The following is a 115,343-nucleotide window of genomic DNA, read 5'->3' on the forward strand; positions in this document are numbered from 1 at the left end:
AAGATTTAGCTAATTCTTACCGTAAGCGCTATGATCCCAAATACGCTCTAATACCGCCACATATAACACTAGTAGGCGAATTTAATGCAGATAATGATGAGATTAAAGCAATCAGCGACAAATTGCAGAAAGTGGCGAGTCATTACCATTCTATTGCCATTAAAGTTTTGAAAATCAGCACATTTCAGCCTGTCAATAATGTCATTTATCTTAAAATTGAACAAAACTCAAATTTAGAAGACCTACATACGGAAATTATTAATACAATTGGTGTTACACATGAGCACCCATTTATTCCGCATGTCACACTTGGTCAGCAGCTTTCTAATGATGAACATTTAGATTTATACAGCAGCTTAAGAATGCGGACATTCAGTCACGAAGAAACAGCAGATCGGTTTCATCTATTGTATGAACTGGAAAATGGATCATGGACTGTATTTGAAACATTTCGTCTTGGAAAAGACGAATAAATGCTCTAAGCAGGCTTATGCAACTCAAAAGGAGGACGTCCCTATGGACATCCTCCTTTGTTTATTTTCCTATTTTCTTGTCTAGAATAACGGATGAGAAAGGATGATTATACATATGGATTTTTTCCACATCGGATCTGAACTCGTTTTTGGATTTATCGCACTTCTCCTCTTTACTAAAATATTGGGAAAAACCGTTATCACCCAAGTAACAACCTTTGATTTTGTTTGTGTGCTCGTCATTGGAGAATTAGTAGGAAATGCGATGTATGATCATGAAACAGGTATTAAGGAAATATTGTATGCGGTGATTATTTGGGGCTCGCTGATTTTCCTGACGGAATTTTTAACACAGAAATTTCGCCGCTCGCGGAGTTTGCTTGAAGGAAAACCATCCATCATTATTCAAAAAGGTAAAATTGATTATGAACAGCTGAAAAAAAATCACCTCGATCTTAATCAGCTTCAGCATCTGCTTCGGACAAAAGACATCTTTTCCATTAAAGAGTGTCATTATGCGATATTGGAAACAGATGGGACAATCAATACGATAAAAAAACAGGCATACACTGCCCCTGTACGCAACGAGCTTCAACTCCCAAGCGAAGACAGCGCCATGCCTATTAGTCTTATCTTAGATGGCGAAATTATTGAAGAAAACTTGACTGCAGTTGGCTGGGATAAGAAGAAGCTCCTCTTAGAATTATCCGAACTAGGCATTCATTCCCAGAAAACAGTTTTGTATGCAGAATGGCATGAGAATGCCCCTTTATATGTCCAAAACTTTTAAGATTAGACAAGCTCGTTGAAGTTCTGTCCCTTTCCTGTCAATTCGGCAAAGAGCTTGTCTGCCCCTTCCCTTCCCCGCTTAGAAAATTCCTGCTTGTTACTTGCAGCTAAATACTGTCTTTCATTCTCATATGTAGTGGAAACAGCGGCAGGAGCATTTATTTTCTCACTTTTGAATGATTTTTCTTTTAGTGAGAGATCTTGTCTTACATACTGCTCATATTGATAGTTTGTTAACGGAAGAATATAGCCCATATCGTTTGCCTCCTCAATGATTTTTATAACCATACCCATATTTCATCTATGGTAATCTTCTTTCTTCCCTTTAATATGGTCTTTTATTTTGCTATGATAATAAGTACGTTAAAAATTTATATACAAATGAAGTATTGAACGAAATTGAGGTTAATTATGGAAACAGCCTACTATTATGATAGATTAATACATTTATATACTGAGACCCGCAGTGACTGGCAGAAATGGCATGAAGCAGGAAAAAAAGGACTTCTTGCTTGCGCTGTCTGCGGTGAGGCCGTAAAGCTTTATTTAGGTATAAAAACAAAGCCGCATTTTTACCATGCTTCAAATTTAGAGGCTTGTGTTATGGAAGCTGCTCCTGCTGTTAAGGAGACCGCTGCTACTGCTGAGTATGAAGAAACAAACGGTTTCCGATTGCCTAAGTCACGCTCCATTTCAACAACATCTTCTGTTCCCGAATTAAGCTTCAAAGAACCAAAAATAATTAAAACTACCTGTGACACTGTGACTCTGCATCATACTGACTCGCAAAGAGCAGATACTTATTTGCACGCACTCTCACGTAGTGGTGTACATCTCGATGATTTCCAAAGCAAAGCAGTTACCACGAATGATAAAGCTGTTTTGGTCGTCGCTGGAGCAGGAAGCGGAAAAACACGTGTGTTAACCGCAAGGACTGCCTATCTTATTCATGAGAAAGAAGTAGATCCTGCTTCCATTATGCTTGTTACCTTTACAAGCAAAGCAGCACTAGAAATGAAGGAACGCCTTATGAAATATCCTGACATGACAAAATCTATCATCAGCCGGATTGTTTCTGGGACCTTTCACAGCATACTCTATCAAATATTGCTTTTTCACGAGCCTGACAAATGGAAAAGGACAAATCTTTTGGCAAGCAACTGGCAAAAGGAATTGGCATTAAAAGAAATTGGAACAGAGCTTGGCATTGATATGAAAGATTTCCCAATTGATGCAGCCCTTCAATTAATAGGAGCCTGGAAGAATTCCCTCCAGTTTCCGAATGAAATTAAGCCTGCTTCTGACTGGGAAGAAAAAGTCTTACCGCTATACAAAAAGTATGAAGAAAGAAAGCACATAAAAGGCCTATATGACTTTGACGACATGCTTGTTGGTGGATATTACTTTTTCCTTGAAAATCCTATGATCCTTGAAACATATCAGAACAGGTTCTCCCATTTTCTGCTGGACGAATTTCAGGATATAAATAAAGTTCAATATGAATGGATTAAATTGATGTCCCAAAAGGCAGAAAGTGTTTATGCCGTTGGTGATGATGATCAGGCTATTTATGCATTTCGAGGCAGTGACCCAAAATACCTGCTTGATTACGAAAAGGATTTTACAAATGCAAAGGTTATTTATTTGCAGAATAACTATCGTTCTACAAATGAAATTGTAGCCGCTGCAAATGAAGTTATAAAGATAAACAAAAATAGGCGACCAAAAAAAATGGCAGCGACATATTCCGGAGGCAACCCGCTTCTCTTTTACCCTTATGATGAAGAAGAAGAAGCAACAATGATTGTGACAGATATAGTCGAAAAAATCCAAGCTGGAGCAGAGCCAAAGGATTTTGCGATTTTATTTAGGACAAATACAAATAGCAGGGCAATGTTTGAACGACTTTCTTCCTCCAGTCTGCCATTTAGACTAGAGCAGGACTCTGGTTCCTTTTACAGTCGCTTTATTGTTAGGAGTATGCTTGCCTATTTAAAGCTTGCTGTTGATCCAGATGATCAGCATGCAGTCAGCAATTTATTGCCAACATTATTCCTGAAAAAAAGCGTGCTTCAAGATTTGAAGGCTTTAAGCATTTTAGAGGACTGCACGTTGGCAGATGGCTTTGCCAAAATTAAAACAGGCTTTGCCTTCCAGGAGTCCAAATTAAAAAAGATGCCAGCTGCTTTCCAAAAACTGAAATCAGCTTCACCAATTGATGCGATTGCCTATGTTGAAAAGGAACTCGGCTTTCAGGATTTCATGAAAAAACGGGGCAATGAAGGCAATCAATGGGATAAAGGCTCTGACGATCTCCGTGACTTAAAGGTTGTCGCAAAAAAATTCAGCACGATCGCTGAATTTGTTGCTTATACAGACCATATGATTGCCATGAATACAGAACTAAAAAAGCAATACCAAGATACAAAAAATGCGATTACCTTAACAACCATTCATCGTGCCAAAGGACTTGAATATAAAACTGTCTACATTTTGGGAACGGTCGACGGCTCCATCCCACATGAATACGCGTTGGAGGCATACCGCAACAGTGATACCCAGCCTTTAGAAGAGGAAAGGCGTTTATTATATGTTTCCATGACAAGATCAATGGAGAAGCTGTATGTATCTATCCCAATGCATTTGCGTGGACGAAAAGCAAAAACCTCCCGCTTCTTAAATGCTGTAAAGCTTGCAGATTTGCCAAAAGATGAGATATAAGGGTAACACTCAGCGTTTAGAGGTTACCCGCCAGCTTACTTTTTATTAATCATTTTAGACAGTGTATTGAAATCAAGCTGCTTTCCATCCTTAACAATGGATTGAACAATTTTGTCTTCTGTTTCTTTTGGAACTGGTTTTCCAGCAATTTGCGATACTCGACGAATGACGCCTCTTACCGTCTGTTCATCTTTAAAGTTTGCATTTTGCAGAGAATTAGCCAAATCAAAAATATCCTTCATGTTCACACCAGTTTTTGATTCTATATTCTTAAAGAAGTTATTATTCATAATCATATTTCCTCCTTCTTGAGCTACTTTACATATTATGTAGATTCAATCAAAAGGTGAAAATATCGAACAAATTAAAATAAAAAAAATCAAAGGATAGGCTTAAGAAAGCCTATCCTTTCGTTCATTTACTAATTATTAAGCATAGAAGCTAGCGCCAACAATAATCAATAGAATGAAAAGTACAACGATTAAAGCAAATGAAGAACCATAACCGCCGCCGCCGCTATAGCCGCCGCCACCATATCCATATCCGCCGAAACACATACACCTTCACCTCACTTCTCCTTTATTCTTTAATAGCATATGGATTAAAGGATAATGTGTATAGGCAAGCTCCTAGCATTTGACGAATTGTACGATTGTCTAATTAACGGGTAAGGAAATCGTCACTTAACCCTTTGGTTTAAATATTAGTGCACCAATAAAGCCAAAAACGATGGCTGCAGAAATACCAGAGCTTGTCACTTCAAACATACCTGTCAAAACACCAATTAACCCATGAGTCTCCGCCTCCTGCATAGCACCATGCACTAAGGCATTTCCGAAGCTTGTGATCGGAATCGTTGCACCAGCCCCAGCAAAATCTGCAAACGGTTCATATAAGCCTAAACCATCCAATATAGCTCCTGCGACTACTAAAGTAGTCAATGTATGAGCTGGTGTCAGTCTGGCCACATCAAACATCAGCTGACCAATTACACAAATTAAGCCTCCAATTACAAATGCCCAAAAAAACATTGGTAGCATTATTCCGCCTCCTTCCTCTATATTTCAATTGATACGGCATGAGCAATACATGGGATTGATTCCCCTTGCTGAACCGTCAGTGGAGACAATAACGCTCCTGTTGCAACAACTAATATTCTTTTATAAGTCCCTTTTTTCATTTCATTCAGCAAATGTCCATATAAGACTGTTGCAGAGCACCCAGCCCCACTTCCTCCTGATTGCACTGGCTGATCACTTTTATATACAAGCAATCCACAGTCTTTAAATTTATTTTCATCCGTATAAATTCCCTTTTCCTTCAGAAGAGCCATCACTGAATCCCTGCCGATTTTGCCTAAATCTCCTGTAACGATTAAATCATAATGAGATGCATCAACACCTAAATCATTGAAATGAGCTTGAATAGTATCAGCGGCTGCTGGCGCCATTGCACCACCCATATTAAACGGATCTATTAAGCCCATATCCATTACCTTGCCTATTGTTGCCGCAGTAGTATACGGCGTATTTTTATAAGTTCCGTCATTTTCTGTTAGCAGTGCCACCCCAGCTCCTGTGACTGTCCATTGTGCTGTCGGCGGCTTCTGTCCGCCATACTCAGTAGGATAGCGAAACTGCTTCTCTACTGCTGCGTTATGGCTTGATGCCCCTGTTAAAATATTTTTTGCTCCATTATAGTTAACGATAAAAGATGATAACGCAAGTCCCTCCATTGAAGTGGAACAGGCACCAAACAAACCGAAATATGGTATTTTTAAATCACGGGCAGCAAAGCTGGAAGGAGTAATTTGGTTAATAAGATCGCCAGCAAGCAGAAATTGAATATCTTCAGCTGTTCGTCCGCTTTTTTGAAGAGCAGTTTGTGCAGCCTCTTCCAAAAGAATTCTATGGGCCTGTTCATAAGATGTTTTGCCCATCCATAAGTCTTCATGTAAAACATCAAAGTCCTTCGCCAAATTTCCATTTCCTTCAAATGGTCCACCTGAAACACCTGTAGATTGTATAACAGGCTTGTTTTCAAAAATCCATGATTGCTTCCCTTTTAACAATTACATAACCCCCCTTGCCATCAAAACAATGGTTTTAATCAATGCAACAACAAAAGCAGAAAAAACACCAAAAAGAATTACAGAACCTGCCAATTTAAAAATATTTCCGCCTACCCCTAACACAAACCCCTCTGTACGATGCTCGATTGCCGCAGAAATAATACTGTTTCCAAAGCCTGAGACTGGCACTGCACTCCCTGCTCCAGCGAATTGACCGAGGCGATCATAAATACCAAAACCAGTCAGCAGCATGGACAGGAATATGATTGTCGCACTTGTTGGATTTCCCGATGTTTGCTCTGTAAAGTGGAAAAAATAAATATATAAAAAAGAAAACAATTGTCCAAGGGCACAAATAATCCCGCCAACAAAAAAAGCTTTTATGCAATTTTTTACTACTGGCCTTTTTGTTTCAAATTGCTTCTCTAGCTGCTCGTACTGTTTTTGCTGTGGTGTCTTTTTTTTCTTCGCCATTATTACCTTCTCCTTATGTTAATTCATTGGTAAGATTAATTATTTCCTTAAGCCGCTTGTCCGCCTGCTTTTCACTATAATCCTTATCCTTCATCTTATCTCCAAGCCTGATGGACTCTAAAAATATCTTATAATCGCTCGATACAGTGAATGTATGGTCAGGAAACTTATCACTTAATATTTTGTTCAAATCGCTTTCAATGCCTTTCATACGAAATCTGGACATATGCTTGACCTTGTAAGCAACAAGAATATCCTTCGAGCCTTTGATAACTGCCACATCGTATATTGACTTTATGGAGCTCGCTTCATCTTTTACTTGCTCTACTAATATTTGCTCCAGCTGATCCGGATTCTTCGTAATGGTTAATGGAGCAGGATTCACCTTTGTGAATAGAGCTGTCCCGCTTGAAGGGGATGACTCCTCACAACCGGTCAGCACTAAAAGCATGATAATAAACAAACCCAAAAAACGTTTTTTATATGTCATATTCGTCCCTTCCTATGTAAAAGATGTATGGTTTCGCTTTGTTATATTTTCTTCGTTTCTTTTGGTTTTTATGAAAAAAATTCAAAAATGAATTTACCCAACTTTTGTAAATAAAAAAAGAACGGCCTCGTCCGTTCTTTTCTAAAATATTATTGTCCTTTTGATGTAAATACTTTCTTCCCACAGCCACAGCCAGATTTTTTCACCTTTTTTTTACGGGGTATAGCTGTTGTGGCTTCTTCTTTTTTTGTCGTTTTTTTCATCATTTCAAGACCTCCCGTTTTAATTTAGACATCAGAATATGTCTACGATATTGTATGTCAACGGAATTTGTGTGTGTAAACAACTAGCCTATCAGATAAAGAACTGTAAATTAATGGTTATAGGCGACTCTCTGTACAAATGCTTCTATAATAGATGCAGCACCAGCAATCGCCAAAATAAGTACAAGTGGTGAACAAATAGCCGGTAGAAAGTAATATAAAAGGACAAGAAAAGCTGCACACCATATTCCTGTACACCAGTAACAGCTGATTAATTCACCAAAAAATCCCCTAACCTTCCCGGACTTCGGAACATAATATATCTCATCAGTTCCCTCTTCACCTTTTTCAATTATTTCATCAAGTACAATCCGCCGAAGGAATTCTGTTATGCGGTCAAACACTAATAATCTTGTTAGGCGAAATGTGGCTAAAACAAGCAGCAGCAGCTCCATCCATTCAATATTCAAATTTAGTCCTCCTTAATTTTTTTCTTCTTATACCTTAATATGAAAAAATGGATCTTTAAGTGCCTATTAGCCACAGCAGACAGTCTAATATCAGCAGTACAATTGGGCATGCGCCTAAATTTCAAGAAAAAAGGCGTTTGTCCGTAACCCATAAGGGCCTTCGGCAATATGTTAGTAGTGTAGTATCACAAAGAAAGAAACAAACAAGGAGGAAATCAATTATGGGTTGTGGAAAAAAAGATGATGTTTTAGGTACTTCTAGCTGTGTTTGCGAAGTGGTTCGCGCCATTAAAGATATTCAAGATAGTGCAGAAGACAACTGCGAATGTGAAACAAATTGCTTCTCTGAGCCACTAGGTTCACTTGTTTCTCCAACAAAACGCAGTAAAGCAGATACTCGCGTATTTGTATTAAAAACAGCTGACGGCTCACCTTTCCATGCTTTCTTCAGAGGAGATGACTGTGCATGTGTATCTATCTTCTTCCGCGTAGAAGAAGTTTTCGATAACTGCTGTGCAGTATTGAGAGTGCTTGCACCAGTTACTAACACTCACTCTGGCAGAGAAACACTTGATATCACAGGACAAAAAGGCGTTGACCTTGGCAAAATCTGTGAAGTGGATGGATTCCGTCGCACAAGCGATTGCATTACTGTCGACTTGAAATGCTTCTGTGCAGTACAATGTATTGCTGACGTTGATTTAGACATCTGTGATTAATATAAGCGAAATCTTTACCCTTCAACCAGTCATTTTATATGGCTGGTTGTTTATATTACTAATAGCGAAGCCTAGCTTTGCTTACCATAAAAGGAATATTGCCAAACTCTAAGAAGGTTTAAGACATGTTATTTACGATTTCCCACAAAACAAACCGCACTCCCCCAAATACGCTTTTAGCATGTTCAAGCCTATTATTGTTTGTAGGAACTGTCTCTCTTTTCATATAATTCTTCTCAAATCGAAACAAATAAACCTCGCTAGACGAAAGTTACATAAGTGCACAAAAAAAAGACACACTTTTACCAGTGCGTCTTTTTGTTCGAGCGATGTTTACATACCGACCATTTTAACCTCGTTAATTTTCTTTGTGTAAAGTGTGATTTCCTCGCCATCCATTAATTTCACTGTAACTGTCTTGTCAGCTTTACCTATTATAAATCCTCTGAATTGCTGGCCGTCTGCTACTGTCACAATACATGCAACTGGAGGCAGCTGTTTCGGAAAGTTAAAAAGATAAGACAGCTTTTCTTCTACGTCCATGTCTCTAAAGCTTTTCAGCTTGCGGAATGCTGGTTGTCGTACTGGAGTTTCTTGTTCTGCCTGTTCGACATGATACTCATGTATTTGATCTCGAACAGCTGCTGGTGTTTCAATCATGCCGATTGCACTATCGTCCTCAGAGATTTTTTCTTTTTTACTTTCAAGCATTGCTGTTCTTTCTATTTCCTCTCGTTGCTTTTGCTTTACTCTTTGTGCTTTTTTTGCTGAAAATATCGTTTGCATGTTTTCTTTAACAGGTGGTGTGTGCTGAAACAAGAGAGGTGATTCTTTTCTTGCTGTTTTCTTCCTCATACTGTCACCTCCTACTACAAATAGGAATACAAGAGTCACATAAGGTTCCACTCGCCTACTTCACCCTAATGTATGCTGGGACATGCATTAATGTTAATCACAATGCTTTTGCTGATTATCATTCATTAAAAGATATTCCTATGACGGGAATACTATTCAAACAGAAATAAAGCACTGACCTTATGCGGCCAGTGCTTTTGAATTAATTATGAAATAATATGGAATCCAGAATCAACGTGGATGTTTTCGCCTGTTATTCCTCTTGCCATATCGCTGAACAAGAATACAGCTGTATCTCCCACTTCGTCAGGAGTTGTCGTTCTTCTTAGCGGTGAACGGTCTTCAATCTCCTTCAGAATGGAGTTAAAGTCACTGATTCCTTTTGCAGAAAGTGTACGGATCGGTCCTGCTGAAATGGAATTAACACGAATTCCTTCTTTTCCTAAATCAGATGCCAAGTAACGAACACTTGCATCAAGAGAAGCCTTTGCCACACCCATTACATTGTAATTTCTGATAGCACGTTCGCCGCCTAAATACGTTAGTGTAACAATGCTTCCACCTTCTGTCATTAACCCTTTCGCTTCTTTAGCAACAGCAGTCAATGAATAAGAGCTGATGTTATGGGCAAGCAAGAATCCTTCTCTTGTCGTATTCATGTAGTCTCCTTGAAGCTCTTCCTTGTTTGCAAAAGCGATGCAGTGGGCAATACCATGAATTGTTCCAACATCGGTCTTAATTGTTTGGAAGCATTTTGCAATGTCTTCGTCATTTGTTACATCACATGGCAAGACGATGCTGTCAGATGTATCAAGTGTAGCCACAAGGTCACGTACACTTTTCTCCAATCTTTCCCCTGCATATGTGAACACTAAACGTGCACCTGCTTTATGAAGGGATGTCGCAATACCCCATGCAATGCTTCTTTTGTTAGCTACACCCATAACGACATAGGTTTTGCCTTTTAATGAAAAGCTCATATTTTATCCTCCTAATATATATATTACAAGTTATTAGTACCTAGTACTAATTTTACTATACTATCACCAAAAAGAAAAGTACTGTACAGTAGTCATTTGGTTTATTTTCCAATGAAGTATGTCTATATTCGTTCTAAATTCCTCTTCAGTTCCCTTACATATTCCTCTGATCCCGTTACGATTAAATGGTCATGTAGCTGAAGCTCCGTATCTCCATGCGGTATAACTGAATCTGCCCCCCTGAAAATACGCACAAAAATCACATCTCCTGTAAAAGGAAATTTTCTTAATGACATTCCTTCAAATCCCTTATTTTTAATCGTAATTTCATGTAAAGAAGTCTCGTTATTTCCTAACAATGCAAGAATGCTTTGTGATTGTATCATTGCCTTAAGCAGAGCTTTTGTTGATGTAAATGATGAAAATACTTCAATCCCTTCACTTTGCAGATAGGCTTCCTTATCCATGTCTTCCATTCTGCATATAACCCTATCAATCCCAGCTTGCTTTAAAAGAAGGCTCATTCTTTCATTTTCACTGCTGTCTCCAGTAGAAACAACTACAATATCTGTTGCCACTATGTTCGTATTCATTATCACTTCTTCGCTATAATTATCCAGCTCTGTTATTTCAAATAATGAATCAGCAATTTGTAAATCAAGCTTTTCCTGTTTTTTATGATAAAACTGCACCTTGTAATAAGGTGCCTTTAATTCTTGATACAGCTGCATGGTTATCTGATTCACACCAATGATTGAAATATTTACTGCCTTTTCCCCTGCTGTTTCCTTTGGGAAGAGCTTTTTGAAAACGATTGGTGTAATAATACATGAAATTATTGCGACAAGAATAAATATCCCGCTCATTTGGGAGGTAATAATATTCATTCTTTCTCCAATTGTTGCTGCTGCAATTACTAAAGATAATGTTGAAGTCAATAAAAATCCTGATGACACTACAGTGCTGTTGTCATACCACTTCTTTAAATAAAAGGCTGGCACCATCTTGCTTGCTAATAACGCCACCAATAAAAGCGGTATAAATAAAAGGAGCATTGGATCTGTAAAAAGCGACCATAAATCCATCTTTACACCAATCATAACGAAAAATATTGGAATTAAAAATCCATAACCAAACGAATCCAATTGATGCACAAGCTCTTCATTTGGCGACAAGAGCGACACTAGCACTCCTGCCAAAAAAGCCCCAAGAATATTTTCCGCACCGACTGTTTCAGATAATGCTACTAAGAAAATGATTAAAGCAAATACAGCCCTTGTGCCTATCTGAACTGTTCCTTTTGACATAGAATCTGCCGTATTTTTGTTTTTGAAGCGTCTGCCTGCAAAATATAAAAGTACTCCTGCTGCAAAGAGAATTAGTAAAAGCCATGTGTTACCGCCACTTTCATGAATGGAGGCAAATACTGCGAGCAAGATCATTGTTGCAAGATCAGCGATAACCGCAACAAGCAGGATTATTTGCCCTATTGCTGTTTTCATGATATTTGCTTCTTTTAAAGTTGGTACGACCACCCCAAGAGAAATAGTAGAGATGATAATAGTCATTAAGAAAATACTATCCACAAAGCCTGCGAGCACAAATAAATAGCTCAAAATAAGGGATAAAGCAAAAATAGCCACAAAGATGATGATAGACGTTGAAAATGGCTTTGGCTCAAGCTTGCCATTAGACAATGTCTCTCTTTTTTTCTTGCTTGAAAAAGATTTAAAGTCTATCTCCAGTCCACTTAAAAACATGAGAAAAATAAAACCTAAAGTAGATAATGTCTCAAGCCAAGTATCCTGCTCTACAAGATTAAACCCGCTCTTTCCAATAATTAACCCCATAATAATTTCGGCAACCACGACAGGAATAACATTTAACTTAAGGCGGTGCAAAATAATCGGTGTCAGCAATGCCACGATAATGACGATCATTAAGGACATTACGGATGCGCCGTGTTCCATTCCTTTTTCCTCCTTGAAAATACTGTTTTATATCATGTAAAACTTAACTAGTCAAAAAACGCATAAACATTGTTGCCATTCCAAAATAAATCAAAATGCTAATAATATCATTTAATGTTGTGATAAACGGACCTGAGGCAACAGCAGGATCAATTTTTAGTTTATTCATTACTATCGGGATTATAGAACCAGCAATTGTGGCGACGATGAGTGTCCCTAATATAGATGCCCCTACCAATAATCCTAAGTAAATATTGCCTTTCCAAATATAAATGACAAAGGTTACAAGAATCCCACAGACTCCGCCTGTAATCAAACCTGTACCTGCTTCACGGATTATCAGCTTAAGCTTGCTCTCCTTCTCCAAATCACCTGTCGCAATTCCTCGCACTGCAACCGCTAATGCCTGTGTTCCTGTGTTTCCGGCCATCCCTGCAATAAGGGGAATAAAAACGGCCAGGATGGAAACCTTACTCAATGTTTCTTCAAATCTGCCAATCAAGCTTGCTGTGAACATGCCTAAGAACAATAAAATAATCAGCCATGGCAATCTTTTTTTGGCAGCAGAAAAAGGATGCTGGTCAACATAGTCCATATTAGAAACTGCTGCAAACTTAGAATAATCATCTGAAGCCTCTTCCTCTAGCACATCCACAATGTCATCTATTGTGATGATACCGAGCAGCCGCTCTTGAAAGTCCACTACAGGCAATGCAAGAAAATCGTAGTCCCGCATTTTCCTTGCAGCATCCTCCCTTGTTTGACTAACAGAAACAGAATACACACTGTCATTCATGATGTCAGCAATAAGTGTATTATCGTCACTTATTATTAGATTCCTTAAGGAAACAACCCCAACAAGAGCTTTCAGCTCATCAACCACATAAATATAATAAATCGTTTCTGCATTAGGAGCTTCCATCTGCAGCAAACTCATTGCTGCTGATACCGTCATATGGGAATACAGGCTGACATACTCTAATGTCATAATACTCCCGGCAGTGTCTTCCTCATAATCCATCAATGCCTTCACATTGCTTGCTGCTTCATCCGACATAAGTGCAATATAGCTGATTGCCTGTTCCTTATTAAGGGCATTTAAGATATCAGCTGCATCATCTGCCGACATATGTGTAAAGATATCAGCCACATAGGAAGGCAGAAGTCTGGCAAACAGCTCCTGATAATCCCGATCCTCCATTTCTAAATGCTCAAACAGCTCCGCGATTTCTTCTGGTGCCAAAAAATGAAAGACAAGCTCCTGCTCTTCCTTCTCCAATTCCTTAAAAAATGAAGCTTGATCATACGGATGCAGATCTAAAAACGCTTCTCTGAACTTCGTTAAGTTTGCATTTTGTAAAGAATGGAGCAATCCTATTTGTTTTTCTTCATAGATGCTCATTATCTCTTTCAATAATATCCTCCTTTCAAAAGGTTCCTTTATACTAACAAACCTAGTATGATTTGTCGTCCATCTCGCTAATTTCACACAGAAATTTATTATTTGTTTACAAAATAAGGAGTGAAAATAAGAGAAGCTATTATATATTCCCCATTTATCAGTAAGTAAAACTTTCATGTTACCTCATAATATTCTGTTTCCTACAAAAGCTAATGAATACGACAAGTAGGACTTAATATGGTTGGAGGAAGAATATGAAGCTGGATATTATTGGAGACGTTCATGGTTGCTTTGAAGAACTTCGAGCATTAACAACAAAGCTTGGATATAGCTGGGATTCAGGTTATCCCGTTCATCCAGAGGAAAGGAAGCTTGCTTTTGTCGGTGATTTAACAGACCGCGGCCCTTTTTCCCTTGGTGTAGTGAATGTTGTTTGCACACTCATTGAAAAAAAATTAGGTTATTATGTGCCTGGAAATCACTGTAACAAACTATATCGCTATTTTTTAGGGCGAAAAGTTCAAATTACACATGGACTGGAAACAACAGTAGAAGAATTAAAGCATTTGAAAAAAAAGGATAGGGAGATTATTAAGAATAGATTCATGAAACTATATGACACCTCACCTTTATACCAAGTCCTCGATGACGGGAAGCTTATCATTGCACATGCTGGGATTAAAGAAGAGTATATTGGCAAGCATTCGGACAAGGTGAAAACATTTGTCCTATATGGCGATATAACAGGCGAAACAAATCCTGACGGTTCACCTGTCCGCAAGGATTGGGCAAAGTCTTATTCAGGAAATGCTGTGATTGTATATGGGCATACACCCGTAAAAGAGGTTCGTAAAGTTAATCATACGTACAACATTGATACAGGAGCAGTATTCGGAGGCAAGCTTTCTGCGTTAAGCTATCCAGAATGGACAGTGCAATCCGTTCCTTCTTCCATGCCCTTTGTTGCAGAGAAATTTCGAACATTTGAATAAAAAAAGAGACCAAGGCCTAAAACCTTGGTCTCCTTTTTCACAAAATAAGCTTTTTCATATCTTTAGGAAGGTCAATGGAAAACTCGATATCACGGCCAGAGATCGGATGGATAAATGCTAATCGCGAACAGTGGAGTGCTTGTCTCCCCATGTCGCTTCGTGCCCCGCCATATAAATCATCGCCGACAAGCGGATGTCCGATATAAGAAAGATGAACACGGATTTGATGTGTTCTGCCCGTTTCCAAGGAGAGCCCGACTGCGGCAAATGCTTTATATTGACTTAAGACATGAAAGTGAGTTATAGCCGTCTGTCCGTCCTCTCTCACTTCCCTTGTAATGATACTGTCTCCACATCTGCCTATCGGAGCATCGATTGTACCGTGCATTTCGGTAAATACTCCTTCAGCAAAGGCTGTATAATTTCGTTTCACTAAACCGCCCTTTTGCTGTTCGCTCAAAAGATGGTGTATATGGCGATGCTTTGCAATGAGGACAATGCCTGATGTATCCCTGTCCAGCCTTGTCACAATATGTGTCGTTGCAGCTATTTTTCTTTTCGTATAATAGCCGAAAATTGCATTTGCAAGGCTGCCTGCAGGATGCTCTCTTGAAGGAATTGTGTTCATGCCGCTCGGCTTAACCACAATGAGAAGAACATCATCCTCATATATAATTTCAAGCGGTATTTCTTCTGGAACCAAGCCGGCACTTGGCTTTTCGACAGGGAAAGATACGGAAATCCGATCGCCTTTTTTCACTTTATAGCGGACATTCTGCTCTAACTCATTGACGGTTATCTTACCACCTTTGAATTTAATATCTGTGAGCGCTGATTTTGAAATGGATTTCTCTTTTAAGAATTCCTTCAGCAGCAATTCCCTGTCCTCTTCCATAATCCAGTCTAACTTAAATGTCACGCACCTTGCACTCCTATTTCCTTTTTATCATTCCGAAATGAATGAATCATGAACCCTTTTCCAAAATGGAAATGATCTGTATCTTGCAAATCTTATTTTCTCTTCGGCAACCCGATAATGAATTGATTTTACTTTCTTATGAAGCAGTGTCAAATGATCAATGGAAATACGGAAATCAGGCTCATTGACAGGACGCAGCACACATGTATGATGCTCAGGGATAATAAGCGGAGAGCCTACTGTTCGAAAGACGCGATTGTTTATGGAGGCCATTTCTGCCAATTGTATCGCTTTTATCGACGGATGAAGCAATGCTCCACCTAAAGCTTTATTATAGGCTGTGCTTCCTGACGGTGTTGAAACACATAACCCATCGCCTCTAAAGCGCTCAAAATGTTCCCCTCTTATTTCCACATCCATCACAAACGTGCCGTCAATGCTTTTAACAGTTGACTCATTAAGAGCAAGATATCTCGTTTCCTTCTCCTCATCCTGATACTGAACGGTCACTTCTAGCAGTGGATATTCAACAACACTGTATGGCGTTTTTGCTATTGCTATAACTAGCTTTTCAATTTCATCTGGCGTCCAGTCGGCATAAAAGCCAAGATGACCTGTATGAACACCAACAAAAGCCGTTTTATCCAAGCGGCTGCTGTAGCGGTGAAACGCATATAATAAAGTTCCATCTCCACCGACTGAAATGACGATATCTGGCTCTTCTTCCTCATACTCCATCTCAAAATCAAGCAAGTATTGCTTTAATAGCTGAACCAAGTTATCCGATTTTGAATCACCTTTTGAGGTTACGGCAAATTTCATTTTTTATAGCTCCTCTTTGAAATGATGGAAAATCATTTTTTCCTGTCCTTCTTCTCCTTTTTTCGATTGAAAAAAGCTTGTGCTTCCTGGATTTCTCCACGAATTAGCGACATTTCCTTATCTAGGCGGAAGGCAGCTTCAGCTGCTCCCTGCAATCTCATTTGGATATCCTTTGGAAATTGCCCTTTGTATTTATAGTTAAGTGAATGTTCAATCGTTGCCCAGAAGTTCATGGCAAGCGTACGAATCTGTATTTCCATTAAGATCTTCTTCTCACCATTAATCGTTTGAACTGGATAAATTATGACAACATGATAGGAGCGGTAGCCGCTTTCTTTTCTGTGGAGGATATAGTCTCTTTCCTCGACAATTTCAAAGTCATTACGCTGTCTTAGTAATTCTACTACTCTTATAATATCGTCAACAAACGGACACATCATACGCAGACCAGCAATGTCCTGCATCTCTGTTCCTAACTTGTCTAAAGGTATCCCCTTTTCATTTGCCTTATCAAGAATGCTCGCTATCGGCTTCACTCTTCCTGTGACAAATTCAATCGGTGAATGCTCCTCCTCATCATGCTCAAACTGGCGTCTCATGCCCTTTAGCTTCACTTTTAATTCATCTACCGCTTGTTTATAAGGGGCTAAAAATTGATCCCACTGCATGTATAACACCCCATTTTCATAGGTTTCCTTCTTTTATGTAAGTATATTTCTACTATTTAGAAAATACGGACGTAACAGCCTGTTCCATTTCTTCCCCGTAATTGCCGTTACCCTCAATATTATCAATTAAGTATTCCATTTCTTCCTTCCAATCAATCAACTCAAGGTTGTCGTTGCCATTTGAAATATAAAGTTTAAGATTTGCTGCTAAGCCTTCCTTAATGCTTGGCCAAATATCCTTATGAAGAACAATATAAATATACTCGTCTTCCTTTTCTGCTATATATATAAATGCGAAAGAATCAGAATCAACCAGAATTTGTCCCTTAGGTGTCAGCTGGCTGACTGGGTAACTTTCGTCTACTTTCAAGATAACTTTTGTTTCTGCTATTTCTGCATTTAGTATTTGTAGTTTTTCTGTCATTTCTTCACCCTCCAACTATGCACTATTTTACCACATTGCTTAAATTTATCCTAAATATTGCGGTCAGAAACAAACAAAGAGATAATAACTACTAGAAGATAATTAATGAAGTACGGGAAAAACGCCGTGAAAGGATATTAGATGATGGAGAAAAATATCGAAATTGAATTTAAAAACATACTTACAAAAGCGGAATACCTTGAGCTACTTAACCATTTCCAAGTGAAGGAAACCGAATTGTTTAAGCAAGAGAACCATTATTTTGATACAAAGAACTTCGAACTTAAAGAACGCAGCTCTGCACTTCGCATCCGCAAAAAGCAATCAGGTTATGAACTTACATTAAAACAGCCTTGTGATGATGGCTTGCTTGAAACAAATAAGCAGCTAACTGCAGAGGCTGGAGAGGAAATGATTCAAACTGGTAAAATAAATGACCCACAGTTTGCATCTATTTTAGAAGAAATGGGAATTGCTCCTGAGAGCATTGTCTATTTCGGTTCACTAAGCACAATCCGAGCAGAAAAGGAAACTGGAAATGGTTTACTAGTTTTTGACCACAGTTTTTATTTAAATATCGAAGATTATGAGTTAGAATATGAAGTAAGCGACAGAAAAGAAGGACAAGTCTATTTCCAAGAGCTTCTTCATTCTTTTCAGATTCCAATAAGAGAAACGAAAAATAAAGTAAGAAGATTTTATGAACAAAAATATACGAACGATATAAATTCATAATACAGTTTACCAGCATATGGAGGAACTACATGAAAATAGATCAATTAAAAGCCTTGTTTGAGCTGCAGGCAATGCAAAGTATGACAACTGGAACATCTAACAGTTCCTCTTCTTCCACAAATCTATTTCAAGAGCTGCTCGGCAGTTTCACATCAAGCGGGACAGGAATTGCAGATAGTATTATTCAAAATACGCTCGGAAGTAGTAATTCTGGAGTAAGCACAATCAATAGTCTAAACCCTTTGCAAACAAGTACAAACAGCTCCTTGCTGCCAATTAGTCTGACTAAATTGGCGAAAACGGACTCGAGCTCCACAAGTGACTTTGATGACATTATTAAACAAGCTGCTGCTAAATACGGCGTACCGGAAAAGCTGATTAGCTCTGTCATTAAGGTTGAATCGAACTTCAATCCAAACGCAACAAGCTATGTAGGTGCATCAGGTCTTATGCAATTGATGCCTTCCACTGCAAGAGGGTTAGGAATAGATAATGTTTTTGATCCAGCACAAAACATTATGGGTGGTACGAAATATTTAAAGCAAATGCTTACGAAGTATGATGGTAACGTCAGCCTCGCATTGGCTGCCTATAATGCAGGTCCTGGAAATGTAAACAAATACGGAGGAATACCTCCTTTTAAAGAAACTCAAAACTATGTTGCGAAAGTAACACAGCACTATACGGCATAATACTACTCGGCAGGTCCTGCAATACAGGCCTGCTTTCCTTGGCTCTATATCCGGTGTTTTTGACAGTGGGTATTTTTTATGAAAAAATTTGCTCAAAATAAATTAAGGCATAAACTATGACAGATGATAATAAAGTTTTACAAGCTATTTATTTGTACAATGAAAAAACCATTGGTAAAATAGCAATAGAATGATTTTTATATTAAATTTTCTTATCATCCAAAAAAGGAGTTTTAATTATGGTCAATAAAATGCCTACTCCATATGATGTTATTGGGGAAAAAACGCTTAGCCATCTTGTTGATGCTTTTTATGAGCGTGTTGGCAATCACCCCGAATTAGCTCCTATATTTCCAGATGACTTAACTGAAACTGCAAGAAAGCAAAAACAGTTTCTTACACAATATTTAGGAGGGCCATCTATATATACAGAAGAGCATGGCCATCCAATGCTTAGGGCAAGGCATCTGCCTTTTCCTATTACAGAAAGGCGTGCAAAGGCATGGCTTTCCTGCATGAGTGAAGCAATGGATGAAGTGGAGCTAGATGACTCCATTCGTGAAGGGCTTTTTTCAAGACTTGCTTTGACCGCAAAACACATGATCAATTCGGAGGAAAACTGAGAATAAAAGGTGATTAAACATGACTGAAAAAGATTTGTCTACATCCAACCCGATAACAGCCGAAGACAATTGCCCTGATAGCAAACCCCTTGAAATATACATGTTTGTCGATCCCTTATGTCCTGAGTGTTGGGCTTTAGAACCAATTATCAAAAAGCTCCAGATCGAATATGGCCAGTATTTTTCCTTAAAGCATGTTTTAAGCGGCAGATTAGCAACATTAAATATGAATAAAAAAACGAAGTATGAAAATATTGCCGAGCTTTGGGAAAAAACGGCATCCAGAACTGGCATGTCATGCGATGGATCTCTTTGGTATGAAAACCCAATTGTTTCACCATATTTAGCTTCCATTGCTTTAAAGGCAGCAGAATTACAAGGACGTAAATGCGGCATACGTTTTTTAAGAAAACTGCAAGAAATGCTTTTTCTCGAGAAACAGAATATTGCAACATTTGATGTACTAAAAACCTGTGCTGCAAGTGTCGGTCTCGATGTTGTCGAGTTCGTCGCGGACATTCATTCGGCAAGTGCAGCTAAAGCCTTCCAATGTGACATGAAAATTACTTCCGAAATGGAAGTGTCGGAAATTCCGACATTGGTTTTCTTTAATGAAAATATAGAAGAAGAAGGAATTAAAGTTACCGGCTACTATCCTTATGAGGTATACGTCCAAATCATTGAAGAAATGTTACAAATTGTTCCAGAAAAGGCAGATCCTCCTCCATTGGAGTCTTTCTTAAAGTGCTTTAACCTTGTGGCATCAAAAGAGCTTTCCGTCGTTTATAATAAGTCAATTCAAGAGATGGAAAGGGAAATGAAGAAGCTGCAGCTTAAACAGCTTGTTGAACAAATCCCTGCAAAGTATGGAATGTTTTGGAAGTATATTGGCTAAGCTTTGAAGTTAAAAAAATGACATAAAAAAAGGGCTTGCTGTCTCAAGGCAAGGCCTTTTTTTATTAACAAAGGGGATGGGAGAAATTTTCACGGTCAAACAAAGGGGTATAAGTTTGTTTGTGATTAATTTCACAACACAATAATAACATATTATTAATACCACTATCAAGAAGTTTGTACATAAGTTCACAAAATAGACAAACTTTCATAACTTACTGTTCGCGCACATACATTATGGACAGGAACGCTTTTATAGAAAGGAGATAATACCATGAAGGCAATTATACCTATCTCACTGCTTCTTTGTATTCTGTTTGCTTTCTTTTTGAATATCCTTGGGCTTATGCGTATCTTTCCTATATATATAAGCTCCCCGCTGCTTTTTCTTGCGCTATTCCTCTTTTTATCCTTTTTGAACAACCGAAAGAAGTTCAAAGGTTTCCATTAGTATAATCACAAATAAAAAAAACCCGTAAATGTTAGAATGGTGGCTAACATTTACGGGCAGCTCAATATTGTCAAAGGCTTAATTTATTAGGAAAGCAGGCTTTCCATTTCATTCAGCTTTTGTTCAAATACTTTGCATGCTTCTCTAATTGGATCCTTGCTTGTCATGTCTACTCCAGCTTTTTTCAATACTTCAATTGGATAGTCAGAGCTTCCTGCTTTCAGGAAGTCCAAATAGCGGTCAACAGCAGGCTTCCCTTCTTCAAGAATTTGGCTGCTTAAAGCTGTTGCTGCACTAAAGCCTGTTGCGTATTGATATACATAATAATCATAATAAAAATGAGGAATTCTCGACCACTCTAAACCTATTTCCTCATCAATAATGATGTCTTCCTCTCCGAAATACTTCTGGTTTAGCTTATAGTATTCAGATGTAAATAAATCAGCAGTCAGCGCTTCATTGTTTTGCGCCTTTTCATGAATAAGATGCTCGAATTCTGCAAACATTGTTTGGCGGAAAACAGTGCCTCTGAAGCCCTCTAAATAATGGTTCAGTAAATATAGACGCTTCTGTTCATCTGTAATGCTTTTCAACATATAGTCGTTCAGCAATGCCTCGTTACATGTTGAGGCTACCTCAGCGACAAATATTGAATAATCTCCATAAGCGTATGGCTGTGATTTTCGTGTGTAATAACTGTGTACAGAATGCCCAAACTCATGTGCTAATGTAAACAAATTATTAACATTATCCTGCCAGTTCATTAAGATATATGGATTTGTTCCATATGCTCCAGATGAATATGCACCGCTTCGTTTTCCTTTATTCTCGTGAACATCCACCCAGCGATTTTCAAAGCCTTCCTTCAAAATGGACGAATACTCTTCTCCTAATGGAGCAAGCCCTTTAAGAATTAGGTCCTTCGCCTCTTCATAACTGATTTCCATCTTTACATCCTTAACAAGAGGTGTATACAAATCGTACATATGAAGCTTTTCAAGGCCAAGTACTTTTTTGCGCAGCTTTACGTAACGATGCAGCAATGGCAAATACTCGTTGACTGTTTCCACGAGGTTTTCATATACCTGCTCTGGAATATTATTTGCTGCTAGGGCAGCATGGCGCGCTGATTTATAGTTACGTACTTTTGCATTAAAAGTATGGTTCTTTACTGTACCAGATAAAGTAGAAGAGAATGTGTTCTTAAATTTCCCATACGTATCATACACTGCTTTAAACGCATCATGACGTACTCGTTGGTCAGCACTTTCTAAAAAGCGGGAATAGCGGCCATGCGTTACCTCCACTTCCTCCCCATTTTCATCTTTAATGCTTGGGAATTCAATATCTGCATTATTAAGCATACCAAATGTATTGCTTGAAGCATTCAATACCTCTGAAGCCTGTGCAAGCAGCGCTTCCTGATCTGCGGTAAGTACATGCGGACGCTGCAGGTTAATTTCTTCTAAAGTTTGCTCATATAATTTCAGCTCTTCCTTCTCATTAAGAAACCCTTGAATTACTGCTTCATCAATGGAAAGAAGCTCTGGAACGATATATGCCAGCGCACTTCCAGCTTGTGCATATAGATTTTTAATGCGACCATCAAGCCCTTGATAAACACCATTTGTCGTGTCTTGATCATAGCGCATATGTGCATATGTATATAATTTTCCTAAACGGCTTAAAAGGGTATCCTGGTACTGAAGTGCTTCGTATAAAACATCTGCACTTTCGGATAGCTTTCCTTGATAGTCAGCAGCCTTCTCAGACAGTGTTTTAACCTCTTCATACTCTTTATTCCAATCATCATCCGATGGGAAGATATCTTCAAGCCTCCATGTGTCTTCCACTTGAACTTCATTACGTAAAGGCAGTTTTTTTACAGCTGATTCATTTGACATATAAATCCTCCAATCTTTCATTCGGATTTCGAAAATAATTCCTATCCGATATTTTCTATCTATTATAACTAAATTCCTGCTCCTAATTAAACTTTTGTGCTTTGCTACGATTAGCATATGTATCTTTTACCGATTTCATTATTCAATTTTCTTCCCTAATATTAAAGCCAACCGCCTTTTTGCATTCTTTTATAAAACATATCTTCTTCTGTCACAATGTTGTTTTTTGAAAGATAAGCATCCTCAACCTTTTTATAAAAATGCGGGCGAACTTCTTCAATTTCCTTACATTTTAAAAGCACATTTATATAATTGTTAACCGCATCTCGATAATCTCCTTTAATACTTGGAAGACTTCTAACTTGAACTTCCCTTCTTTTTATTCTTTCAAGGAAGGCTCTGTGAATTTTGTGCAAGGAAATAATCTTTCCTTGCATTAAAAAACTATCCATGTACAAATAAGACTGCCAAATTAACGGGGATGTTGCTAATCGGATTCCTTCTTTTAGAGGGATGCCTATAGTTGGCAGAAGAAAATGCGGGTGCAGACCACACTGATACAGCTCTCGTAAAATGCTATCATTCTCCTTTGTAGGGTAATGAAGCTGTTGATTCTTTTGATTGCGGATAAGGCTTTTCCAATTGCTATAAGGGAAATTATCATAAAAGCTATCCCTATTTCCCTTGAGTGTCACAGTATTTAATGGAAGCTTACAACTGGAGGTAAAGGTATTTACTTTTGAAATGGGGATAAGCGTATGAAGAAAGTGGAAGGCTTGTTCCTTGGGGCAATATGTTGGAATTATGTAGGTATCCTTATATTTAGTCAGGAAGGAGGCTTGAAAAGCTGATAGACGGCTTAATCCTTTGCGCAGCTTTATATGTTTATGACCGAGGATCCAAACTGGCTTGTAGTTTGCTTTTTTATATTGCTGTGTGCGTTTAATTATCGAGGCAATAGGAATGGAGGAGCATTGGAATTCAAGGACAATATAGGTGTTTTTCCAGATGAAGCCTATGTCGGCTCTTTGCTTAATGGCAGGAAAGTACGGCTCCAGCTCTGGATTCATGCCTAGATCCTTTAGTCGCTCATAAAGCTGGAGCTTGCCTTGCAAATGATAGCCAGATTCTGATTCACTGCTGCTTTCACAAGAGTTGTCCTTTTGGTGGGCAAAATGGGGCAGCCTCATTTCCCCTTTTTTTAAGATCACACTATTGCCACATGCTGGACAATAGCATGTGGATTGCTTTTCAGCAAGCAGATGATTTGGTTTAAAGTCTGATGCATACACCATTATTCCATTTTCATTTAGTGCTGTAAACAATGTTAAATCACTCCTCTTTGAAATTCCTCTTAAGGCTTCCTTCCTTATAAAAGCGGGGAAAGCAGCCTTGAGGTAGATTCTAAAATTCGGTAACCAACATGCCTTTTATTAAAAGTCTCCATATCAAGCTCTACAGCATCTTTCAAATCCTTTAAATAAATGCTTGCCAGCTTTTTCGTGCTTTTTGTTTTATATAAAAAGGCGCTTACTTCAAAGTTTAAGTGGAAGCTGCGCATATCCATGTTGCATGTCCCTATTGATGCAATTTCGCTGTCCACAATTAATAGCTTGCTGTGCATAAAGCCTTTTTCATATTCATATATACGGACTCCGGCATCCATTAAATCTGGAAAATACGATCTGGACGCATGAAACACAATTCTTTTATCTGGTTTATTTGGGACAAGAATCCGAACATCTATGCCGCTTAAGGACGCAATTTTGATTGCTGACAGAATATCCTCATCGGGAATGAAATAAGGGCTGGCAATCCAGATGGATTTAGTAGCAGATGTCATCATCGAGAAAAAAATGCTTTTTATTACACTCCATTCATTATCAGGACCGCCTGCAATTAACTGCACCCCGCCATGACTGTTATCCTCTGCAATAGGAGTAAGATAATCAGCCGTTAAAAAGCTGCTGTTTGTCATATAATACCAATCCTGCAAAAATATCAGCTGCAGAGACCGAACAGCCTCTCCCTTTACCATTAGATGTGTATCCCGCCAAAAGCCAATCGATGGATTTTTCCCCAAATATTCATCTCCAATATTTAGCCCTCCAACAAATCCAATATTTCCATCAATCACAATAATCTTCCGGTGATTACGGAAATTAAATTTGCTATTTAAAACAGGGACTCTCACTGGACCAAATGCGACAATTTCAATGCCTGCTTGCCTCATTTCATGGATGTACCGCTTGGAAAGCTGCCATGATCCGACTGCATCATACAAAAACCTTACTTTCACACCTTGCTGTGCCTTTTCGATTAGTACATCCTTAATTTGCTGTCCGATATCATCATGTCTGACTATGTAATATTCAAGATGAATATGATGCTTTGCCTTTTTTAGCGCCGTTAAAATGCAGGAAAATGTCTCATTTCCATTTGTCAGGATTGTAGAGGATGTGCCAAATGAAATCGGACTGTTCCCGATTTTTTCTGCTAAGCGGAATAAATTCTGCTGATGTACGTCCATTTCCTGTAATCGTTCTTCTGTTCTAAAACCGATTTCTTTTTCAATTCGCAAGTATGCCTGTTTATCAAGAAAGTACTTCTTTCGGTATATTCGTTCCTTTCGATAGTTCCGTCCAAATAATAAATAAAAGATAAATCCGACAACAGGAAAGCTTCCAAGAACAACTAACCATGTCAATGTTTGAGTAGGATGTCTGTTTTCAAAAAAGATGACAAATCCTATAAAAATGACACAGAGACTGATTATTAAACTAAGCTGTCCAAAGATTCCGCCTTTTATCGTGATAAAAAAATTAAAAACGTACACAAACAGTCCTGCTGCTCCTAAAAAAACACCAAGCCTTGCTGTATGGTTCATGGGAACACCTGCCATCATTGCAATTATGTAGACTCATCATATGCTTAAATCGAAAAATAAAGAGCCTGTTCGCCTGTAAGGTGAAATCCACCATTACAACTTCTACTATATAGATGATATCCATGAACTATATATAGACTTTATAATGTGAATTCCTTGCCCTACATTTGAACAAGCTCTTATTTTTTTTAATGAAAGTATTTTCGTAACTCCATAAATACTTCATCTTCTATAATTACCTTACCATATTCTTCAATAACATGTATTGTTGTTTGCGTTTCTTGTCCATACTCAAGGAGAATACTTAATGCATTGTCGATTTCATCTTCATCTGTCTCTTCATCAAGAAACTGTACATACAAGAAGTATTGATTCTTATAATTGTAAAGCTTCGTATCAATTCCTTCCAACCCATGAAGCTTGCTTAATGAAATTAAGTCTTCAAAGTCTTTGAAGGCAATTAAAAACTCTAAATTTTCTCCAAAATCGTCTTCTCCATCTTTCACAGTAAAGTGTTGATCCATTAAATCCTCGAATCTTTCATCCAAAGGCAAATCTTTCAGCTTGTCTTCCGGAATAGATATTTCGAATTTCTGTCCATCCTTTGAAAGCTGGGCTCTTGTGACAAGAATTTCAAGACCTTTATCCAAGGCTTGAACTTGAATCCATAATGGACCATCTAGAATAAAATCTTCTTCTTGATGAACTTCATCCATCATTTCCCAAAAAAGTTCTTCGCTTCTTTCCCGGTTATACCAAATTTCCTCTCGCTTAAAGCCGCGTTCCTCTATATCAATATACGAAATATAAAACTTAACTGTATGATCATTAATACGTTCAATTTCCATTCTGCAACACTCCCTTCAAGCTATAATGGAAGGGACTAAACCCCCATACAGATATTCGTTTTATTCCAATTTTCATTTTAGAATAGAAGGCCAAATGCTATTGTACCTTGTACTTTATATTTTATGACAAAACCTCTTTAAATGGAATTAAAATATCCTGAAATCAGCAAAAACCAATATATGCCTAAGTTTTCGGTTTATTTGCTCGAAGATTATGGAGTTTCTTTTTATTAGCGTATTCACTTTAAGCTATATTTAGTAGTATTACCTCAGGAAATTATTTTCAAACCATTTTCTGTCTGAAAGGCTCGTCTTATAAATAAACCTTCACAATATAGGAAAAAAGGTCTGACTATACTGCCAAGCATAATGCGGGGCAGCCTTTTAGCCAGACCTATATATTATCATTTATCATTTATCATTTGATTAAGTTAATTTACTAAACGCTGTGCTTCACGCAATTGGAAAGTTCTAACTTTCCTTGGAAGGAAGCGGCGTATTTCATCTTCATTATAACCAACCTGAAGCCTTTTTTCGTCCAATATAATAGGACGACGCAATAATCCTGGATTATCCTTAATTAACTCGAATAAGTTTTGTAAAGGCATTGTTTCAAGATTAACATTCAGCTTTTGGAATGTTTTACTTCTTGTAGAAATAATCTCATCTGTACCGTCTTCTGTCATACGAAGAATTTCTTTAATTTCATCGATGGACAATGGTTCTGAGAATATATTTCTTTCTTTATATGCAATTTCATGTTCCTCTAACCATGCTTTTGCTTTTCTGCAGGATGTACAACTTGGTGAAGTGTATAATGTTACCATTTTACAAATTCACACTCCCTTTATTTAGACATGTATTTAGACTACTAGTTAATTCAAAAATAAATACTTGAGTATGTTATATTCTTAAATTGTAATTAATTTAATCAAGTAATTTATATTAATTATTATACACCAATTGCAAGTAATTTGGTATAGTTTTTTTTAATATGATTTGTTGAGCTTTTTTTAAAGTTGCTTATATTTACTGGTATGCCGCCATAACGGTGTTTGTGCCTGTTAACCACCTGCCCTTTTCCCATATTTCTTAGAAAACACTTAAGAAATTCAGGCTATTTAAATTGCTTACTATTATAGACGATTGAGATGCAAAAAGGTTTCATTTTTTTATGGCGCATTTTGATTTCCTTATTTAATCTTATTAGTATCCCTTATACCCGTTTGTCCCACATTCTTAAACCTATTATCTATTCTCAATTAAGAATCACCTATTGAAAATAGGATAGAAACATACATACGGTTCCCATAAGTTTTCAAATATAGTCAAATTTCGTCAAATATATCTTTTCGGTTTTGTGTTTCATCAAATTGGACTGCCTGTTCAACTGGTTCATATGACTTTCCATAAAAATGTTTGTCCCGATACGTATGGATTTTTTCATATGTTCGAACAAGCGCTTCATATACTAGCTCTTCTGAGTCATTACTTGGAGACCAAAATAATATTTCCATAACATTAACCTCATCTGTGGCTAATGATCTTCTTTTGTAGCCAATTGTTTTCGCGTGTTGAAAGCCCTCGCGCTGATAAAATTTCAAACGTTTTTTTGTATCCGTATCTTTATAATTCACCGGCTCAACTTCGAGTATAATCGGCTTCCCTTTTTGCTTGAGTTTTTCTAAAAGCTTATGACCAAGTCCTTGCCCTCTTGATTCACCTGAAACAAACAAATAATCAATAAAAATAAAATCATCTGCCTCTGCATACATAAGAACATGATGCTTTCCTTCATCCTTATGGTATATCTCTGGGAAATCCTCTAATAATGCTTCCATATGCTCCTGGGATTTCATCTCTTCGATTGGAAAATACTCATTTAGCTTTTCATACCAATGCATATTGTTCTCTCCTATCATCATTGTTAATTACTTCATTTTGTAATTGACATTGTCTGTGTAATTGCAGCCTGCATTCCAAAGTAAAAATTCTTTAACTCCATTTGCATATAAAGCCTTTATTTGTGCTTCTACCTGCAACTTCCCGTAGGGCTGGTAGTTTCCCTTCCCTAAATAAGCTGCTGTAAAATCCTGAATCCATGGCCTTGATATTGGAGGTTTTTTTAAACTTGTTAATTTTTTTCTCTCCAATTTCATATAGGCATTTACAAGACGATATGGCTCTAGATCAGGCTTACTGATTCCAAAATAACTGCCCCAATGACTTGGATAAATCATGCTTGAGATTACATCAACATTTTTACTGATTTCGGTGAAGTTCTGACCAATGCCAGGAGCCTCTTCAAGCGTTGCTGTATAGCCGAAAATATCGACAGATACCTTCACATCATATGGCTCCAGCTTATCCTTTGCATATTTTACAAAGTCAGATACTGCTTTGACTCTTTTTTGTCCTTCACTTATTTTTAGTTTCCCATAATCACCTTTAGAATAACTTAAATTAGCGCCCTTTTTTTCAAAGCCTTCAGGAAACCGGACATAATCGAATTGAATCTCTTGAAAACCAAGCTTTGCTGCCTCAACCGCTGCTGCTATATTATAGTCCCATACTTCCTTAACAAATGGATTAATAAAGGCCTCTTTTCTTTCATTCCTCCATACCTTCCCTTTATTTCTAAAGGTCCATTCTGGCCTTTTATATGCCAAATGACTATCCTTAAAGACGACAATTCTCGCAATCGGATAAATCTGTTCCTTTTCAAGCTTTCTAAGCATTACTGGAATACTTTTTATCTTATTGGAACCCGCTGCGGAAAGTGGAGAGCCTTTTGCTGGCTTATAAACAAGCTTGCCGCTGTCCTCTTTAAAATCGATTACCATTGTATTTAAATCATTTTGTTTGAGAAATTTAATTAGTTCATTAAACCTGTTGCTGCCTGCAGCACTGCCGCTGACATAAATGCCTCTGACTGCATCAGGGTATGGAAAAGTCAGACTTGTGTTAGCTGTTTTCGTTACTGCTGCTGGAAAGTCCTTCAGGAGCAATTCCGCTCTTCTTTTTGGCTGGTCGTTCACTGACTCAGCACTTGCTGTTTCTGAAATATTTACAGTTATCATGAAAGCACATAATATAATAAAAACGAATAAAGTGACATATTTCATCATTAATACCTCCACAAGGCTTTTTTTTATTATGTGCCTCATTGCGATGATTCATGGTTAGATGATATTGCCATTCCATGCACAATTTTTACGCAAAAAAAAATAACGATCTCTTATCGAGAGATCGTTATGAGTTAGCTTTTGTATTGCAGTTTATATTTATTATATTCTGCCTCCGAACAATAAACAAAATGTCCTGGCTTAATTTCACGCATTTTAAGCTCTTCGCCCTCTTTATACTGATGAACCGCAGGATCATAACCTGTTCTGACGCGAGTTCGCTCTGTATCAGGATCTGGAAGTGGAATAGCGGACAGCAAGGATTGTGTATATGGATGAATTGGTGTATTGTACAGCTCATCAGCTGGAGCTAATTCTACCAGTTTACCAAAATACATAACGCCAATACGGTCACTGATATATTTAACCATTGAAAGGTCATGGGCAATAAACAAGTATGTTAAGCCTTTTTCTTTCTGCAGCTTTTTCATCAAGTTTACTACTTGTGCTTGAATAGAAACGTCCAACGCAGAAATCGGCTCATCAGCAATGATGAAATCAGGATCAACTGCAAGTGCTCTTGCAATCCCGATACGCTGTCTTTGTCCACCGGAAAATTCATGCGGATAGCGGTTTGCGTGCTCTTTATTCAGACCAACTGTATTAAGAAGCTCGTAGACTTTCTCCATACGCTCTTTTTTAGTTTTTGCCAATCCATGAATATCGATTCCCTCTGCAATGATATCAGCTACTGTCATACGAGGGTTCAATGATGCATATGGATCTTGGAAAATCATTTGCATTTTACGGTTGAATTTCTTCAATTCTGCAATTGATTTTTTACCATGAACATTTTCTCCATTAAATAGAACCTGTCCATCTGTTGCTTCATATAAACGAATAATGGATCTGCCTGTCGTACTCTTACCACAACCAGATTCACCAACTAAACCTAATGTTTCTCCTTTATAAATGTCAAAGGATATACCATCTACAGCTTTTACTAAATTCGGTCTGCCGATATTGAAATGCTGTTTTAAGCCTTTTATTTCAAGTAATTTCTCAGCCATTTCACAAATCCCCCTTCACTAGTACTGGTTTATCAAAGTTAGTGGATAAAGGACGGATTTTCTCCTTCACAGATGCAGGTGGCTCAACAGCTGGAGCATCTGGATGAAGCAGCCAAGATTTCACGAAATGTGTTTCTGAAACCTGATATACAGGTGGTTCTTGCTCATAATCAATCGCAAGGGCATTCGGATTTCTCGGTGCAAACGCATCACCAACAGGAGGGTTAGTCAAATCAGGCGGTGTGCCTGGAATGGCAGCCAATTCCGTTTCCCCATCATTATCCAAGCTTGGCATAGAAGCAAGTAAGCCCCATGTATATGGGTGTCTTGGGTCATAAAATATTTCATCAACCGTACCCATCTCTACTATTTCACCAGCATACATAACTGCAACACGGTCAGCAACATTAGCAACAACGCCGAGATCATGTGTGATAAAGATAATACTTGTGTCCAATTTACTTTGTAATTCCTTCATCAAATCAAGGATTTGTGCTTGGATTGTTACGTCAAGTGCAGTTGTAGGCTCATCGGCAATCAGCAAGGAAGGCCTTGCAGCAAGTGCGATTGCGATCATTGCACGCTGTCTCATACCACCAGAAAATTCATGAGGATATTGGTTAACCCTTTTTTCCGGCATTGGAATTCCAACTAGCTTTAATAGTTCGATTGCTCTTTCTTTCGCCTTTTCTTTCGAAATTTCTTGGTGCTTTAAAATAACTTCCATGATTTGTGTTCCAATTCTCATTGTTGGGTTCAACGATGTCATTGGATCTTGGAAAATCATACTGATATCCTTACCACGGATAGCTTGCATTTCCTTTTCTGTTTTCGGAACAATATCTTGTCCCTTGAAAAGAATTTGTCCGCCTTTAATTTCACCAGGAGGCATTGGAATAAGCTTCATCAATGTTTGGGATGTTACACTTTTTCCTGATCCTGATTCTCCGACGATTGCTAATGTTTCTCCTTTATATAAGTCAAAAGAAACACCACGTACTGCTTGAACTTCTCCTCCATACGTATGGAATGAGACTTTTAAATCTTTTACTTCTAACAATTTTTCCATTTTGCTCACTCCTTACTTACGTAGTCTTGGATCTAGTGCATCACGTATTCCGTCGCCGATTACATTAAATGCAAAGATTGTTAAACAGATGAACATCGCTGGGAAGAATACACGCCATGGATAATAGCTCATCGCTGCAATTCCGTCATTGGCCATTGTTCCCCAGCTTGCCAAAGGAGGTGTTAAACCTAATCCTAAGTAGCTCAAGAATGCTTCTGTAAAGATAGCATTTGGAATAGTCAATGTTAATGTTACAAGAATAGGTCCCATAGCATTTGGAATTAAGTGTTTACCCATAATTCTTGACACGCTTGCACCTAATGTTCTTGAAGCTAAAATATACTCTTGATTTTTTAAAGAAAGTACTTGTCCACGAGTGATACGAGCCATGTTAATCCAGCCTGTGATACTCATTGCAAGGATCATTGTTCCTAATCCCTGGCCAAGCACTACCATCAGAAGGATAACAAGTAGCAAGTATGGAATTCCGTATAAAACGTCCGCAATCCTCATCATTACTTCATCCACACGACCGCCTTTATAACCTGAGATACCTCCCCAGATTACTCCGATTACCAAGTCAATGATTGCTGCTGCAATCCCGATGAAAAGAGAGATTTTTGCACCGTACCAAATACGTGCGAACATATCACGACCAAGGTCATCTGTACCAAAATAATGCTCAGCACTTGGAGGCTGGTTAGCTTTCATTAAATCATTTTGACGATAATCATACTGTGTTAGGAATGGACCAACAAAGGCCATAAAAATTAATATAATTAACAGTACAAGTCCGAACATAGCAAGCTTGTTCTTTTTGAAACGCATAAAAACGTCTTTCCAGAATGACAGACTCGGTCTAGTAATCGTTTCTGCTTCAGCACTGCTGTTTCCGACAACTTTGAATTTATCTTTTGAAATTTGCTGCATGCTTATTCTCCTTTCTTCCCGCCGGTTAATTTAATGCGAGGATCGATTAGTCCATATAATATATCGACAAGAAGAACAGATACTAATAGGATAATACTATAGAAAACTGTTACACCCATAATTACAGTGTAATCACGGTTACTGATACTCTTGACGAAATGGGAGCCAAGTCCTGGAATACCGAAAATTTTCTCGATAACAAAGCTTCCTGTTACAATTCCTGCAGAAAGTGGACCCATGTAGGATACAACTGGAAGAATAGCATTGCGGATAGCATGTTTAACTGTAATCGTAAATTGGCTTAAGCCTTTCGCTTTTGCTGTCTTAATATAATCATTACTCAACACTTCAAGCATTGATGATCTTGTAAGTCTGGCAATAAACGCAGTTGGACCTGCTGCCAATGCAATGGCAGGCAACACGCTTTGTGAGAATGTTCCCCATCTAGCAACTGGGAACCAGCCTAATTTCATAGCGAAAATGTATTGTAAAAATGCGGCCATAATAAAGGAAGGAACGGATATTCCGAAAACTGCCACAATCATTGCTGTATAGTCCTGCCATTTGTTATGCTTCAATGCAGCAATTATACCCAGTAATACACCTACTGCCAATGCGATAAAGATTGCTTCCAAGCCCAAAACTAATGAAACAGGGAAACCTTCATTAATTAAGTCATTGACTGTTTGGCTCTTATATTTGAATGATGGGCCGAAATCCCATTGTACAATGCGTAGTAGATACTCCCCATATTGAGCATACCATGGGTCGTTTAATCCATAATGTTCATTTAAATTAGCTTCAATTGCTGGCGGCAGTTGTTTTTCTGATGTGAAAGGATTACCTGGTGCCAACCTCATGAAGAAAAACGTTGCTGTTACGATTAGCAGTAAAGAAAGTAACATAAACAGCAAACGTCTTGTCAAGTACTTTATCATGATTTAAACCTCCAATATTTTCTAATCACCTCTAATTAGAAAGGAAGGTATATGAAGCAAAAGCTTCATATACCTTTTTACTTACAGCTTATTGCATTATTCGAAATGAGCCCATTTCAATTGAGCATCTCCAAGACCTGAAACAACTACATCTTTCAGGTTGTCTTTTTGAACCCAAACGTTTGTATAGAAGTAAATTGGTGCGATTGGAAGCTCATCCATTAGAATTGCTTCAGCATCTTTAAGCATTTGTTGACGTTTTGCTGTATCAGTCTCTTTTTGAGAGTCATTCAACAATTGCTTAAATTCTGCATTTTCCCAATTTGTATCATTGTTACCGCCATCTTTATCGCGGTAAAGCTCTAGGAAGTTGATCGCATCATTGAAGTCACCTAACCAGCCCATACGTCCGATTTGGTAATCGCCAGAGTGAAGTTTATCAATGTAAACAGCCCACTCTTCGTTTCCTAATGTTACGTCAATTCCAAGGTTTTTCTTCCACATGTCTTGAACTGCTTGTGCAATTTTAGCATGTGCTTCATCTGTGTTGTAAGATAAAGTAATTGTTGGAAGCTCAGATACATCTTTATATCCTAGCTCTTCAAGACCTTTTTGAAGTTCTGCTTTTGCAGTTTCTACATCATTGTCTTTGAAGTAGCCTTTTTCATTTTCAGAGAACATTGTTGGAGGAACAGCTGCCATTGCTGGAATTTGTCCACCTTGTGTAATTTGGTCTACAATTGATTGACGATCAATTGCATATGTCAATGCTTTACGGATGTGTACGTTGTTCAATGGTTTAACTTCTGTATTGAACTTGTACCAGTAAGTACCAGCAGTTGCTTGAGTTTTCAATTCGCCGCTGTCTTTAAGTGCTTTAATAGCGTCTGTTGAAACTGTATCGAATGGAAGACCATTCCAATCTAACTCGTCATTTTCGTACATGCTGCGAGCAGTAGCAGCATCATCGATCATAGAGTATTCAACTGTTGCAAGCTTAACAGTGTCAGCATCCCAATAAGTGTCGTTTTTCTCTAGTTTAATGGATTCGCTGTGGTTCCATTCCGTCATTTTGAATGGTCCGTTTGAAACATAATCGTCACCAGAGTCTTTATACCAGTCTGGATTTTCTGAAGCAATTTTGCTGTTTACAGGGAAGTAAGTGTAAAAAGCAGTTAGTTGCGTGAAGTATGGAGTTGGGTTAACTAAAGTAACTTCAAGAGTTTTGTCGTCAACAGCTTTAACTCCTACATCATCAAGCTTGCCTTCACCAGTGTTAGCAGCTTCTGCACCTTTTACATAGTAAAGTTGGTAAGCATATTGTGATTGGTTATTTGGGTCAAGTGCCCATTTCCAAGCATACACAAAGTCTTCTGCAGTTACAGGGTCACCGTTTGACCAGTTAGCATCATCACGGATTTTGAAAGTGTAAGTCAATTGATCGTCAGAAACTGTGTAGCTTTCTGCCATAGCTTCTTCAGGCTCACCGTCTTTATCAATACGAGTTAATCCTTCGAATGTTTGAAGCAATACGTTACTTGATGTTGAATCATTCGCCAAACCTGGGTTTAGGGAGAATGGTTCTGATCTAATGTTAAGACGTAAATCTTGTGAAGCCTCATCTTTGCTGCCGCTGTCGCCGTTGCCACAAGCTGCAAGAAATGCACTAAGTGCAAGTACTAATGAAAGAAGTACAAGCATTCTCTTTTTCATTGTTTTACCCCCTTATATATTTTGTCCACAAGTGGAGTTTCCAAAAATTATCTTTCCCATAAAAAACGCAAGAATACACAAACTCATATTTCCTAAATAGTCTGTCAATTCAAGTCTACTGATTCGCTATTCAGAAATAGTAAACCATCCTTTATGCAAACTTCTTCATTACTAAACAATTAGACTAGTATAATAATGAGTAGGACTTATGATTTAGTATATCCAATTGTTTTAAATAGTCTGAAATATCACTTTTAATTTCCACTCGTAAAATCAATTATATATATCGACCTATTAGAATGCAAGAATTTTGTAGAATTTTGTAGAATTAAGAATAATCTAAATAAATACAATTTATAGATTTTTCTGTTAATCATATTCTAATATACTATATAACTAAAAAATAAAAAAACCTCGATATTTTCCTGAAAAAGTTATCTGTTCCTTTTTCCCCCATCGGCCGAATATTCTTTCAACTTTTAATTTACCCCCACCCCTCCCTTGCTTTTTCCCGTCAATTAGTATAATTTATATGTATATAGTTAAATAAATGCTTTGATAAAGAGTAGTACTTATATGATGGTTTTAAAAGAGAGTTTGTGTCTGGTGAAAACAAACAGCCGATTATAAGGAATGGACTTTTGAGCACTGAAATAGAACCGCAATTCGTTTTTGGCATATTACATTTCAGCGACTTCCTTTCGTTAACAAGGATAAAGTGGCTTTTTTTAAGCAATTAGGGTGGCACCGCGGACCATTCGTCCCTATGTTTCATATAGGGACGTGTGGTCTTTTTGTCGTTCTTTTTTCTTTTTCGGTTTCTAAAGGACTTTTCTATTCCTATTTCTTATATAGTACTCACTACAAAATGGAGGAAAAACAAATGAAAACAATCTTTTCCGGCATTCAGCCGAGCGGAACAATCACTTTAGGAAATTATATTGGCGCACTTAACCAATTTGTAGAACTGCAGGATGATTATAACTGCTATTTCTGCATCGTTGATCAGCATGCTATTACAGTTCCTCAGGACCGTCTTGTTTTAAGAAACAACATCCGCAGCCTTGCAGCTTTATATATTGCAGTCGGCATTAATCCTGAGAAGGCTACATTATTTATTCAATCAGAGGTTCCTGCACATGCTCAGGGTGCTTGGATGATGCAATGTATTTCTTATATCGGCGAATTAGAGCGTATGACGCAATTTAAAGATAAATCAGCAGGTAAAGACGGAGTATCTGCAGCACTACTCACATACCCGCCATTAATGGCAACAGACATTTTACTGTATGGTACAGACCTAGTGCCAGTTGGAGAGGATCAAAAGCAGCACTTGGAGCTGACTCGAGATCTTGCAGAACGATTTAATAAGAAATATAACGACATTTTGACAATTCCAGAGGTGCGTATTCCAAAGGTTGGCGCAAGAATTATGTCCCTTCAAGAGCCAACGAAGAAAATGAGCAAATCTGACCCTAACAAAAAAGCAACAATCACCCTATTGGATGAACCAAGTGTGATTGTCAAAAAGATTAAGAGTGCTGTCACTGATTCAGAAGGCATCGTTAAATTCGATACAGAAAATAAACCAGGAGTATCGAATCTTTTATCGATATACTCCATTCTATCCGGCAAATCAATTGCCGCTCTTGAAGAAATGTACGAGAGTAAAGGTTATGGCGACTTCAAGTCAGATCTTGCAGAAGTAGTTGTCGAAGCAATCCGCCCAATTCAAGAAAAATACAATGAGCTGATGAACTCACCTGAACTTGATGAAATATTGGACTTAGGAGCAGAAAAAGCGAATAAGGTAGCAAGCAAAATGCTTAAGAAAATGGAAAATGCAATGGGCCTAGGCCGTAAGCGCAGATAAACCGAAGAGGCTGATAGGGTTACTATCAGCCTCTTTTTATGTCCTCAAGGTTTACTAGGCAGAAATAATTGAATTGTTTTCATGTTCTTGCCAGGTTCTTTAGCGTCACCCTATTCCTGTAGCTTTCTTCATCATCCTTTCCAACTTCCTATCCTCCTGTTGATATTTTTATAACGCAGACAAACAAAACAGATGTTTATATTTTATGTTCCATCTTCCCCTAAAGCATAAGGCTATTAATTTCTGCTTTAGCAGCTTCTATTCTTTAGGTACTTGCCTTGCACTTAAGCTTATAGTGTCTTCGCTTGTCTCGTTAATGCTGTAATTCCATTACAATTAATTTTTTTCCTGATAGATACAGTAAACCTTTGTTTGTTGATAACTAATTCTTTAGCAAACAACCTTATCTGTACTTACATTCACATTGCAAAGGCAGAAATTAGCCCACTTTAATAAAGAAGCAATAAAAAGACTGTAGACAATCCTCATTATGAGAGTTTATCTACAGCCTGTCTGCTAATCAAGCTCTATCAGCCTGAATTTCCTTTATTAATAGAAGAAAGTTATTAATTAACCTTTGGACCGTGTTCTAATTCCCACAGCTTTTCAAAAAAAGGCTGCCCTTTAATGATGTTTTCACAAAATGTCTCATGCTTTAGTGACCATCCAAACTTCGTACAATCGAACAGCTCACTCCAAGCATCCTCAAATTCTAGGCTTTGAATATCAAAATACTTTTCAGGACTCCATTCTGTATACCAGTATCTTACCTCTGCGACATTCTCCGATGAATGCAGCTGATCAAGGGCCATGAACAGTAATTGCTTTAACTGACGCTCTTTTCTTGTCAGCCCATACATCATTTGCGGCTCTGGTGACAATATATGAAATTCTTTATTCTCTTCATTTGCACCTTGGAAGTTGTAGTTTATAGACTCTTGGTTTTCAAGCAATTCATATGCAAGCTGTTCCTGCCTTGGTATCATTCTGCTTTTTCTGATTGGAATAGAATATCCTAAAGTATCAACAACCAATATCCCTGTTCCATCTGATACAACAAAGCAATAATCTAGTTGAATTCTTTCATGGTTTTTACGAAGATAAGCTTTTTGATAAATTTCTTCAAGCAGCTGTCTCGGAAGCTCTGCCAAATCATTTTCTATGTAGCTAAACAATACCGAATCAATCTTTATAAGCGGCACTTGATCAAGCAGCTCCACTCCATCTTCTTTTCTCCATTCATGGAAGTGGCAAACATTATAACCGTTTTCCTCTCCTTCAAACCAATTAACCCAAACATCATGAAGATATTGCATATTTTATCCCTCGCTTCAACAACTGTTTGTCAATCAGTATGGGCATCGTACAGTAAATTTATTCCTGTTTTGTCATTGTTCTTTTAAGTTTATTTTCTAGAAAGCATGTAATCTTTACATTCGCCCATTAATAGTATGCTTATTATTATGATACTTTTCTCTGATATATGTACAAACTCTCTATAGATTTATCATACAAAAAAGCCTTTCTATGTGAGAAAGACCTTTTTACTTCTATTCTTATAGCCTTATCTGATTGTACTGTAAACCTGTTAGGCATCATCGTTTTGATTTTGGATTAAAGGCGTCTTTTAAACCTTCTCCGATGAAGTTAATGGATAGAATTGTTAGTGTAATCATAATTGCTGGTGGTAACCATATCCACGGTTTATTCTGCAATACATCTGGTTCGTTTGCAGATGACAGCATATTACCCCAACTTGGCACCTCTTGCGGTACACCGAATCCCAAATAACTTAATCCAGACTCAACAACAATCATACTAGCAAAGAGAATAGATGCTTGCACTATAATGGTAGACATAACATTCGGCAGTAAATGTTTAATAATGACTTTACTAGGTTTACCTCCGATGGAAATGGCTGCTAGAATATATTCGTTTTCCTTCTCCGAGAGGATTTTACTGCGCACAATTCTTGCTACCCCTCCCCAGCTCAACAGACTTATCACGATGATTAAAACCGATAATCCTGAAACAATCCCTTGAAGAATGGCATTTAGTACGATAACAAATACTAAAAACGGAAACACCATGATAAAGTCAGTGAATCGCATTAACATACTATCAATCTTTTCACCATAATACCCTGCAATAGATCCAACTAATGTGCCTAAAAAAACAACAGTAACAGTGCAGGATATTCCTACAAGTAAAGAAATCCTGCCTCCATATAATAAGCGGGTAAACACATCTCTACCACTTTTATCTGTACCAAGCCAATGGTCAGCAGAAGGCTTTAAAGACATTTGACCTATATTTACCTTTGTTATATCTATTGTAGTGATATAAGGAGCTAAAAAGGAAAGAATGGTCACAAGAATAAGGAATAACAGGCTTATCATTGCAATCTTATTCTTGATGAATTTACTTCTAGCAAGTGCCCATGGAGAAAGGCTTTTTGCTTTTATGTCTACGTTTAAGTTCTTATTATTTTTCGGAGTAATAACTTCCATTTCCCTTTCCTCCTAACTTACCCTTATCCTTGGATCTACAACGCCATATAAAATATCAGCTATGAGGTTGCCCAGCAATGTTAAAAACGAAAATAACATTAACAATGTTAACAAAACTGGATAGTCTCTCGTACCTACAGATTGGATCATCAATTGACCAATTCCCGGGTAAGTAAAAATAGTTTCGGTAATAACTGCACCGCCAATTAATGCAGCGATATCAAATCCTAAAAACGTTACTAACGGTATCATAGAATTCCTTAATATATGAACATTATAAATTTTATTTTCATGCGTTCCTTTTGCACGTGCTGTTCTGACAAAATCCTTTCTGCTATTTTCGATAATGTCATTTCTAAGGAATTGTGTGTAGCTAGCTGTTGCTAATGCGCCAAGCACAATTGCCGGCAAGAAAACGTGATGAAGCCTGCTCATGTAATATTCAAATGATCCTTTTATCAATCCTATTCCTACAGAGCCATTTGAAGGAAACCAATTTAACTTAAATGCAAAAATGTATATAGTAATGACTCCAGCTACAAACGAAGGAATTGCCAGTCCTATATAGTTTATACCTGCAATCAGGTTGTCCCGAATTGTATAAGGCTTTCTTCCAGAAATCATCCCGAAAGTAAAGGCAAGAATATACGTAATAATTAAAGCTGTAATTCCTAAGAAAATTGTATTTGACAGCCGTTCAGAAATGAGATCTGCTACATCTATTTTATAGCGGGTTGATGTACCAAAATCACCTTTCATAAAATCTGTCACCCAGCGAAAGTATTGAACATATTCTGGGTCATTGTATCCGAGTTTTTCTCTCATTTCAGCTATATATTGAGGATCTGTGTTATTAGGATCAATCTCTCCACTGAGGGAATCCCCTGGCATTAATTTCGCCAGGGAGAATACCACAACAGAAGTAAGGAGCAACATTGGTATCATGCCTAATATTCTTCGTAATGTATATTTCAACATGTAACTCTCTTCTCCTTATTTTAAAATCTATTATTCTGTTTTATTGCTGAATCCACCATTCGTTCGGTCTGTTTGTGCCAGAAACATCGAACGTCACACCTTGAACACGTTTATTAAGTGCCATCACTTCATCTAGTTCAGCTACAGGAAGTGCAGGCAATTCCTCCATAAATTGTTTCTGCCACTCTACATAAAGCTCTTTACGTTTGTCTTGATCAGTACCGACAATACTAACATCTAAAGCATCATCCAATAATTTATCGCTCTTTTCACTTACCCATCTTGAGTAATTCCATAAAGCATCAGATCTCCACAAGCCTGATGGATCTGGATCTGTTCCAGTAGACCAGCCGCCAAAGAATACTTCAATGGACTTATCAGCTTTTTCAATTTGGTCATAGTAGAGATTTACATCTGTCATGCTAAGTTCTGTTTTCAAACCAACCTCTTCCCAATACTGAACTATCGCTTGTGCACGAGTCTCAAATGTCGGGTTATTTGTTGCGTAATGAGAGAACTTAACGGTAAAAGGATCTCCATTTGGATCTTCTCTGAAACCATCGCCATCTACATCTTTATATCCAGCTTCATCAAGCAAGGACTTTGCTTTCTCGGGATCATACTTATATTGTTCTAATTCACTGTTGTCAGCTGAAATCCAGTGATTAGATGGCACTGGTGTATTAACGGTCTTACCTACACCATAAAAGAAGGCTTCATTCCATTCATCCCTATTCATCGCATAATACATAGCTTGACGAAGTTTTAGATCTTGATATTTAGGTTCGTTCATAACGTTTTTGCTTCCATCCCAAGTTCCTAATCTAAAGCCAATATAGTAATAGGACAATCCAGGATATTGTTCAATTTTCACATTATCCAATGCCTCGATATCTGCCTTAATACTAGGGTGGAATGCAGTCATATCCAATGTATTATTTTGTAATTCACCAATTGTTAAAGACGGATCGATTACCTTTAAAACAATCCCGTCTAAATGAGGCTTGCCGTTGAAATAGTCATCAAATCTTTCAAATTCGACTGATTCGCCTGGCACAATATTTTTGATTTTGAACGGTCCTAACCCAACAGGTTTTGTTCTTACTTGCTCTGAACTGGCCATGTCTTTAACAGCAATTCCTTCAAATTCCTTTGCAGGCATTGCATATGTCCACACGTTTTCTAAGTTGTTAACTCTTGCTTTATCAAATGTAATTTCGATGTTGTAATCATCAATTACTTTGATTCCTGAAATGCTGTCGGCAGAGCCGTCATGATAAGCAGGTGCTCCCTCAATTGTTTGAACATTTGTGTATCGTGGTCCATCATAGTCTTTATCTGCAAGTGTTTCTAACGCAAAAACCCAGTCATTAACAGTTAGCTCTTCCCCGTTATGCCATTTAACGCCTTCTTTAAAGGTAAATGTATACACCTTATTATCCTCTGTTTTCCAGGATGCGATATTTGGCTGCGGCTTAAGGTTTTCATCATAATCTATTAAGCTTTCATCAAAGAAACTAATTACTTCAGCATCTGTTGCATTACCGTAAAAGGACCAGCTAAACAAACCCTCTGGAGATGAATCAAGTGAATACACAAGCGTTCCACCATCCTGTGGTTCACCTGATGCAGTCCCTTCATTTGTAGTGGTCTTTTCTCCATCACCACTGCAAGCTGCCAAAAAAGCAGATAAGACCAACATTAAAGCAGTTAAGACAATCCAATTCTTTTTCATCTTTGTTTCTCCCCCTTAAAACTTTTTTTAATATAGATGGCAAGCTACTTTATGTAATGGTTTCACCTCCTTTAATACAGGCTTTATCTCTTTACATTCAGTCTTGGCAAAAGGACATCTTGGATGAAATGGGCACCCTGCTGGTGGGTTAATTGGACTAGGTACATCGCCCTCTAAAATAATCCGTCTCTTCTTTTTTCTAGGATCTGGCTCTGGTATTGCTGAAATTAAGGCTTGTGTATATGGATGCAGTGGTGTCGTGTACATCCCCTCTTTATTTGCTATTTCAACCAAGTTCCCTAAATACATAACACCAATTTGGTCACTCATATGCTTAACGACACTTAAATCATGGGCGATGAATAAAAAGGTTAAATTAAATTCTGCTTGTAATTGTTTCAATAGATTTAACACCTGTGATTGTACAGATACATCGAGGGCAGAAACTGGTTCATCTGCTATAATCAGCTTTGGCTTCAGCGCAAGTGCTCTTGCAATCCCAATCCTTTGCCTTTGTCCTCCTGAAAATTCATGTGCATACTTATAATAAGCATCAGTTGGTAGTCCTACTTTTGTTAGCAGGTCCATTACTTCTGTTTGTAATTCGGTTTTCGGTTTATTTTTATTGTAGTTTTTTAGAGGCTCAGCGATTATGTCCCCTACCATCTGCATAGGGTTAAGAGAAGCATATGGATCCTGAAAGACCATTTGCACATCTTTACGGATTTCACGCAATGATTTTCCCTTTAATTCAGTAATATCCTTATTATCAAAAAGAATATTTCCCTCATAAGGCTTTAAGAATCGTAATATCGTTCTTCCTGTCGTGGATTTACCGCAACCTGATTCACCAACTAACCCAAATGTTTCCCCTTTTTTTATGGCAAACGAGACTCCGTCAACTGCTTTAACATGTGCTACTGTTTTACCAAAGAAGCCTGCTTTAACTGGAAAATAGGTTTTTAATCCGTTCACTTGCAGGATTGTTTCCTGATCTTGATCTCTGTTTTCTTCGTTCCTAACTGCTGAATTCTTGGTCATCACATATTCACCCCTTCCTTCGGCTTGCTTTGGTCATAAAGAAGGCAGGAAACTTCATGTCCATCTTCAAGGCTTGCAAGAACTGGTGTAATGTATTTGCATTCGGGCATTGCCTTTGGGCAACGATCTGCAAATCGACAGCCAGCTTCTGGCATATTTTTCAAGGATGGAACGATGCCGCTGATAGAGCTCAGTAGCTCGACTTCCTCGTCCATTTTTGGGATAGCCTCCATTAGTAGCTTTGTATAGGGATGCTTTGGTTCATAAAACAATGTATCAACATCTGTCTTTTCGACGATTTTGCCTGCATACATAACAATGACTTCATCGCACATTTCAGCAACAACCCCTAAATCATGGGTAATAAGGATAACTGACATGCCGTTTTCTTCTTGGATGTCTTTCATAAGGTCGAGGATTTGGGCTTGGACTGTTACATCAAGTGCAGTTGTAGGTTCGTCTGCAATCAAGAGTCTTGGCTGGCAAGCGATAGCAATTGCTATCATCACCCTTTGGCGCATACCGCCAGAAAGCTGATGTGGATATTCATCGACAAGTTTTTCTGGTCTTGATATCCCGACGCTTTTTAATAATTCAACGCTTTTTTGTCTTGCTTGCCTTTTTGTAAGATTATGGTGGTTCAGCAAAACTTCCATCAATTGAAAGCCAATTGTGAAAACAGGGTTTAACGAGGTCATTGGTTCTTGAAATATCATGGAGATTTCTTTTCCTCTGATATTATTTATCTCTTTATCCTCCATTGTTTCCAGATGAACACCATCAAAGATGATTTCGCCTGAGCGGATTTTTCCAGCTTCTTTCGGGAGGAGCTTCATGATGGAAAGGCTAAGCACGGATTTCCCGCAGCCTGATTCTCCAACAATGCCAACAATTTGACGTGGCTTTACTTGGAAGGAAACATTATCGACTGCATTGTACAGTTTCCCATCAATAGAGAAGGAAGTTTCTAGATTCTTAACCTCCAGCAAGTTATGATTGCTTTTCGCAGAAGTATTATCGTTCATTTTGCACCTCTTACGTATTAAGACTTTTTTGACATTTTATTCGTTTTGTTAAAAAACTATTACAAATTTATTAGTATTAATATTCTTCCTTCGTGTTTTTTTCTGAATTTCATTACAAATAAAAAAAGAAACCCTGTACCGACAAGGTTTCTCCCGTTTTTATATTATATTCATACTAAAAACTTTTCACTTTCCAAAATAAAATATGCTTTTTCAGGAAAGCTTTTTTGTTTTTTAAACTTAGTAATCAGGTGAAATCCATAACAATATCCTAGCATGTCTGGATACTTCCCTAGGCCAAACAACAAGGCATCATGCACGTAGTCACTTTTATTAACGTCGAGGTTATCTTTCAGATATTTACTCCAGTAATCCTCTAGCTCTTCTTCCTTATATTTACGGCACCAGTCAGCATTGTATTTCTCTCCACAGTGAATTTTTACGGAATGCTCTGCAAGTCCTTCAATGATAATGGAATCTAACAGACTATAATTGTCAACATCCTTTTTTTGATAATGTATTCGGCAAACATGATGATATTCATGAATGAACAATGCTTCCAATTCTTTTTCGTCCTCAATATCTCCAATAAAAAGATACATCATATCAGCAAATGACAAGCCTGATTTGTTATCATTACCTCTGTTAGATTGATTAAAAGGAAAAATATAAATAGGGATATCAGGACCATTCCATAGCTTTTGGTATTTCTTAAGGAACTTATCACACTTAGCCCATACATCCTCCTTCACAAGAGAAGTATAAATTTCTTTCGTTTTTCGTGATGGCTTATACATACCAAAATTGGCTAAATGCTGATAAACCTTTCTTGGCGGCTCTCCCTCAAAGGTTCCTTTTAGCTCTTCACAAATTGAAACTGGTTTATTAAATTTTTCGTCTAGCCATTCCCTCGTGTTGACTATCCCAATTAAAATCCCCCTTTTCCCTTCAACAGAACAGAATATATGGTTAGTTTATGTTATTCTAATTTTTTGTGTGTTAATACAAATGACTATGAAAAGTCCGCAAAAAAAACTCTGCACAGCTTGTGCAGAGTTTTTTTTTGTTACATAATTTTCTTTCGTTTATCCACGATCATCTTAAAGCCACAGCCGCAAATGATGGAATGCTTCAGCCTTTGCATCGGCTGTTTGCAGACAGGGCAATCCTGCTGGACTTTTTGTTTATTTTTGTTCACAATTGCTGCATGTTCCGTAGAACTGGAGGTTATGGGAACTAATGTCGAATTTTGAGATGGATTGGGCAAATACTTCAACCTCCTTTAGTGCTGGATACCAAACATCTACCATTTCTCCGCATTCACTGCAGACAATATGATAGTGATCTTCTTTTTTCCATTCATACTTGCTTAAAGCTTCTCCAAACTGAATTTCCTTCACTAATCCTAATTCACAAAATAAATTGATATTATTATAAACTGTGGTGATGCTTACAGAAGGCATGGATTCATTCAACAGCTGGTATAACTCTTCTACTGTCCAATGCTTGTTTCCTTTTGACAGAATATTTATTAGTTCGTGCCTTTGAGGTGTTAAGCGGATATTTTTCTCTTTTAATGTCTGTACTGCATTTTCGATACTTAACATATAATCCTCCTTTGCTAAACGAAGCGATGGTAAAGTGAAAATCCGTCTATCCTAATGAGAAAAGACTGGATTTTTAAGTAAACGCTTTCTTTACTTAAAAATAAAGCATTTAAAACTATTTATGCCCTAACAAAAAATTCAATACTATATATTTAATTATATACATTTTTTTATTATAGTCAATTTTAATTTATAATAATTATTAATAAGAAAAAGACCAACCGGTTTAGCAGTTGGCCTTTTACATATTTTAACTATTAAATCAAGAGGTGTTAATTCCACTACAGTGGTTCAATGCGCCGAGCCGCTTTAAGTAGATAACAGCCTACTCTCACTCTTTAGCTATTTATTGGTATTTCTTGAAAATAATCGTTGCGTTATGTCCACCGAAGCCTAATGAATTACTCATTGCTACGTTCACTTCTTGTTTTCTGTGCTGATTAACTACGTAGTCCAAATCACAATCTGGATCTGGTGTTTCGTAATTGATTGTTGGAGGAATGACACTGTCTTTAATTGACAGCACACTGAAAATTGCTTCCACTCCGCCTGCAGCTCCCAATAGATGTCCTGTCATTGATTTTGTTGAGCTGATAGGCAATTTATAGGCATGGTCACCGAAAACTTCTTTAATTGCCATTGTTTCGAATTTGTCATTATAAGCTGTGCTTGTTCCATGTGCATTAAGGTAGGAAACATCCGCTGGATTTAAGCCTGCATCATTGATCGCCATTTTCATCGCACGTGCGCCGCCTTCTCCGCCTGGTGCCGGTGAAGTGATATGGTATGCGTCTCCTGTTGAGCCGTAACCGACGATTTCTGCATAGATTTTTGCTCCTCTAGCAAGAGCGTGCTCTAGTTCTTCCAATACGACAATACCTGCACCCTCACCTATAACAAAGCCGTCACGATTTGCATCAAACGGTCTGCTTGCTGTTTTTGGATCTGGATTTGTTGAAAGTGCTGTATTTGCACAGAACCCAGCAACTGACATTTTCGTAATTGGCGCTTCTGCACCTCCAGAAATCATTGCATCAGCATCACCGCGCTGAATGACTTTAAATGCATCTCCGATAGAGTTTGTACCAGTAGCACAAGCTGTTACCGTACAAGAGTTTACCCCTCTAGCACCAAGCGTAATGGAAACTTGTCCTGTTGCCATATCTGGAATAAGCATTGGCACGAAGAACGGACTAACACGCTTGTAGCCCCTCTTTTGGAAGATTTCATATTGATTTTCGAATGTTTCCATTCCACCGATTCCAGAACCAATCCAAACACCAATTCGTGCTGAGTTCTCATCCGTTATTTGCAAGTCTGCATCTTTTACAGCCATTAACGAAGCGGCCAGAGCATATTGCGTAAAGCGGTCCATCTTTCTTGCGTCTTTTTTATCCATGAATTCTTCTGGATTGAAGTCAGTGATTTCAGCAGCTACTTTGGCAGGATATTCATCTGCATTAATTCTAGTAAGCGGCCCAACACCAGAAACTCCATTCACGATATTTTCCCATGTTTTTGCAGCATCATTACCAACCGGTGTTACTGCACCAATACCTGTAACGACTACTCTTCTATTACTCATGTTTACAATCTCCTTTGTTTAAACGTTCTTTTATAGGATATATATTTATTTTTAAAAGGATTATTTACCCCAGCGAAGTGCGATTGCTCCCCATGTCAAACCGCCGCCGAAGCCTACCAGTACGATAACATCATCATCTTTGATTTTACCTGCTTCATACTCTTCCACAAGTGAGATCGGAATGGACGCAGCACTTGTATTACCGTATTTATGGACTGTTTTTGACATTTTTTCTTCTGGAAGATTCAGACGCTGTCTGGATGCCTCCATAATTCTAATATTTGCTTGGTGCGGAATCAGGAAGTCAACATCCTCTTTTGATAGACCAGCTTTAACTAATACATTCTCACTGCTTTCACCCATTTGACGAACAGCAAATTTGAAAACCTCTCTGCCATTCATTTGGATAAAGTCTTCTTCATCCTGGAAAAGATGCTTGCCGCCAGAACCATCAGCGCCTAGTTCAAATGAAAGGATACCTCGTCCTTCTGAAACTTGTCCTAAAACAACAGCTCCTCCACCATCACCAAAAAGCACTGCTGTATTGCGGTCTTCCCAGTTAGTTATCTTTGAAAGCTTTTCCACTCCAATAACAAGAGCATACTTATATGCACCGTTGTCGATGAACTGTTTAGCTGTAACCATGCCGTACATAAATCCGGCACATGCAGCACTTAAATCCATTGCTGCAGCTTTCACGCAGCCAAGGCGCTCTTGAAGCATACATGCTACTGTTGGAAACGGCTGATCTGGTGTAACTGTCGCCACCAAAATCAAGTCTATGTCCTCTGGGCTGATGTTTGCATTCTCAATCGCTTTTTTTGCTGCTTCATATGCTATATCAGAGGTATTTGTATTATCATCTGCAATTCTTCGTTCTTCAATGCCTGTACGTGTACGAATCCATTCATCATTCGTATCAACCATTTTCTCTAAATCAAAATTTGTCAGTATTTTTTCAGGCAGTGCACGACCAAGGCCAATAATTCCTGTACTCAAAGCTGTCAGCTCCTTTAATATGTCCGATTATACTTTATTTGCTTGCCAAATGAAAAATGAAAGGCATTTTTATCTGCAATTGCATCTTATATATTATTATCAATTATTATGACTTGGTACTAATTTTAACAAATTTCTCCTATAGTATGCAACTTTTTTTCACTTTATAAGCGCCTGTCTTAACAACTTTTCTTTATTAAACATAAGATAATTACAAAGCAGCTATAGATATGTCAATAAAGGGAGAGAACGGAAATGGAAGATGATTTTCAAAACGAATTAGAAGAAAATAAAACTATTGAAAATTCCGAGGATGATTACTATTTTGATTTTATGCTTGGAAAAAAGGTATACAGGAAAAAACGGTCCGAAGGAATAGAGCAACGACGAGAAAGGAACAGAGGAGATTCCTGGATTTTAGGAAGCCGCAGCAGAGATAGTCACGAGGGAACTAAGGATAACAAAGAGGCAAGTGATGGAGTAATGCAATATCTGGACCAAATAGATATGGACTTGGTTTTCAGCAATATAGACCTCTTTATGAATTCTGCTAATGAATTGAAACCATTAATAAAAAAAGTAAAGCCCATGTTCAAGAAGTGGCTGGATTAAACCTTCAAAAGCAAGCTCCTGCTCAAAAAAGCTTGCATCTCCTTAAAAGTTATGTGCAAGCTTTTTGTTATTGTTTATTAGGGATCTTTCCTGTCTGTTTGTATTGCTTAATTTCTTGATTTATTTTCTCTATAAATGCCGCATCTATGCTAGGACTGAATTTTCCTAATGTGATAACATTTTCCTTCATACCATAAGAAATATTGCCAGGTTTCAGCTTCCCTTCATTAAAATCGCTGGCAAGAATGTCAAACATCTCAGAAACATCCTGGACAGTACTTGTCAAAACAGTCATTTTGCCAAGATCAGACTGATCTGAAACATATCCGATTGCATAGAGCCCTTTTGCCTTCACTTGTTCAATAATATCAACATTAAACCCATCTCCTGCAGGATAAATAATATCAGCTTCATTTGCTATTGCTGTATCTAGCAGCTTAAGTGCCTTCTCGCGATTATCCCAACTCTGCACAAAATCTGAAAGCACCTTAACGTTTTCGTTTTCATACATAGCGCCATCCTTGAACCCTTGAATTTCAGGCTGTGTATCAAAGGCAGCAATCACCGAAATTATGTTAGTCTTCGTCATATGGCCTGCAACCATTCCTCCAAAAAAGCCCATTGTATAACCATCAAAAGAGGCACTTGTCGTGTTTTCATTGTTAGCACTGCTATTAAAACTGATAAAATGAATATCAGGATATTTTTTGGACAAAGTATCAAAAAACTCCGCATACTCACTGCCATGTCCAAAAATTAGATTTACTCCCTTATGTTTAAATTCTTCGACCGCCCTTTCTGTTAGCGCGAGGGAGTCGACGTATTCTTTATAATATACATCAACATTATATTTCGATTGGATGTTTAATAGACCCTTATACCCTTTTGTGCCCCAAACTTGGTCTGTAACAGTACCACTCACAAGCAAACCGACACTTTTCAATTGCCCCTTATTGTCTGCTTGTCCGCAGGAGGCAAGAAAGAAGGTGCTCAGCACAATGAAAAAGGAGAGCATTAACTTCAATTTATTCATCTGAAAGCCTTTCTTCGTTCATTTTTATACGAAACTATCATACTACTACTTATACATCTTAATATGTCTTCTTTGCATTTCCAAGTTTTCTGCGTTACTGTTTGTACTGGCTACACCATAAGATTGTAGCAATGGAGGAATCGCATAGCTCGGAATGTCGACTGCTAGCTCCCTTATCGCTTCCTGGCATTGCTGCCATTGATCCTTTAAGCCGCTTCTTAAAAAAATGTATCTTTCGCTGTTCTTTACGAGCAGCTCTTTTACAGAAAGTATAGCATCTGCTACAAAAATCGCATCCTCCCTATATTCCTTTTCGCTTATTACTACCTCTTCATTGCCTTCAAGGAGCTGCGCAAACAAAAACTCATTTGGCTGCCATGGTCCAAACAAGGTCGGAAAGTAAATGGCTCTGTAAGGCAAACCTTGCTGTTCCAATAGGGAGTATAAATTTTCTGCATGCTCTGCAAATTCTAAGATATTACCTAGAAAGATCAGTTCTTGGTTATGCCTTTTTAGCTGCTGTACAGTTTGTTCCTGCAGTACATCACTTTTGATACGTTCCACAATTTGTTTGCTTTTTGATAAATCATAGCAATCGTATATAATTTTTCCACTTTCGAATGCAGTTTTGTCTTCCCAGCTTATTTCTTGGTAATTTGCATTCCGTCCTATCTCCAGCCTTTTATCCTCTATATCCTTGATTTCCACATTCGGATAAGATATTCCATAAACCGCTTCTCCTTCTTCCAATAGGGAACGGCAAAGATGAAACCCTATAAATTGGTATGTCCCGAAAATCACTGCATTTTCCATTGAGAAGCCTCCTCGATGTTCAATATTGTATCTTATGCAGTTAAGCATCTGTTCATGATAAACACCAAATGTTCAGTAAAAGGAAAAAGAGGCCAAAGCTTTATTTCGCTTTAGCCTCCTCTAATGGCAAAAATTTTAGAGGTTTTTTTCATATTGTTTGAAAAAGCGGATAATTTGTCTAGGAATAGCGCTCCTTTTCTCTGGGAGAACATAAGATACGAAGATTGGCAGTTGCTCTTGATCCCATTTTCTAGTTCTTTCCTTTAAAAGTTGGGATTGGTAATAAGACTTGCCATTATGGAGAATATGGATGATTTTGGATGGAGTTCCCGCTTCCTCTAGCTGATGCTCTTTCATTTCCTTGATGAAATCCGGTATGAACTTAGCGTTTTTGTCGTAGGCGGATGCAATTTCCTTGCAAAGCTTCTTAAAGAAAAATTTATGTTCCTTTTCTTCCTCAAGATGCTCGTTTAAGGACAGGATTGGATTAAATAACACAACGGAACGAATATTTTCTTTCATTTCCATCATGAGTTTTATTGCAACCAACGCTCCCATTCCTTCTGCAATCAAGTGAATCTTCGGATTGAGTATTTCTGAGCGAATCATATGCTCATACAGGCGTTTCGCCATCATGATAGATCTTTCACTTCCCCAATTCTTGCCGTAAAGATTAGAGTAAAAAATCGTATACCCTTCATTTCTCAATGAGTCGATAATTGATTTTTTGCCTTCATTTTGAACCCAAAAACTATTATTAGCATCAACAAAATGTCTGTCATCACCAATGATTAAGATACCGAAACCGTTAGGCTGCTGTGTTGGATAATGTATCATATTCCATTCGGTATCCAGTTGGAAGTTCCGGTTCTCCATATCTAAAAACTCCTTTTTAGTTATTTCTCTTACTAATGTATGACCAATCGAACAAAATGTAAGGGAGTTTGCCCAATTTTTAATGTTTTAACTGATGCAGTTATTAGAATTCGCTTTCTTTTTGCCATGAAAGTAAAAAAAGGAGTGGATATATGATTTATTATTTTAGTCCTGTATGATACTATTAGAACAGATTGAATATTAGTGTGAGGTGATTGTATGCGGTATATTATTACGATTTTTTGGACATTCCTTTTAGCGCAAATGCTTACATACGTTATTAGCTCTATGAACGGAACAACTTACAGCTTCTCAACGGGAGTTGTGTTAGCGGCTGTATTTTCTATCGTCATTTTCCTTTTGGCAGCTGTATTGCCAAACGAACCGAGTCATGAGGAAGGCTCTCACTAATTATCAGTGAGTATTATGGGGTGAAAGCGTTAAGCTTTCACCCTTTTTATTTGCTTATTTTTTCGTGATGAAAATTCCAGCTTCACCAGCATCTATTTCTACATGGTCATTTGCTGTTATCTTTTCTGCAATAAGCTCTCTAGCCAGCACTGTTTCGACTGTCCTTTGCAGGAACCGTCTGAGCGGCCTTGCCCCAAATACTGGGTCGAAGCCATTAACCGCGATATATTCTTTAGCACGGTCTGTCATGCTTATATCAATTTGCTGGTCAGAAAGTCTGCTTTGCAATTGGCTGATAAGCTTTAGAACAATTTCTTTTATTTCTGTTAAAGAAAGTGGCTTAAACAAGATAATTTCATCAATTCTATTCAAGAACTCAGGACGGAAATGTCCTTTCAGCTGGTCCATTACACCAGCTTTTATTGTTTCTGGTATAGCATCTGCTTCCTTGCTTTCAAGAAGCAGGTGTGAACCGATATTAGACGTCATAATGATAACCGTATTTTTGAAGTCAACAACCCTTCCTTGTGAGTCTGTTATTCTGCCATCATCAAGTACTTGCAGAAGGATATTGAACACTTCTGGATGTGCTTTCTCCACTTCATCCAGCAAGACAACACTATACGGTTTTCTTCTGATCGCCTCTGTCAATTGTCCACCTTCTTCGTAACCAACGTACCCTGGAGGTGCTCCAATTAAACGGGATACAGCATGTTTTTCCATGTATTCAGACATGTCAATGCGAATAATTTGTTCTTCACTGTCAAACAAACTAGATGCTAATGCTTTCGCAAGCTCTGTTTTCCCAACACCTGTTGGCCCTAGAAATAGAAAGGAACCAATTGGCCTGTTCGGATCTTTTATTCCAGCTCTTGCTCTTAATACCGCATCACTGACAAGCTGAACAGCCTCTTTTTGACCAACTACTCGTTCATGCAAAATACTTTCAAGACGAAGCAGCTTCTCTCTTTCCTTCTCCAAAAGCTTCGTAACTGGGATTCCTGTCCATCTTGCTACAATCGCAGAAATTTCCTCCTCTGTTACTTCTTCTCTCAGCAATCGTTCACTTTTCTTTGTAGCTGCCTGTTCTTCAAGCTGCTGCAATTCTTTCTCCAAGTGAGGAATACTGCCGTGTCTTAGTTCTGCGGCTTTATTCAAATCATAATTATTTTCAGCATCCTCTAATTCCCTGCGTTTTCTTTCCAGCTCTTCTTTTTTAGCTTGAACCTTATTAAGTCCCTCTTTCTCTAGCTGCCATTTAGCATGAAGTGCATTTGCTTTTTCCCGTAAATCAGAGAGTTCCTTGCTTATTACAAGCAGTCTTTCCTTGCTAAGTGGATCCTCTTCCCCTTTTAATGCCGCTTCTTCAATCTCAAGCTGCATAATTCTACGGGTCAGTTCATCAATTTCAATTGGCATAGAGTCAATTTCTGTCCTAATCATCGCACAAGCCTCATCGATTAAATCAATAGCTTTGTCAGGCAAAAACCTGTCTGTAATATAGCGGTCAGATAATGTGGCTGCAGCAATAATTGCCCTGTCTTGTATGGAGACACCATGATGTATTTCGAATCTTTCCTTTAGCCCTCTAATGATGGAAACAGTATCCTCAACAGTTGGCTCCGAAACTAATACCTGCTGGAATCTTCGCTCTAATGCCGGATCCTTTTCAATATATTGTCTGTGCTCGTCAAGAGTTGTCGCTCCAATACAATGAAGCTCTCCTCTTGCAAGCATAGGTTTCAGCATATTTCCTGCATCCATTGCTCCATCTGTTTTTCCGGCACCGACAATCGTATGAAGCTCGTCAATAAACAGGATAATCCTGCCCTCACTGTTTTTCACCTCTTGCAATACTGCCTTAAGCCTTTCTTCAAACTCTCCTCTAAACTTAGCCCCTGCAATAAGGGCACCCATATCTAACGAGAAGATTATCTTATCCTTAAGACCTTCTGGAACATCCTTCCTGACAATTCGCTGGGCAAGCCCTTCTACGATTGCAGTCTTTCCGACACCCGGCTCTCCGATTAAAACAGGATTATTTTTTGTTTTCCTTGAAAGGATTCTGATTACATGTCTTATTTCGTTATCCCTGCCAATAACAGGGTCTAATTTCCCTTCCTTCACATCTGCTACAAGATCCCTGCCATATTTAGAAAGGACATCGTACGTTGCTTCTGGATTTTTGCTAGTCACTCTTTGGCTCCCCCTTATATCTTTTATTGTTATTCTGAATCCCTGACTGTTTATGCCGATTTTATTGAACAGCTTACCCACTGCAGAATTAGGAACGGAAAATGCAGCAAGCAGGATATGCTCGACAGAAAGATAATCGTCATCCCACTGCTCCCTTTCCTTTTCTGCCTCTGTCAATAATTGTTGAAGTATATTTGTTATATATATGGTACTTTGTTGATTACCACTGATTGAGACTTTGGGCTTTTTGTTCATCTCTTCTACTAACTTTTGCTTAAACTTAGCTGTATCCTTATTGAGTTTTTCCAATACAGATGAAAGAAGATTGTCTGGGCGCTCTAGAATTGCCAAGAATAAATGAATATCATCTATTTCTTGATGGTTTTCGGTTTGCGCAAGTGCCTGAGCATCGGTAAAAGCCTGCTGGACTCTTTCCGTCATGATTTCTGGATTCATAAAAAGTCACCTCTTTTGACCATTTTTGACCTTTATCTTTATTATAATATTTCTTACCCATATGTAAAGCCACCCGAATCATCGGATGGCATCTTTTTTTTCCAAAGAAGCTTGGCTAAACCCCAAGCTTATGGCCTTCTTTGGTATGACCAAAGGCGGTTATGGTTTGATGTTTCTGGGAAACGATCTCCAGCTTTTAACTTTAGTTTTTGGGGATTATTTACATTACTTCCTGTTTCGCCGATTTCTATATATACACCATTATTTGGAGCTTTTTGCCCTGGTCGAAACTGTCTATTCTGTCCCATATAAACCCTCCTCAGCTTTAAAGATCCACAGCCTTGTTTCTTACCATGAACTGCACTATTTATTATTTCCTTTTTTTCAAAGCTAATAACGGAAATTATTGACTCATTTTCGGCTGATTATTTTTGTTTTTAAGGCGATACTAAATAAAAAAGAGCCTATCAAAAGGCTCTTCATTAATAATTTAACCCAATAATTCCACAAGCAATGCTTTTTGAGCATGCATTCTGTTTCCTGCTTCTTGGAAAACGTAGGAGTTTGGTCCGTCAATGATTTCGGCTGTTACTTCCTCTTCTCTGTGTGCTGGCAGGCAATGAAGGAACATGTAATCAGCTTTAGCGTGTGCCACGAGTTCTTTATTGACTTGGAATCCTGCAAAGTCTTTAAGTCTTTGCTCGTTTTCCTCTTCTTGGCCCATGCTGGTCCATACATCTGCGTAGATGACATCTGCATTTGTTACTGCCTCAATCGGATCATTAGTAATGGAGATTGTGCTGCCGCTTGCATCTGCAAAGCCTTTAGCTAGTGATACAATTTCCTCATTCGGTGCATAGCTTGGCGGTGTTGCAACAGCTACATCCATTCCAACCTTTGCACATGCTATTAACAAGGAGTGTGCGACATTATTTCCGTCACCGATATAAGCAAGCTTTAATCCTTTTAATGTACCTTTCACTTCAAGGATTGTCAGCAAATCAGCCAGCGCTTGGCATGGATGATGAAGGTCTGTTAAGCCATTAATAACAGGGATTGTCGCATGTTCTGCTAATTCCTCAACTGTCTCGTGAGCAAATGTTCTGATCATAATTGCATCAACATATTGTGATAATACTTTCGCAGTATCAGAAACAGGCTCGCCTCTTCCGATTTGTAAATCACGAGAGCTTAGGAAAAGTGCCTGACCACCGAGCTGAAACATTCCAGTTTCAAAGGACACTCTTGTTCTAGTTGATGATTTCTCAAAAATCATTCCGAGTGTTTTCCCTTTTAATGGTGCGATTATTTCTCCGTTTAAATAAGCTTCCTTCATTTCCTTCGCTTTTTGAACTAACTCTCTTATAGTTTCTGGAGAATATTCAGCAAGGGTTAGCAAATCCTTGCCTTTAAGGTCTACAGATGCTGCTATCATACGGTGCTCACGTCCTTTCTAAACGTTTTATGCCAATCATTAATGGATTGAACAGTAATGGAATCTGCTTTAAAGGATGCAATAAATGCTTCTAAGCTTTCCTGTTGTGTAAATGTGATAATACGATTTCTTGTTGCTGTTTCACGAAGAAGCTTATCTTCTTCGCCATTTAACGGGTTATAAAAGGCAACTGTTTGTTCCTCAGCCAGCAATGCGGAAGCTTCCTCTGCTGTTTTTACTACAAGGCCAGCAGCTTCTGCTTTTTGCTTTAAGGAAATGTCGAAATTGTCAGATTTTATGACAATTTGTTTGGATTCGACTTTTTTCAAGGTTGGATGGAACACCTTCTTCAAGCCTTCTTCAAGTGTATTTGCCAAGGCAATTCCTTCACCAGTTGATCTCATTTCCGGACCAACCTTTGAATCAAGCCCCTTCAAGGCATAATTTGAATAGACAGGATATTTAATGCAGACAAAGTCTATGTCCTCTGTGAAGGTCTTTTCCTCTTCTGACAAATTATATTTCCCAAGCAATATTTTTGTCGCAATTTGAACTAATTGCACCCCAGTAACCTTGCTGACAATCGGAACCGTTCTGCTCGCTCTTGGATTTACTTCTAATACAAAGACGTTTTCGCCATCAATGATATATTGGATGTTCATAAGGCCTTTATAGCCTGTGTTCCCAACAATCTTCTTCGCATATGTCAGCATTTTCGCTTTCACTGAATCAGAAAGGGTTTGAGCTGGAAGAATAGACAAGCTGTCACCAGAATGAACACCAGTTTTTTCAATGTGCTCCATGATTGCAGGTACACAAATATTTTCTCCATCTGCTGCCAAGTCTAGTTCTGCTTCAAATGCCTCCAAAAATTGATCAACAAGGACTGGATAAGGAATATCTGTCTGCAAATATGCCTTTAAGTCATTATCATTATTAATTCTTTCCATCCCTTTTCCGCCAATGACATAGGATGGTCTAATTAAAACTGGGTATGACAATTTATTAACAGAAGCAAGCAAACCTGATTCATTAAAAGCGATATCTCCTTCAATATGAGGAATGCTTTCTTCATCAAGCATTTGATAGAATAGCTCTCTGTCTTCTAGCACATCAATTGTTTGACTGTTTGTGCCGAGTATTTTAACACCATGCTCTTCTAATCCCTTTGCTACATTGATTGCAGTCTGCCCGCCAAGCTGCACAATCGCTTCTTTAATTCCCTCTGAATCTACTACATTCATAATATCTTCAATTGTCAGCGGTTCAAAATACAGTCTGTCTGCTGTCGCAAAGTCAGTGCTTACTGTTTCTGGATTATTATTTATAATGATTGTTTCAATATTTTCCTGTTTTAACGCAAATACTCCATGTACAGAACAGTAATCAAATTCAATTCCTTGACCTATACGAATCGGTCCGCTCCCGACAACAAGCACTTTTCTCTTGCTGCTTTCTGTCTGTTCATTTTCCCCAAAATAAGTAGAGTAGTAATAATTTGTTTTTGCCTCAAATTCTGCTGCACATGTATCTACCATTTTGTATACAGGTAAAATGTCCAGATCTTTACGCTTATTGCGCACATCCAGTTCCGTACAGCTCCAAGCACTTGCCAAAAATTCATCACTAAAGCCTTTTTCCTTCCAAAGCTGAAGCGATTTTTGCTCTACTGTTTCAAGCGTAGCTGCGAGTATATCCTTTTCCATCGCAACAAGTCTATTGAAAATCTGTAGGAAGAATAAGTCGATTTTCGTTAATTGATGAATTGCCTCCATTGTTTCCCCTCTGCGAAGCAGTTCGATCAAAACAAAAAATCTTTCGTCTGTCTGGTCCTTTGCTTTTGCGTACAGTTGCTCTGTACTCAAAGCAGCAATTCCTGGAATACGTAAATCATTACCTTTGATTTCTAATGAACGAATTGCTTTTAAAAGTGCTCTTTCTATATTCCGGTCAATTCCCATTACTTCCCCTGTTGCCTTCATCTGTGTACCCAGCTTTCTTGCAACGGTTGGGAACTTATCAAACGGCCATTTTGGGAATTTAACGACCGCATAATCAAGTGCTGGCTCAAAGCTTGCAAATGTATCGCCTGTTACAGGATTTATAATTTCATTCAGTGTATAACCAACCGCTAATTTCGCTGCCATTCTGGCAATTGGGTAGCCTGTCGCCTTTGATGCAAGGGCTGATGATCTGCTGACCCTTGGATTCACTTCGATTAAGTAATACTTCTTGCTGTTTGGATCTAGAGCAAACTGAATATTACAGCCGCCGATAATTCCTAAAGCAGAGATAATTTTAATCGAAGCAGAGCGAAGCATTTGATATTCCACATCTGTCAATGTTTGCGAAGGAGCAACAACAATGCTGTCCCCTGTATGAATACCGACTGGGTCGATGTTTTCCATATTACAAATCGTGATACATGTATTCATGCTGTCACGCATTACTTCATACTCCACCTCTTTGAAGCCGGCAATACTTCTTTCCACAAGACACTGTCCAATCGCACTTTCCTTCAGACCGCCGCTGACAAGCTTCGTGAATTCCTCCATGCTGTCAGCGATTCCTCCGCCTGTTCCTCCTAATGTATAGGCAGGTCGCACAATGATTGGGAAACCAATCTCTTCTGCAAATTCAACTGCTTCATCAACTAAATGAACAACTTTGCTTTCAGGCACAGGTTCATTTAGTTCATACATAAGCTGGCGAAATGCCTCACGGTCCTCTCCCTTTTTGATTGATTCAATGGAGCTTCCTAACAATTTCAAATTGTACTTTTCAAGAATTCCCTGTTCGCTCAATTGGAAAGCAAGGTTTAAACCAGTTTGCCCACCCAAAGTAGCAAGCAAGCCATCTGGTTTTTCCTTGGCAATAATCATTTCCAACACATCTGGAGTGAGTGGTTCGAAATAAATGGAGTCTGCAAAGGTCTGGTCTGTCATTATCGTAGCCGGATTGTTGTTGACTAGGATAACCTGATAACCCTCCTCCTTTAACGCCATACATGCTTGTGTACCTGCATAGTCAAATTCTGCCGCTTGACCGATTACAATTGGTCCTGAACCGATTACTAATATTTTTTTAATACTGTTGTCTTTAGGCATATGCAAATACTCTCCCACTGTTAGCTTTAACATTTTCTATAAATTCATCAAATATATATTGTCCTTCTGATGGTCCAGGATTTGCTTCCGGATGGAACTGAACTGTCTGCAAAGGATATACACTATGTGTCAATCCTTCCACCGAATTATCATGAAGGTTAAAGAATCTCGCTTCACAGCCAGTATTCGCAAGGCTTTCCTCCTCCACAACATAGCTGTGATTTTGTGATGACATAATTACTTTATTATTGCGCTTATCAAACACTGGATGATTTGCGCCTCGATGTCCAAACGAAAGCTTTGTCGTGTCACCGCCGAGTGCAAGTGCAGCAAGCTGATGGCCAAGACAAATTCCTAATGTAGGGTAATGCTGGATTAACAGCTTTACTGCAGGCAGTACATCTGTTAGCTCCTTAGGATCTCCAGGTCCATTTGACAGCAGGATTCCATGTGGCTTTAAGCCTTTTACTTCATCAAATGTTGTGTTGTACGGGACAACGGTAACTTTGCAGCCTCTTTCTACAAGTCCATCAAGCATGCTTTCCTTCTTCCCGAAATCAATTAACACGATATGATATTTACCGTCACCGTAGGATTGATGTATCTTCTCTGACACCTTTGGCACCTTTGCATCCTTAACTAATAAGAAGTCTTCCTTAGCTACATTTTCATCAGTCGAAAGGATAGCTGGCATGGAACCTTCCTGGCGAATGTTTTTCACGATCGATCTTGTATCAACATGGCTCAACAAAGGGATGTTCCATTTTTCCAGATATTCAGCAAGAGAATATTGGGACTGATAATGGTGTGCCTGCATATTTGCTTCATAGACGATAACACCTTTAACATGCGGCTTTTTGCTCTCAAAATCTTCTTTGTTGATTCCATAGTTCCCAATAAGGGGATACGTAAAGACAATGATTTGATCTTTATAGGAGGGATCTGTTAAAACCTCCTGATATCCTGTCATTCCTGTAAAAAAGACAATCTCTCCACAAAGTGTTTCACTTGCCTTTGTAGCAAATTCGCCTTTATATTTCTTTCCATTGCTTAAATGTAAATATCCTTCCATCTTTAGCACACCTCGATAATCCATGTATATTTATCGTAAATTTCTTATAATTATACATTAGAATGTAAAAAAATACAGCTTATATTGCAATATTACTGTAAATATTCAATTTATTCTCTATTATGGTTACAGCTTCCTTTAATTCATCTGTTGTTATATTTAAACTTGGCAGCAAGCGAATTACCTTTTCTCCGGCATTCAGGACAATTAATCCTGCTTCTCTCAACTCAGCAAGTATATTTGCTACAGGAAGCTCAAGCTCTATTCCAATGATAAGTCCTAATCCACGGACTTCCTTTACAGCTGTGTTTGCTTTCAGTTTTTCTTGTAATAAACTGATTAAAAACTCACTTTTCTTGCCAACTTCGTCTAAGAAGCTCTCTTCAAAAATAATCTCCATTGTTTTACAAGCTGCTGCCATCGCTAGTGGATTACCGCCAAATGTTGTGCCATGACTGCCAGGACCGAAAAACTCTACCAATTCTTTTTTTGCAGCAATTGCCCCAACGGGAATCCCATTCGCTAATCCTTTAGCTGATGTAATGATATCTGGATTTAAGGAAAAATGCTGAAATGCAAATGGTTTACCTGTTCTGCCGATTCCAGTTTGTATCTCATCAATAATCAACAGCGCTCCTACACTCTTACATAAAGCTTCTGTCTCTTTCAGAAACTCTACGTTCGCAACATGGATGCCGCCTTCTCCCTGCACGACTTCAAGCATGACTGCTGCCACATCTTCTGTCAGCTCTGCTTTTAATGCTTCCAGATCATTAAACGGCACATTTACAAATGTTTCGAGCATTGGACCAAATCCTTGCTTAATCTTATCTTGACCTGTTGCAGACATTGCCGCAAAGGTTCTGCCATGAAATGACTGCTCGAAAGTGATAATTTTTGTTTTGCCAGTTGCTTTTCTAGCAAGCTTGATCGCTCCTTCATTTGCCTCTGCACCACTGTTAGCAAAAAATACTGCTTCCATGCCGCTTGCAGTTGCTAAGGCTGATGCTGCTTTTTCCTGTATTGCTACAGGAAATAAATTAGAAACATGCCAAAACTTGTCGAGTTGTGCTTCGACTGCTGCCTTAACCTCGTCGTGGCAATGACCAAGATTGCAAACACCAATTCCTGCTGTAAGATCTAAATATTTTTTTCCTTCTGTACTGAACATATAGCTTCCTTTTGCTGATGCTGGCTCAATCTCCCATTTGGAGTAAGTCGGAAATAAATGACTCATTTATATAACCTCTCATTCGCTACAATTTTTGTTCCGTTCCATATTTCAGCTGAATAAAATTCCTTTTTGCCTGATACAATCATGGCACTGTTCAATCCACTATCGATAGCTGCAAGTGCTGAAGTTACTTTCGGTACCATACCACCTGTAATTTGCCCTTCCTCTATATACTGCAGCACTTCCTCTTTCCCTATTAGACTGGCAACCTCACCGTCTATCATAATGCCGTCAACATCTGTTATAAATAAGCATTGTTCAACCTTTAAGCTCTTTGCAACGGCTGATGCTGCATAATCTGCATTTATATTTAGCTTAATCCCATCCTCTGTTATTCCCAGTGGAGTTAAAACAGGGATATAGCCTTCTTCTAATAAGCGTATGATAAGTTTATTATTAACTTCCTCTACATTGCCGACATAACCAAGATTTTCTTCATCAATCATACTTGCCTGCAAGCAGTTATCATCCGTCCCGTTAATTCCAACTGCATAAAGATCATTTTTCCTTAATAAATCAACTAGCTTCCTGTTCGTTTTGCCTGACAAAACCATCTCGACAACGGCAAGTGCTTCTTCCGTCGTTTTACGTAAACCATTGTGAAACTCTGCCTTTACAGATAATAAATCGAGCATTTCATTTATATCTGGTCCGCCCCCGTGAACAAAAATGATATGGAAGCCGTCGTGCTGCAGTTTTTTTATACTGGAAAAGAACCCTTCGGAAAGCTGGTCAATCACACTTCCCCCGCATTTAATAAGTATTGTCTTCATTCTCTTAAGACACCCCTATGTTCTATAGCTTGCATTGATTTTTACATAATCATAGGACAAATCGCAGCCCCATGCTGTTCCACTCTCGTTTCCGTTATGCAAATCAACATGAACTTGGATATAATCTTTATTTAAATATGCAATAGCGTCATCTTCTGAAAACAATTGTGGTTCACTGTTTTTCAACATCGTGATCGGACCGATTGCAATATCGACAGACCCTGGATTTACATCTGTATTTGTTTGCCCGATTGCGGTAATGATTCTTCCCCAGTTAGCATCTGAGCCATACATAGCTGTTTTAACAAGATTCGAACCGACAATCTGTTTTGAAATGATTCTTGCTTCTTCCTCTGTTTTACAGCCCTTCACATTCACTTCAATTAATTTTGTAGCTCCTTCACCATCTTTTGCTATTTGCTTTGCAAGACTCTCACATGCCACAGACAGCAATTCCACAAAAACAGGATAGTCAGGATGCTCTAACGTCAGCTCTTCATTTTCAGCATAACCGTTAGCCAAAACAAGGACTGTATCATTTGTAGAAGTATCTCCGTCAACTGTAATCTGGTTGAAAGATGTCGGGATAACTGTGCTCAATGCCTTTTGCAAAACATCTGAAGAAATATTCGCATCTGTTGTCAGAAAGCCGAGCATTGTTGCCATATTCGGATGGATCATGCCTGATCCCTTTGCAGCACCGCCAATGGTAACTGTCTTTCCTCCGATTTCAGCAGTGAAACAGCATTTTTTCATCACTAAATCTGTCGTTAAGATAGCCTCTTGAAAACTGTCTGCATCTGCCTTTTCATTACCAAACACTAGCTGATTAATTCCTGCTTCAATCTTATCCATTTTCAGGAACTCACCAATTACACCTGTTGAGGAAACAGCTACATACTCCTGTTTTGTTTCAAGATGTTCAGCCAGTAATTTCCTCATTTGATAAGCGTCCTGTAAGCCTTTTTCTCCTGTGCAGGCATTTGCACAAGCACTGTTTACAACGACTGCTTGGATGAGATTCTCTGCCTTAATGGAAGCCTGTGTCACCTTTAGCGGTGCTGCTTGGAAATGGCTCATCGTGTAAACTGCTGCACAGCTTGCAGGCACCTCACTAACAATCGCACCCAAATCCTTTTTATTGTAGCGCAGCCCTGCGTGTAAACCTGCTGCCTTAAAACCTGATGGTGAAACAATGCTGCCATCTGGAACTTCTTTTATTTCAAAGGTTTGCTCCCCTTTTGATACAACCTGCATGAATACTCCTCCTTATGGATACATAGGCACAAAATTCAAGCCTGTACATTCGTCGATGCCAAACATAATATTCGCATTTTGTACTGCTTGCCCTGCAGCGCCTTTCATTAAATTATCAATTGTTGCTATAATTGTGAGCCTTCCTGTTCTTTCGTCGAGTTGTAAGCCGATATCGCAATAATTGGAGCCACTAACCTCCTTAATGGAAGGGAAATTACCTATTGGTCTTACACGTACAAAAGGTTTGTCTTTATATGCATCCATAAACAGCGTGTGAACCTGCTCTATCGTGCTTTCCTTTTGTAAGGAAGCGTATATTGTCGCCATGATGCCTCTGTTAACAGGAAGCAAATGAGTTGAAAAAGTAACAGGTCCTATCGAAGCATTCCAGTCTGTTAACTGTTGTTCAATTTCTGGTATATGCTGATGCTCATTTACTTTATAGATTTTCAAATTTTCATTCATTTCAGCAAGCATCGTTCCCCTTGAAGGTGTCCTGCCTGCACCAGAAATGCCTGATTTCGCATCGATAATGATACTATCCGGCTTAACAATATCTTCTTTAATAACAGGAGCTAATCCAAGCAATGTTGCAGTCGGATAACAGCCTGGGTTTGATAACCAATCTGCTGTTGCAATATTTTCCTTATTCCATTCAGAAAGTCCGTAAACAAACTTGTTTACCACCTCTTTAGGAGCAGGCTGTTTCTTATACCATGTTTGATAATCATCCAAGTTACGGAGGCGCATATCCCCCGATAAATCAACAATCTTTATTTGTTTATCAGCAAACTCGCTTATCAGCTTGCTTGATACACCAGATGGAGTAGCAAAAAAAACAACATCACAATTTGCTGCAATAGCCTCAGAATCTACCTTTTCTAATTTATTTTCGACGATGCTATACAGATGGGGATATTCATTCCATACAGGAACTTCATCTCTTGTTGTATGGACAGAGTGAATAGAAAATTCAGGGTGATTTGCTAAAACCCTCATTAATTCAGCTCCCCCGTATCCAGTTGTACCAATAATTGCAGCTTTCATCATTTCCTCCTTCTACAGGAAGTTCTGTATATTTAATCATTTTTATTTATAAATATTAATATTCGATTCTCTTATTATAAAAACTTAGCATTATAAAATCAACCGTTTTTCAAAAAAGAATTAATTTTCTATTTTCTTTACTAATGATATGTATCACCGTGTTGTCTTGCCCATCTTTTTTGCAAATAAAAAAAACACCTAAACAGGTGTTTTCGCTCATTAATAGGTGTTAGCACTATCATCAAGCAGGATTACTTGAACCTGCTCACCCTTTTTAAATCCATTAATGCCTCCTGGAAGGATTGTTAAGGCATTGGCGTTAGCAATACTGCTGACGATACTTGATTTATCTGTGCCGCTTGGTCCTGTATAAAGGACACCATCTGCAAGGACAGCACGGCTTCTAATGAATCTTGTGAATGCATTTGTTGTTGGAAAATCCTCTTTCAGAATGGCGGAAGCTGTCGTTAAATGTGGCTTTTCTGAAAACAACATCGTTCGGATGATTGGTCTTGCATAAAGTTCAAAGCCAACAAAGCATGCCGACGGGTTTCCTGACAGTCCAAACAACAGCTTTCCATCTAACACAGCGACCGTCGTTACACTTCCAGGACGCATTGCAATCTTGTTAAATAATACTTCAGCACCTAATTTTCGGTAAATATCTGGCAGCAGGTCATAGTCTCCCACTGAAACTCCGCCTGTAGTCAACAAAATATCCACCGTGTCCATTGCTTTTTTCATAGCTTGATAGCTTTCGTCCAGTACGTCTGCAAGCTTACCAAAATAGACTGCTTCTGCTCCAGCTTGCTTTATTTGAGCCATTACCATATAGGCATTACTATTTCTGATTTTACCTTCCTCGAGCTCTTCATGTACCTCCAATAATTCACTTCCTGTTGCAAATACTCCAATTATAGGCTTTTTTGCAACTGGTACTTGTTCATAGCCAAATGTTGCGAGCAATGCTACAATTCCGGGATTTATTTTTGTCCCTTTTTTAACAAGAACAGCACCTGCTTGTACATCCTCCCCTTTAAAGGAAAGGTTTTCTCCTTTGAGTACAGGCTTGCTAATGGTAATATGTTTGTCATCAAGTGTTGATGCTTCGATTACATCCTCTAGCATCACAACTGCATCACAGTCTGGAGGCAGCATTGCTCCTGTCATAATTCGAACAGCTTCAAACCTGCCGACGCTTTTGTTGCAAACATAGCCTGCACCTATTTCGTCAATCACTTTCAAACGGAGCGGGTTTTCTTTCGAACAGTCAGCCAAATCCTCTGATTTCACTGCATATCCATCATACGCAGACCTGTCAAACCTTGGGACATCATGGTCTGCTTTCAAATCTTCACTTAAGAAACGATCACAGCTGTCAAAGATCGAAACGAATTCCTGCTGTCCTTCCAGCTTATGCTCCATTACTTTTTGTACTGCATCTGCCACCGCCAGCGGTGTTCTTTTTTCAACCATTACAACCCCTCTTCTCTACCCGCCGATATAGGACATCTCTATTTTACTCTTACTTCTACTTGTTTCTTCTGTCCGCAAATCAGAATATCTGTCAGCGCGCTTTTGCCAAACTCCCTTAATATAATTCAAGACTTCCTGGTCTGTAACACCATTACGAATAAAATGCTTTAAGTCATGGCCCTTCCCATTAAACAGACATGTGTATAATTTCCCGTCTGCTGAAATCCTTGATCTCGTACAGCTTGAACAAAAGGATTCTGTCACAGATGTAATAAAGCCTACATAAGTGCTCGTGTCTTTATATAAATATTTTTTGGCCACTTCTCCATAATAATCAGGCTCTGCTTCCATTAACTCAAATTCTGTTTTCAATAAATCAATAATAGCCTTCTTCGACACAACTTCATCCAGCTTCCAGCCATTTGTGCTGCCAACATCCATATACTCAATGAAACGAAGCTCAATATTTTCTTCCAGGCAAAACTTCGCCATTGGAATAATTTCCGACTCGTTCAGCCCTTTTTTAACTACCATATTTATTTTTACACCAAGACCGGCATTTTTAGCTGCTTCGATTCCTTTTTTGACAGGATTCGTGCGAACATTCCTTCCGTTCATCTGACCGAAAAGTTCATCATTTAAGCTATCCAAGCTTATGTTAACACGTTTTAAACCGGCATTTTTAAGGGCAAGTGCATATCGTGGTAGATATATGCCATTTGTTGTTAAGGCAATATCATGCAAACCATCGATGTGGACAAGCCTTTCAATAAGCAGATGGAGGTCTTTGCGAAGCAAAGGCTCACCACCTGTCAGGCGGATTTTTTCGACACCGAGCGATACAAAGGCCTTTGCCAGCCTCTCCAATTCTTCAAAGGAAAGCAACTCTTCTTTTGGGAGAAAAGCATAATCCTCCCCAAATATTTCGGCAGGCATACAATAACTGCACCGGAAGTTACAGCGGTCAATTACACTTATACGCAAATCCCTCAGCGGTCTATTAAGTAAGTCCTTCATGTTGTCATTCACCTCCTGAAACATAGCTGAATATTCCGAAAATAAAAGTAAGTAAGGAAGAAAAGTCTCCCTTACTTACTTTTATTGCACACCTAATGCAATTTTTGCATATCTGGACATTCTGTCCTTTGTCCAATGTGGAGTCCAGACGATATTCACTTCTGTTTCCTTTACTTCAGGTATGTCTGTAACAGCAGTTTTCACCTGATCAACGATAACTCCTGCTAGCGGGCAGCCCATCGCAGTCAATGTCATCGTTACAGTCAATACACCAGCATCATTCAACTCAAGGTCATATACAAGACCAAGATTAACAATATCTACACCTAATTCTGGATCGATGACAAGCTCTAACGCACCCATAATATTATCTTTTAATGCTTCTTCCATTTTATCCACTCCTTATCAACTCTTCTATATAACGGATCTGCCTGACCCTAAAATTTCCTATATTGTTCCTTCTTATCATAACAGAGATGTAGTCTAGATTAAAAGAATTCGATTAGGAAATATCAATAAATCAGGGAAATCACCTATAGGGCTTTATCTGCCTGCAGAAACTCTGTAAACCAGTCTATCGTTTTTAGCATCGCTTTTCTGCTTACTTTATGTCCTGTATTTTCTTCTGTTATATAAAATAGGTTCTCTGGTGTTTCTTCGTATAATGGCAGAATGGTTTCATAAAACTGACGGGAATACTTATATGGAACCACTTCATCCTTTTTACCATGCCAAAACATCAATGGTCTGTTATCGAGCTTTTCAGGCTGTTTACTTAAATCAAGCTCCCTTAATTTTTGCAGCAGGTTATTGATTTCCGCTTCAGTAAGTGGCACATCATAGCCCCGTTCTTTCACTTCCTGAATGGTGTAATTGGCAAACTGCTCATAATAAGGCATTCCCATAAGACAAACAGCAGTATTAATCCATGGGTAACGGCTTAATGCTCCTAAAGTAACAATTCCTCCCATGCTTGTACCGACGAGGCCAATCTGGCCTATTTGAATAAGCTTCTTACTCTCAAAATAATTTTTGATAAGCTCAATTTCTTCAATTGTTTTTAGAACAATATCCCAAAACTGAAGATTCAGCTTCATTCCTGTAAGACCTGTGTCTCTTTCACCGTGATACATGGCATCAGGCAGGACAACCCGAAAACCTTTTTCTGCTAAATTATAGGCAAAATGGAGATTATGCTCCTTTGCACTTGTGAAGCCATGAATAAATTGAATAAAAGGAAGGGGCTTATCAATATTTTCTTGTGCGACAATATGCAAAACAGGTATATCTTTTATATTTATTTTTTCGATAATAATCATTTGTATGCCTCCCTTAGCTATATTTTTTTGTAAATTCATTTTTGTTGAGTTAACATAATAGATAAGCAAGCAAGTAAGCCTGCTTCTAATTTTAATTTTCAGCTATACAAGTTCTTTATAGAACCTTAACACTTGTCTATTACAATAAATGCATATATTGCATTGATGTACGATATGTATATAATAGCAATATTTAGTTTATCATGAACTCTTTCTATTTACTAAGCATGTTACTTAAGAAGCTGGTGGTTATGACCATCAACTTTTTATAAATAATATTACTAAACGATAAGGAGAAATTATGACAGAAAAACATCTGATTGCTCTAGACCTTGATGGAACATTACTTAAAAACGATAAGACAATTTCCCCTTTAACAAAAAAAGTGATTGAAAAGGCAAAAGAAGCCGGTCATATTGTAATGATTGCAACTGGAAGACCTTATCGAGCAAGTGAAGCTATTTATAAAGAACTTAATTTAGATACACCTATTGTTAATTTTAACGGTGCTTTCATTCATCATCCCCGCTCTAAGGAATGGGGCATATACCATTCTCCTTTAGATATTTCAACTGTAAAGGAAATTGTGGAAGCATGCAGTGAATTTGACTACCATAATATCATTGCAGAAGTAATCGATGATGTGTATTTTCACTATCATGATGATAAATTGCTCGACATCTTTTCATTAGGAAATCCGAAAACAACAACAGGAAATCTAATGGAATTTTTGGAAGCATCACCAACATGCCTGCTCATCCATGCTGAGGAAAAGGATGTAGTACGCATTCGCAAGCATTTATCTGATGTTCACGCTGATTTAATTGATCACCGCCGCTGGGGAGACCCTTATCATATTATTGAAATTGTCAGGACAGGCCTAAGCAAAGCGATAGGTTTGCAAAAGGTTTCTGATTTTTATCATATCCCGCAAAAGAATATCATTGCTTTTGGTGATGAGGATAATGATTTTGAGATGATTGAATATGCAGGTGTTGGGGTTGCAATGGGCAATGGCTTGCAGGAGCTTAAATCACGAGCGAACCATATTACATTGACAAATGAACAAGATGGCATTGCTGTCTTCTTGAACGATTATTTAGATTTAAAGGCACTATGATAAAAAAAGAGTCGCGTTTTCGGCTCTTTTTTTTTGGTTAACATTACCGCCTATTTAATCAGGCCAATGACCAATACTATGGAAAGAAGCAGTTTGCAGCTGTTTCCTTTTGAAAATGATCACACTGCCTTTAGCTCTAAAGGCAAATGGTTGTGCTTCGTCCATTTTAAAAATATGACTTTGCGGAGGGATTACTTGTTATGGGAAAACGAAATAAATCAAAACGCTTTGTGCAACAGGGTGTAGACTCAGTATCTAAGCATGATGAACGTATCCCTTATCATATGACATATGCAGAGGCCGAAAGCTATAAGATGGGCAACTCTAAGGACACTCACGGAGGAATATAAATGGGCAACCGATTATTTCAAGAAGCTAGACAAGCAGTAGAATTGGCAAAAATGTCTGATGGTCGTGATTCAGAAAGAATGATTGCCATCGCCAAAAATGCACTAAGCTCTGCCTATGCAAATACGACAAGTGCTGAACAAGAACAGCTGTCAGATTTGCAAAAGGAGCTTGAGCAGCTAGAAACCCGTTAATAAAAGTAAAAGCAGCCCTCACTTTTGAGGGCTGTATCCTTATGAAGGGAATTTTTCAAGAATAACAGGATCACTTATTTTTCCATCTTCATCCTGAAAATAAAGGATAAGTGTGCCATTCTTTGGTAAGCTTGCTTCTTTGATTACAAGCTTCAGCTTAAAGCTCCCTTTTTCACCGACAACTACAGGTTGTTTAGAAATAATTTCCTCATGACCATCCTCGACTGTGTAGGTAAGGGATGAATTAGCTTTACCTTCAATTGTGTACATACCTTTTTGGCCACTTGTTTTTATATCGCTAACCATATTCCTTTCTGGAACCGTTAAACTCGCCTTGGCCGTTACCAGATCTTTGCTGTTTTTTCTTCCTAACAATGTTGCCTTAACAGCGTAATCCCCGCTTGGAACGAATTCACCATTACTTTTACGATAATTCCACTTTTCCACCCATGTATGTGTGTCACCAGCTTTTAGCTTTAATTCCTGCAATGCCTGCAAGAATGACTTGTTTGCCGAATAGCGGTAAACCTCTTTTCCACCTTTTTGTCTAATCGATATTTCATATTTTTGTGAGGAAGAGAAAACAAGCTTTAAATCCTTTTCGGATTTATTGGCAACAGTCATTGTAATTTCTGCATAGTCTTTTTTTGGTTCTGCAGTTACACTAAACTGCAAGTCATTGCCTTGGGCAAATGCCCTAGCCTCACCAAAGGAAAATAAGGCTAGTACTAGTGCTGCTGCAAATATGGCTCGTAGCACAGTAGGGACGACCTCCTTTATTCTTTTCTGAAGAAGCCGAATATTTCTGTTGTTTGCACGATGTTAGTAAATGCTTGCGGGTCAACCTCTTTAATGGTCTTCTCCAAGTCATACAATTCATAGCGTGTAACAACAATCATCATCATATCCCTGTCTTCATTGGAAAAGGCTCCTTTTGCTGGAACCATTGTTATTCCTCTCACTAGCTTCTCATGAATTGCCAGTTTTAATTCATCAGATTTTTTTGTGACAATCATTGCAGTCAGCTTTTGATGCCTTGTATGTATCGCGTCAATTACCCTTGTCGAAGCATACAGCGTCACTAATGTATATAAGGCTTTTTCCCATCCGTAGAGATAGCCTGCAGTTATGATGATAATACTATTTAATGTAAAAAAATAAGTTCCAACAGGCTTGTCCTGCATTCGCGAAAGAATCATTGCAACAATATCCATGCCTCCTGTTGAAGCACCAATCTTTAAAGTAATCCCAACACCAACAGCTGCAATAACACCGCCAAAAACAGCATTCAGCAATATATCATCTGAATAGGAATGAACCGGCAGAAGCTCCAGAAATAAAGACATAAATGCAACACTAAGGAAGCTATAGCATGTAAATGATTTCCCGACCTTGATCCAGCCTAAAATGGCGATAGGTACATTCAGTATAAACAGCAATATTCCTGTTGTAATTGGTGTAACACTTGCAATAAGCTGTGCCACACCAGCAAACCCGCTTGCATAAACATCAGCAGGTATTAAGAAAAAGTTCATGGCAACAGCATTCAAAAGCGCCCCCACAATTACAACGACTAACTTCTTTGTTAAAGTCCAATACATACTAATCCCCCAGTACTATATTTGCTCCTAACCTTTTAGGATTCATTGTTTTTTTGCATAAGATTTTATAAACTAATGGTATGCACCATTAAAACAAAACATAGGTATACATACCAGCAATCAATATTACCATAATTTCCACTGCATGAAAGTCTTATATTGAAAAAAGACAGAAAGAAGTTGAAGAGATATGACATATAAAATTATGGCGGACAGCGCTTGTGATCTGCCTCTCTCTTATTATGACGATAATGAAGTCATTCTATTTCCATTGAAGGTAAATTTGGAAAACAAAGAGTATGAAGACTTAAAAACAATCAATCCTAGTGCCGTATATGAAGCGATTCGCAGAGGAGAAGTACCAAAAACCTCCCAGGTTTCGCCGTCTTTGTTTAAGGATGTCTTCACAGAAATGGCACAAAATGGGGAAAGCGGTATTTACGTTGCTTTTTCCTCCCAGCTTTCAGGTACATACCAAACGGCGCAAATGATTTATGAGCAAGTACAGGAGGAGTACCCTGAATTTCAGCTTTCCATTATCGACAGTAAATGTGCATCATTAGGTGCTGGCCTGGCTGTTCAGGAATGTGTTAAGCAAAGACAACTTGGTAACGGCTTGGAAGAAGCAGTGAAGCAAGCACGCTTTGTATGTGAGCATATGGAGCATCTGTTTACAGTCGAGGATTTAGAGTACTTGGCTAAGGGCGGCCGTGTTTCCAAAGCATCTGCTTTTGTTGGAGGCTTACTTCAAATTAAGCCACTTCTTCATGTTGAGGACGGCAAGCTTGTTCCATTGGAAAAAATCCGCGGCAAAAAGAAGCTTCTGCGCCGTATGCTTGATGTGATGGAGGAGCGCGGGGTTAGCCTTGATACACAGACAATCGCTATCAGCCATGCAGACGATTTAGCGACAGCAACTGAACTCAAAGAAGCCATTATGGAACGGTTCCATCCAATTGATGTGTATATTTCTTCGATAGGAGCAGCAGTTGGTTCCCATACTGGTGCAGGAACAATTGCCTTGTTCTTTCAAAACAGCAAGTAAAACAAATCAATCCAGCATGGATGTATTTGCATACTAGCTGCTCCTTTCAGTCATACTATTTAATGTTCAGGTAGATGAACAGTTTATGAATGGAGGAGTATAAAAACAATGTCAAATACTTCTGATGCTAATAAAAAACCAAATGATAATAATGCACGCTTGGAGCACAAAAATGAGCTTCGAGAAAAAAACCGCAAACAAGGTAAACATCAATACAGCAAAAAAACAGATCACCTATAAGAAAGGAGCAGCCACAAAGGCTGCTCCTTTTTATTCGTCTTCCGTCTTTAAATGAGTCCAGCCATCTTCTTGGTAGACTTTATTTTCCTTCATTAACCTTCCAAGCGCTCTCTTGAATGAGCCTTTGCTCATACCAAATCTCTCTTGGATTTCCTCTGGCATGCTTTTATCAGTATATGGCATCTGGCCTTTTCTTTGTTCTAAATAGGCAAGCACTGTTTTTGAATCCTCATCGAGCGCTTCTTCTTTGCGAGGCAATAGCGAAACATTGATTGTTCCATCTTCCTTCACATCAATGATTCGGCCATTAACCTTTTCACCAAGGCGTGGCTCTATTTTACGCTCTGATTCATGGATGAAGCCTTTAAAGCCTTCAGCAGTATAAATCCAGCTGCCTACCTTTGCAGTCCGGTAAATATGCCCATGTATGTTCTTGTTATAGTCAGCTCGTGTGGCTTTAGTCGAAATGCTTTCAATGATAGGGTCTGTCGCAGGCTTTACATAAAGCAAATTATTGCGGTCTACCCTTAATGTAATATAGAGCAAATCTCCCACCTCTGGCCACACCTCTTCATGAACAGGTAAATCATCCTCGCCAAGAAGCATGTCCTTTTTCAAACCAATATCAAAAAAGCAGCCAAGCCCTTCTTTTATATCCGCTACCTTCACCCAATCATATTCTCCTACTGAAATGGATGGGATATTCGTGCTTGAGCATGCTCTTCCTTGGGAATCTGTATAAATAAACACACGAATTTCATCCCCAATTTCAAACTTCTGATCTGTCTCACTAAAATGAAGCAGAACGTCTTCTCCCTCTTCTTCTAGAGTCAGAAAATATCCAAATGATGCTTCCCTTGCGACCGTCAGTATTTCTACACGACCTATGTAATCTCTTAACGCCACGTTAATGTCCTCCTTGATTTTTTCATCTATCGTAAACTGATTTACACACTAAAGTTGTTACAACTGATTTATTTTACTATAATACAGACATAAAAGGAAATGGGGAAAAGCCCCATCACTAACCAGGAGGTATTAAATATGTCTAAAGAAAGCTCATTTGACATTGTTTCAAAGGTAGATTTGGCAGAGGTGTCTAACGCTGTACAAATCGCAATGAAGGAAATTCAAACACGCTATGATTTTAAAGGCAGCAAAAGTAATATTACATTAGAAAAGGAAGAGCTTGTGCTTCTGTCAGACGATGAATATAAATTAGAGCAGCTTAAGGATGTTCTAATCAGCAAAATGTTCAAGCGTAATATCCCTATTAAAAACTTAGATTATGGCAAGATTGAAGGCGCATCTGGTGGTACTGTCCGCCAACGTGCAAAACTGGTACAAGGTATTGACAGAGACAATGCAAAAATCATCAATACGCTTATCAAAAACAGCGGTTTGAAAATCAAAAGCCAACAGCAGGATGACCAAATCCGTGTAACCGCAAAAAGCCGTGATGATCTGCAAAAAATTATCGCAGCCGTTAAAGAAGCAAAACTTACAATCGACGTACAGTTTGTGAATTACAGATAATACATGCCTGGCCAATTTATTGGCCAGTTTTTTTTGTCTCCTGAATTTTCCATGTTTATCCTTGTCCATAAGGGAAAAATAGACAACAGATAACCAAAATGGAAAAGGAGTTGTTTTATATGAGTTCAAACAATCAGCAGGAAAATCAAACGTTTCCCCCACAGCATCAAAACCAACAGCCAGGTATTGAAAGTGAAATGAATCCTTTGCCAACAAGTGTGAGCCCTAATTATAAAGGCTCAGGCAAGCTTACAGGTAAGACAGCCATCATAACTGGTGGTGACAGCGGCATCGGCCGTTCTGTTGCAATCTATTATGCAAAAGAAGGTGCTAATATCGCAATCGTGTACTTAAATGAACATGACGATGCTGACAAAACGAAGGAATTAGTGGAAGCAGAAGGTGTTAAATGCATTACATTAGCGGGCGATGTCGGTGAAGAAGATTTTTGCCAAAAGGTTGTAGCCGAAACAATCAGTGCCTTCGGTTCCTTGAATATTCTAGTGAATAATGCGGCAGAGCAGCACCCTCAGGACAGCCTGCTGGACATCACTGCTACACAATTGGAAAGAACTTTCCGAACAAATATTTTCTCGATGTTCTTTTTGACAAAAGCTGCTCTTCCCCACTTAACGTCTGGTGACAGCATTATTAATACAACATCTATCACAGCCTATAAGGGGAATGAAACACTGCTTGATTATTCTTCAACAAAGGGTGCCATTACTTCCTTTACTCGCTCCCTATCACAATCCTTAGCGACACAAGGAATTCGCGTAAACGGTGTTGCACCAGGTCCAATCTGGACACCACTGATACCATCAACCTTTGACAGTGAAAAGGTTTCCCAATTCGGCACAGACACACCATTCGGGCGTGCTGGCCAGCCTAGTGAACTAGCACCGGCGTATGTGTATTTAGCAAGTGAGGATTCCACTTACGTCAGCGGTCAAATTATCCATGTTAACGGAGGATATGTCGTTAACGGGTAAAAAATTTTTCAGTAAAAGCCGTCTATCGAATTAACATTCGACAGACGGCTTTTTTATTGAAACTCTCCCTGCTTTTTTTGTTTTGCTCATTTAAACAAATTAACTAACTTTTTTCCGATAATTATTTACTTTTACATATAACCATGTTATTGTACTAATTGTAATTCCTATTTAACCTATAGGGATTAATGAAATTATACATATATAATAGGGGGAAACTACTTTGGACATATTTTTAACGGTTGTTAATATTGTCGTTTTATTAGTTTTACTTGGTGTTTTATACTATATGCAAAAAAAACACGTATCCTTCTCAAAACGTGTTTTTACAGGGCTAGGCCTTGGTGTTTTATTCGGAATTATTCTCCAATTAATTTATGAGCCAACATCAGAAGTGGTTGTTCAGTCAAATGACTGGTTCAGCCTTATTGGAAGCGGATATGTGAAGCTTCTGCAAATGATCGTTATGCCGCTAGTCTTTATTTCAATTATTTCTGCTTTCACTCGCTTGAAAAAAGCAAGCAATATTGGAAAAATCAGTGGTTTAGTTATCGGAACATTATTAATAACTACTGCTATCTCTGCAGGAATCGGGATTGCTGCTGCAGTCGGATTTGATTTAAAAGCCATCGACATTACGTCTGGCGATGCAGAAGCGCTTCGTGGTCAGCAGCTTGAGGAAACCTTAACAACTGTGGAAAGCACAACAATTCCACAAAAGGTGCTTGAATTCCTGCCAGCAAATCCATTCTCAGACTTAACTGGAGCTCGCCCCACTTCCACTATCGCAGTCGTAATCTTTGCTGCATTTGTTGGAGTAGCCTTACTTGGTATTAAACGTAAAAATCCAGAGCAAGCGGCGTTCTTCGAAAAAATCGTTGATGCTGTTTACACGGTTATCATGCGTATCGTTACATTAGTCTTGCGCTTGACTCCATATGGAATTCTTGCATTAATGGCAAAAACAATGGCAGGCAGCAACCTTGATGCCATCGTAAAATTAGGTAAGTTTGTTATCGCCTCTTATGTGGCACTTATTGCAATGTTTATCGTTCATTTAATCATTCTTGCTGCTCTGAAATTAAGTCCAGCTAAATATGTGAAGAAGGTACTTCCTGTCCTTTCATTCGCATTTACATCACGTACTAGTGCAGGAACATTGCCATTGAACATTGATGCACAAAAATCTAAATTAGGTGTTTCTGAAGCAATCGCAAACTTCTCTGCTTCATTCGGTGTGTCAATCGGCCAAAACGGCTGTGCAGGTATCTATCCTGCAATGGTAGCTGTTATGATCGCACCAACTATTGGGATTGATCCATTGTCACCAAGCTTTATTATTTCCTTGATCCTTGTTGTAATGCTTAGCTCATTTGGAGTTGCAGGTGTTGGTGGTGGAGCAACATTCGCTACATTGATTGTTCTGTCCACACTTAACATGCCTGTTGCACTAGCTGGATTATTAATCTCTGTTGAACCATTAATCGACATGGGGCGTACTGCCTTGAACGTCAGCGGTTCTATGGTATCTGGTGTTGTTGCAAGTAAAGCATTAGGTGAACTAGACAAGGACACTTACAACAAAGATATTGACCTAAATTCTCCTTCTAGCAGCACTGCTGTATAATGAAACATCAAACCATGCATTGATTTAAATGCCTGGTTTTTTTTGTCTTCTTTTCCTTATAGGTTTTCATCAAATTGGCTACACTGGTGACAAATAACTTGTAAGAAAAAGGAGAGTAGGATAATGATTGATTTGGCCTCCATCTATCATCGGACAGGAGATAATTATTGCTATCTTTATCAAGATGATATTTTCCACATTCGTATTCGGACAAAAAAAGGAAACGTGCAGGCCATCACTTTACTATATGGTGACCAATATGACTTTGCTGGACACAGATGGCAAACTTTCTTTCTCGACATGCAAAGAACAGGCTCTGACAAGCTGCATGATTATTGGCAAGCCTCCATTAAAGATAAACAAAAACGGTTGCGCTACGGCTTTATCATTAAACAGGGAGATGAGCAAATTACCTTTACAGAAAAAGGCTTCTTTCCATTTATTCCTGAGGACCCTGGGTATTATTTTTGTTTCCCTTATATCCATAAAACAGAATTATTTAAACCGCCAAGCTGGGTGAAAGAAACAATTTGGTATCAAATATTTCCTGAACGATTCCGTAATGGCGATCCTGACAGAAATCCGCAGGAAATTGCTGGCTGGGGGCAGGATGAACCAGCCATTTCCAACTATTTCGGCGGGGATTTGCAAGGTATTATTAACTCTTTAGATTATCTGCAAGATTTAGGAATTACAGGCATTTACTTAACACCAATCTTCTACGCTAATTCCAATCATAAATATAATACAATTGACTATTTGCAAATTGACCCCCACTTCGGAGACATCAGCCTATTAAAACGACTTGTCCATGAATGCCATAACAGGGGTATTCGTGTGATGCTGGATGCTGTTTTCAACCATTGCGGCTATCTGTTTCCTCCTTTTCAGGATGTGTTGGAAAAAGGAGACCAATCTGCATATAAGGACTGGTTTCATGTTCATCAATTTCCTTTGAAGGAAGGCTCTGCTTTCCATTATGAGACATTCGGCTTCTATGAGGATATGCCAAAGCTAAATACTGCGAACAAAGCGGTTAAAGATTATTTATTAAATGTTGCTGAATTTTGGATTAGGGAATGTGATATCGACGGCTGGCGGCTCGATGTTGCCAATGAGGTTGACCATGCCTTTTGGCGGGAGTTTCGCTCTCGTGTTAAAGCAATAAAACCAGATTGCTTTATATTAGGAGAGGTTTGGCATGACTCGATGCCATGGCTTCGGGGAGAGCAATTTGATTCTGTTATGAATTATCCTTTTCTCTCGAAATCCCTGCAATTTTTTGCTTATGACATGATTCAGGCGAAGGATTTCGTAGAAGATATGACTTCCATTATTCAAGCATATCCAGCCAATGTGAATGAGGTCCTCTTCAATATTATTGGCAGCCATGATACACCAAGAGTCTTCCAGGAAACTGGATTTAGGCTAGAAAAGATAAAAATGCTATTTACCTTTTTATTTACTTTTCCTGGGACTCCCTGCATATATTATGGAGATGAAATCGGACTTGACGGCGGGAGTGATCCTGGCTGCAGAAAGTGCATGGAATGGGACAGCGAAAAACAAAACCTAGAATTAAAGGATTACATAAAAAAACTAATCGAAATACGGAAATCTACTGCTTTGCTCTCAGGCAGCTCTAGTTTCTATTTTCTGAAAGAACTTGAGAATTGTATTGCTTATTATCACAGAGAAGAAAATGAAATAATGATGACGGTCATTAATAATAACAATCATGATGTGAGCTACCCACTTCCCTTCCCGCTGAAAGGAAAAAAGTTAACAATGCCTATGACCTGTCAGGAGTATGCTGCTGAATCTCATGATTTAACCGTAAATCTAGGAGCATACGAAAGTATCCTCCTCCATTTTTCTGTATAGCAGGATTTAAGGAAAGCTCCTCCTTTCATCCTGCTTCTTCTTTATCTTGGAAAAAATATCTTGTTTAACACTTATAATAGTACTATCATTTACTATTATAATCTCACTAAGGAGGACTTTTGTGGAACAGACTAATGGATCTAAATCGATTGCCATCCCATTGGCAATTTCAATAATAGCAATCTCCTTTTCTGCTATTTTCGTTAAATGGTCAGATGCTCCAGCAACGATATTAAGCATGTACCGTATGTGGCTTGCAGGAATACTGATGCTTCCAATGGTGTACATAAACAGAAAGGAATTTAAGAAGCTTTCAAAAAAAGACTGGCTGTTACTCCTTTTTTCCGGAGCCTTTCTAGCGCTACATTTTGCTTTATGGTTCGGTTCCTTAAAGCTAACAACTGTTGCAAGCTCGACCATTATTTTGGCTCTTCAGCCGCTAGTTTCATTGCTAGGTGGATTTCTCCTTTATAAAGAGAGAACGACTTCAGCTGCCATTATGACGATGGGAATTGCCATCATTGGAGCAATGATGATTGGTTGGGGCGATATTGGGTTAAGCAAAGCAAGCTTACTTGGCGATCTTCTATCCTTTCTAAGCGTAATAGCTGTTGTCGGCTATTTGCTGATTGGCCAGTCCATTGTAAAAAAAGTTTCCCATTGGGTATATACATCCAGCGTTTTTTTATTCGCTGCAATACTGTTGACTATTTTCAATTTAATTACAAGTGAAGCTTTAACAGGCTACCCACCAAAGGAATGGGGCATATTCCTGCTGCTTGCGATTGTTCCTTCACTTAGTCATGTTATCAATAACTGGCTGTTAAACTATGTGAATGCTACAACTATTTCTATGAGTATTTTAGGAGAACCAGTTGGAGCAACAATACTTGCTGTTCTTCTCTTGAATGAAAGACTAACAGGCTCGCAAATTGCCGGTGGAGTCTTAGTACTAGCAGGCGTATTTTACTTCCTGCTTCAGCAACAAAAACCAAAGTCCATTCAACAAGAAAAGATTGTCTAATAGAAAAGCCAAGCATAAAAAAACTGGAGAGAGACTCCAGTTTTTTTATGCGCGAACAAGGTCAAACTCAAGTGCTGCCTTTTCTGCTCCATTCACAATAATGGTTATTCGATGAACACCTGGGTAGTGCTTTCTTGTTGTCATATCCTTGAAGGATTGTTTTTTTGTAAAGACCTTCTTCCTAACACCCTTCCATTCCAATTCGGAAAGATGAAATACTTTTCGACTTTGCTTGCCATTAGCTTTCACATAATCTATCGCATACTCTACTCTCACCTTATGTGGTACTTCCAATTCTGATGTTAAGCTGAAAGAGAATTCTATACTCTCCTCTATTAAAAGCCTTTCAGGAGTAATCCTAAAGTTAGAAACTGTCAGATTGTCATTATTCTCAAATCCGAAAATCTGCAAAACACGAGGATCTCCTTTTTTCAGCAGTGATCTGCAAGCATGCTTGATAATCCAGTTTGTCTTCTGATTTTCTCCATACCAGCTTTCGGCAATTTCCACAGCCAAATCTGGATTAATCCTGGAAATATCATTAAGATTATTGGCGACGCTTTTTCTCACATATAATGATTCATCTTCCTTCAACTTTTCTAAAATTACAAGAACACGAGCAGGGTCCTTTTTCAATGCAGGCACTGACAAGCCCCATGGCAGCCTCGGCCGACAGCCTTCACTTGCGAGTCTGCGGATATGCTCATTTTCACTACTAGCCCACACTTCCATCTGAGCAAGCATTTTTGGCTGGTCTTTGATTAGAAACGGCCGGACAGCAAACTCTGAGGTAGAGAATTGTGTGAAATAAGCAAGAGCCTCAATTGAAAGCTCCCATTCCTCCAGCCCGTATTGCTCCACAAAATCCGGGAATATTATTCCTCCAAGTCCGGTAAATGCTGGTGCACATTGTCTTAAAATAGTAATGGCTTGACCATAATCCTGCGGCAGAACAGGCGCAAGAGATAATGTAATCTGACGCATTCTTTCCTTTAACGCTAACTCCTCCCACTCTGTTTCAAGCAAACTGGTGCGAAACCTTTCCTTATCAAATGCCGGATAATGTTGTGTGAACACATCCTCCAGCTTCGTAATAAACGCCAAATCGTAAATATTTTTTAATGGCTCCATATAGACCTCTTATCCCTTTTTTTTCTAATCATATAAGATTAAGGTCCTTATATCAAATACGAGTCCGCAGCAAGCACACACGCGCTCCTTAAATGCCGTTCCAATGGCAAGCAGCTATCATCACAAAATAAGCGGAAGCATCTGCCCCCGCTTTATTTATTAGTCGACAATATTAATATTATAATCTTTAAACCAATAATGAATTTGCGCTAAATGGGCAAGAAGCTGCGGACCTGTCATAAGCTGGCCGAACCAAGGCTCCTTGAAAGCAGCTCCTCCTGTATTGATGATTTCCTTTAGTTGGTTATAATCAAAGAATTCATATAAAGCTGAATCCTTCTCTGCCAGAATTCCTGTCAGCATATCTGTGACTGTTTTTGTATAAACAGGGTTATGCGTCTTTGGATATGGACTTTTCTTACGATACAGCACTTCATCTGGAAGAATTCCCTCAAGTGCTTTTCGTAGCAGTCCCTTTTCCCTATTTTTATAATTTTTCATTTCCCAAGGTACGTTCCAGACATATTCTACTAGCCTGTGATCTGCAAATGGAACCCGGACCTCCAAGCTCGCACCCATGCTCATCCGGTCCTTTCTTTCTAAAAGAGTTGTCATAAACCATAGCTGATTCAAATAAAACAGCTCTCTCCTTTTTGCATCTTCAGCACTTTCACCTTCCAATTTCGGTGTTTCAGCAATTGTCTGGTTATATTTATCATACATATAATCCTCAAGCTGCAGCTTGCTGCTCCATTCCTTCTTTAAAAGACCTTGCCTTTCTTGAATGGACCTCATCCACGGAAATCCGCCTCTGGCAAGATCTGCTTCTCTTCTGAACCATGGGTATCCGCCGAAAATTTCATCAGCACATTCACCGGACAGACTTACAACAAAGTCTTTTTTGATTTCACGACAGAACCATAGCAAGGAAGAATCGACATCTGCCATTCCCGGAAGATCACGAACCGTAACAGCCTCATGAAGATATTGGGCGAGCGTTTCCTGTGTGATGATACAGTTATGATGAATCGTTCCAAAGGTGTCAGTCATTTTCTTAATATAAACACCATCAGAATTAGGCTGGAATTCATTTGCCTTAAAGAACTGATCATTGCCTTCATAATCAATCGAATACGTGTGAAGTGGTCCTTTGCCGGATTTTTCGTATTCCTTTGCAGCAATCGCCGTAATGGCACTTGAATCCACCCCTCCTGACAGGAAGGTGCTTAACGGCACATCTGAAACGAGCTGTCTAGTGACAGCGTCCGTGAATAGGTATCGTACCTTTTCAACTGTTTCATCAAACGTATCTTCATGCTGTTCGCTTTTTACATTCCAATAACGCCATATCTTTAAGCCATCATGTGAGAATTTTAATGCATGCCCTGGTCTTAATTCCTTAATGCCTCTAAAAATTCCTGTTCCAGGTGTATGAGATGGCCCAAGTGCAAATACTTCTGCCAATCCCTCTCTGTCTAATTCTGCCTTTACTTGAGGATGTGCAAGGATAGCCTTAATCTCTGACGCAAATAAGAAGCTTGAGCCAACCTCTGCATAAAACAGCGGCTTAACACCAAGACGGTCTCTGGCTACAAACAGAGAATTTCTTTTTTCATCCCAAACTGCAAAAGCATAAATACCATTTAAGTATTGTAAGCAATCTTCTCCCCATTCCATATATGAAGCCAATAAAACTTCTGTATCAGAATGGCCGTTAAATGAATATCCTTTTATTAGTAATTCTTTTCGTATGTCCTCTGTATTGTACAACTCACCATTATAACAAATCGTATAATCTAATTCCTGCGCACGCTTTGTCATTGGCTGGATTCCGCAAAGTGGGTCTACCACAATTAACCGTTTATGACCAAAGCCTGCATGAAGTGCGCTCCATACATTCGTGTCATCTGGGCCTCTTTTTTCCAGTGTTTCTGCCATAACAGACAATGTTTTTTCTTCTTTTCTCAGGTCTTTTCTGTAATCAACCCAACCTGTGATTCCACACATGATGATCATCCTTTCTCGTGGAATTGTGATTAGATAGCAATCAGTATGGAGTATTGTATGCATGATAAGAAAAATGGTTATTTGTCCTTATAAAACAAATCTTTAAAACATTCCTGCTGCATAATTCAGTTTTTTTTATGCCCTATCGTTTTTGATCTAAAAAAGCTAAATCACAAAATAATAATGCATGGAGTTATAAATTAGAACTTAAATGTCTAAAAAGAAATTATGGGAAGTAATTGGGAGGTTTACAGGAAATGAACAATCAGCAGAGATTAAAGCTTATTGAGTACCAAACCCGCGCCTTTACACAAGGAACTGTCGAATACATCAGTGACCAGTGGATTTTTTTCGACGATGAAACAGAAGAAGCAACCATGCTAGATGAATATATTCATCAAGAAGTGGAATTATTCTGCTTTAACAAATGGAGAAAGGGAATCCTTTTAGATGAAGGCAGAATAAACAGCTCTGGCTCCGTTTATGGGATGTGCAATGAAGATAAAATCAGGATTAGAAAGCATCTTGTATTCTCATTGGAACGGCTGCTGGACGAAATCAGTGATGATAGCTTTTATCAGTTTATCACCACCCTGAATTCCATGAATTTTTCAATTTATGACTGTATATACTGTTATAACCAATTAACCTTCTTAAGAGATGATAAAAGAAAAAATGGTGTGAATATGATGATCTTTGACAATCAGGAAGGATTATGCAGTGTTAATCACCACTTTTATTATAATGAAAAAATCACGGACAGATTTGAATTTACGTTAAACACGGGTAAAAGAATGATTATTGAAAAGCTTTCCTCTTAATTAAAAAAAGAGGCTGGGACATAAGTAAGTGAATCTGCATAAAAACCGAACTGCTTAATCAACCAGTGATTAAATAGTTCGGCTTTTTTGTGTTTTTAAGTTTTAATACATTGATTAGAAAACTTAGTGGAATGGAGCGGAGGTCACTCGACTCCTGCGGGAAATAGAGGACGCTTTAGACCCCGCAGGCGAAGACGAGGAGGCTCAAGCTTTCCCCGCGGAAAGCGCGAGGACGAGCGCGCAATGAAACGAACTAATTTTAACACCATATTCTATTTAGTCACATGCTTCATTTTCAAATTTAGATGTAATTTTATTATTCGTGTTTAGAAAGGTTATCTTTTGTTTTGTCCCAGCCTCTTTTGCAATGAGGTAACTAGCTAAACCTTTAATCAATCCATTATATTTCTGCCCAGCCATAAACAAGCTCATTTACCATTTTATCGGCAATTGTATCTTCCATTATGCCGATCCTCTTACCTCCAAGTGCTTCATAAAACTGGTATGCTTTATTACCTTCCAGTACTAAAATAACCATACTCGTCAGTCCAATATCACGTAAACGATGCTTTACTGCTTCTGTCAGTTTCCTTCCGATACCTTGTCCCTGATATTTCTCAAGTATGTAGATAGCATATAATTCGCCATCATACCCTGCAAACTTACCACTTCTTTCCTTCCCTCCACAAGCAAAGCCAACAATTTTGCCGGTTGTATTTTCTGCAACATACACATTGCCATTCGGTATATTTACCTTCCACATTTGCTCCCTTTCCTCGTAAGATAATTGGTCCAAAAAGGAATCAGGAATAAGATTTTTATATGTCGTTCTCCAAGCGTCTACGTGCACTCTAGATATCCCGCTCGCATCTTCTATGATTGCCTTTCTTATCTTCATTTCGTCCTCCTTCATGCTTGTTAGTCCCAATAGAAGCGTGTGTTCAAAACTTACATAAGTAACATGCTGATTCATTTGCCCTTTTCCCTATTATTTCCTCTTTTTTTAGAAAGTCACTGTTTTTCACTTCATAAAAATAAATAAAAAAGTAAATTTAATAAGATTCAAATGTTACTAAGTTAACAAAACTGTTTATTATTTAAATATAAATCTCAATATATTTACAGTAATTAATCTTTATGTTATTTTTATAAAGATAATACATATTTAATTTAACCATTTGTATTGAAAGAAGGGATTTCCATGCAACTAGGAATCGACAATTCCTCATTAGTTGTTTATGAAGCACTTGCCAGTGAAGTTCGCATTAAAATTATTCAGCTCCTCAGCAAAAATAAAATGAATATAAAAGAAATTGCCGAAGAATTGGAAATCAGCAGTGCTATTGTAACAAAGCATATAAAAAAACTTGAAGATGCAGGCTTGATTAAGACAGAAAGAGTACCAGGAAAATCAGGATTACAAAAAATATCAATACTTAAGGTTGACCATATTGAGATAAATTTTCCGAAAAAGATATTTCACTCATTTGCTGCATATGAAACTGCGGTACCAATTGGACATTATACCGATTATGATTTAAAGCCGACCTGTGGACTAGCAACAGATAAGGAGTTTATCGGCAGAGTTGACGAGCCCCGCTATTTTATGGATCCAAAAAGAATGGATGCTGAAATTCTTTGGTTTACACAAGGATTTGTACAATATAATATTGCCAACTTCCTGAAAAAAGATGAGAAATTACAGCAATTTGAAATAAGCTTGGAAATTTGTTCAGAGTTTCCTTTTGCCAATGATGTATGGCCATCAGATATTACCTTTTCTTTAAACGGAATTGAGTTGGGAACTTGGAGAAGCCCTGGGGATTTTGCTGATACGAGAGGTAAATTCACACCTGATTGGTGGCCGCATAACATCAATCAGTACGGCCTGCTTAAAACGATTCGAATAACGAATCATGGCACCTATATTGATGGTGATCCAATGTCTCAAATCACAGTAGATGATCTTGATACTAATACAGACAGATGGACACTTCGAATTGAGGTAAAAGAAGACGCCGAGCATGTCGGTGGCGCCACTATATTCGGAAAAAAATTCGGCAATCATGATCAAGATATTAATTTCAAACTATATTATTTATAATAATGAAAGAAACCGCCTTTTTAGGCGGTTTCTTTCATTAGCTGACCAGTTTAACTAGCATATGAGCGAGCTTGTGCTGTTCCTCTTCGTTTCCTGCTTTCCAAAGCTCCTGCAGCAGTTTTTCCTCTCTGTTGCGCGGCTCTTCTTTCGCAGCCAGAAAATCTCCGACTTTTTGTGCAGCTTTCGCAATTTGCTCTTGATCTAATCCTAGTTTGTCTGCTTTTTCTACCTTGTCTGCCAGATATTGTTTAAATCCGTCAAAGCTTGATAAAATTTCTTCCTTCTTTTCACTATCCATGTTTTGAAGCTTATCATTTACTTTTGATTCTAATTTGTTTTCCATTATGACTCACTCCTTTTTCAGTGTTAGTGTATATATTCCCAAAGTAATCCTGTTAAAACTATTAAATTACCATTAGAATATATTACCATCCCTTGAAATCAGTATGTCCAATGTGCTGGTTGAATTAATGCTGATGGTATTTTAGTATCTTTATCACCTTTAGCAGCATTCAACTGGACTTGAGTCAAAAATATGCTGTTTCTTAAATCTGCTCCCCTTATATCTGCATCCCTTAAATCTGCTCCGATAAAATCAACGTATCGCAAATCTGCCTTTCTTAAATCTGCTGCAATCAGCCATGCACCCCTGAAGCTTTCTCCTCTTAAGTCCTGATTGCGCAAATTTGCCCCGATTAAGTCACTGCCTTTTTTCTTCTTCCTTTCTTTTGAACGCTCGCTTTTTTCAGTTATGATTTTCTGTCGCAACAGCTCACTTGCCTTCACAAGCAGCGCATTGACAATTACCCTTGTTTCAGGAATATTTAAGTCCATTAATTCCTGAGGTTCTAATTCAGTTAATCTGCTAGTCTTTTGAAATACCGCCTCTAGTTCTTGTCTTATCTCTTTTGCAGCATGTAGCTGCAGTGCTTCCTCTAAATAATAGAGCATCTCGTGCAGCTGCTGCATGATAGGGAAAACCTTAAACATATCCTTAGCCACTGCTTCATTATCCTGCCAGCTTACTCCTTTAAAGGTGAACTGTGACACCTTTTGGCCTGCTCCAAAGCATTCGAACACTGTACAGCCCTTAAAGCCGTTTGTGCGAAGCTTGTCATGTATGCCACAGCGATAATCCCCCCGCAAATTCTTACACGGCTTCCCGCCCTCCTTATCTTCAGCGAATTCGGATGATTTACCAAACGGCAACGCAACACAGCATAAGCCAAAACATTTTTCACAATTTGGCTGCCACCATCTATTATCATTTCCCTTTGCTTGAATTTCGTTGATCATTTCTTCACTTCCTATTTAGCTTCTTTCCAAACATTAGTCCTCAAGTTTAATTTCATACTCCATGCTTTTAGCCGTGTCAGCAGCAGCATTTACGCCATACAGCCTTGTCAGAATATGAAAGGACATGTCAATGCCCGCAGATATTCCAGCAGAGGTGATAATTCTGCCTTCATCAACGAATTTTACTCCACGTTTTACTGACACAAGCGGAAACTCCGCCTCCAGCCTATCGACATCCATCCAATGTGTTGTTGCAGCTTTGCTGTCAAGTAAGCCTTGCCTTTGCCAGCAGCAATGCACCTGTGCAGACAGATGCTATTAGTTCAGTGTGTGCAGCTTGCTCTTTTATCCATGTAATTACATTCTGATTGGTTAATTCTGTTGTTTCCGCTCCATATCCGCCTGGCACGATGACAATATCCAAGTAAGGATAATCCACAAAGCTATAGTCTGGCTTAACGGTTAATCCATTTCTTGCACGTATCTGCTTTCCTGTCTCTGAAACAGTCACGACATGGAAGAAATGATTATCACGCTCTTCAGGTGGTGCCGCTAAGGAAAGTACTTCGTAAGGGCCTGCGAAATCAAGGACTTCTACCTCATTAAATAAGAGTATCCCAACTGTTTTTTTCACCATGGCACTCATTCCTCCTTTCCTAAATCTATAATAATTCACCAAATCATTGTTATTTCCTTCCTTTAGGAGCAGGTATTACTAATACAAAAAAATCCCTTCCTAAAAAAGGAAGGGAAATCAATTCTATACATGCCTTCGTTCAATAAGTCGTATGCCAACACCAAGCATCACTGTCCCCATCAGCATTAAAATGCCAACAGGAAACAACAGCTCCATTGGTGCGGCTCCTTCAATAATCCCCCGCTTTAACAGCTCCATTCCATATGTCACAGGAACAAATTTTGCGAGTAGAAGCAAAAAGTCTGATTTAACAATTTCCATCGGCCAGTATGCTCCGCCGAGCATCGCAAAACTAACTGCAACTAAAGGAATAAATGCATTGAATTGGCTTACTGTTTTGACAAGCCCTGTTAATAAAATTGTAAGTGCCACAATTGCATACAAATAAGGAATAACAACTCCGAACACTACTGCAAAATTGCCATGGAAGTCCACCCCTGTACCGAATCTGAAAATAAGGAAAATAAGCATAATCTGCATATATCCTAAGAAAAAGCTAAAGAAAAGGTGCCCAAGATAAAGCTGTGTCTTGCTTGTTGATGACAGGATAAAGCGGTCCCAGATGCCATTTTGTTTATCCCGGAGAATTTCTACGACAGTATTTGCCACCGTATATATGCTAAAGAATAAGGTGAAACCAAACAATGCCTGCAGAGATTGGTCATAGCTGCTTTGTTGCTGCGATTTAGCGAATGTTATCGGCAGCAGTGGTTCTTTCTCCATTGCCTCCACCTTTGTCTCTGCTTCCTTTTTATCCTGTGCATTGTTGATAATTTGTTGTTTTTCAAACCGGTTTTGATAATATTTTTCTAAATAGCGATTTACTGCGAGAGTGGTCTCTGTATCTGCCGCACGATAAATAGTATAAGAATCATTTGCAAGGGCTGCACCAAGATCTGATTTTCCATCTTCAATTTGCTGCAGCACTGCTTTTTCTGCTATTAGGTTAAACTGAAAGCTGTCACTTTTATTTAGCTCCTGCACGATTGCCTCTGCATTGCTAGTGTTCTTTGCAAAGACTGGTATTTCCACCTTTGTGAAGGAACTGGATCCAAGTAAAAAAGCAAAGACTGCACAAATTATAGTTGTTATCAAAAACGCCCCCGGCTTACGCACAAACCTTCTGAATTTCCCCCAAAGTATGCCGTTCATACAATCGCACCTCTTTTCCTCATTAATAACGCAAATGCACCCAGCAGCAAGGCACCGCTAAAGAGGAGTATCGCTTCAATCTGTCCTGTTATTTCTAAAATATTGTAGCCTTGGTAAACCTTAATATAGGCAGTGATTGTAGCACCAACTGGTGAATACTCGCCAAGCTTTTCCATAAATCCTCCAATTGCACTGAGATCAAAATAGCTGCCGCCAATAAAGGCTAAGATTGGAATCAATAAATTAGTAAACAGTGTTGGCACACTTCTTGAATCTGTTCGAAAAGCTACAGCTGCCGCAAACACTGCAAAGCTTGCTGCCAAAATATTTAACAGGATTGTTACTAAAAAATATTGGATAAAGCTTGAGAACACAACTCCATATATAACAGCAGACAACCCAAATAATAAATGTAATTGGATAAAGGATAGAATAAAGGCAGATACAAATATGCCAAGGAAAAATGTATATGGAGACACATTTGCCAACAGAATACGCTGGTACATATAATCCTCTTTTTGTTGAAAGGCAAAGCCTGCAACAGTTGAAGCTACATAAAACACAAACATCGCACACATGCCTATTGCATAATAGGCAAAGGCATCAACCTCTTTTTTCTTTGTGATACTTTCCATGCTCCCGAAAATCGGTTTATTTCCCTGTGATTCCTGTGTAAAATCAACATTTAAGTCTGCAGCCGTTTTTGCATAAGACAGCTCCTGCTGGTAGCTTTCTAAAATGTCTTTTAAAACAGTTGCCGAAAGTGACGTGCTGTCCTCCTCTTTAAAGCTCCATGCTGCTGTCATCTCTTTGCCATCAAGCAATTTATAATAAAATTGCTCTGTAAAGCCTGATGGAATCGTTAATATTCCGCTGTATTCACCCTTTTTTGCTTCTTTATCTGTGATAGTGACTGTCACAATCTTTTTTAGTTCTTTATTTTCTTGCAATTCATTTATAAAAGCAGCAACAGGATCTATGGAAGAAACAGTCGCAATTTTCAGCTGTTTTTCTTCAAGACTTAACGAAGAACTATTTATTTCTGATATTTTTTCTTGCTGGGCTTTCACAGAATCATCCTTTAGCAGCACTAACAGTTTTGCCTGCAAGCTGCTAGAATCCTCCCCGCCATCCATAATAGCTCCAAGCGCACTTCCTAGTATCGTTATTAATATAAAAGGCATCAGCAGGAGGACGACCAGCTCTCGAGGTCTTCTCCATATCATGAGAATTTCCTTTTTCACCATATGAAAGAACATTGTCTCTCCTCCTAATCTCGAAGCTTTCGCCCTGTCAGATGCAAAAATACATCCTCTAGGCTTGGTGTTTCGATATTTACTGCTAGCACATTCACCTGATGCTCCTCTGCAAGGCGGAAAATATCCTTCAGAAGCTGGACTTCCCTTGGAATAATCAGCGTGATCGTTGTTTGATTTATAGAAAGATGCTGTACATTCGGTAAGTCTCTTAATCTCTCAATAAAAGGATGATTTATCATTTCGATATGAATGTTAATCGCTGTCTCTGTCGAAAGAATATTCTTTATTTCCTCTTTTGAGCCTGAAGCGATAACTTCACCATGATCCATGATATAGATTCTTTTACATAAGAACTCGACTTCTTCCATATAGTGGCTTGTATAGAGAACAGTAATATCTTGTTCCTCGTTCAGCCGTTTCACTGTCTCTAATATATGATTTCTTGATTGTGGGTCAATACCGACTGTCGGCTCATCCATAATGATAATTTCAGGTGAGTGAATAAGGGCAACACCTATATTCAATCGTCTTTTCATCCCTCCAGAAAATGTCTTAACAAGATCCTTCTGTCTATCCTTTAAACCAATAATATCCAACACTTCATCGACTCTCGTTTGTAATAATTTAGTGGGAATCCGGTGCATCTTTCCGAAAAAAACTAAATTCTCTCTTGCTGTAAGCTCCATATAAAGGGCTATTTCTTGCGGAACTACGCCAAGTATTTTACGCAGCTTCTCAGGTGTTCTCAAAATGCTTTCATTATGCAGCCTAACATCGCCGCTGCTTGGCTTTAGCAGGGAGGATATCATGGAAATAGTCGTTGATTTACCTGCGCCATTCGGACCAAGCAGACCAACCGTCTCTCCCTTTTCTAAATAAAGATTGACCGCATTGACTACCTTTGTTTGTTTAAACTGTTTGGATAAATCAATTACTTCTAGCATCGTCATCATCCTTTCTAATGACAGCATAATATCTTTACAAGTTTTTTCCTATACCTAAAGGTCATTAATTGCGGTAGTTATTGAGTGACTTAAGTCACTTTTTCTTAAGCACAAAAAAAACGCCTCCACCTAAAGAGACGTTTTTACCATTAATATTTAAATCAGCCTTGTGTTTGCATTTCCTTTGTTGGTCCAAGTACACCTGGCACTGGTAAGCCAGCCTGGCGCAAAAGAACTGTCATTTGTCCTCTATGATGGACTTGATGCTGAATTAGTGTTCCAAGTACAGATCCTTTTGTCATTGGTCTACCGAACGTGTCGACTGTTTCAAGCAGCACTTCATCTGTTAAGGATTTCGCAGCTTCAGCAATATCTGCAGCAATTGTTTTGTATGCTTGGACAATTTCAGCTGCAGTGATAGTTTCTGCTGTTTTATCTGTAGCAGGTTTTACCTGAATACCTGCAACGCCAGCAAAAAAGGCAGGACTTGTAGATAAATGCCATCCTAACCAGCCAAGTGTGCTGTGGCCTTCAACAATTGCCTGACCAAGTTTCTCATCTGTAAGTGCTTCTAAAACTTGCAATGTTCCATGTGCAGACGCATTCCAGTCTGCAATAAAATCTTCTGATTTTCTGTACATGTAAAACCCTCATTTCATCTTTTATGTAAACACACTAAATCATCATAACATTTTTAAGGTGGATAGACCAAAACCAGTTATATAAGGTCATTCTTTACTGCAAAGATGGCCAATTGTGTTCGATCTCGCAAATCAAGCTTTTGGAGGATTTGTGTAAGCTGATTCTTGACTGTTCCGACAGATAAAAACAGCTCGCCTGCTATCTCTTTATTCGTTTTGCCAAGTCCAACGTGCTGAACAATTTCGATTTCTCTGTCAGTCAGGATATCGATTAGGTCTGTTTGCTTTACAGGCTTGTTTTCCTTCAGCAGCTTTGGCATGACCTTTGCGGCAACATCATCATGTATGCTCATGCCCCCAGCAAGACAGCTTTTAATGCTGTTAATAAGAGACACGCCATCAGCACTTTTCAGCAAAAATCCATTTGCACCTTCTCGGAATGCTTTAATGGCATACTCTTCATCATTAAATGTAGTCAAAATTAATATTTTAATAGAAGGGTACTCTGCCCTTATTCGTTTTGTTGCTTCAAGTCCATCCATAACAGGCATGCGGACATCCATCAAAATAAGGTCTACGTGATGCGATTTGACAAGCTCTAGCACTACCTTGCCGTCCGCTGCTTCTGCTACTACCTTTATTTCCTTATCTTGTTCAATTATCATTTTCAAGCCATTTCTGACAATTGCCTGATCTTCTGCAATCAACACATTGATCATTTGCTCAGCTCCTCTGCAGGTAAGCTTCCTGTCAAAATAAACTGCTTGTCATGCTGCAGGATTGACAGCTTTCCGCCTTCTTCCTCAAGTCTTTTCGCCATATTTTCAAGACCGAATCCTTTATGTACCGGATGCTTATGATGGTAAGTATTTTTTATTTCAAAGGTAAGATACCCGATTGGAGATACACCAATATTTAAGAAAACCTCTCGATTGCTTCCATATTTCATTGCATTCGTCAGCCCTTCCTGGATTGTCCGGTAAAGGACTGCGTTTTTCCTGTTACTGAGCTGAAGGCGCAGAACACCTTGTCTAGCTGTAAAATGAACATGAATGGTATTTTCACTTTCAAGCTTTTTAATTAGATGAACAAGTGCAGACATCCCTTGTAGGTCTTCTGCCTGAAGTAGACGGACAGCTCTTCTTGTTTCCTCCAAACATTCTGCAGCAAGTTCTTTAATAATTGGATAGGAGCCGTTCTGAAGCTCTGGCCGAAGCAGCTCGACCTGCATGATAAGGGCCGTTAGCTTATGTCCTACAGCATCATGCATCTCCCTTGCTATCATGCTTCTTTCTTCCGCTCTCGCCGTCTTTTCGTTATGAAATGCTCTCCGCTTTTGCACCCTATAGTCATTCAGCAAGGAATCATATGTCTCTCTAATATGCTTATATTCTTTATTTACCTCACTAAGTCGATAGATCACTAATCCTAAAAAGACATTTATAACAATAACAAGCAGAATTGGCAGCCCAAAAAGCACAAAGGCTGATAAAATATTTAAGCCATTCAGCACAATCAAAGCTACTGTACTCGCTCTCCCCTTTACATCCTGCATCATTTCTAGCAAATAGAAAAAAGACAGGATGTAAAGATAGAAAGGAATTGTTTCCTCCCATAAAAAAATTAAGCCTTGCGTCAGGCCAAGAAGAAGGATATAAATATAGACCTTTTGGCTAATTATGGGCAGAAGAAAATATAAAATAAGCATAAGTGTGCAGGTAAACAAGTAAATAAAAAAAACACTGCTGTCCTTATATGCGGCTATAAGTGCCCCTGACCACATGGAGAATAATAAAGCTAGCTTTATATAATATGATTGCATGGGGTCTCTCTCCCATTCCATTAATCTATTGCTAATTTACCAGATATTTCTTTTGGTGGTCAATACTAAAACAACAGAAGAAGACTCTGCTTTTTTCAAAGCAGAGCCTCCCAATCATAATGCAGCATACCCAATATACATGACGAGCACAAGAGCAATTGCTAACTGCCCCCAGAGGATTCTTACTCTTCTCCCCTTTTCGATCCTGACTAATATCATTTCAATCATGCTGATAACCCAAATTCCAACAAGCGCCTTCAGCATATACATGGCAGTAAATGTCTCTACACGCAATAGCATTATTACGCCAGAAAAAATAATGAACAGATACAATAGCCTTGTCATCATATGTATTATTTTCTTTGATGTTACTTGTCCCGTTTTTCCTAAAAGTAAAACAGCAATAAAAAGAACTAATGTGAGCATCCATGAAATGAAGTGGATTTGGCCAAACATCTGCCCACCTCCTTATTAAATAGGATGCACGTTTCTTTCCATTTATAGTAGAGTTTTCGTTAATCTTTTCCAACAGTGTTATGCAACACTCCAATTCCCTCCACTTCTATTTCTATTACATCACCATCACGCAAAAATCTTGCCGGCTTATAGCCCTTGCCTACTCCAGCAGGTGTTCCTGTCGCAATTAAATCCCCAGGTTCAAGTGTCATACCTGCCGATAAGACGCTAATTACTTCTTCAATAGGAAAAATAAAATGCTTTGTATTGGAGCTTTGCCTAACTTCCCCATTTACTTTAGTCGAGATGTCCAAATTGTTTGGATCAGGAATAGCCGATTTCTCGACAATCACTGGTCCAAGCGGTCCACTTCCGTCCAAGCTTTTCCCGATAAAAAACTGCTTATGTCTTGATTGCAAATCCCTTGCGGTAATATCATTCAGAATGGTATAGCCAAACACATACTCTAATGCCTTGTCCTGCGGAATTGCTTTGCCCTTTTTGCCGATAACAACGCAAAGCTCTCCCTCATAATCGAGCTGCTCTGTTACATCACTATGTAAAGGTATTGTTTCCTTTGGTCCGATTACAGTTGTCGGTGCTTTCGTAAACACCATGACATGCTCTGGTATATCATCTTTACTGCCCATCTCTATTGCATGCTCTTCATAATTTTTCCCCACACAAAAAATATTTTTTTTCGGCTTTGGAATTGGGGCAATAAGCTGTACCTCCTCCAGATTAACAAAGCAGTCGCTATTTTCCTTTGCCCATATAGCTACCTCCTTTGCGCCTTCAATAAAATCACTGCCCATTTCAATACATTGAATCATGTCATCTGGAAATGGCCGTCTTCCAGATTTCTTTTCCTCTGCATCATTGAGTGGCAGAATGCTGTTATTCTCCTCATTTAATACGGCAATTACTTGTTTAGCATTATGTAAAGCTGTCGCAAATTTCATGAAATCCCATCCTTATCCTAGATATATAGTTTAATATTTATTTAATTATAAACTTTCAGACAATAGTATTCAAACCTCACTCACAGCCTTCATCCTAAAATGTATGAAGATGAATTTGTCATAGGCCAACCTTCCAGCAGAATAGGTTAAAAGGAGATGGCTCTACATTTGCTGGGCGAATGTATCACACTCCGCAGAAACACCACATAGAATGTAAAGAATCTTATGTAAAGGATGTTGATTATGCCAGCTATTGTAGGAGTCGCACAAGTGATATCCATCGGGAGCAGCTCGATCTTTAATATTGGCGATGTTTATAAGATAATGCCGATTTCTAACGCAAAAACATTTTCTGGTTCTGGTTCATTCAACACAGGTGACGGATTAAATATCACGAATTATAGAAGTGCCACGAACACAACAGATAATGATGGCATTGATCAAGGCAATTTCATGAATGCATAAATTTTTTCTGACATTGGAAAAGGTGATAATGATGAATTATTTCATTCAACAATCAATAACGATACACACAATTAAAATTGGCGGTATTACAAACTCATCTGTTTTTCAAATTGGCAGTTCCGGTATTATTAAACCGAATTCTTATCTTTATAATACTGGCGGATTTACTGAATCAGCACCGAGCGTCACAGAAGAATCAGCACCCTTTACTGGTGTAAATGTGGCAGACGATAGTGTTGTTATGTCACCCTCTGTTCCATTGACAGGACCTTAAGATAACTAAGGAGGTACGAATGATGTCCCAACAATTTTACCATTATGGCGATCAGTTACAATCTTATCTGCAGTACTTAGAAAAAAGAATCGTATCCTTGGAGAAAGCTGTCACTGAACTGACAAAAGAAGTAGCTGAACTTAAAAACAGACCTTCTGTTCGAGTAGATCGTATTGAATACAGCTTTGATCAGCTTAAAGTGGAAACATTGGATGGGACACTCAACATCGGCTTGAATCCGGCTGATTTGCAGAAGATTGAAGAGCTAGCCATTAATCCAGGAAATTCTGTTCAGCCTGGCGGACCCTTTTATCCACCGCAAATAGATCCTAAGCAAATGATGACAAGATCGATGGAGTTGGAGGAAACTCTCCTTACTTATATTCAAATGGAGCTTCCAGAAGTGATTATGAGAAAACAAGCAGAACTGGGTATGGAGGAGGACGAAGCTTACATTGCTTTCATTCAAGAGGATGTAACGAAGCAGCTTCCTACAAGAATACAATTTTATCTGCAGCAACGGACAGCTTCTGGCAATGAAGAGGATACAAATCAGCAAAATGAAGCAGTGATTGCTGCATTGAAGCAGGAAATAGAAAATGGTGTGCAAATTTTCTTAAGCAATATTCCAGATAATGTTAAGGGGAGGAACAAGGAATGAACTTTCAAGTATACAATCGCGAGCTTGCAGTGGGAGATATTAAAATTATCGGTGTATCGAGCTCTTCTGTATGCATTGTCGGGGACGTACAGACAATACAACTTGCGTCCACGTTTGACACACCTGCAGAATCACTGATTATTGGCCCATTTGTGCCGCTAATCCCGAAAGGCTGACAGTATGCTGCAAAGAACTTCTGTTGTTGACCATCTGCGTCTCAATGTTGCTTCCTTTTCATCTACAGTTGAATTCGGAGACATATCTTATTATCAGGCGTTTTCAAGGGCACTTGCCGTACAGAGGGAGAGAAAGACTTTCTTTGGCAATGAAGGACCTTTTGATTATCCCATTTTCTCCGAACCAATTCCGATTCCGCCAATTACAGAAAATATCAATATCATGTACCATCAAACAAAGCCAATTATTAAAGTGAAAACTCTAGATATTACTGCCGTTTCAGCATCATCCTTGCTGCAGGTTGGCAGCACCCGACACATTTTTGCTGAAACGAGGATTAAGCATATAAGACAGCTCGAAAATCATTCTGAAGAATTACAGAACAAGAACATCATTCCCCTCGAGGAGATACATTCATCACCGGGAACTTCTATCAATAACAGAAGTCAATAAACCTAGTTGCCAAACAGCTTTATTATATTTAAAGGAGGGGTTTTTTTGCCTGCCATCGTAGGTCCAGTGCAGATTGTTAACGTTGGAGAGGGAATCGTTCAATTTGGCGATTCATTGTTCATATCTCCAAAGGGAAATTCGAAAGTTTCTTTAGGCTCAGGTGCATCAAACACAGGTGCATTTATCATTACGAATAACGGGTTAAGTGCAACTAATTATATAGATACTAGTCTGATTGACCAGCCGACCTCAGCCAATAATTAGCAGACAGAAGATGAAGAAACATCATTTCCTCCCTCTTCTGTCTTTCGATTTCTTCACCTTCTGCAATTTTGTAGAAGGCTGTTTTTTTATCCATGCCAAATACTTAGCTATTTGCGGATCATCTTGCAGCAGTGCGACAGTATTCAGCCTTACAGCCAACTCTTCATTTGTATATAGGGCATGAATTTGCTTATGGCATGGGATACATAAATCGGCTGTTCCTAAATAAGCCCCACCCATTTCCCTTGGTGTCAGATGATGCGCAGTTGTCTCCACGTCCTCTCTTAAGCATAATTCACATGTGCCAATCTTTTTCTTTACCTTTGCCATATCTGCTTCCTTTCTTAAGAGAAGTGCATGTATATCTTTTTCCCATTTGTGCTAAAATTCATGATTAATATTAACAAATCGGCTGAAAGAAAAGAAGCTGTCCAAAAGCGGACAGCTCCTAAATGCAGTTACATCTGCAAGATATTTGCACCATCAAAGAAAAACAAATACTTCTCATCAATTGGTTTTTTAAGAATTTTTTCAAGTGAATCTGCATACAGGTCAATTTGCACACGGTAGCGAGATTCCAAAACTGGTTTAGCTTCCTGATAACCATCTTTAAATCGGTCTTGAATGGCATCCGTTTTATAATCAAGAAGCACGGTCCCTTTTTCATCTTCAAAATATACGTCGATAATTCCTTGTATAAGAATTGGCTCATCCTCACCTTGCCAATCCGTATAAACAGAGCTTGCTGGGTAGGCGATATTAAATGGTATCTCACGGACAAGCTTTTTGGCATTACGCATACGAAGTCCAAGCTCCGTCTGAAAGAAGGACACAATTTGTCCGACCTCAATTGCCTCTGCCTGTTCTTCTGTTAAAAGCTCTTTTGCTACCATTTCATCCACTAGCAGTAGCACATTCTCCTCGGTAATATCCTCATCCAAGCGAACATGCTGCATAACCATATGCATTGCTGTTCCTTTTTCAGCAGGACTCAGCTTTTTCTCCTGCATAAACTTCGGCCTGTTCCAAATTGTTTTTCTCCGTGTTTGAACTAGCTCTGTTCCGCTTTGCTCATCCAGTCTTTCACTTTGTCTTTTCAGCTCTGATACTGATTGCTTAGAACGATAGATTGTACCTTCTGGGAAGGCATACTTCCAATTAAGCGTGCGCTGGATTTGTTCCTGATATTCAGAGGAAATTTCTACTTTTCTTCCGTTTGTAACCTTTTCCAGCCAGCCTTCTTGTTCCTCTAAGTCCTCAGCAGTAAAAGCAAGCAGCTCTTCCTTAGGTAAAATCCGTATTTCCCAAGATGATGGATGGACAGAAACCTCTCCTTTATCCAACCAGCTTTCCAAATGAATATCTGCTGCATCTTTATGTCTTACAAGTGCTGGTCCTATCCAATCCAAATAAGAGCGTGCAGAAGCCCTGTCGAATTCATTAAGAAGCCAATTGGAGTGGCCTGCCGCCTGTGCCCATTTCAGCTTGGACTTTTCAATATCTTTGACAGAACCGACTAGCACCAATTTCTCTTTAGCCCTTGTCAATGCAACATAAAGTACCCGCATTTCCTCTGCTAGAAGCTCCATTCTCTTTTTCTTCACAAATGCTATTTGTGGTAAAGAAGGATAAGAAATACGCTTTTTGGCATGAATATACTTCGTTGCAAAGCCAAGATCCTTATCAAGCAAAAACGGCTTGCGGAGATCCATCGTATTAAATTCTCTTCCAATACCTGCAAGGAAAACAAAGGGAAACTCCAGCCCTTTACTGCTGTGGATTGTCATAATCCGCACAACATCTTCTTGCTCTGTCAATGCCCTTGCAGCTCCAAGGTCGTTTCCTCTGTCTCTCATTCTTTCAATAAAACGCAAGAAACGGAACAGCCCGCGGAAAGAGGTGGATTCATATTGACGAGCACGATCAAACAAGGCTCTTAAATTAGCCTGTCGCTGATTCCCGCCAGGCAAACCGCCAACAAAATCATAAAAATGAGTGTCTCTGTACAGTCTCCATACTAAATCCGACAAAGCTCCTCGCCTTGCTTCTGTTCGCCATTCATGGAGCATACTAAAGAATGGTGCAATTCTTTCATACACCGCTTCTGTATTTGCTGTCCTTGCTCCCATAAAAGCTTTGACAGCATCATAAAATGCCCCCTGCTTTTGGGCAATTCGGATTTGACTCAGCTCTTCTTCCGTCAAGCCGACAATTGGTGATCGAAGCACTGCAGCTAGTGGAATGTCCTGATACGGATTGTCGATTACCTTCAGTAATGACATCATGATATTCACTTCGGTCGACTCAAAATAGCCTGTTGTCAAATTAGCATATGTCGGGATATTAAACTGCTTTATTTCCTCCATAATAGCAGGTGCCCATGTCATGGAACGCAAAAGAATGACCATATCCTTGTACATCACAGGTCGGTAAGATTTCGTTTTTGCGTCATACACCTCCTGCTTTTGGTCGAACAGCTCCTTCATTTTTTGGGCAATCACGCGCGCTTCCAGCTGAGACTGTTCCAATTCCAATGCATCAAATTCGCTGTCTTCTCCTTCTGCTTCGTCACTTGATACAGAAGTATTCTGATTGACGAGTGCCAGTTCAATCGGATAGATGGTCTCCTCTGGATATGAAGCTCCCTTTGCCAGTTCTGCGTCCCTGTCATATTCAATTTCCCCGACTTTAACACCCATTATCTGTTTGAATAAATAGTTTGTACCATCCAAAACTTCTCTTCTACTGCGGAAGTTCCTTGCAAGGTCAATCTTATAACCAGCATCTTCGTCTTCCTGGAAGCGATTATATTTAGCTAGAAACAAGTTCGGTTCTGCAAGGCGGAATCGATAAATGGACTGCTTCACATCGCCAACCATAAACAGATTGCCAGCTGATTCGCTGTCTGCTGTCACAAGCTGGAGAATAGATTCCTGCACCATATTGACGTCCTGATATTCATCGATCAGTACTTCTTTAAACTGCTTGCGGTAATATAAGGCTGCAACAGAAGGCTCTAATTCCGTTGTTTCTGAATTACGTAATATTTCCAAGCAATAATGCTCAAGGTCTGCAAAATCAACTAAGCCCTTTTCCGATTTCATTTTCTGGAACCGTTCAGAGAAGGCTGCAACAAGCCTTGTCAATGTTTCCACATGGACCTTCATTTCTCGCATATCCTTGATAAAGCCTTCAGGCAGTCTGCCAAATAATTCACTTTGCATTTCCTGCAGTATTTTCTTGGCTCTTTCTCTTATCTTCTGAGCTTCTTCTATTAAAGCAGGGTCGTACTCGTCTCCCTTGCAAGCCTTGGCTCTAGAAAACTTCAAGCCTTGCATTGCTTCATATAATGTTTTCCATGAGTCGTTTTTCGCTTGTTGAATAATGTCCAAAAGGCTTAAATCATCAAGGAAATTACTTGCCCTTGGCGAAGGCCCGCCCGGCCGCTTCGTCAATTCCAAACCATATTCCAAAAGCTGTCTGACACCATCCAATTGAAGCTCTATACTTACAAGTAGCTCTTTAGCAAAAGGAAGCTCTTCTATTGCCGCTGACTCTTCTATGTCATACATTTGTGCCAATGACCCTAAATAAGCAGATGGAGACGGATTTGCCCGCGAAAAGTCATACACTTCCTGAATGATTTTTTGAAGAGCATCATCACTTCTGTCATTTGTGAAAGCATCAACCAAATCGAAGAAAGCGAGATTCTCATCCTTCCCATATTCTTCTTCAAACAGGTCTTCCACACATTCATCTCGCATTAATTGTGCTTCTGTTTCATCTGCTATTCGGAAGCCTGGGTCAAGATCAATCATGTAATAATATTTTCGAATAACCTCTAGACAAAAGGAATGGATTGTTGATATATGTGCTTTATTTAATAAAGCCAATTGTTTCTTCAGATGCTGAGATTTCGGATTAGCATTGATTTCCTTTTCCAGCACATCTCCTATTCGATGCTTCATCTCTGCAGCCGATGCATTTGTAAATGTAACGACAAGCAGTTCATCAACATTAATTGGGTTGTCTGAAACAATTTTGCGAATCATTCTTTCTACAAGAACTGCTGTTTTTCCTGAACCGGCAGCTGCCGCTACTAAAATATCGCTGCCGCTCAGCATGATCGCTTTCCATTGGTCATCTGTCCACGTGGCATCCACTGGTTTCTCTGGAATATCAATAATTTTCATTTGCATTTGCCTCCTTTCTAATTAATTCAAGTGCTTCTTCCTTCGAGAAGGTTTGCAGTTTTCGATATTGGTTTGATTCAAGCCCCTCATCAAACTGGCAAACAGACTTAAATGAACAAAAAGTACATGGCGACTTTTCCTTCAGCTGATATGGAGCAATCTCCACATTCCCGCCGATAATTTTGTTACCTGTTTCCACATATTTATGACGAACAAATTTCTGAAGAGAAGAAAAGTCCTCCCTGCTGGCAACCTTAGAGCGCTTCGTCAATGTGCCGTCTGTTTTAACACCTGCTGGCACAATCGGAGAATCTCCTTTTTCAAGACTGCCGTCCATCAGCTTAATTACATCCTCTTTACCGAGCATCAAGCCATTCATCTTAAATTTTTTGAACAACTCCTCCTCGATTTCATCAAGAGTCAAGACTTTTTTAGTGCTCAAGACTGGATTATGAACATGGAAGTACAATACTCCAGCAGGATTTGCCTCCTTTTCTACAAGGATGCTGCTGTTTGAAATGATAAGATCCAGGTATGTCAGCATCTGTAAAGACAGACCATAATATACTTCGTTCATGTTCAGCTCATGTGCGCTCGATTTATAATCAATGACACGCAAGTATACTTCATTATCGAGCTCTGCCTTGTCCACACGGTCAATTCTTCCCACTAGCTCCATTTTCGTACCGTTTCTTAGTGAAAAGCCCATTGGCGGAAGCTTTCCTTTTGGTCCAAATTCCAGCTCTAAATCAATCGGAGCAAACCCGCTGTATTTCGCATGCTCACTTAAGATAAAGGATGCTCGGCTGATAATCTGTTCAAGCTTTCTTTTAATATAATGGTGCCTGTTCGTGCTAAGCAGTATTTCATTTTGCAATTTCGGTGCCAGCATTTCAACTGCATCCTTTGCAAGCATCTCACACTGCTCTTTTGTCAGGTCAGACCACATCATGTTTTCATGCAATACTGTTTCGGCAATGTATTTTAAGGCAGCATGAAATAAATCTCCAATTGCCGGAGCCTCCAGCCTGTATACTTGTCTTTCCTTCAGCTTTAGTCCATGTGTGGCGAAATGAGAGAACGGGCATGACTGAAACAATTCCATTCTTGAAACACTAGCTGTTATGCTTTCCCCATAGAGCATTGTGCTCGTTTCATCTGCTAATGAGCTCGTTCTGTTTTGATATGTCAGGCTTGAGAATACCTTTTTAGCAGCTGCCCTCCATTGGTCGTTTTCTATATAGGCATTGTAAACATCCCACCAAAAATCATAAATCGGATAATGTCTTTTCTTTAGCTGGAGCTGACCATTTAAATAGGACAAGCTTGTTTTTAAGTCAACCGCATAGCCTAGCTGACCCAACTCAGATAATTCCTTCGGATCTGCCATAAAGTAAAGCGTCTTTGCTTCAGGAACAAGATCACGCATCCGTTTTACATATAAGGATGGCAGTAATGACTTGCCTTCGTCATTTGCCAGCGGATATGTTAAATATAATCGTTCAGAGGCAGAAGTGAATGCCTTGTATGCAAGAAACTCTTCATCAAGCAATCTCGTTTTGCTTGTCGGTGCAAGCTTCATGCCAGCTTCAACAAGACTTTCTCTGTCACTGTCTGCAAATATTCCGTCATCTGTAAACTTAGCAGGAAATACCCCTTCATTCAGACCGATTACAAATGCTGCCTTTATCCTGCCCAGACGAGAGTTTTCTAAATCAGCAATTAACACCTGGTCAATTGCCGGCGGAACTAAGGAAAACTTTAAGGTATCAAGTCCTGCATCCAATATGGTCGCAAATTGCTTTCTTGCCATTTCCTCTTCTCCAAGAATTTCTACAAATTGATCAAGCAAATCTACAATACTATTCCATGCCTGGTCATGCTCGCCTGCTTTAACAAGCTCCCCCTTCTCTTCCAGCTCGGCCTTCCATAAATCCATTTTTTCCGGAACCTCAAGCTCTTCTAAATAAAGATACAATGCTTCACACTTAGCTCTTCCTGTCTTGGCCCTCTTTAACCTGTTCGCCAGCCGCATTATTGGCGCAGCTAAGGAGAGACGAAGTTCATTCAGCTCCTGCTCCATCTGCTTCTCACTGTCTGTCTGAACGCCTTGATCCCATTCAAGCCCTTGGAATCTCCTGTATTTCCAGCGCTCTTTTCTTGTCCACTTATCTCCTTTTATGCCGTATGCCAAGCAATAGTTTTCCAGCTTATCTACCTTTTCTCTTATATTGCTCTTACGCATATGCAATGGAAACAGCAGCTCTGTCTTAACCGCCCTAAACACAGGCTCATACCGCCAGTTTGTTTCAATAATTTCCAATGTAGAGCGAATTAACTCGACAAGCGGATGAAAATGCATCGTTCTTTTCTGGTCAATAAAAAAGGGAATTTCATAATCTGCAAAAATAGTCTCTATGATATTTTGGTATTCACCCGTATTACGGGATAAAAGGCTGATGTCGCGATAGCGGTAGCCCTGCTGTCGAATAAGCTTCTTGATTTCCCGAGCAACGCCCTCAATTTCTGCTCGTGGATTGACACTTTCAGCAAAACGCACAGCAGAATCTCCTGAATAAGGAACTGCCGGTCTGCTGTCAAAATGCGCTTCAATATGTTTAAGGGATTCGTGCAAATCCCTGTGTATCTCACCAAAAAATTCCTCTTCTACTTCAACACCCAGTTGTTTTGCAAATGAGTAAATTGTTGCGTAGGTTTCCTTTGACATTCTGAAGAGATCTAACTCATTTGCAAAACTGTTTCTGTCAGGCTCGTCCACTGTAAAGGTAATGGTTACATTCTTACATGTCTGAATAAGCTGCTGAAGGATTAAATACTCCTGTGGCGTAAAGCTATAAAAGCCATCAATAAAGACCTCTGCCTTTTTTAAATATTCCGAGCTGCTGATTTTCTCTGCAAGTAAGCGGAAATAATCCTCTCCATCAATATATTTTCCAAGCATGTTTTCCTCAAAGCTTTGGTAAATAATCTCTAAATCATGCAGTTTATCCAAAAGAGCTCTATCTGTATTTCCTGCTTCAGCAATACCCTGTTGTCTGCCACCGAGTTCCTCTGGTGTCACACAATATCTCCTGAATTCTGTAACTAGCTGTTCCACTTGGCCAATAAAACCATTCTTATCTGCCACCTTTTTGAATAATGACAGTTCCTCTTTCTTTTCTTCAATAATGCTGCGGATGAGCATGCTGATACCGACACTGTTTATATGCTGTCTGGAGATGCCTCCTGTTTCCTGCAATACTCTCCAAGCAAGTCTTGTAAAACTGTACACTTGGGCACGGAACATGCCGCCAAGTCCTTCACTTCCTGCTAAGTTTTGATCTGACATAAATGTCATCTGATCTGGTACTAAATAGATAATAGGATTACCTTCCGGATCTGCAAACAGCTTTTCCCGAATAGAATCTATACAAAAGGCAGTCTTGCCGCTGCCTGATCGTCCAGCTAATAATCTAACAGACATAATTGCCTCCTCGAACACTTAATTTCTCTTTTTATAATATCATAGAAACAAATGTTTGCCCTACTAAAGAATACTCCTAGCACTTGCCAATATTTTCACTGAACCCTCTCTTTCATTCAAAAAAAAATAGGAGCTCATATGAGCTCCTATTCTTAAAAATCAAACTGAATATCACGGAGCGGCCAGTACCGTAAGCTGACTTTTCCGACTACCTGATCAATGTTAATAAATCCAAAATGTCTGCTGTCCCAGCTGCCTAAACGATTATCTCCAAGAACAAACAGCTTTCCTTGTGGCACTGTTTTTTCTCCTGTGATTTCTTCAAGAGTAAAGTCGCCTGTCAGCTTTCCAGCACTCACTTGACTTCGGTAAGCATCCAAAAAATTCTCTTCGTACTTTTCCCCATTAATATAAAGGTGATCATCCTTATATTCCACCTTATCTCCTGGAATACCTATCACCCTTTTAACATAGTCTTCTTTATCATTCGCATGGAAAACGATCACATCAAAATGATGGAAATCACTGACTTTATAACCGATTTTATTGACGACCAATTTATCCCCGTCCTGCAAGGTAGGCATCATCGATTCGCCTTCCACCACGTAATTAGAGAAGAAGAATGCCCGAATAATGACAAAGATGACAATTCCGATAGCAAATGCTTTCAACCACTCTATGCCCTCTCTTTTTATTGCTTCTTTCAAATGCTATCTCCTCCATGCCCTTGTATAAACATTAATTCCCTTGTTCTCTTTCTTTTTCCGCAGTAACATTCATTCTGGCCTCGACCCTTTTTCCTACAAACCATAACACAAAAATTGCAATGGCAACAGGAATTGTACGAATCGGCTGTGTAATCATTGCCTGCAGATCATAACCAATAAAGCTGATGGTAATAATCATCACAAGTTTACCGGCAACAACGGCGAGAAAGTACTGCTTCACCTTTATCCGGGAAAGTCCTGCTACAATATTCACTAATGCTGAAGGGGTGAAGGGAAAGCACAGCAGGATAAATAACGGCCCAAATCCATGCCTCTCTATCCATATCATTAGCTTTTGTACTTTCTTATGATTGCGAATAAAGCTTAAAAGCCTCTTTTGGCCATACTTTCTGACAAGCAAGAAGACAAGCAGTGCCCCTCCGCAAGTGCCTATCCAGGAAAACAGAAAGCCAAGCCAGAAACCAAAGGCATTTACATTTGCCAAAATGAACAGAAAAAGTGGCAAGAAGGGAACAAAAGATTCTAGCAATGGCAGCAAAATGCCTGGTAATGGACCAAATGCCCGATAGCTTTCTAATAATTGCATAATATTTTCTAGTGTAAACCATTCTTTTAATGTAGCTATATCCATAACGAAAACTCCTTGGCAAATCATTTCAAGCAGATTTATTTCTGTGGACGACTTATTGCTTTCTTGTAAGTGGGCTTATATACCAGTTATTAGAGTTTATGCCTAAAGTCTCTCATTTATTTTGATAAAAAATCCTGAATTTCAGCCCTATTTGTTTCTATATCTACACCGAGAACGGCAGCCCCATTGACCCTCAGATCCTGATATGTACCGTCTACCGGTATTCTCAATGTTTCTACCTCTTGGTTTTTATGGCGAATTAAATCAGATCCTACATAAAGTATATCTTTTGTATTCATGCTCGTATTAATATAAGGCATCATGACGCCCGCCAATTTAGGCAATTTTGCGACAGTCTGTACACCCGAAATTTGAGAGGCAAGTGCCTCGAGAGTCTTTTGCTGTCTTTGGACCCTTCCAAAGTCAGAGATAGCGTCATGTCTAAAGCGCACATATCCGAGAAGCTGCTTCCCATTCAGCTTTTGCAACCCTGGCTCCAATGTAACCCCAATGTTTTTAGACATTTTCTTCTCCACATCTATTTCAACACCATCTGGAAACGCCTCATCAATAAGTGTCTCAAACCCTTGGAAATTAACAATAGCATAGTATTGGAGATCAACATCAAAGTTTTCCTTAATAGTTTGTCTCAACAGCTCTGGTCCACCTCTTGTAAAAGCTGTGTTTATTCTGTCTTTTCCATATCCCGGTATATCAACATACATATCCCTCATTAAGGAGATTAGCTTATAGGTGCCCTTGTCTGGATGAAACTGGGCTACCATGATGGTATCTGTACGTGATTGCTTGTCTCCTTCTCTGGCATCACTTCCTAAGAGCAGGACATTTGTACCGCCGTACTGGTCCTTTTCCCCGTTAAACTCATATTCAACCTTTTCGATTGCACCATTATCCAGTGCCTTTTTTTTCCCTGCGTTATACTGAACAAATATGTACACAGCCGCAAATATTACTAGCAAGACAAGAAACAAAAAAAAGACTCTGCCTTTTCGTAACTTTCTTTTCTTCTTCCTTGTTTGTCTATATTCTGATCTCTCCATCCCTTATTGTTTCCTTTCTTTCTTCATTCTTATATCTATTTAACGTTTAATTATCAACAAAAGTTTCTTCTTCAAATTGTTGCCTTTAAAAGTAATAAATAATCCTTATTCTTAACAGTCAGAAATTTTTCTGCGTTTTTAGGTATTATCTATTATCTTATCAGATAAATAGATATGCAAACATTTAATTTCCATATTTTTTATTTACATTTCAGTAATATTAAAATAATTTACGACTATTTACCATACATAAATACCTTCATAAATAGAAGGAAACGATAAAAAAAACGCCTGCCGACAATGGCAAGCGTTAAACATTGAATAAACACCTTTGAAGATGCTTGTTTCACTTCAAGCAGGGAATATTAATTTTCCTTTTAATACAATAGCAAATTTTCTATTTGCTTATAAATACTCAATAAACCAGTTATTAATATAATCCAAGCGGGATATGCGCAATGTTGGTTTGCCGCTTCTGGACAGCTCGTGGTTAGATTCTGGGAAACGGACAAATTCCGTTGTCTTTTTCTGCTTTTTCAGTGCTATAAACAGCTGCTCTGCCTGCTCAATTGGGCAGCGGAAATCCTTTTCTCCATGCAAGATTAACAATGGTGTTTCCATATTATTCGCATATGCTAGCGGAGAATGCTTCCATAGTGTTTCTATATCATTTAAATCAGCTTTGATTTGCCATTCAGAGAAATAATAGCCAATATCACTTACTCCGTAGAAGCTGATCCAGTTAGAAATAGAACGCTGTGTGACAGCGGCTTTAAAGCGGTTTGTATGGCCGACAATCCAGTTTGTCATGAATCCACCATAGCTGCCTCCTGTTACTCCCAAACGTGTTTCATCAATAAAATCAAAGTTTTCTAAGGCGAAATCAACGGCATCCATGATATCTTCATAATCCTTTCCACCATAATCACCTCTGACCGCATCAACAAAGTGCTGACCATATCCGTGACTTCCCCGTGGATTAATGAACAACACAGCGTATCCATTTGCTGTAAGTGTCTGAAACTCATGGAAATACGAGTTAGCATACATCGCATGTGGACCACCATGGATTTCAAGAACAAGCGGATATTTTTCTCCTTCTTTAAAATCAGCAGGCTTCATTAGCCAGCCATGCAGGTCCCAGCCATCTCTGGATGTCAGTTCAATTGGCTCTGCCGCAGCAAATATATGCGTTTTTGCAAACTCTTTATTAACATCTGTCAGTTTTTCTACCCCACCTGTTTCCAGGTTCAGACTGTATAGATCACCTGGTTCTGTTGGTGTGCTGATTGCTACGATCGCCTGCTTCAAGCTTCCGCCTGTGGAAAGTCCGTACACATGCTGATTATCAATCAAGCTCGGATAAATTTCGCCATCTTCATTGCCAAAGTAAACGATCGTATTGCCGTGATCTGATGCAAGGAAAACAAAGCTTCTGTTGTCTTCACCCCAGAGGATTCCTGGTGTCACAGTTCCCTGCTGAAAATCGCCAATTGCAAAATCGCCGACATTGACGTCCCAGCCTTCCGTTAAACAGCGAAGTGCCTCAGTTTGCAAATCATAAGTGTATATTTTGGACAATGTCGCATTTTCATATTCGCGGCCGCTGCCGATGATTCCGATTTTTTGGCTATCAGGCGACCATGTTACTCTGCCGTACTGGCCATTTCCTGCCGTTATCTTTTTCCATTCTTTTGTTTCTAATGTGTACAGATATACGTCTGCAGAAAAACTGAAATCCTTGTCCTCACTTTCGTCTGCAGTGATAGCAAGATATTTTCCATCAGGAGACCAGCTTTGCAAATGATAGTCATTTTCTCCTGAAGTAATTTCCTTAAGCTCGCCTGTTTCTTTATTGATGACAGCAACATGGCTGTAGCTTCCATCCCAAAAGCCGGCACTGTCTGACTTATACTTCATTTTATCAAATGCTAAAGCAACTGGTTTTTTTTCTGTCTTTTCTTTCCCTTCTTTATCTTGCAGGCTTTCATCTTTTCCAATACTTGTTTGAAATGCTAATTCCGTTCCATCGGCTGACCAAACAGGGTTTGATGCACCATTGCGCACAAAAGTAAGCTGTTTTGCTTCTCCTCCATTTTTGTTTAACACAAAAATTTGGTTTTTGCCGCTGCGATTAGATACAAAAGCAATTTCCTCTCCATTGGGCGACCATCTTGGTGATGTATTGCGATGTTCTCCAAATGTCCACTGCAATGTTTGACCGCTTTCCTCTAAGCTTTGATAAAAAATATTGGAATAATAAGCATCCTTTTCTTCAGAAATTCCTGTTTCCACATACAAGAATCCTTTTTTATCTGGACTTACTTGTGGATCTACGACTGATTTCAATCTGTATAAATCATCTGATGTTATCTTTTCCCATTCTCCCATATACACTCTTCCTCCCTTTATTAGCTATTTATTATTTCGCCATTAGAAATAAATTCCCCTTCAAGACAAAATGCATTTAATTTAATTTTTGAAGAAAAATAAGCAAAGCCATAAAAATCATAAACCAGCTTGAAAGGACCATGCAAATATTGTACTATTTGAATAGAACGCTTGTTCTTATTATGATTACAAGGAGAAGATTATTTATGACACGCATTCCGGAGAAGGATAGATATATCATGGAGCAAGCCATTTACCTGCCCATGCTGTTAACCGTTCTAAACCGCGATCTCCTTACAATCAAAAAGAGCAATTTCAAGCTAAAGCAGCCTTACATTGATCTGGTAGAGCTAACAATGAAAACAATACATACGGAGCTGCGAAAAACTAAGGAATATATGCAAAAGCATAAGATGAAGGTAGAAGAGGTAAAAAGAGATGAAGCCTTTACAATGTATTTATTCTTATATAATGGCTATGAAGAGTATCATAATTATTTCAACCCAAGACTTCGCAATAGAGTACAGGAGCTTTTGGAATACTATCTATATAGACGTCATACCGGCTAAAAAAGCTTGTCCTATTGGATTTTAAAGCGGCTTTTCGCTGTCTTCCTGGTTATGGCGTATTTTTGTCTGCAGCAAATTTGTTCTTAATATTTGGTTGTTAAAAGTATGAAAGGAAACGTTAATGGATAGTCTCCGATTATTACGGAATATGACAGTGGTTTTTCCTCCTCCTTCTATTATTCTGTCCGAAATATGATGAAGAAAGAACCACATGCAGGCATGGTTTGTAGGAGAGTGTGTGGGAAATGCGTATATGGTGCTCTTGGAATCAATTGAAATTGGCAGCTTATGCTTATAGTTCATGAGCACTCTCGTTCCTTTTCGTTTCCCTTCATATGTGCATCCGAAATACTCACAGCTTCGCTTAATAATTTTGCTTGGAGGCAATTTGCACATATAAACGTTAGCACCTTCATATATTTTGGAATAAACATCACCATTCTTTTGTAATTCAGGCAGGATTGCTAGCGTATGATAATTTACTTCATATAAATCAAGATTATTCTTTTTTTCAGACATTTTTATAACTCCTTTCTTTAAGCTGGATTGCTAAATATATAGAGTATTCTCATAATATAGCATGCTGTTTTTCAGATTTGTAAACAGATTGAAAATTGTCTTAAATAATTCAAAATTCCGCCCCATTTTCTAAATTTTTAAATAATATCGTTGATATTTTCATTTTTCTGCCATATAATATTAAAAAGGCATCAGGGGTGAGTCGAATGAATGAAAAGTCGTACACTGAGTTAACTAAGTTAAGTGCTATGAAGAAACAAAAAGCGCAAGAGACTTATGTGAAAGAACTTTACATTGACATGCTGCTTGTTGAAATCCAATGGAATCTAGAAAAAGCAAATTTAATGACTCAAATTGATCACGCCATAGACGAAAGAAATGAAGCTGAATTTATTCGGCTGAGCAAACAATATACACAATTATGTAAGCGCTTCGATAACTAATCCTGTTGAAGGTGTCTATGGGAATCTCCCATAGACGCCTTCTTTTTTTAAGAAAGGGCTAAGCTCCTACTTGAGCTTAGCCCTTTTCCTCCTTTTAATTTTCACTGTTTTTCTGCAGAATGCTTTTTTCCTCAAGTACAGATATTCTTTCAAGCATAGTAGGATGACTATAGCGGAACACTTTCACAAGAAATGGTGGATTTACCTCACTGAGCCCTGTTTTAGCAAGCTTTTGGAAGGTAGTAATCCCCGCTTCTGGATCACTCGTCAATTGGACCGCATAATTATCTGCCCGTTTCTCCTCATATCTCGAAACAATATTAGTTAGCGGATTTACTGCAAACAGCAGCATCGAGATTAACAGCAGGATTAATGGAAATGATTGATAATCCTCCACTCTTGAAATTTTAAGGGCATCCCCCCACTTACTTACTAAAACATTCATCAGCTTATAAATAAAATACAATCCGAAAAATGACAGCACAAGCGAAAGAGCAATTCCATAGTAAATATGCTTTTCAACATAGTGTGCCATTTCGTGAGCCATAACAAATAATATTTCATTATCCTTTAGCTCTTTTGTGGTCGTGTCCCAAAGGACAATTCTTGAATTGGAGCCTATTCCTGTTACATAAGCATTTAAAGCATTTGTCTTATCTGACATATTTACCTCAAACACATGTTCAGCGGGTATGTTTGATTCTTTTGCCAATGCAAGAATTTTCTCCTCCAGCTGCTTATCACTCAAGGCAGTAAAGTTGTTATACAGCGGGTCAATAATAACGGGCTGAATAAATGTCAAAAACAAAGTGAACGGAACAGAAAGCAGCCAAGCGTACAGCCACCAACGCTTTTTACTTTTGTTCATCAGCCAGTACAGGACGATAAAAATCACAAACATTATTACATAATTCACCCAGAAATCAATCAATTCATCCTTCATCCAGGAAGGAAAGCTCTGTGTAGAAATATGATAATCCGTTGATACCTTATGACCGATATAGCTTAATGGAAAAGTTGCTATATATGCCATAAGATTAAGCCAAAAGAGATAAATCGCCTTTTGGATGATTTTATATTTACCTGAATCCTCGCCCCATTTTCGAAATGCTTTTGAAAAACCAAACAGCAGGATAAACAAATAGATTAACCATTCCAAAGGAGTCGATATAAAAAACATAAAGTTTTTTAGTTTAGAATATTCATCACTTAAAGCAAGCTCTCTGGTGTTCAAAAAAGTAGCTGGATCTGCAGCCGTTCCTTGAAATTCGAAGGGGAGCTTCGAGTCCGCAAAATAAAACAAGTACCAATAAAAAAACAAGCCGTACACGATGAATAATAATACTGAATAAAAACCTAGTTTCCTTGCCATTATGCCCCTCCTTGCCTTGTACAACCTTATTACTATTAATAAGACTAAGAGGCGGCATTTAGAACAAGAAGTTTTTGCAGCATCATTAAAAAAAGTACTGGGAAGCGGCCCCAGTACTTTTTTTGCCATTTAATATATTAAGTGGATAAAATCTTCCTTCGTTATATTACCAAAATAATGCTTAATCGATGTTTCCTCAAGCGCCTTTTCTAGTTCACTTCTGTCATATCGCAAGCCAGTCAGTTTAGTCTCGATGTCGGCAACATCACCAACCCCAAAGAAATCACCGTATATTTTACAGTTTTTGATAATACCTTTTGCCACATCAAAACGAACGTCAACTTGTCCAACAGGGAAACGATGGGAATGCTGAAGATTAAATCTTGGTGATTTACCATAGTTCCAATCCCAGTTTTGATAACGCTCTTTGGAAATGGCATGGATGTTTTCCCAATCCTGCTCTGTCAAAACATACTCCTGAATATTTTCTTCTCCCTCAAACAAGTAGTTCAAGATTAGGCTCTTGAATTCTTCAATACTAATTTGCACCTTTAAGAATTCAGAAATATTGGCAACCCTGCTTCTAACAGATTTTATCCCTTTAGATTCAATTTTATCTTTTCTAACCTTTAATGCAGACACAATATGGTCCATTTCAGAATCAAACAAAAGGGTGCCATGGCTGAACATTCTTCCTTTTGTGGAGAATTGAGCATTACCCGAAATCTTTCTGCCTTCTGCCAATAAATCATTACGGCCGCTTAATTCTGCATTCACACCCATGCTTTGCAATGCCTTAACAACAGGCTCTGTGAATTTACGGAAGTTATGAAAACTGTCACCGTCGTCCTTTGTTATGAAGCTGAAGTTCAAATTGCCTTTATCATGATAAACTGCACCGCCGCCAGACAATCTTCTAACTACGTGAATACCGTTTGATTCGACATAATCTGTGTTAATTTCCTCAATTGTGTTCTGGTTTTTGCCGATGATGATAGATGGTTCATTTATATAAAACAATAGGTATGTCTCATTGATATCTAGATTTTTAAGCGCATATTCTTCAATAGCCAAGTTGATGCGCGGATCTGTGATGCCTTTATTATCAATAAAAAGCATATGTACACCCCTCTTTTCATTCTTCTAATTAAAATATATCATAACTTCTAATAAAAGAATATTTAGTCCTTATATACTATAACTAAAATTCGTCGAATTAGCACTTTTTTTGTCCCTTTTTTTGTTATTAAAATCAGTAAATTTGTAGATTTAAAATATTTCAAAGAAAAAGGTCGGGCTTTTCACCCGACCATATCCTTTATTCTGCCGCCGCTTCTGTAAACTGGCGTCTATAAGCAAATGTAAAATAGATAATTGTTCCTGTAATAAAGAAGATTGGATACAATGCTAGAATCCCTGCATTATGCCACATAAACGTAAAGTCTCCCGTTGAAATGACAGATCTCAATCCTGCAACAGAATAAGACATTGGCAGGAGCGCATGAACATGCTGCATGAAATCAGGAATTAACTCCAATGGGAATGTTCCGCCACTTGTTGTCAACTGGAATATCAACAGAATAACAACGATAAAACGGCCGGGATTCCCCAAAATTGTAACAAAGAACTGAATGATCGAAAAGAATACGAGACTCGCAATGATTGTAAACAGAATAAACAATGGAATGCTTTGCACTTCCATATCCAACACGACAATCAGTACAAATGATGCCACTAATGCCTGTAGAATTCCGACACCTGCGAGAATAACTGATTTACTCAAAAACCAGCGCAGACCGTTTTTAGGAACTCCTTCTGGTTCATTAAAAGAGAATACAATAGAAAGCATTAATGCACCGACAAACAGTCCTAAAGAAATGAAATAAG

General features: G+C 38.7%; 115 protein-coding genes, 1 pseudogene and 1 other annotated feature (2 of these 117 cut by a window edge). Of the genes and pseudogenes, 32 read left to right on the forward strand and 84 right to left on the reverse strand.

Going from position 1 to position 115,343, the window contains the following annotated elements; all coding sequences use genetic code 11:
• A protein-coding gene (locus EM808_RS03340; protein ID WP_127735800.1) for a 2'-5' RNA ligase family protein crosses the window boundary here: on the forward strand, positions 1-473 show its 3' portion. The gene continues 40 nt to the left of window position 1, outside the view; the window shows 473 of its 513 coding nt (coding positions 41-513); its start codon lies off the left edge, out of view; its stop codon occupies positions 471-473.
• 115 nt (positions 474-588) lie between these two features.
• Positions 589-1,263: a DUF421 domain-containing protein gene (locus EM808_RS03345; RefSeq protein ID WP_127735803.1), complete on the forward strand. Its 675-nt coding sequence runs from the start codon at positions 589-591 to the stop codon at positions 1,261-1,263.
• A gap of 2 nt (positions 1,264-1,265) precedes the next feature.
• On the opposite strand, the gene EM808_RS03350 is transcribed toward EM808_RS03345, so the two are convergent.
• Positions 1,266-1,517, reverse strand: a complete 252-nt coding sequence (locus tag EM808_RS03350; RefSeq protein WP_127735806.1) for a hypothetical protein — start codon at positions 1,515-1,517, stop codon at positions 1,266-1,268.
• A gap of 156 nt (positions 1,518-1,673) precedes the next feature.
• Between EM808_RS03350 and EM808_RS03355 the strand changes: the two genes are divergently transcribed.
• On the forward strand, positions 1,674-3,983 hold the full coding sequence (locus EM808_RS03355; protein WP_127735809.1) for a UvrD-helicase domain-containing protein: 2,310 nt from the start codon (positions 1,674-1,676) through the stop codon (positions 3,981-3,983).
• 35 nt (positions 3,984-4,018) lie between these two features.
• On the opposite strand, the gene spoVIF is transcribed toward EM808_RS03355, so the two are convergent.
• The 7 genes from spoVIF to EM808_RS03390 all read right to left on the reverse strand — a co-directional run bounded on the left by spoVIF (position 4,019) and on the right by EM808_RS03390 (position 7,751).
• Positions 4,019-4,273 (reverse strand): sporulation-specific transcription regulator SpoVIF, encoded by a 255-nt coding sequence (gene spoVIF, locus EM808_RS03360; RefSeq protein ID WP_127736704.1) that lies wholly within the window; start codon positions 4,271-4,273, stop codon positions 4,019-4,021.
• A 138-nt stretch (positions 4,274-4,411) separates the two neighbouring features.
• Complete coding sequence (locus EM808_RS03365; protein ID WP_127735812.1) at positions 4,412-4,540, reverse strand: YjcZ family sporulation protein; 129 nt, start codon at positions 4,538-4,540, stop codon at positions 4,412-4,414.
• A 126-nt stretch (positions 4,541-4,666) separates the two neighbouring features.
• Positions 4,667-5,023 carry a stage V sporulation protein AE gene (spoVAE, locus tag EM808_RS03370; protein ID WP_127735815.1) on the reverse strand — a complete coding sequence of 119 codons (357 nt, stop codon included), beginning with the start codon at positions 5,021-5,023 and terminating at the stop codon, positions 4,667-4,669.
• 17 nt (positions 5,024-5,040) lie between these two features.
• Positions 5,041-6,054 carry a stage V sporulation protein AD gene (gene spoVAD / locus EM808_RS03375; RefSeq protein WP_127735818.1) on the reverse strand — a complete coding sequence of 338 codons (1,014 nt, stop codon included), beginning with the start codon at positions 6,052-6,054 and terminating at the stop codon, positions 5,041-5,043.
• The gene (spoVAC, locus tag EM808_RS03380) at positions 6,055-6,528 is read right to left on the reverse strand and encodes a stage V sporulation protein AC (protein ID WP_127735821.1); all 474 of its coding nucleotides are present in this window, start codon (positions 6,526-6,528) and stop codon (positions 6,055-6,057) included.
• Positions 6,529-6,541: 13 nt separating this feature from the next.
• Positions 6,542-7,018 (reverse strand): sporulation protein, encoded by a 477-nt coding sequence (locus EM808_RS03385; RefSeq protein WP_127735824.1) that lies wholly within the window; start codon positions 7,016-7,018, stop codon positions 6,542-6,544.
• Between the two features lie 373 nt (positions 7,019-7,391).
• Positions 7,392-7,751 (reverse strand): DUF1360 domain-containing protein, encoded by a 360-nt coding sequence (locus EM808_RS03390; protein WP_127735827.1) that lies wholly within the window; start codon positions 7,749-7,751, stop codon positions 7,392-7,394.
• A gap of 221 nt (positions 7,752-7,972) precedes the next feature.
• Between EM808_RS03390 and EM808_RS03395 the strand changes: the two genes are divergently transcribed.
• Positions 7,973-8,470 carry a CotY/CotZ family spore coat protein gene (locus EM808_RS03395; RefSeq protein WP_127735830.1) on the forward strand — a complete coding sequence of 166 codons (498 nt, stop codon included), beginning with the start codon at positions 7,973-7,975 and terminating at the stop codon, positions 8,468-8,470.
• A 333-nt stretch (positions 8,471-8,803) separates the two neighbouring features.
• On the opposite strand, the gene EM808_RS03400 is transcribed toward EM808_RS03395, so the two are convergent.
• The 4 genes from EM808_RS03400 to mgtE all read right to left on the reverse strand — a co-directional run bounded on the left by EM808_RS03400 (position 8,804) and on the right by mgtE (position 13,677).
• Complete coding sequence (locus EM808_RS03400) at positions 8,804-9,325, reverse strand: CotO family spore coat protein (RefSeq protein ID WP_127735833.1); 522 nt, start codon at positions 9,323-9,325, stop codon at positions 8,804-8,806.
• A 206-nt stretch (positions 9,326-9,531) separates the two neighbouring features.
• On the reverse strand, positions 9,532-10,305 hold the full coding sequence (gene fabI, locus EM808_RS03405) for an enoyl-ACP reductase FabI (protein WP_127735836.1): 774 nt from the start codon (positions 10,303-10,305) through the stop codon (positions 9,532-9,534).
• Between the two features lie 122 nt (positions 10,306-10,427).
• Positions 10,428-12,275: a monovalent cation:proton antiporter family protein gene (locus tag EM808_RS03410; RefSeq protein ID WP_127735840.1), complete on the reverse strand. Its 1,848-nt coding sequence runs from the start codon at positions 12,273-12,275 to the stop codon at positions 10,428-10,430.
• A gap of 43 nt (positions 12,276-12,318) precedes the next feature.
• Positions 12,319-13,677: a magnesium transporter gene (gene mgtE / locus EM808_RS03415; protein WP_127736707.1), complete on the reverse strand. Its 1,359-nt coding sequence runs from the start codon at positions 13,675-13,677 to the stop codon at positions 12,319-12,321.
• Between the two features lie 254 nt (positions 13,678-13,931).
• Here mgtE and prpE point away from each other — a divergent pair, with 254 nt between their 5' ends.
• Positions 13,932-14,669, forward strand: a complete 738-nt coding sequence (gene prpE, locus EM808_RS03420; RefSeq protein ID WP_127735842.1) for a bis(5'-nucleosyl)-tetraphosphatase PrpE — start codon at positions 13,932-13,934, stop codon at positions 14,667-14,669.
• A gap of 37 nt (positions 14,670-14,706) precedes the next feature.
• Here prpE and EM808_RS03425 read toward each other — a convergent pair whose 3' ends face one another.
• From EM808_RS03425 to EM808_RS03440, 4 genes are read right to left on the reverse strand one after another with little or no spacing between them, the layout of a single operon-like run.
• Positions 14,707-15,564 carry an RluA family pseudouridine synthase gene (locus tag EM808_RS03425; RefSeq protein WP_127736710.1) on the reverse strand — a complete coding sequence of 286 codons (858 nt, stop codon included), beginning with the start codon at positions 15,562-15,564 and terminating at the stop codon, positions 14,707-14,709.
• Between the two features lie 51 nt (positions 15,565-15,615).
• Positions 15,616-16,410 (reverse strand): NAD kinase, encoded by a 795-nt coding sequence (locus EM808_RS03430; RefSeq protein ID WP_127735845.1) that lies wholly within the window; start codon positions 16,408-16,410, stop codon positions 15,616-15,618.
• Between the two features lie 32 nt (positions 16,411-16,442).
• On the reverse strand, positions 16,443-17,078 hold the full coding sequence (locus EM808_RS03435) for a GTP pyrophosphokinase (RefSeq protein ID WP_127735848.1): 636 nt from the start codon (positions 17,076-17,078) through the stop codon (positions 16,443-16,445).
• Positions 17,079-17,130: 52 nt separating this feature from the next.
• Entirely contained in the window at positions 17,131-17,502 is a 372-nt protein-coding gene (locus tag EM808_RS03440; protein ID WP_127735850.1) for a UPF0738 family protein, read from the reverse strand.
• A gap of 144 nt (positions 17,503-17,646) precedes the next feature.
• Between EM808_RS03440 and EM808_RS03445 the strand changes: the two genes are divergently transcribed.
• The 4 genes from EM808_RS03445 (at position 17,647) to EM808_RS03460 (ending at position 20,447) form a co-directional block, all read left to right on the forward strand.
• Positions 17,647-18,237 (forward strand): CYTH domain-containing protein, encoded by a 591-nt coding sequence (locus EM808_RS03445; protein WP_182103436.1) that lies wholly within the window; start codon positions 17,647-17,649, stop codon positions 18,235-18,237.
• Between the two features lie 29 nt (positions 18,238-18,266).
• Positions 18,267-18,929 (forward strand): lytic transglycosylase domain-containing protein, encoded by a 663-nt coding sequence (locus EM808_RS03450; RefSeq protein WP_127735856.1) that lies wholly within the window; start codon positions 18,267-18,269, stop codon positions 18,927-18,929.
• 239 nt (positions 18,930-19,168) lie between these two features.
• Positions 19,169-19,552: a globin domain-containing protein gene (locus EM808_RS03455; protein ID WP_127735859.1), complete on the forward strand. Its 384-nt coding sequence runs from the start codon at positions 19,169-19,171 to the stop codon at positions 19,550-19,552.
• A gap of 19 nt (positions 19,553-19,571) precedes the next feature.
• Positions 19,572-20,447, forward strand: coding sequence for a ClpXP adapter SpxH family protein (locus EM808_RS03460; RefSeq protein WP_127735862.1), 876 nt, complete (start codon positions 19,572-19,574; stop codon positions 20,445-20,447).
• 536 nt (positions 20,448-20,983) lie between these two features.
• Here EM808_RS03460 and pepF read toward each other — a convergent pair.
• The 12 genes from pepF to EM808_RS03520 form a co-directional block, all read right to left on the reverse strand.
• On the reverse strand, positions 20,984-22,801 hold the full coding sequence (gene pepF / locus EM808_RS03465; protein WP_127735865.1) for an oligoendopeptidase F: 1,818 nt from the start codon (positions 22,799-22,801) through the stop codon (positions 20,984-20,986).
• A gap of 161 nt (positions 22,802-22,962) precedes the next feature.
• Positions 22,963-24,126: a competence protein CoiA gene (locus tag EM808_RS03470; protein WP_127735868.1), complete on the reverse strand. Its 1,164-nt coding sequence runs from the start codon at positions 24,124-24,126 to the stop codon at positions 22,963-22,965.
• Between the two features lie 44 nt (positions 24,127-24,170).
• Positions 24,171-25,688, reverse strand: coding sequence for a cardiolipin synthase (gene cls, locus EM808_RS03475; protein ID WP_127735870.1), 1,518 nt, complete (start codon positions 25,686-25,688; stop codon positions 24,171-24,173).
• 188 nt (positions 25,689-25,876) lie between these two features.
• The gene (gene mecA / locus EM808_RS03480; protein ID WP_127735873.1) at positions 25,877-26,536 is read right to left on the reverse strand and encodes an adaptor protein MecA; all 660 of its coding nucleotides are present in this window, start codon (positions 26,534-26,536) and stop codon (positions 25,877-25,879) included.
• Positions 26,537-26,967: 431 nt separating this feature from the next.
• Positions 26,968-27,363, reverse strand: coding sequence for a transcriptional regulator SpxA (gene spxA, locus EM808_RS03485; RefSeq protein WP_127735876.1), 396 nt, complete (start codon positions 27,361-27,363; stop codon positions 26,968-26,970).
• 501 nt (positions 27,364-27,864) lie between these two features.
• Positions 27,865-28,440 carry a GNAT family N-acetyltransferase gene (locus tag EM808_RS03490; protein ID WP_127735879.1) on the reverse strand — a complete coding sequence of 192 codons (576 nt, stop codon included), beginning with the start codon at positions 28,438-28,440 and terminating at the stop codon, positions 27,865-27,867.
• Between the two features lie 27 nt (positions 28,441-28,467).
• The gene (locus tag EM808_RS03495) at positions 28,468-29,661 is read right to left on the reverse strand and encodes a putative glycoside hydrolase (RefSeq protein WP_412973736.1); all 1,194 of its coding nucleotides are present in this window, start codon (positions 29,659-29,661) and stop codon (positions 28,468-28,470) included.
• A 134-nt stretch (positions 29,662-29,795) separates the two neighbouring features.
• The gene (locus EM808_RS03500) at positions 29,796-30,731 is read right to left on the reverse strand and encodes an ABC transporter ATP-binding protein (RefSeq protein ID WP_127735885.1); all 936 of its coding nucleotides are present in this window, start codon (positions 30,729-30,731) and stop codon (positions 29,796-29,798) included.
• Between the two features lies 1 nt (position 30,732).
• A complete protein-coding gene (locus tag EM808_RS03505; protein ID WP_127735887.1) occupies positions 30,733-31,800 on the reverse strand; it encodes an ABC transporter ATP-binding protein in 1,068 nt (355 codons plus the stop codon).
• Positions 31,801-31,812: 12 nt separating this feature from the next.
• The gene (locus EM808_RS03510; RefSeq protein ID WP_127735890.1) at positions 31,813-32,730 is read right to left on the reverse strand and encodes an ABC transporter permease; all 918 of its coding nucleotides are present in this window, start codon (positions 32,728-32,730) and stop codon (positions 31,813-31,815) included.
• 2 nt (positions 32,731-32,732) lie between these two features.
• Positions 32,733-33,668: an ABC transporter permease gene (locus EM808_RS03515; RefSeq protein WP_127735893.1), complete on the reverse strand. Its 936-nt coding sequence runs from the start codon at positions 33,666-33,668 to the stop codon at positions 32,733-32,735.
• A gap of 96 nt (positions 33,669-33,764) precedes the next feature.
• Positions 33,765-35,381, reverse strand: a complete 1,617-nt coding sequence (locus tag EM808_RS03520; protein WP_127735903.1) for a peptide ABC transporter substrate-binding protein — start codon at positions 35,379-35,381, stop codon at positions 33,765-33,767.
• A 546-nt stretch (positions 35,382-35,927) separates the two neighbouring features.
• Positions 35,928-36,150: a binding site (T-box leader), on the forward strand.
• Positions 36,151-36,264: 114 nt separating this feature from the next.
• Here EM808_RS03520 and trpS point away from each other — a divergent pair.
• Positions 36,265-37,254 (forward strand): tryptophan--tRNA ligase, encoded by a 990-nt coding sequence (trpS, locus tag EM808_RS03525; protein WP_127735906.1) that lies wholly within the window; start codon positions 36,265-36,267, stop codon positions 37,252-37,254.
• Positions 37,255-37,820: 566 nt separating this feature from the next.
• Here trpS and EM808_RS03530 read toward each other — a convergent pair.
• From EM808_RS03530 to EM808_RS03575, 11 genes are all read right to left on the reverse strand, one after another.
• A complete protein-coding gene (locus EM808_RS03530; protein ID WP_127735909.1) occupies positions 37,821-38,570 on the reverse strand; it encodes a YjbA family protein in 750 nt (249 codons plus the stop codon).
• A gap of 279 nt (positions 38,571-38,849) precedes the next feature.
• Positions 38,850-39,764 carry an oligopeptide ABC transporter permease gene (gene opp4C / locus EM808_RS03535; RefSeq protein WP_127735912.1) on the reverse strand — a complete coding sequence of 305 codons (915 nt, stop codon included), beginning with the start codon at positions 39,762-39,764 and terminating at the stop codon, positions 38,850-38,852.
• 12 nt (positions 39,765-39,776) lie between these two features.
• Positions 39,777-40,742 carry an oligopeptide ABC transporter permease gene (gene opp4B / locus EM808_RS03540; protein ID WP_127735915.1) on the reverse strand — a complete coding sequence of 322 codons (966 nt, stop codon included), beginning with the start codon at positions 40,740-40,742 and terminating at the stop codon, positions 39,777-39,779.
• A 40-nt stretch (positions 40,743-40,782) separates the two neighbouring features.
• Entirely contained in the window at positions 40,783-42,477 is a 1,695-nt protein-coding gene (gene opp4A, locus EM808_RS03545) for an oligopeptide ABC transporter substrate-binding protein (protein WP_127735918.1), read from the reverse strand.
• A 27-nt stretch (positions 42,478-42,504) separates the two neighbouring features.
• Complete coding sequence (locus tag EM808_RS03550; protein ID WP_127735920.1) at positions 42,505-43,518, reverse strand: ABC transporter ATP-binding protein; 1,014 nt, start codon at positions 43,516-43,518, stop codon at positions 42,505-42,507.
• Positions 43,518-44,543, reverse strand: coding sequence for an ABC transporter ATP-binding protein (locus tag EM808_RS03555; protein WP_127735923.1), 1,026 nt, complete (start codon positions 44,541-44,543; stop codon positions 43,518-43,520). Before EM808_RS03555 ends, EM808_RS03550 begins: the two co-directional genes overlap by 1 nt.
• Before the next feature lie 170 nt (positions 44,544-44,713).
• Positions 44,714-45,340 carry a DUF2268 domain-containing putative Zn-dependent protease gene (locus EM808_RS03560; protein ID WP_127735926.1) on the reverse strand — a complete coding sequence of 209 codons (627 nt, stop codon included), beginning with the start codon at positions 45,338-45,340 and terminating at the stop codon, positions 44,714-44,716.
• A gap of 269 nt (positions 45,341-45,609) precedes the next feature.
• On the reverse strand, positions 45,610-45,741 hold the full coding sequence (locus tag EM808_RS29445; protein WP_259347098.1) for a hypothetical protein: 132 nt from the start codon (positions 45,739-45,741) through the stop codon (positions 45,610-45,612).
• Complete coding sequence (locus EM808_RS03565) at positions 45,728-46,150, reverse strand: Fur family transcriptional regulator (protein ID WP_127735929.1); 423 nt, start codon at positions 46,148-46,150, stop codon at positions 45,728-45,730. The genes EM808_RS29445 and EM808_RS03565 overlap by 14 nt, the downstream gene beginning before the upstream one ends.
• A gap of 346 nt (positions 46,151-46,496) precedes the next feature.
• Positions 46,497-47,735, reverse strand: coding sequence for a beta-ketoacyl-ACP synthase II (fabF, locus tag EM808_RS03570; RefSeq protein ID WP_127735932.1), 1,239 nt, complete (start codon positions 47,733-47,735; stop codon positions 46,497-46,499).
• 60 nt (positions 47,736-47,795) lie between these two features.
• On the reverse strand, positions 47,796-48,734 hold the full coding sequence (locus EM808_RS03575; protein ID WP_127735935.1) for a beta-ketoacyl-ACP synthase III: 939 nt from the start codon (positions 48,732-48,734) through the stop codon (positions 47,796-47,798).
• Between the two features lie 255 nt (positions 48,735-48,989).
• Between EM808_RS03575 and EM808_RS03580 the strand changes: the two genes are divergently transcribed.
• Positions 48,990-49,346, forward strand: a complete 357-nt coding sequence (locus tag EM808_RS03580; protein ID WP_127735938.1) for a hypothetical protein — start codon at positions 48,990-48,992, stop codon at positions 49,344-49,346.
• 67 nt (positions 49,347-49,413) lie between these two features.
• Here EM808_RS03580 and EM808_RS03585 read toward each other — a convergent pair whose 3' ends face one another.
• The 3 genes from EM808_RS03585 to EM808_RS03595 form a co-directional block, all read right to left on the reverse strand.
• Positions 49,414-50,379 (reverse strand): BMP family ABC transporter substrate-binding protein, encoded by a 966-nt coding sequence (locus EM808_RS03585; protein ID WP_127735941.1) that lies wholly within the window; start codon positions 50,377-50,379, stop codon positions 49,414-49,416.
• Between the two features lie 45 nt (positions 50,380-50,424).
• Positions 50,425-51,192 (reverse strand): hypothetical protein, encoded by a 768-nt coding sequence (locus tag EM808_RS03590; protein ID WP_127735944.1) that lies wholly within the window; start codon positions 51,190-51,192, stop codon positions 50,425-50,427.
• 135 nt (positions 51,193-51,327) lie between these two features.
• On the reverse strand, positions 51,328-52,068 hold the full coding sequence (locus EM808_RS03595; RefSeq protein WP_127735947.1) for a lipase family protein: 741 nt from the start codon (positions 52,066-52,068) through the stop codon (positions 51,328-51,330).
• A 219-nt stretch (positions 52,069-52,287) separates the two neighbouring features.
• On the opposite strand from EM808_RS03595, the gene EM808_RS03600 reads away from it, so the two are divergent.
• Entirely contained in the window at positions 52,288-52,479 is a 192-nt protein-coding gene (locus tag EM808_RS03600; RefSeq protein ID WP_127735950.1) for a YjzD family protein, read from the forward strand.
• Between the two features lie 54 nt (positions 52,480-52,533).
• On the opposite strand, the gene clpB is transcribed toward EM808_RS03600, so the two are convergent.
• The 13 genes from clpB to yjfP form a co-directional block, all read right to left on the reverse strand.
• Positions 52,534-55,131, reverse strand: a complete 2,598-nt coding sequence (gene clpB / locus EM808_RS03605) for an ATP-dependent chaperone ClpB (RefSeq protein WP_127735953.1) — start codon at positions 55,129-55,131, stop codon at positions 52,534-52,536.
• A gap of 128 nt (positions 55,132-55,259) precedes the next feature.
• Entirely contained in the window at positions 55,260-55,439 is a 180-nt protein-coding gene (locus EM808_RS03610) for a YjzC family protein (protein ID WP_127735956.1), read from the reverse strand.
• Between the two features lie 182 nt (positions 55,440-55,621).
• On the reverse strand, positions 55,622-56,566 hold the full coding sequence (gene argF, locus EM808_RS03615) for an ornithine carbamoyltransferase (RefSeq protein ID WP_127735959.1): 945 nt from the start codon (positions 56,564-56,566) through the stop codon (positions 55,622-55,624).
• Positions 56,563-59,673, reverse strand: coding sequence for a carbamoyl phosphate synthase large subunit (locus EM808_RS03620; protein ID WP_127735962.1), 3,111 nt, complete (start codon positions 59,671-59,673; stop codon positions 56,563-56,565). Before EM808_RS03620 ends, argF begins: the two co-directional genes overlap by 4 nt.
• A complete protein-coding gene (locus EM808_RS03625; RefSeq protein WP_127735965.1) occupies positions 59,666-60,745 on the reverse strand; it encodes a carbamoyl phosphate synthase small subunit in 1,080 nt (359 codons plus the stop codon). Before EM808_RS03625 ends, EM808_RS03620 begins: the two co-directional genes overlap by 8 nt.
• A gap of 79 nt (positions 60,746-60,824) precedes the next feature.
• A complete protein-coding gene (locus EM808_RS03630) occupies positions 60,825-61,982 on the reverse strand; it encodes an acetylornithine transaminase (protein WP_127735968.1) in 1,158 nt (385 codons plus the stop codon).
• Positions 61,979-62,752, reverse strand: coding sequence for an acetylglutamate kinase (gene argB / locus EM808_RS03635; RefSeq protein WP_127735971.1), 774 nt, complete (start codon positions 62,750-62,752; stop codon positions 61,979-61,981). Before argB ends, EM808_RS03630 begins: the two co-directional genes overlap by 4 nt.
• Positions 62,753-62,767: 15 nt before the next feature.
• Positions 62,768-64,009 (reverse strand): bifunctional ornithine acetyltransferase/N-acetylglutamate synthase, encoded by a 1,242-nt coding sequence (gene argJ, locus EM808_RS03640; RefSeq protein WP_127735974.1) that lies wholly within the window; start codon positions 64,007-64,009, stop codon positions 62,768-62,770.
• A 12-nt stretch (positions 64,010-64,021) separates the two neighbouring features.
• Positions 64,022-65,056: an N-acetyl-gamma-glutamyl-phosphate reductase gene (gene argC, locus EM808_RS03645; protein WP_127735977.1), complete on the reverse strand. Its 1,035-nt coding sequence runs from the start codon at positions 65,054-65,056 to the stop codon at positions 64,022-64,024.
• Positions 65,057-65,275: 219 nt separating this feature from the next.
• Positions 65,276-66,532: a molybdopterin molybdotransferase MoeA gene (locus EM808_RS03650; protein ID WP_127735980.1), complete on the reverse strand. Its 1,257-nt coding sequence runs from the start codon at positions 66,530-66,532 to the stop codon at positions 65,276-65,278.
• A gap of 15 nt (positions 66,533-66,547) precedes the next feature.
• Positions 66,548-67,549 carry a GTP 3',8-cyclase MoaA gene (gene moaA / locus EM808_RS03655; RefSeq protein WP_213084029.1) on the reverse strand — a complete coding sequence of 334 codons (1,002 nt, stop codon included), beginning with the start codon at positions 67,547-67,549 and terminating at the stop codon, positions 66,548-66,550.
• A gap of 81 nt (positions 67,550-67,630) precedes the next feature.
• Positions 67,631-67,939: a metal-sulfur cluster assembly factor gene (locus EM808_RS03660; protein ID WP_127735986.1), complete on the reverse strand. Its 309-nt coding sequence runs from the start codon at positions 67,937-67,939 to the stop codon at positions 67,631-67,633.
• Positions 67,940-68,082: 143 nt separating this feature from the next.
• Entirely contained in the window at positions 68,083-68,868 is a 786-nt protein-coding gene (gene yjfP, locus EM808_RS03665) for an esterase (protein WP_127735989.1), read from the reverse strand.
• Between the two features lie 301 nt (positions 68,869-69,169).
• On the opposite strand from yjfP, the gene EM808_RS03670 reads away from it, so the two are divergent.
• From EM808_RS03670 to EM808_RS03675, 3 genes are all read left to right on the forward strand, one after another.
• Positions 69,170-69,988, forward strand: a complete 819-nt coding sequence (locus tag EM808_RS03670) for a Cof-type HAD-IIB family hydrolase (protein WP_127735992.1) — start codon at positions 69,170-69,172, stop codon at positions 69,986-69,988.
• A 200-nt stretch (positions 69,989-70,188) separates the two neighbouring features.
• A complete protein-coding gene (locus tag EM808_RS28460) occupies positions 70,189-70,338 on the forward strand; it encodes a hypothetical protein (protein ID WP_164849564.1) in 150 nt (49 codons plus the stop codon).
• The gene (locus tag EM808_RS03675; protein ID WP_127735995.1) at positions 70,339-70,530 is read left to right on the forward strand and encodes a DUF3813 domain-containing protein; all 192 of its coding nucleotides are present in this window, start codon (positions 70,339-70,341) and stop codon (positions 70,528-70,530) included.
• A gap of 39 nt (positions 70,531-70,569) precedes the next feature.
• On the opposite strand, the gene EM808_RS03680 is transcribed toward EM808_RS03675, so the two are convergent.
• Both EM808_RS03680 and EM808_RS03685 read right to left on the reverse strand, forming a co-directional pair.
• The gene (locus EM808_RS03680; protein WP_127735998.1) at positions 70,570-71,289 is read right to left on the reverse strand and encodes a BsuPI-related putative proteinase inhibitor; all 720 of its coding nucleotides are present in this window, start codon (positions 71,287-71,289) and stop codon (positions 70,570-70,572) included.
• 17 nt (positions 71,290-71,306) lie between these two features.
• A complete protein-coding gene (locus EM808_RS03685) occupies positions 71,307-72,131 on the reverse strand; it encodes a YitT family protein (protein ID WP_127736001.1) in 825 nt (274 codons plus the stop codon).
• Between the two features lie 190 nt (positions 72,132-72,321).
• Between EM808_RS03685 and EM808_RS03690 the strand changes: the two genes are divergently transcribed.
• Positions 72,322-73,176, forward strand: coding sequence for a DegV family protein (locus EM808_RS03690; protein WP_127736004.1), 855 nt, complete (start codon positions 72,322-72,324; stop codon positions 73,174-73,176).
• Positions 73,177-73,284: 108 nt separating this feature from the next.
• On the forward strand, positions 73,285-73,416 hold the full coding sequence (locus EM808_RS03695; RefSeq protein ID WP_127736007.1) for a DUF3941 domain-containing protein: 132 nt from the start codon (positions 73,285-73,287) through the stop codon (positions 73,414-73,416).
• Between the two features lie 30 nt (positions 73,417-73,446).
• Here EM808_RS03695 and EM808_RS03700 read toward each other — a convergent pair whose 3' ends face one another.
• Positions 73,447-74,322, reverse strand: a complete 876-nt coding sequence (locus EM808_RS03700) for a CvfB family protein (RefSeq protein WP_127736009.1) — start codon at positions 74,320-74,322, stop codon at positions 73,447-73,449.
• A 138-nt stretch (positions 74,323-74,460) separates the two neighbouring features.
• Here EM808_RS03700 and EM808_RS03705 point away from each other — a divergent pair, with 138 nt between their 5' ends.
• From EM808_RS03705 to EM808_RS03725, 5 genes are all read left to right on the forward strand, one after another.
• Entirely contained in the window at positions 74,461-74,952 is a 492-nt protein-coding gene (locus tag EM808_RS03705; protein WP_127736012.1) for a YajQ family cyclic di-GMP-binding protein, read from the forward strand.
• A 119-nt stretch (positions 74,953-75,071) separates the two neighbouring features.
• Complete coding sequence (locus tag EM808_RS03710) at positions 75,072-75,944, forward strand: SDR family oxidoreductase (protein WP_127736015.1); 873 nt, start codon at positions 75,072-75,074, stop codon at positions 75,942-75,944.
• Positions 75,945-76,167: 223 nt separating this feature from the next.
• Complete coding sequence (locus EM808_RS03715; protein WP_235856551.1) at positions 76,168-77,571, forward strand: L-cystine transporter; 1,404 nt, start codon at positions 76,168-76,170, stop codon at positions 77,569-77,571.
• A 123-nt stretch (positions 77,572-77,694) separates the two neighbouring features.
• On the forward strand, positions 77,695-79,455 hold the full coding sequence (locus EM808_RS03720) for a glycoside hydrolase family 13 protein (RefSeq protein WP_235856552.1): 1,761 nt from the start codon (positions 77,695-77,697) through the stop codon (positions 79,453-79,455).
• Between the two features lie 121 nt (positions 79,456-79,576).
• The gene (locus EM808_RS03725) at positions 79,577-80,479 is read left to right on the forward strand and encodes a DMT family transporter (protein WP_127736018.1); all 903 of its coding nucleotides are present in this window, start codon (positions 79,577-79,579) and stop codon (positions 80,477-80,479) included.
• Between the two features lie 45 nt (positions 80,480-80,524).
• On the opposite strand, the gene EM808_RS03730 is transcribed toward EM808_RS03725, so the two are convergent.
• Both EM808_RS03730 and asnB read right to left on the reverse strand, forming a co-directional pair.
• Entirely contained in the window at positions 80,525-81,610 is a 1,086-nt protein-coding gene (locus tag EM808_RS03730) for a DNA alkylation repair protein (RefSeq protein ID WP_127736021.1), read from the reverse strand.
• Positions 81,611-81,769: 159 nt separating this feature from the next.
• Entirely contained in the window at positions 81,770-83,617 is a 1,848-nt protein-coding gene (asnB, locus tag EM808_RS03735; protein WP_127736023.1) for an asparagine synthase (glutamine-hydrolyzing), read from the reverse strand.
• A gap of 257 nt (positions 83,618-83,874) precedes the next feature.
• Between asnB and EM808_RS03740 the strand changes: the two genes are divergently transcribed.
• Complete coding sequence (locus EM808_RS03740) at positions 83,875-84,438, forward strand: DUF2777 domain-containing protein (RefSeq protein WP_127736026.1); 564 nt, start codon at positions 83,875-83,877, stop codon at positions 84,436-84,438.
• A gap of 276 nt (positions 84,439-84,714) precedes the next feature.
• Here the strand turns inward: EM808_RS03740 and EM808_RS28465 are convergent, their stop codons facing one another.
• Complete coding sequence (locus EM808_RS28465; RefSeq protein WP_164849537.1) at positions 84,715-84,858, reverse strand: hypothetical protein; 144 nt, start codon at positions 84,856-84,858, stop codon at positions 84,715-84,717.
• Positions 84,839-85,336, reverse strand: coding sequence for a GNAT family N-acetyltransferase (locus tag EM808_RS03745; protein WP_127736029.1), 498 nt, complete (start codon positions 85,334-85,336; stop codon positions 84,839-84,841). The genes EM808_RS28465 and EM808_RS03745 overlap by 20 nt, the downstream gene beginning before the upstream one ends.
• A 303-nt stretch (positions 85,337-85,639) precedes the next feature.
• Between EM808_RS03745 and EM808_RS03750 the strand changes: the two genes are divergently transcribed.
• Positions 85,640-86,542, forward strand: coding sequence for an ArsR/SmtB family transcription factor (locus EM808_RS03750; RefSeq protein ID WP_127736032.1), 903 nt, complete (start codon positions 85,640-85,642; stop codon positions 86,540-86,542).
• Between the two features lie 37 nt (positions 86,543-86,579).
• Here the strand turns inward: EM808_RS03750 and EM808_RS03755 are convergent, their stop codons facing one another.
• The 11 genes and pseudogenes from EM808_RS03755 to EM808_RS03805 all read right to left on the reverse strand — a co-directional run bounded on the left by EM808_RS03755 (position 86,580) and on the right by EM808_RS03805 (position 95,771).
• Entirely contained in the window at positions 86,580-86,885 is a 306-nt protein-coding gene (locus EM808_RS03755; RefSeq protein ID WP_127736035.1) for a DUF3243 domain-containing protein, read from the reverse strand.
• Positions 86,886-86,983: 98 nt separating this feature from the next.
• Positions 86,984-87,838: a pentapeptide repeat-containing protein gene (locus EM808_RS03760; RefSeq protein WP_127736038.1), complete on the reverse strand. Its 855-nt coding sequence runs from the start codon at positions 87,836-87,838 to the stop codon at positions 86,984-86,986.
• 33 nt (positions 87,839-87,871) lie between these two features.
• Positions 87,872-88,475 (reverse strand): annotated as a pseudogene (locus EM808_RS03765) (DJ-1/PfpI family protein).
• A gap of 123 nt (positions 88,476-88,598) precedes the next feature.
• Positions 88,599-89,687, reverse strand: a complete 1,089-nt coding sequence (locus tag EM808_RS03770) for an ABC transporter permease (protein ID WP_127736041.1) — start codon at positions 89,685-89,687, stop codon at positions 88,599-88,601.
• Entirely contained in the window at positions 89,684-90,946 is a 1,263-nt protein-coding gene (locus tag EM808_RS03775) for an ABC transporter permease (protein ID WP_127736044.1), read from the reverse strand. The genes EM808_RS03770 and EM808_RS03775 overlap by 4 nt, the downstream gene beginning before the upstream one ends.
• Before the next feature lie 11 nt (positions 90,947-90,957).
• A complete protein-coding gene (locus EM808_RS03780) occupies positions 90,958-91,890 on the reverse strand; it encodes an ABC transporter ATP-binding protein (RefSeq protein WP_127736047.1) in 933 nt (310 codons plus the stop codon).
• A gap of 161 nt (positions 91,891-92,051) precedes the next feature.
• Entirely contained in the window at positions 92,052-92,531 is a 480-nt protein-coding gene (locus EM808_RS03785; protein WP_127736050.1) for a DinB family protein, read from the reverse strand.
• A gap of 77 nt (positions 92,532-92,608) precedes the next feature.
• Complete coding sequence (locus tag EM808_RS03790; RefSeq protein ID WP_127736053.1) at positions 92,609-93,250, reverse strand: response regulator transcription factor; 642 nt, start codon at positions 93,248-93,250, stop codon at positions 92,609-92,611.
• Entirely contained in the window at positions 93,247-94,353 is a 1,107-nt protein-coding gene (locus EM808_RS03795; protein ID WP_164849565.1) for a sensor histidine kinase, read from the reverse strand. Before EM808_RS03795 ends, EM808_RS03790 begins: the two co-directional genes overlap by 4 nt.
• Positions 94,354-94,467: 114 nt before the next feature.
• Positions 94,468-94,809, reverse strand: coding sequence for a YisL family protein (locus EM808_RS03800; RefSeq protein ID WP_127736059.1), 342 nt, complete (start codon positions 94,807-94,809; stop codon positions 94,468-94,470).
• 59 nt (positions 94,810-94,868) lie between these two features.
• Complete coding sequence (locus EM808_RS03805) at positions 94,869-95,771, reverse strand: fumarylacetoacetate hydrolase family protein (protein WP_127736062.1); 903 nt, start codon at positions 95,769-95,771, stop codon at positions 94,869-94,871.
• A gap of 243 nt (positions 95,772-96,014) precedes the next feature.
• Here EM808_RS03805 and EM808_RS03810 point away from each other — a divergent pair, with 243 nt between their 5' ends.
• Genes EM808_RS03810 through EM808_RS03835 form a run of 6 tightly spaced genes read left to right on the forward strand, consistent with a single transcriptional unit; the run spans position 96,015 to position 98,065 of the window.
• The gene (locus EM808_RS03810; RefSeq protein ID WP_127736065.1) at positions 96,015-96,236 is read left to right on the forward strand and encodes a spore germination protein; all 222 of its coding nucleotides are present in this window, start codon (positions 96,015-96,017) and stop codon (positions 96,234-96,236) included.
• A 31-nt stretch (positions 96,237-96,267) separates the two neighbouring features.
• Complete coding sequence (locus EM808_RS03815) at positions 96,268-96,510, forward strand: spore germination protein GerPB (RefSeq protein ID WP_127736068.1); 243 nt, start codon at positions 96,268-96,270, stop codon at positions 96,508-96,510.
• 22 nt (positions 96,511-96,532) lie between these two features.
• Positions 96,533-97,171: a spore germination protein GerPC gene (gerPC, locus tag EM808_RS03820; RefSeq protein ID WP_127736719.1), complete on the forward strand. Its 639-nt coding sequence runs from the start codon at positions 96,533-96,535 to the stop codon at positions 97,169-97,171.
• Entirely contained in the window at positions 97,168-97,347 is a 180-nt protein-coding gene (locus EM808_RS03825) for a lipocalin/fatty acid-binding family protein (protein WP_127736071.1), read from the forward strand. Before gerPC ends, EM808_RS03825 begins: the two co-directional genes overlap by 4 nt.
• A 4-nt stretch (positions 97,348-97,351) precedes the next feature.
• Positions 97,352-97,801 carry a spore germination protein GerPE gene (locus EM808_RS03830; RefSeq protein WP_127736073.1) on the forward strand — a complete coding sequence of 150 codons (450 nt, stop codon included), beginning with the start codon at positions 97,352-97,354 and terminating at the stop codon, positions 97,799-97,801.
• Positions 97,802-97,846: 45 nt separating this feature from the next.
• Positions 97,847-98,065: a spore germination protein gene (locus EM808_RS03835; RefSeq protein ID WP_127736076.1), complete on the forward strand. Its 219-nt coding sequence runs from the start codon at positions 97,847-97,849 to the stop codon at positions 98,063-98,065.
• A 21-nt stretch (positions 98,066-98,086) separates the two neighbouring features.
• On the opposite strand, the gene EM808_RS03840 is transcribed toward EM808_RS03835, so the two are convergent.
• The 7 genes from EM808_RS03840 to EM808_RS03870 form a co-directional block, all read right to left on the reverse strand.
• Complete coding sequence (locus tag EM808_RS03840; RefSeq protein WP_127736079.1) at positions 98,087-98,395, reverse strand: HNH endonuclease; 309 nt, start codon at positions 98,393-98,395, stop codon at positions 98,087-98,089.
• A gap of 128 nt (positions 98,396-98,523) precedes the next feature.
• Positions 98,524-102,258: a helicase-exonuclease AddAB subunit AddA gene (gene addA, locus EM808_RS03845; RefSeq protein WP_127736082.1), complete on the reverse strand. Its 3,735-nt coding sequence runs from the start codon at positions 102,256-102,258 to the stop codon at positions 98,524-98,526.
• Entirely contained in the window at positions 102,245-105,742 is a 3,498-nt protein-coding gene (addB, locus tag EM808_RS03850; protein WP_127736085.1) for a helicase-exonuclease AddAB subunit AddB, read from the reverse strand. Before addB ends, addA begins: the two co-directional genes overlap by 14 nt.
• 152 nt (positions 105,743-105,894) lie before the next feature.
• Positions 105,895-106,449, reverse strand: a complete 555-nt coding sequence (lepB, locus tag EM808_RS03855; protein WP_127736088.1) for a signal peptidase I — start codon at positions 106,447-106,449, stop codon at positions 105,895-105,897.
• A gap of 31 nt (positions 106,450-106,480) precedes the next feature.
• On the reverse strand, positions 106,481-107,101 hold the full coding sequence (locus tag EM808_RS03860; RefSeq protein WP_127736091.1) for a TVP38/TMEM64 family protein: 621 nt from the start codon (positions 107,099-107,101) through the stop codon (positions 106,481-106,483).
• A gap of 116 nt (positions 107,102-107,217) precedes the next feature.
• Positions 107,218-108,162: an LCP family protein gene (locus tag EM808_RS03865; protein WP_127736094.1), complete on the reverse strand. Its 945-nt coding sequence runs from the start codon at positions 108,160-108,162 to the stop codon at positions 107,218-107,220.
• Between the two features lie 405 nt (positions 108,163-108,567).
• Positions 108,568-110,553, reverse strand: coding sequence for a S9 family peptidase (locus EM808_RS03870; RefSeq protein WP_127736097.1), 1,986 nt, complete (start codon positions 110,551-110,553; stop codon positions 108,568-108,570).
• A gap of 206 nt (positions 110,554-110,759) precedes the next feature.
• Here EM808_RS03870 and EM808_RS03875 point away from each other — a divergent pair, with 206 nt between their 5' ends.
• On the forward strand, positions 110,760-111,122 hold the full coding sequence (locus EM808_RS03875) for a hypothetical protein (RefSeq protein WP_127736100.1): 363 nt from the start codon (positions 110,760-110,762) through the stop codon (positions 111,120-111,122).
• Between the two features lie 21 nt (positions 111,123-111,143).
• On the opposite strand, the gene EM808_RS03880 is transcribed toward EM808_RS03875, so the two are convergent.
• Positions 111,144-111,641 carry a competence protein ComK gene (locus EM808_RS03880; protein WP_127736103.1) on the reverse strand — a complete coding sequence of 166 codons (498 nt, stop codon included), beginning with the start codon at positions 111,639-111,641 and terminating at the stop codon, positions 111,144-111,146.
• 206 nt (positions 111,642-111,847) lie between these two features.
• Between EM808_RS03880 and EM808_RS03885 the strand changes: the two genes are divergently transcribed.
• On the forward strand, positions 111,848-112,084 hold the full coding sequence (locus EM808_RS03885; RefSeq protein ID WP_127736106.1) for an IDEAL domain-containing protein: 237 nt from the start codon (positions 111,848-111,850) through the stop codon (positions 112,082-112,084).
• Between the two features lie 94 nt (positions 112,085-112,178).
• Here EM808_RS03885 and EM808_RS03890 read toward each other — a convergent pair whose 3' ends face one another.
• The 3 genes from EM808_RS03890 to EM808_RS03900 form a co-directional block, all read right to left on the reverse strand.
• On the reverse strand, positions 112,179-113,456 hold the full coding sequence (locus EM808_RS03890) for a M48 family metallopeptidase (protein ID WP_127736109.1): 1,278 nt from the start codon (positions 113,454-113,456) through the stop codon (positions 112,179-112,181).
• 129 nt (positions 113,457-113,585) lie between these two features.
• Positions 113,586-114,575: a lipoate--protein ligase gene (locus tag EM808_RS03895; RefSeq protein ID WP_127736112.1), complete on the reverse strand. Its 990-nt coding sequence runs from the start codon at positions 114,573-114,575 to the stop codon at positions 113,586-113,588.
• 199 nt (positions 114,576-114,774) lie between these two features.
• A protein-coding gene (locus EM808_RS03900; RefSeq protein ID WP_127736722.1) for a YhgE/Pip domain-containing protein crosses the window boundary here: on the reverse strand, positions 114,775-115,343 show its 3' portion. The gene runs 1,639 nt beyond the window's last position; 569 of the gene's 2,208 nt are visible here — the last part of the coding sequence; its start codon lies beyond the right edge, outside the window — the gene reads right to left on this strand; it ends in the stop codon at positions 114,775-114,777.

Source organism: Niallia taxi (assembly GCF_004005475.1).
GTDB classification, from domain to species: domain Bacteria; phylum Bacillota; class Bacilli; order Bacillales; family Cytobacillaceae; genus Niallia; species Niallia taxi.

What these genes read in the sequence shown, in the direction of transcription:
- EM808_RS03620 (WP_127735962.1), bottom strand. Translation starts at nt 59,673, where the DNA reads ATGCCTAAAGACAACAGTATTAAAAAAATATTAGTAATCGGTTCAGGA.
- EM808_RS03670 (WP_127735992.1), top strand. Translation starts at nt 69,170, where the DNA reads ATGACAGAAAAACATCTGATTGCTCTAGACCTTGATGGAACATTACTT.
- EM808_RS03720 (WP_235856552.1), top strand. Translation starts at nt 77,695, where the DNA reads ATGATTGATTTGGCCTCCATCTATCATCGGACAGGAGATAATTATTGC.
- opp4A (WP_127735918.1), bottom strand. Translation starts at nt 42,477, where the DNA reads ATGAAAAAGAATTGGATTGTCTTAACTGCTTTAATGTTGGTCTTATCT.
- EM808_RS03875 (WP_127736100.1), top strand. Translation starts at nt 110,760, where the DNA reads ATGACACGCATTCCGGAGAAGGATAGATATATCATGGAGCAAGCCATT.
- EM808_RS03450 (WP_127735856.1), top strand. Translation starts at nt 18,267, where the DNA reads ATGAAAATAGATCAATTAAAAGCCTTGTTTGAGCTGCAGGCAATGCAA.
- asnB (WP_127736023.1), bottom strand. Translation starts at nt 83,617, where the DNA reads ATGTGTGGAATCACAGGTTGGGTTGATTACAGAAAAGACCTGAGAAAA.
- opp4B (WP_127735915.1), bottom strand. Translation starts at nt 40,742, where the DNA reads ATGTTGAAATATACATTACGAAGAATATTAGGCATGATACCAATGTTG.
- pepF (WP_127735865.1), bottom strand. Translation starts at nt 22,801, where the DNA reads ATGTCAAATGAATCAGCTGTAAAAAAACTGCCTTTACGTAATGAAGTT.
- addB (WP_127736085.1), bottom strand. Translation starts at nt 105,742, where the DNA reads ATGTCTGTTAGATTATTAGCTGGACGATCAGGCAGCGGCAAGACTGCC.
- spoVAC (WP_127735821.1), bottom strand. Translation starts at nt 6,528, where the DNA reads ATGGCGAAGAAAAAAAAGACACCACAGCAAAAACAGTACGAGCAGCTA.
- EM808_RS03790 (WP_127736053.1), bottom strand. Translation starts at nt 93,250, where the DNA reads ATGATCAATGTGTTGATTGCAGAAGATCAGGCAATTGTCAGAAATGGC.
- EM808_RS03490 (WP_127735879.1), bottom strand. Translation starts at nt 28,440, where the DNA reads ATGCATTGGTATGAAAAGCTAAATGAGTATTTTCCAATCGAAGAGATG.
- EM808_RS03410 (WP_127735840.1), bottom strand. Translation starts at nt 12,275, where the DNA reads ATGGAACACGGCGCATCCGTAATGTCCTTAATGATCGTCATTATCGTG.
- spoVIF (WP_127736704.1), bottom strand. Translation starts at nt 4,273, where the DNA reads ATGAATAATAACTTCTTTAAGAATATAGAATCAAAAACTGGTGTGAAC.
- EM808_RS03555 (WP_127735923.1), bottom strand. Translation starts at nt 44,543, where the DNA reads ATGAACGATAATACTTCTGCGAAAAGCAATCATAACTTGCTGGAGGTT.
- EM808_RS03650 (WP_127735980.1), bottom strand. Translation starts at nt 66,532, where the DNA reads ATGGTTGAAAAAAGAACACCGCTGGCGGTGGCAGATGCAGTACAAAAA.
- mgtE (WP_127736707.1), bottom strand. Translation starts at nt 13,677, where the DNA reads ATGAGCATCTATGAAGAAAAACAAATAGGATTGCTCCATTCTTTACAA.
- EM808_RS03580 (WP_127735938.1), top strand. Translation starts at nt 48,990, where the DNA reads ATGGAAGATGATTTTCAAAACGAATTAGAAGAAAATAAAACTATTGAA.
- EM808_RS03705 (WP_127736012.1), top strand. Translation starts at nt 74,461, where the DNA reads ATGTCTAAAGAAAGCTCATTTGACATTGTTTCAAAGGTAGATTTGGCA.
- opp4C (WP_127735912.1), bottom strand. Translation starts at nt 39,764, where the DNA reads ATGGAAGTTATTACTCCGAAAAATAATAAGAACTTAAACGTAGACATA.
- EM808_RS03825 (WP_127736071.1), top strand. Translation starts at nt 97,168, where the DNA reads ATGAACTTTCAAGTATACAATCGCGAGCTTGCAGTGGGAGATATTAAA.
- EM808_RS03630 (WP_127735968.1), bottom strand. Translation starts at nt 61,982, where the DNA reads ATGAGTCATTTATTTCCGACTTACTCCAAATGGGAGATTGAGCCAGCA.
- EM808_RS03830 (WP_127736073.1), top strand. Translation starts at nt 97,352, where the DNA reads ATGCTGCAAAGAACTTCTGTTGTTGACCATCTGCGTCTCAATGTTGCT.
- EM808_RS03510 (WP_127735890.1), bottom strand. Translation starts at nt 32,730, where the DNA reads ATGCAGCAAATTTCAAAAGATAAATTCAAAGTTGTCGGAAACAGCAGT.
- cls (WP_127735870.1), bottom strand. Translation starts at nt 25,688, where the DNA reads ATGAACCATACAGCAAGGCTTGGTGTTTTTTTAGGAGCAGCAGGACTG.
- EM808_RS03500 (WP_127735885.1), bottom strand. Translation starts at nt 30,731, where the DNA reads ATGGCTGAGAAATTACTTGAAATAAAAGGCTTAAAACAGCATTTCAAT.
- yjfP (WP_127735989.1), bottom strand. Translation starts at nt 68,868, where the DNA reads ATGATTATTATCGAAAAAATAAATATAAAAGATATACCTGTTTTGCAT.
- EM808_RS03660 (WP_127735986.1), bottom strand. Translation starts at nt 67,939, where the DNA reads ATGGAAGAAGCATTAAAAGATAATATTATGGGTGCGTTAGAGCTTGTC.
- EM808_RS03590 (WP_127735944.1), bottom strand. Translation starts at nt 51,192, where the DNA reads ATGGAAAATGCAGTGATTTTCGGGACATACCAATTTATAGGGTTTCAT.
- EM808_RS03870 (WP_127736097.1), bottom strand. Translation starts at nt 110,553, where the DNA reads ATGGGAGAATGGGAAAAGATAACATCAGATGATTTATACAGATTGAAA.
- prpE (WP_127735842.1), top strand. Translation starts at nt 13,932, where the DNA reads ATGAAGCTGGATATTATTGGAGACGTTCATGGTTGCTTTGAAGAACTT.
- EM808_RS03685 (WP_127736001.1), bottom strand. Translation starts at nt 72,131, where the DNA reads ATGTATTGGACTTTAACAAAGAAGTTAGTCGTTGTAATTGTGGGGGCG.
- clpB (WP_127735953.1), bottom strand. Translation starts at nt 55,131, where the DNA reads ATGAATCCAGAAATCATGACGGAAAGAGTCCAGCAGGCTTTTACCGAT.
- EM808_RS03385 (WP_127735824.1), bottom strand. Translation starts at nt 7,018, where the DNA reads ATGACATATAAAAAACGTTTTTTGGGTTTGTTTATTATCATGCTTTTA.
- EM808_RS03755 (WP_127736035.1), bottom strand. Translation starts at nt 86,885, where the DNA reads ATGGAAAACAAATTAGAATCAAAAGTAAATGATAAGCTTCAAAACATG.
- EM808_RS03365 (WP_127735812.1), bottom strand. Translation starts at nt 4,540, where the DNA reads ATGTGTTTCGGCGGATATGGATATGGTGGCGGCGGCTATAGCGGCGGC.
- argB (WP_127735971.1), bottom strand. Translation starts at nt 62,752, where the DNA reads ATGAAGACAATACTTATTAAATGCGGGGGAAGTGTGATTGACCAGCTT.
- EM808_RS03560 (WP_127735926.1), bottom strand. Translation starts at nt 45,340, where the DNA reads ATGTATAAGCCATCACGAAAAACGAAAGAAATTTATACTTCTCTTGTG.
- argJ (WP_127735974.1), bottom strand. Translation starts at nt 64,009, where the DNA reads ATGCAGGTTGTATCAAAAGGGGAGCAAACCTTTGAAATAAAAGAAGTT.
- EM808_RS03890 (WP_127736109.1), bottom strand. Translation starts at nt 113,456, where the DNA reads ATGGCAAGGAAACTAGGTTTTTATTCAGTATTATTATTCATCGTGTAC.
- EM808_RS03425 (WP_127736710.1), bottom strand. Translation starts at nt 15,564, where the DNA reads ATGGAAGAGGACAGGGAATTGCTGCTGAAGGAATTCTTAAAAGAGAAA.
- EM808_RS03600 (WP_127735950.1), top strand. Translation starts at nt 52,288, where the DNA reads ATGCGGTATATTATTACGATTTTTTGGACATTCCTTTTAGCGCAAATG.
- EM808_RS03745 (WP_127736029.1), bottom strand. Translation starts at nt 85,336, where the DNA reads ATGAAGATAAGAAAGGCAATCATAGAAGATGCGAGCGGGATATCTAGA.
- EM808_RS03840 (WP_127736079.1), bottom strand. Translation starts at nt 98,395, where the DNA reads ATGGCAAAGGTAAAGAAAAAGATTGGCACATGTGAATTATGCTTAAGA.
- EM808_RS03730 (WP_127736021.1), bottom strand. Translation starts at nt 81,610, where the DNA reads ATGGAGCCATTAAAAAATATTTACGATTTGGCGTTTATTACGAAGCTG.
- spxA (WP_127735876.1), bottom strand. Translation starts at nt 27,363, where the DNA reads ATGGTAACATTATACACTTCACCAAGTTGTACATCCTGCAGAAAAGCA.
- EM808_RS03445 (WP_182103436.1), top strand. Translation starts at nt 17,647, where the DNA reads ATGGAGAAAAATATCGAAATTGAATTTAAAAACATACTTACAAAAGCG.
- EM808_RS03800 (WP_127736059.1), bottom strand. Translation starts at nt 94,809, where the DNA reads ATGTTTGGCCAAATCCACTTCATTTCATGGATGCTCACATTAGTTCTT.
- EM808_RS03520 (WP_127735903.1), bottom strand. Translation starts at nt 35,381, where the DNA reads ATGAAAAAGAGAATGCTTGTACTTCTTTCATTAGTACTTGCACTTAGT.
- EM808_RS03880 (WP_127736103.1), bottom strand. Translation starts at nt 111,641, where the DNA reads ATGTCTGAAAAAAAGAATAATCTTGATTTATATGAAGTAAATTATCAT.
- moaA (WP_213084029.1), bottom strand. Translation starts at nt 67,549, where the DNA reads ATGAAGGACTTACTTAATAGACCGCTGAGGGATTTGCGTATAAGTGTA.
- EM808_RS03775 (WP_127736044.1), bottom strand. Translation starts at nt 90,946, where the DNA reads ATGTTCTTTCATATGGTGAAAAAGGAAATTCTCATGATATGGAGAAGA.
- EM808_RS03395 (WP_127735830.1), top strand. Translation starts at nt 7,973, where the DNA reads ATGGGTTGTGGAAAAAAAGATGATGTTTTAGGTACTTCTAGCTGTGTT.
- EM808_RS03430 (WP_127735845.1), bottom strand. Translation starts at nt 16,410, where the DNA reads ATGAAATTTGCCGTAACCTCAAAAGGTGATTCAAAATCGGATAACTTG.
- EM808_RS03760 (WP_127736038.1), bottom strand. Translation starts at nt 87,838, where the DNA reads ATGATCAACGAAATTCAAGCAAAGGGAAATGATAATAGATGGTGGCAG.
- EM808_RS03710 (WP_127736015.1), top strand. Translation starts at nt 75,072, where the DNA reads ATGAGTTCAAACAATCAGCAGGAAAATCAAACGTTTCCCCCACAGCAT.
- EM808_RS03860 (WP_127736091.1), bottom strand. Translation starts at nt 107,101, where the DNA reads ATGGATATAGCTACATTAAAAGAATGGTTTACACTAGAAAATATTATG.
- EM808_RS28460 (WP_164849564.1), top strand. Translation starts at nt 70,189, where the DNA reads ATGGGAAAACGAAATAAATCAAAACGCTTTGTGCAACAGGGTGTAGAC.
- EM808_RS03455 (WP_127735859.1), top strand. Translation starts at nt 19,169, where the DNA reads ATGGTCAATAAAATGCCTACTCCATATGATGTTATTGGGGAAAAAACG.
- EM808_RS03885 (WP_127736106.1), top strand. Translation starts at nt 111,848, where the DNA reads ATGAATGAAAAGTCGTACACTGAGTTAACTAAGTTAAGTGCTATGAAG.
- EM808_RS28465 (WP_164849537.1), bottom strand. Translation starts at nt 84,858, where the DNA reads ATGGCTGGGCAGAAATATAATGGATTGATTAAAGGTTTAGCTAGTTAC.
- EM808_RS03345 (WP_127735803.1), top strand. Translation starts at nt 589, where the DNA reads ATGGATTTTTTCCACATCGGATCTGAACTCGTTTTTGGATTTATCGCA.
- EM808_RS03435 (WP_127735848.1), bottom strand. Translation starts at nt 17,078, where the DNA reads ATGCAGTGGGATCAATTTTTAGCCCCTTATAAACAAGCGGTAGATGAA.
- fabI (WP_127735836.1), bottom strand. Translation starts at nt 10,305, where the DNA reads ATGAGCTTTTCATTAAAAGGCAAAACCTATGTCGTTATGGGTGTAGCT.
- EM808_RS03460 (WP_127735862.1), top strand. Translation starts at nt 19,572, where the DNA reads ATGACTGAAAAAGATTTGTCTACATCCAACCCGATAACAGCCGAAGAC.
- addA (WP_127736082.1), bottom strand. Translation starts at nt 102,258, where the DNA reads ATGAAAATTATTGATATTCCAGAGAAACCAGTGGATGCCACGTGGACA.
- EM808_RS03495 (WP_412973736.1), bottom strand. Translation starts at nt 29,661, where the DNA reads ATGAAATATGTCACTTTATTCGTTTTTATTATATTATGTGCTTTCATG.
- EM808_RS03440 (WP_127735850.1), bottom strand. Translation starts at nt 17,502, where the DNA reads ATGACAGAAAAACTACAAATACTAAATGCAGAAATAGCAGAAACAAAA.
- argC (WP_127735977.1), bottom strand. Translation starts at nt 65,056, where the DNA reads ATGAAAGCTGCAATTATTGGTACAACTGGATACGGGGGAGCTGAATTA.
- EM808_RS03350 (WP_127735806.1), bottom strand. Translation starts at nt 1,517, where the DNA reads ATGGGCTATATTCTTCCGTTAACAAACTATCAATATGAGCAGTATGTA.
- EM808_RS03505 (WP_127735887.1), bottom strand. Translation starts at nt 31,800, where the DNA reads ATGGAAAAATTGTTAGAAGTAAAAGATTTAAAAGTCTCATTCCATACG.
- spoVAE (WP_127735815.1), bottom strand. Translation starts at nt 5,023, where the DNA reads ATGCTACCAATGTTTTTTTGGGCATTTGTAATTGGAGGCTTAATTTGT.
- EM808_RS03815 (WP_127736068.1), top strand. Translation starts at nt 96,268, where the DNA reads ATGAATTATTTCATTCAACAATCAATAACGATACACACAATTAAAATT.
- EM808_RS03780 (WP_127736047.1), bottom strand. Translation starts at nt 91,890, where the DNA reads ATGCTAGAAGTAATTGATTTATCCAAACAGTTTAAACAAACAAAGGTA.
- gerPC (WP_127736719.1), top strand. Translation starts at nt 96,533, where the DNA reads ATGTCCCAACAATTTTACCATTATGGCGATCAGTTACAATCTTATCTG.
- EM808_RS03355 (WP_127735809.1), top strand. Translation starts at nt 1,674, where the DNA reads ATGGAAACAGCCTACTATTATGATAGATTAATACATTTATATACTGAG.
- fabF (WP_127735932.1), bottom strand. Translation starts at nt 47,735, where the DNA reads ATGAGTAATAGAAGAGTAGTCGTTACAGGTATTGGTGCAGTAACACCG.
- EM808_RS03550 (WP_127735920.1), bottom strand. Translation starts at nt 43,518, where the DNA reads ATGACCAAGAATTCAGCAGTTAGGAACGAAGAAAACAGAGATCAAGAT.
- EM808_RS03515 (WP_127735893.1), bottom strand. Translation starts at nt 33,668, where the DNA reads ATGATAAAGTACTTGACAAGACGTTTGCTGTTTATGTTACTTTCTTTA.
- EM808_RS03690 (WP_127736004.1), top strand. Translation starts at nt 72,322, where the DNA reads ATGACATATAAAATTATGGCGGACAGCGCTTGTGATCTGCCTCTCTCT.
- EM808_RS03530 (WP_127735909.1), bottom strand. Translation starts at nt 38,570, where the DNA reads ATGCAATATCTTCATGATGTTTGGGTTAATTGGTTTGAAGGAGAGGAA.
- EM808_RS03895 (WP_127736112.1), bottom strand. Translation starts at nt 114,575, where the DNA reads ATGCTTTTTATTGATAATAAAGGCATCACAGATCCGCGCATCAACTTG.
- EM808_RS03805 (WP_127736062.1), bottom strand. Translation starts at nt 95,771, where the DNA reads ATGAAATTTGCGACAGCTTTACATAATGCTAAACAAGTAATTGCCGTA.
- EM808_RS03740 (WP_127736026.1), top strand. Translation starts at nt 83,875, where the DNA reads ATGAACAATCAGCAGAGATTAAAGCTTATTGAGTACCAAACCCGCGCC.
- EM808_RS03785 (WP_127736050.1), bottom strand. Translation starts at nt 92,531, where the DNA reads ATGTACAGAAAATCAGAAGATTTTATTGCAGACTGGAATGCGTCTGCA.
- EM808_RS03695 (WP_127736007.1), top strand. Translation starts at nt 73,285, where the DNA reads ATGTCAAATACTTCTGATGCTAATAAAAAACCAAATGATAATAATGCA.
- EM808_RS03750 (WP_127736032.1), top strand. Translation starts at nt 85,640, where the DNA reads ATGCAACTAGGAATCGACAATTCCTCATTAGTTGTTTATGAAGCACTT.
- EM808_RS03595 (WP_127735947.1), bottom strand. Translation starts at nt 52,068, where the DNA reads ATGGAGAACCGGAACTTCCAACTGGATACCGAATGGAATATGATACAT.
- EM808_RS03810 (WP_127736065.1), top strand. Translation starts at nt 96,015, where the DNA reads ATGCCAGCTATTGTAGGAGTCGCACAAGTGATATCCATCGGGAGCAGC.
- EM808_RS03865 (WP_127736094.1), bottom strand. Translation starts at nt 108,162, where the DNA reads ATGGAGAGATCAGAATATAGACAAACAAGGAAGAAGAAAAGAAAGTTA.
- trpS (WP_127735906.1), top strand. Translation starts at nt 36,265, where the DNA reads ATGAAAACAATCTTTTCCGGCATTCAGCCGAGCGGAACAATCACTTTA.
- EM808_RS03610 (WP_127735956.1), bottom strand. Translation starts at nt 55,439, where the DNA reads ATGGGACAGAATAGACAGTTTCGACCAGGGCAAAAAGCTCCAAATAAT.
- EM808_RS03400 (WP_127735833.1), bottom strand. Translation starts at nt 9,325, where the DNA reads ATGAGGAAGAAAACAGCAAGAAAAGAATCACCTCTCTTGTTTCAGCAC.
- mecA (WP_127735873.1), bottom strand. Translation starts at nt 26,536, where the DNA reads ATGGAAATTGAACGTATTAATGATCATACAGTTAAGTTTTATATTTCG.
- EM808_RS03565 (WP_127735929.1), bottom strand. Translation starts at nt 46,150, where the DNA reads ATGTTAAGTATCGAAAATGCAGTACAGACATTAAAAGAGAAAAATATC.
- argF (WP_127735959.1), bottom strand. Translation starts at nt 56,566, where the DNA reads ATGATAGCAGCATCTGTAGACCTTAAAGGCAAGGATTTGCTAACCCTT.
- EM808_RS03795 (WP_164849565.1), bottom strand. Translation starts at nt 94,353, where the DNA reads ATGCAATCATATTATATAAAGCTAGCTTTATTATTCTCCATGTGGTCA.
- EM808_RS03625 (WP_127735965.1), bottom strand. Translation starts at nt 60,745, where the DNA reads ATGGAAGGATATTTACATTTAAGCAATGGAAAGAAATATAAAGGCGAA.
- EM808_RS03585 (WP_127735941.1), bottom strand. Translation starts at nt 50,379, where the DNA reads ATGAATAAATTGAAGTTAATGCTCTCCTTTTTCATTGTGCTGAGCACC.
- EM808_RS03770 (WP_127736041.1), bottom strand. Translation starts at nt 89,687, where the DNA reads ATGAACGGCATACTTTGGGGGAAATTCAGAAGGTTTGTGCGTAAGCCG.
- EM808_RS03675 (WP_127735995.1), top strand. Translation starts at nt 70,339, where the DNA reads ATGGGCAACCGATTATTTCAAGAAGCTAGACAAGCAGTAGAATTGGCA.